Origin of the sequence: Stenotrophomonas maltophilia (assembly GCF_004920835.1) — a bacterium.
Taxonomy (GTDB): domain Bacteria; phylum Pseudomonadota; class Gammaproteobacteria; order Xanthomonadales; family Xanthomonadaceae; genus Stenotrophomonas; species Stenotrophomonas maltophilia_AQ.
The window spans coordinates 57,341-170,347 of record NZ_QFHO01000006.1 but is presented as its reverse complement, the minus strand read 5'-3'; the positions used below and the strand labels follow the sequence as shown (position 1 = coordinate 170,347).

Annotated in this window: 101 protein-coding genes and 1 pseudogene (2 of these 102 only partly in view); 58 read left to right on the top strand and 44 right to left on the bottom strand. The window is 67.6% G+C overall.

The window, feature by feature from the left end; genetic code table 11:
* The 5 genes from DI041_RS07035 to DI041_RS07015 form a co-directional block, all read left to right on the top strand.
* A protein-coding gene (locus tag DI041_RS07035; protein WP_046984690.1) for a DesA family fatty acid desaturase crosses the window boundary here: on the top strand, positions 1–890 show its 3' portion. The gene continues 313 nt to the left of window position 1, outside the view; only the last 890 of its 1,203 coding nucleotides appear in the window; its start codon lies off the left edge, out of view; its stop codon occupies positions 888–890.
* The gene (locus DI041_RS07030; protein WP_046984691.1) at positions 887–1,222 is read left to right on the top strand and encodes an EF-hand domain-containing protein; all 336 of its coding nucleotides are present in this window, start codon (positions 887–889) and stop codon (positions 1,220–1,222) included. Before DI041_RS07035 ends, DI041_RS07030 begins: the two co-directional genes overlap by 4 nt.
* 14 nt (positions 1,223–1,236) lie before the next feature.
* Positions 1,237–1,875 (top strand): hypothetical protein, encoded by a 639-nt coding sequence (locus DI041_RS07025; protein WP_046984706.1) that lies wholly within the window; start codon positions 1,237–1,239, stop codon positions 1,873–1,875.
* Between the two features lie 40 nt (positions 1,876–1,915).
* Complete coding sequence (gene mutM, locus DI041_RS07020; RefSeq protein WP_046984692.1) at positions 1,916–2,728, top strand: bifunctional DNA-formamidopyrimidine glycosylase/DNA-(apurinic or apyrimidinic site) lyase; 813 nt, start codon at positions 1,916–1,918, stop codon at positions 2,726–2,728.
* Positions 2,729–2,833: 105 nt separating this feature from the next.
* Entirely contained in the window at positions 2,834–4,438 is a 1,605-nt protein-coding gene (locus DI041_RS07015; RefSeq protein ID WP_012509627.1) for an OpgD/OpgG family glucan biosynthesis protein, read from the top strand.
* 149 nt (positions 4,439–4,587) lie between these two features.
* On the opposite strand, the gene DI041_RS07010 is transcribed toward DI041_RS07015, so the two are convergent.
* Genes DI041_RS07010 through DI041_RS07000 form a run of 3 tightly spaced genes read right to left on the bottom strand, consistent with a single transcriptional unit; the run spans position 4,588 to position 6,620 of the window.
* The gene (locus tag DI041_RS07010) at positions 4,588–5,208 is read right to left on the bottom strand and encodes a thymidine kinase (RefSeq protein ID WP_046984694.1); all 621 of its coding nucleotides are present in this window, start codon (positions 5,206–5,208) and stop codon (positions 4,588–4,590) included.
* 9 nt (positions 5,209–5,217) lie between these two features.
* The gene (locus DI041_RS07005) at positions 5,218–5,952 is read right to left on the bottom strand and encodes an SEL1-like repeat protein (RefSeq protein ID WP_088479392.1); all 735 of its coding nucleotides are present in this window, start codon (positions 5,950–5,952) and stop codon (positions 5,218–5,220) included.
* On the bottom strand, positions 5,949–6,620 hold the full coding sequence (locus DI041_RS07000; protein WP_046984695.1) for an SEL1-like repeat protein: 672 nt from the start codon (positions 6,618–6,620) through the stop codon (positions 5,949–5,951). The genes DI041_RS07005 and DI041_RS07000 overlap by 4 nt, the downstream gene beginning before the upstream one ends.
* 99 nt (positions 6,621–6,719) lie before the next feature.
* Between DI041_RS07000 and DI041_RS06995 the strand changes: the two genes are divergently transcribed.
* Both DI041_RS06995 and DI041_RS06990 read left to right on the top strand, forming a co-directional pair.
* Positions 6,720–8,696 (top strand): UvrD-helicase domain-containing protein, encoded by a 1,977-nt coding sequence (locus DI041_RS06995; RefSeq protein WP_012509630.1) that lies wholly within the window; start codon positions 6,720–6,722, stop codon positions 8,694–8,696.
* A gap of 261 nt (positions 8,697–8,957) precedes the next feature.
* Positions 8,958–9,485, top strand: a complete 528-nt coding sequence (locus tag DI041_RS06990; RefSeq protein WP_136638441.1) for a GNAT family N-acetyltransferase — start codon at positions 8,958–8,960, stop codon at positions 9,483–9,485.
* A gap of 114 nt (positions 9,486–9,599) precedes the next feature.
* On the opposite strand, the gene DI041_RS06985 is transcribed toward DI041_RS06990, so the two are convergent.
* Positions 9,600–10,250: a YceH family protein gene (locus DI041_RS06985; protein WP_046984700.1), complete on the bottom strand. Its 651-nt coding sequence runs from the start codon at positions 10,248–10,250 to the stop codon at positions 9,600–9,602.
* A 102-nt stretch (positions 10,251–10,352) separates the two neighbouring features.
* Here DI041_RS06985 and DI041_RS06980 point away from each other — a divergent pair, with 102 nt between their 5' ends.
* From DI041_RS06980 to plsB, 4 genes are all read left to right on the top strand, one after another.
* On the top strand, positions 10,353–11,276 hold the full coding sequence (locus DI041_RS06980) for a 5'-nucleotidase, lipoprotein e(P4) family (protein ID WP_046984708.1): 924 nt from the start codon (positions 10,353–10,355) through the stop codon (positions 11,274–11,276).
* Positions 11,273–11,998 (top strand): orotidine-5'-phosphate decarboxylase, encoded by a 726-nt coding sequence (pyrF, locus tag DI041_RS06975; protein ID WP_046984701.1) that lies wholly within the window; start codon positions 11,273–11,275, stop codon positions 11,996–11,998. The genes DI041_RS06980 and pyrF overlap by 4 nt, the downstream gene beginning before the upstream one ends.
* 398 nt (positions 11,999–12,396) lie before the next feature.
* On the top strand, positions 12,397–13,350 hold the full coding sequence (locus tag DI041_RS06970) for a hypothetical protein (RefSeq protein WP_046984702.1): 954 nt from the start codon (positions 12,397–12,399) through the stop codon (positions 13,348–13,350).
* Positions 13,350–15,986: a glycerol-3-phosphate 1-O-acyltransferase PlsB gene (gene plsB, locus DI041_RS06965; RefSeq protein ID WP_136638442.1), complete on the top strand. Its 2,637-nt coding sequence runs from the start codon at positions 13,350–13,352 to the stop codon at positions 15,984–15,986. Before DI041_RS06970 ends, plsB begins: the two co-directional genes overlap by 1 nt.
* Before the next feature lie 158 nt (positions 15,987–16,144).
* On the opposite strand, the gene DI041_RS06960 is transcribed toward plsB, so the two are convergent.
* A complete protein-coding gene (locus DI041_RS06960; protein WP_012509637.1) occupies positions 16,145–16,348 on the bottom strand; it encodes a YdcH family protein in 204 nt (67 codons plus the stop codon).
* Between the two features lie 90 nt (positions 16,349–16,438).
* On the opposite strand from DI041_RS06960, the gene ttcA reads away from it, so the two are divergent.
* The 3 genes from ttcA to DI041_RS06945 are packed head-to-tail and all read left to right on the top strand — an operon-like array spanning position 16,439 to position 19,116.
* Positions 16,439–17,335, top strand: coding sequence for a tRNA 2-thiocytidine(32) synthetase TtcA (ttcA, locus tag DI041_RS06955; protein WP_136638443.1), 897 nt, complete (start codon positions 16,439–16,441; stop codon positions 17,333–17,335).
* A 36-nt stretch (positions 17,336–17,371) separates the two neighbouring features.
* Positions 17,372–18,277 (top strand): recombination-associated protein RdgC, encoded by a 906-nt coding sequence (locus tag DI041_RS06950; protein ID WP_005411825.1) that lies wholly within the window; start codon positions 17,372–17,374, stop codon positions 18,275–18,277.
* 59 nt (positions 18,278–18,336) lie between these two features.
* Positions 18,337–19,116, top strand: coding sequence for a M48 family metallopeptidase (locus DI041_RS06945; RefSeq protein WP_046984705.1), 780 nt, complete (start codon positions 18,337–18,339; stop codon positions 19,114–19,116).
* Positions 19,117–19,493: 377 nt separating this feature from the next.
* Here the strand turns inward: DI041_RS06945 and DI041_RS06940 are convergent, their stop codons facing one another.
* Positions 19,494–20,360: a methylglyoxal synthase gene (locus DI041_RS06940; RefSeq protein WP_136638444.1), complete on the bottom strand. Its 867-nt coding sequence runs from the start codon at positions 20,358–20,360 to the stop codon at positions 19,494–19,496.
* A 167-nt stretch (positions 20,361–20,527) separates the two neighbouring features.
* On the opposite strand from DI041_RS06940, the gene DI041_RS06935 reads away from it, so the two are divergent.
* The gene (locus tag DI041_RS06935; RefSeq protein ID WP_136638445.1) at positions 20,528–22,936 is read left to right on the top strand and encodes an ATP-binding protein; all 2,409 of its coding nucleotides are present in this window, start codon (positions 20,528–20,530) and stop codon (positions 22,934–22,936) included.
* Here DI041_RS06935 and DI041_RS06930 read toward each other — a convergent pair.
* The 3 genes from DI041_RS06930 to DI041_RS06920 form a co-directional block, all read right to left on the bottom strand.
* Positions 22,922–24,367: an FAD-dependent oxidoreductase gene (locus DI041_RS06930; protein ID WP_046984763.1), complete on the bottom strand. Its 1,446-nt coding sequence runs from the start codon at positions 24,365–24,367 to the stop codon at positions 22,922–22,924. The two genes, DI041_RS06935 and DI041_RS06930, sit on opposite strands and share 15 nt — an antisense overlap.
* 50 nt (positions 24,368–24,417) lie before the next feature.
* Positions 24,418–28,872, bottom strand: a complete 4,455-nt coding sequence (gene gltB, locus DI041_RS06925; protein WP_136638446.1) for a glutamate synthase large subunit — start codon at positions 28,870–28,872, stop codon at positions 24,418–24,420.
* A gap of 175 nt (positions 28,873–29,047) precedes the next feature.
* The gene (locus DI041_RS06920) at positions 29,048–29,437 is read right to left on the bottom strand and encodes an I78 family peptidase inhibitor (protein ID WP_029380146.1); all 390 of its coding nucleotides are present in this window, start codon (positions 29,435–29,437) and stop codon (positions 29,048–29,050) included.
* Between the two features lie 111 nt (positions 29,438–29,548).
* On the opposite strand from DI041_RS06920, the gene DI041_RS06915 reads away from it, so the two are divergent.
* A complete protein-coding gene (locus DI041_RS06915) occupies positions 29,549–30,604 on the top strand; it encodes a DNA topoisomerase IB (RefSeq protein WP_046984764.1) in 1,056 nt (351 codons plus the stop codon).
* On the opposite strand, the gene DI041_RS06910 is transcribed toward DI041_RS06915, so the two are convergent.
* The gene (locus tag DI041_RS06910; RefSeq protein ID WP_046984765.1) at positions 30,582–30,890 is read right to left on the bottom strand and encodes a putative periplasmic lipoprotein; all 309 of its coding nucleotides are present in this window, start codon (positions 30,888–30,890) and stop codon (positions 30,582–30,584) included. The two genes, DI041_RS06915 and DI041_RS06910, sit on opposite strands and share 23 nt — an antisense overlap.
* Positions 30,891–31,085: 195 nt before the next feature.
* Here DI041_RS06910 and DI041_RS06905 point away from each other — a divergent pair, with 195 nt between their 5' ends.
* The 3 genes from DI041_RS06905 (at position 31,086) to DI041_RS06895 (ending at position 34,543) form a co-directional block, all read left to right on the top strand.
* The gene (locus tag DI041_RS06905) at positions 31,086–32,192 is read left to right on the top strand and encodes an SDR family oxidoreductase (RefSeq protein ID WP_136638447.1); all 1,107 of its coding nucleotides are present in this window, start codon (positions 31,086–31,088) and stop codon (positions 32,190–32,192) included.
* 119 nt (positions 32,193–32,311) lie between these two features.
* Positions 32,312–33,727: an XVIPCD domain-containing protein gene (locus DI041_RS06900; RefSeq protein ID WP_136638448.1), complete on the top strand. Its 1,416-nt coding sequence runs from the start codon at positions 32,312–32,314 to the stop codon at positions 33,725–33,727.
* Positions 33,728–33,730: 3 nt separating this feature from the next.
* Entirely contained in the window at positions 33,731–34,543 is an 813-nt protein-coding gene (locus DI041_RS06895; RefSeq protein WP_136638449.1) for a hypothetical protein, read from the top strand.
* Here DI041_RS06895 and DI041_RS06890 read toward each other — a convergent pair.
* Positions 34,478–35,599 carry a serine hydrolase domain-containing protein gene (locus tag DI041_RS06890; RefSeq protein WP_136638450.1) on the bottom strand — a complete coding sequence of 374 codons (1,122 nt, stop codon included), beginning with the start codon at positions 35,597–35,599 and terminating at the stop codon, positions 34,478–34,480. The two genes, DI041_RS06895 and DI041_RS06890, sit on opposite strands and share 66 nt — an antisense overlap.
* A 191-nt stretch (positions 35,600–35,790) precedes the next feature.
* On the opposite strand from DI041_RS06890, the gene DI041_RS06885 reads away from it, so the two are divergent.
* Positions 35,791–36,177, top strand: a complete 387-nt coding sequence (locus DI041_RS06885; protein ID WP_136638451.1) for a BlaI/MecI/CopY family transcriptional regulator — start codon at positions 35,791–35,793, stop codon at positions 36,175–36,177.
* A 3-nt stretch (positions 36,178–36,180) separates the two neighbouring features.
* Positions 36,181–38,166: a M56 family metallopeptidase gene (locus DI041_RS06880; protein ID WP_136638452.1), complete on the top strand. Its 1,986-nt coding sequence runs from the start codon at positions 36,181–36,183 to the stop codon at positions 38,164–38,166.
* Positions 38,167–38,233: 67 nt separating this feature from the next.
* Here the strand turns inward: DI041_RS06880 and DI041_RS06875 are convergent, their stop codons facing one another.
* From DI041_RS06875 to DI041_RS06860, 4 genes are all read right to left on the bottom strand, one after another.
* Positions 38,234–38,548, bottom strand: coding sequence for an I78 family peptidase inhibitor (locus tag DI041_RS06875; RefSeq protein WP_136638453.1), 315 nt, complete (start codon positions 38,546–38,548; stop codon positions 38,234–38,236).
* Between the two features lie 66 nt (positions 38,549–38,614).
* Positions 38,615–39,637 carry a ribonuclease H-like domain-containing protein gene (locus tag DI041_RS06870; RefSeq protein WP_136638454.1) on the bottom strand — a complete coding sequence of 341 codons (1,023 nt, stop codon included), beginning with the start codon at positions 39,635–39,637 and terminating at the stop codon, positions 38,615–38,617.
* Positions 39,634–42,123, bottom strand: a complete 2,490-nt coding sequence (locus tag DI041_RS06865) for a DEAD/DEAH box helicase (protein WP_046984773.1) — start codon at positions 42,121–42,123, stop codon at positions 39,634–39,636. Before DI041_RS06865 ends, DI041_RS06870 begins: the two co-directional genes overlap by 4 nt.
* A gap of 93 nt (positions 42,124–42,216) precedes the next feature.
* Positions 42,217–43,320, bottom strand: coding sequence for a hypothetical protein (locus DI041_RS06860; RefSeq protein WP_046984774.1), 1,104 nt, complete (start codon positions 43,318–43,320; stop codon positions 42,217–42,219).
* A gap of 239 nt (positions 43,321–43,559) precedes the next feature.
* Here DI041_RS06860 and DI041_RS06855 point away from each other — a divergent pair, with 239 nt between their 5' ends.
* A complete protein-coding gene (locus DI041_RS06855; protein ID WP_136638455.1) occupies positions 43,560–44,078 on the top strand; it encodes a hypothetical protein in 519 nt (172 codons plus the stop codon).
* A 40-nt stretch (positions 44,079–44,118) separates the two neighbouring features.
* The gene (locus DI041_RS06850) at positions 44,119–44,793 is read left to right on the top strand and encodes a hypothetical protein (RefSeq protein ID WP_136638456.1); all 675 of its coding nucleotides are present in this window, start codon (positions 44,119–44,121) and stop codon (positions 44,791–44,793) included.
* Positions 44,794–44,923: 130 nt separating this feature from the next.
* Here the strand turns inward: DI041_RS06850 and DI041_RS06845 are convergent, their stop codons facing one another.
* From DI041_RS06845 to DI041_RS06805, 9 genes are read right to left on the bottom strand one after another with little or no spacing between them, the layout of a single operon-like run.
* Positions 44,924–46,732 (bottom strand): hypothetical protein, encoded by a 1,809-nt coding sequence (locus tag DI041_RS06845; RefSeq protein WP_136638457.1) that lies wholly within the window; start codon positions 46,730–46,732, stop codon positions 44,924–44,926.
* Positions 46,729–48,897 (bottom strand): DUF4175 domain-containing protein, encoded by a 2,169-nt coding sequence (locus tag DI041_RS06840; RefSeq protein ID WP_136638458.1) that lies wholly within the window; start codon positions 48,895–48,897, stop codon positions 46,729–46,731. Before DI041_RS06840 ends, DI041_RS06845 begins: the two co-directional genes overlap by 4 nt.
* On the bottom strand, positions 48,894–50,015 hold the full coding sequence (locus DI041_RS06835; RefSeq protein ID WP_046984779.1) for a BatA domain-containing protein: 1,122 nt from the start codon (positions 50,013–50,015) through the stop codon (positions 48,894–48,896). The genes DI041_RS06840 and DI041_RS06835 overlap by 4 nt, the downstream gene beginning before the upstream one ends.
* A complete protein-coding gene (locus DI041_RS06830; RefSeq protein WP_136638459.1) occupies positions 50,012–50,908 on the bottom strand; it encodes a DUF58 domain-containing protein in 897 nt (298 codons plus the stop codon). The genes DI041_RS06835 and DI041_RS06830 overlap by 4 nt, the downstream gene beginning before the upstream one ends.
* 7 nt (positions 50,909–50,915) lie before the next feature.
* A complete protein-coding gene (locus DI041_RS06825; RefSeq protein WP_046984781.1) occupies positions 50,916–51,899 on the bottom strand; it encodes an AAA family ATPase in 984 nt (327 codons plus the stop codon).
* A 16-nt stretch (positions 51,900–51,915) separates the two neighbouring features.
* On the bottom strand, positions 51,916–52,623 hold the full coding sequence (locus DI041_RS06820; protein ID WP_012509667.1) for a DUF4159 domain-containing protein: 708 nt from the start codon (positions 52,621–52,623) through the stop codon (positions 51,916–51,918).
* Positions 52,623–53,957: a TldD/PmbA family protein gene (locus DI041_RS06815; protein ID WP_136638460.1), complete on the bottom strand. Its 1,335-nt coding sequence runs from the start codon at positions 53,955–53,957 to the stop codon at positions 52,623–52,625. Before DI041_RS06815 ends, DI041_RS06820 begins: the two co-directional genes overlap by 1 nt.
* A gap of 21 nt (positions 53,958–53,978) precedes the next feature.
* A complete protein-coding gene (locus DI041_RS06810; RefSeq protein ID WP_046984783.1) occupies positions 53,979–55,613 on the bottom strand; it encodes a TldD/PmbA family protein in 1,635 nt (544 codons plus the stop codon).
* A 30-nt stretch (positions 55,614–55,643) separates the two neighbouring features.
* Complete coding sequence (locus DI041_RS06805; RefSeq protein WP_169050325.1) at positions 55,644–57,275, bottom strand: TldD/PmbA family protein; 1,632 nt, start codon at positions 57,273–57,275, stop codon at positions 55,644–55,646.
* 680 nt (positions 57,276–57,955) lie between these two features.
* Between DI041_RS06805 and DI041_RS06795 the strand changes: the two genes are divergently transcribed.
* A complete protein-coding gene (locus tag DI041_RS06795; RefSeq protein ID WP_136638462.1) occupies positions 57,956–58,570 on the top strand; it encodes a DUF938 domain-containing protein in 615 nt (204 codons plus the stop codon).
* Between the two features lie 73 nt (positions 58,571–58,643).
* On the opposite strand, the gene DI041_RS06790 is transcribed toward DI041_RS06795, so the two are convergent.
* Positions 58,644–62,330: an indolepyruvate ferredoxin oxidoreductase family protein gene (locus tag DI041_RS06790; RefSeq protein ID WP_136638463.1), complete on the bottom strand. Its 3,687-nt coding sequence runs from the start codon at positions 62,328–62,330 to the stop codon at positions 58,644–58,646.
* A 170-nt stretch (positions 62,331–62,500) separates the two neighbouring features.
* On the opposite strand from DI041_RS06790, the gene DI041_RS06785 reads away from it, so the two are divergent.
* On the top strand, positions 62,501–63,136 hold the full coding sequence (locus tag DI041_RS06785; RefSeq protein ID WP_046984760.1) for a tetratricopeptide repeat protein: 636 nt from the start codon (positions 62,501–62,503) through the stop codon (positions 63,134–63,136).
* Between the two features lie 483 nt (positions 63,137–63,619).
* Here DI041_RS06785 and DI041_RS06780 read toward each other — a convergent pair whose 3' ends face one another.
* Positions 63,620–65,104 (bottom strand): AAA family ATPase, encoded by a 1,485-nt coding sequence (locus DI041_RS06780; protein WP_136638464.1) that lies wholly within the window; start codon positions 65,102–65,104, stop codon positions 63,620–63,622.
* 123 nt (positions 65,105–65,227) lie between these two features.
* Here DI041_RS06780 and DI041_RS06775 point away from each other — a divergent pair, with 123 nt between their 5' ends.
* The 9 genes from DI041_RS06775 (at position 65,228) to DI041_RS06735 (ending at position 74,188) form a co-directional block, all read left to right on the top strand.
* Entirely contained in the window at positions 65,228–65,857 is a 630-nt protein-coding gene (locus DI041_RS06775; RefSeq protein ID WP_012509676.1) for a ParA family protein, read from the top strand.
* A 37-nt stretch (positions 65,858–65,894) separates the two neighbouring features.
* Positions 65,895–66,371 (top strand): SixA phosphatase family protein, encoded by a 477-nt coding sequence (locus DI041_RS06770; protein WP_004134282.1) that lies wholly within the window; start codon positions 65,895–65,897, stop codon positions 66,369–66,371.
* A 4-nt stretch (positions 66,372–66,375) separates the two neighbouring features.
* Positions 66,376–66,993 carry a YceI family protein gene (locus tag DI041_RS06765; RefSeq protein WP_046986726.1) on the top strand — a complete coding sequence of 206 codons (618 nt, stop codon included), beginning with the start codon at positions 66,376–66,378 and terminating at the stop codon, positions 66,991–66,993.
* Positions 66,990–69,041 (top strand): phospholipase D family protein, encoded by a 2,052-nt coding sequence (locus tag DI041_RS06760; RefSeq protein WP_136638465.1) that lies wholly within the window; start codon positions 66,990–66,992, stop codon positions 69,039–69,041. The genes DI041_RS06765 and DI041_RS06760 overlap by 4 nt, the downstream gene beginning before the upstream one ends.
* Before the next feature lie 10 nt (positions 69,042–69,051).
* Positions 69,052–69,486, top strand: a complete 435-nt coding sequence (locus DI041_RS06755; protein WP_046986728.1) for a hotdog fold thioesterase — start codon at positions 69,052–69,054, stop codon at positions 69,484–69,486.
* A gap of 120 nt (positions 69,487–69,606) precedes the next feature.
* Positions 69,607–70,398 carry a lysophospholipid acyltransferase family protein gene (locus tag DI041_RS06750; protein WP_046986729.1) on the top strand — a complete coding sequence of 264 codons (792 nt, stop codon included), beginning with the start codon at positions 69,607–69,609 and terminating at the stop codon, positions 70,396–70,398.
* A gap of 52 nt (positions 70,399–70,450) precedes the next feature.
* The gene (locus tag DI041_RS06745) at positions 70,451–71,440 is read left to right on the top strand and encodes a YheT family hydrolase (protein ID WP_211195188.1); all 990 of its coding nucleotides are present in this window, start codon (positions 70,451–70,453) and stop codon (positions 71,438–71,440) included.
* A gap of 56 nt (positions 71,441–71,496) precedes the next feature.
* The gene (locus DI041_RS06740) at positions 71,497–73,566 is read left to right on the top strand and encodes a tetratricopeptide repeat protein (RefSeq protein WP_136638467.1); all 2,070 of its coding nucleotides are present in this window, start codon (positions 71,497–71,499) and stop codon (positions 73,564–73,566) included.
* 10 nt (positions 73,567–73,576) lie between these two features.
* Positions 73,577–74,188 carry a YbhB/YbcL family Raf kinase inhibitor-like protein gene (locus DI041_RS06735; RefSeq protein ID WP_136638468.1) on the top strand — a complete coding sequence of 204 codons (612 nt, stop codon included), beginning with the start codon at positions 73,577–73,579 and terminating at the stop codon, positions 74,186–74,188.
* A 132-nt stretch (positions 74,189–74,320) separates the two neighbouring features.
* Here DI041_RS06735 and DI041_RS06730 read toward each other — a convergent pair whose 3' ends face one another.
* Positions 74,321–75,148, bottom strand: coding sequence for an META and DUF4377 domain-containing protein (locus DI041_RS06730; protein WP_136638469.1), 828 nt, complete (start codon positions 75,146–75,148; stop codon positions 74,321–74,323).
* A 73-nt stretch (positions 75,149–75,221) separates the two neighbouring features.
* Positions 75,222–76,016, bottom strand: a complete 795-nt coding sequence (locus DI041_RS06725; protein ID WP_136638470.1) for an undecaprenyl-diphosphate phosphatase — start codon at positions 76,014–76,016, stop codon at positions 75,222–75,224.
* Between the two features lie 219 nt (positions 76,017–76,235).
* Between DI041_RS06725 and glnA the strand changes: the two genes are divergently transcribed.
* The 4 genes from glnA (at position 76,236) to DI041_RS06705 (ending at position 80,671) form a co-directional block, all read left to right on the top strand.
* On the top strand, positions 76,236–77,645 hold the full coding sequence (gene glnA, locus DI041_RS06720; protein WP_004134320.1) for a type I glutamate--ammonia ligase: 1,410 nt from the start codon (positions 76,236–76,238) through the stop codon (positions 77,643–77,645).
* 346 nt (positions 77,646–77,991) lie between these two features.
* On the top strand, positions 77,992–78,330 hold the full coding sequence (locus DI041_RS06715) for a P-II family nitrogen regulator (protein WP_004134334.1): 339 nt from the start codon (positions 77,992–77,994) through the stop codon (positions 78,328–78,330).
* Between the two features lie 21 nt (positions 78,331–78,351).
* Positions 78,352–79,782, top strand: a complete 1,431-nt coding sequence (locus tag DI041_RS06710; RefSeq protein ID WP_046985385.1) for an ammonium transporter — start codon at positions 78,352–78,354, stop codon at positions 79,780–79,782.
* Between the two features lie 142 nt (positions 79,783–79,924).
* On the top strand, positions 79,925–80,671 hold the full coding sequence (locus tag DI041_RS06705) for an N-acetylmuramoyl-L-alanine amidase (RefSeq protein ID WP_136638471.1): 747 nt from the start codon (positions 79,925–79,927) through the stop codon (positions 80,669–80,671).
* A gap of 121 nt (positions 80,672–80,792) precedes the next feature.
* Here DI041_RS06705 and DI041_RS06700 read toward each other — a convergent pair whose 3' ends face one another.
* Entirely contained in the window at positions 80,793–81,494 is a 702-nt protein-coding gene (locus tag DI041_RS06700; RefSeq protein WP_046985383.1) for a LytR/AlgR family response regulator transcription factor, read from the bottom strand.
* Positions 81,482–83,191: a histidine kinase gene (locus tag DI041_RS06695; RefSeq protein WP_136638472.1), complete on the bottom strand. Its 1,710-nt coding sequence runs from the start codon at positions 83,189–83,191 to the stop codon at positions 81,482–81,484. The genes DI041_RS06700 and DI041_RS06695 overlap by 13 nt, the downstream gene beginning before the upstream one ends.
* Positions 83,192–83,318: 127 nt before the next feature.
* Here DI041_RS06695 and DI041_RS06690 point away from each other — a divergent pair, with 127 nt between their 5' ends.
* From DI041_RS06690 to DI041_RS06660, 7 genes are all read left to right on the top strand, one after another.
* Positions 83,319–84,830 carry an alpha/beta fold hydrolase gene (locus DI041_RS06690; protein WP_136638473.1) on the top strand — a complete coding sequence of 504 codons (1,512 nt, stop codon included), beginning with the start codon at positions 83,319–83,321 and terminating at the stop codon, positions 84,828–84,830.
* 65 nt (positions 84,831–84,895) lie between these two features.
* Complete coding sequence (gene mltA / locus DI041_RS06685; protein ID WP_136638474.1) at positions 84,896–86,056, top strand: murein transglycosylase A; 1,161 nt, start codon at positions 84,896–84,898, stop codon at positions 86,054–86,056.
* 108 nt (positions 86,057–86,164) lie between these two features.
* Entirely contained in the window at positions 86,165–86,467 is a 303-nt protein-coding gene (locus tag DI041_RS06680) for a hypothetical protein (protein WP_046985380.1), read from the top strand.
* Between the two features lie 85 nt (positions 86,468–86,552).
* Complete coding sequence (locus DI041_RS06675) at positions 86,553–87,614, top strand: two-component system sensor histidine kinase NtrB (RefSeq protein WP_046985391.1); 1,062 nt, start codon at positions 86,553–86,555, stop codon at positions 87,612–87,614.
* Entirely contained in the window at positions 87,607–89,055 is a 1,449-nt protein-coding gene (gene ntrC, locus DI041_RS06670; protein WP_136638475.1) for a nitrogen regulation protein NR(I), read from the top strand. Before DI041_RS06675 ends, ntrC begins: the two co-directional genes overlap by 8 nt.
* 93 nt (positions 89,056–89,148) lie before the next feature.
* A complete protein-coding gene (locus tag DI041_RS06665; RefSeq protein ID WP_136638476.1) occupies positions 89,149–89,718 on the top strand; it encodes a superoxide dismutase family protein in 570 nt (189 codons plus the stop codon).
* Between the two features lie 31 nt (positions 89,719–89,749).
* Positions 89,750–90,370, top strand: coding sequence for a superoxide dismutase family protein (locus tag DI041_RS06660; RefSeq protein WP_136638477.1), 621 nt, complete (start codon positions 89,750–89,752; stop codon positions 90,368–90,370).
* Between the two features lie 151 nt (positions 90,371–90,521).
* Here DI041_RS06660 and DI041_RS06655 read toward each other — a convergent pair whose 3' ends face one another.
* Positions 90,522–91,409, bottom strand: coding sequence for a hypothetical protein (locus DI041_RS06655; RefSeq protein ID WP_046985376.1), 888 nt, complete (start codon positions 91,407–91,409; stop codon positions 90,522–90,524).
* A gap of 93 nt (positions 91,410–91,502) precedes the next feature.
* Between DI041_RS06655 and DI041_RS06650 the strand changes: the two genes are divergently transcribed.
* Positions 91,503–92,798, top strand: coding sequence for an acetyl-CoA C-acetyltransferase (locus DI041_RS06650; RefSeq protein ID WP_136638478.1), 1,296 nt, complete (start codon positions 91,503–91,505; stop codon positions 92,796–92,798).
* 231 nt (positions 92,799–93,029) lie between these two features.
* On the opposite strand, the gene DI041_RS06645 is transcribed toward DI041_RS06650, so the two are convergent.
* From DI041_RS06645 to DI041_RS06635, 3 genes are all read right to left on the bottom strand, one after another.
* A complete protein-coding gene (locus tag DI041_RS06645) occupies positions 93,030–94,325 on the bottom strand; it encodes a heme biosynthesis protein HemY (RefSeq protein WP_046985374.1) in 1,296 nt (431 codons plus the stop codon).
* Positions 94,326–94,331: 6 nt separating this feature from the next.
* Positions 94,332–95,306, bottom strand: coding sequence for a uroporphyrinogen-III C-methyltransferase (locus tag DI041_RS06640; protein ID WP_136638479.1), 975 nt, complete (start codon positions 95,304–95,306; stop codon positions 94,332–94,334).
* Positions 95,307–95,409: 103 nt separating this feature from the next.
* The gene (locus DI041_RS06635) at positions 95,410–96,219 is read right to left on the bottom strand and encodes a uroporphyrinogen-III synthase (RefSeq protein WP_046985373.1); all 810 of its coding nucleotides are present in this window, start codon (positions 96,217–96,219) and stop codon (positions 95,410–95,412) included.
* A 35-nt stretch (positions 96,220–96,254) separates the two neighbouring features.
* Here DI041_RS06635 and DI041_RS06630 point away from each other — a divergent pair, with 35 nt between their 5' ends.
* From DI041_RS06630 to DI041_RS06610, 5 genes are all read left to right on the top strand, one after another.
* Positions 96,255–96,722, top strand: a complete 468-nt coding sequence (locus DI041_RS06630; RefSeq protein WP_046985372.1) for a YiiD C-terminal domain-containing protein — start codon at positions 96,255–96,257, stop codon at positions 96,720–96,722.
* 32 nt (positions 96,723–96,754) lie between these two features.
* Complete coding sequence (locus DI041_RS06625; protein ID WP_046985371.1) at positions 96,755–97,180, top strand: hypothetical protein; 426 nt, start codon at positions 96,755–96,757, stop codon at positions 97,178–97,180.
* Positions 97,181–97,237: 57 nt separating this feature from the next.
* Positions 97,238–97,675, top strand: coding sequence for a rhodanese-like domain-containing protein (locus DI041_RS06620; RefSeq protein WP_004134671.1), 438 nt, complete (start codon positions 97,238–97,240; stop codon positions 97,673–97,675).
* Positions 97,676–97,775: 100 nt separating this feature from the next.
* A complete protein-coding gene (gene secB / locus DI041_RS06615) occupies positions 97,776–98,294 on the top strand; it encodes a protein-export chaperone SecB (protein ID WP_046985370.1) in 519 nt (172 codons plus the stop codon).
* 20 nt (positions 98,295–98,314) lie between these two features.
* Positions 98,315–99,340 (top strand): NAD(P)H-dependent glycerol-3-phosphate dehydrogenase, encoded by a 1,026-nt coding sequence (locus tag DI041_RS06610; protein WP_046985369.1) that lies wholly within the window; start codon positions 98,315–98,317, stop codon positions 99,338–99,340.
* Positions 99,341–99,429: 89 nt separating this feature from the next.
* Here DI041_RS06610 and DI041_RS06605 read toward each other — a convergent pair whose 3' ends face one another.
* Positions 99,430–99,876: a YybH family protein gene (locus DI041_RS06605; RefSeq protein WP_136638480.1), complete on the bottom strand. Its 447-nt coding sequence runs from the start codon at positions 99,874–99,876 to the stop codon at positions 99,430–99,432.
* A 136-nt stretch (positions 99,877–100,012) separates the two neighbouring features.
* Here DI041_RS06605 and DI041_RS06600 point away from each other — a divergent pair, with 136 nt between their 5' ends.
* Positions 100,013–100,678 (top strand): Ivy family c-type lysozyme inhibitor, encoded by a 666-nt coding sequence (locus tag DI041_RS06600; protein WP_136638481.1) that lies wholly within the window; start codon positions 100,013–100,015, stop codon positions 100,676–100,678.
* A 60-nt stretch (positions 100,679–100,738) separates the two neighbouring features.
* Here DI041_RS06600 and DI041_RS06595 read toward each other — a convergent pair whose 3' ends face one another.
* From DI041_RS06595 to DI041_RS06580, 4 genes are all read right to left on the bottom strand, one after another.
* Positions 100,739–101,113, bottom strand: a complete 375-nt coding sequence (locus DI041_RS06595) for a hypothetical protein (RefSeq protein WP_136638482.1) — start codon at positions 101,111–101,113, stop codon at positions 100,739–100,741.
* A 489-nt stretch (positions 101,114–101,602) separates the two neighbouring features.
* Positions 101,603–102,634 (bottom strand): ACR3 family arsenite efflux transporter, encoded by a 1,032-nt coding sequence (gene arsB / locus DI041_RS06590; protein ID WP_046985365.1) that lies wholly within the window; start codon positions 102,632–102,634, stop codon positions 101,603–101,605.
* Positions 102,635–102,647: 13 nt separating this feature from the next.
* Complete coding sequence (locus DI041_RS06585) at positions 102,648–103,151, bottom strand: arsenate reductase ArsC (RefSeq protein ID WP_046985364.1); 504 nt, start codon at positions 103,149–103,151, stop codon at positions 102,648–102,650.
* 37 nt (positions 103,152–103,188) lie between these two features.
* Complete coding sequence (locus DI041_RS06580; RefSeq protein ID WP_136638483.1) at positions 103,189–103,518, bottom strand: ArsR/SmtB family transcription factor; 330 nt, start codon at positions 103,516–103,518, stop codon at positions 103,189–103,191.
* Between the two features lie 17 nt (positions 103,519–103,535).
* Here DI041_RS06580 and arsH point away from each other — a divergent pair, with 17 nt between their 5' ends.
* Complete coding sequence (arsH, locus tag DI041_RS06575; protein ID WP_136638484.1) at positions 103,536–104,264, top strand: arsenical resistance protein ArsH; 729 nt, start codon at positions 103,536–103,538, stop codon at positions 104,262–104,264.
* Positions 104,265–104,288: 24 nt separating this feature from the next.
* Here arsH and DI041_RS06570 read toward each other — a convergent pair whose 3' ends face one another.
* The 3 genes and pseudogenes from DI041_RS06570 to DI041_RS06560 all read right to left on the bottom strand — a co-directional run bounded on the left by DI041_RS06570 (position 104,289) and on the right by DI041_RS06560 (position 106,494).
* On the bottom strand, positions 104,289–104,981 hold the full coding sequence (locus DI041_RS06570; RefSeq protein WP_136638498.1) for a murein L,D-transpeptidase: 693 nt from the start codon (positions 104,979–104,981) through the stop codon (positions 104,289–104,291).
* Positions 104,982–105,135: 154 nt separating this feature from the next.
* Positions 105,136–105,408 (bottom strand): hypothetical protein, encoded by a 273-nt coding sequence (locus DI041_RS06565; protein ID WP_012509703.1) that lies wholly within the window; start codon positions 105,406–105,408, stop codon positions 105,136–105,138.
* A gap of 212 nt (positions 105,409–105,620) precedes the next feature.
* Positions 105,621–106,494, bottom strand: a pseudogene (locus DI041_RS06560) (DUF2268 domain-containing putative Zn-dependent protease).
* Between the two features lie 206 nt (positions 106,495–106,700).
* On the opposite strand from DI041_RS06560, the gene DI041_RS06555 reads away from it, so the two are divergent.
* The 5 genes from DI041_RS06555 (at position 106,701) to DI041_RS06535 (ending at position 110,221) form a co-directional block, all read left to right on the top strand.
* Positions 106,701–107,276, top strand: coding sequence for an OmpO family porin (locus tag DI041_RS06555; protein WP_046985361.1), 576 nt, complete (start codon positions 106,701–106,703; stop codon positions 107,274–107,276).
* A 123-nt stretch (positions 107,277–107,399) separates the two neighbouring features.
* Positions 107,400–108,167, top strand: a complete 768-nt coding sequence (locus DI041_RS06550) for a helix-turn-helix transcriptional regulator (protein WP_046985360.1) — start codon at positions 107,400–107,402, stop codon at positions 108,165–108,167.
* A 68-nt stretch (positions 108,168–108,235) separates the two neighbouring features.
* Positions 108,236–108,601, top strand: a complete 366-nt coding sequence (locus DI041_RS06545) for a VOC family protein (RefSeq protein WP_136638485.1) — start codon at positions 108,236–108,238, stop codon at positions 108,599–108,601.
* Between the two features lie 123 nt (positions 108,602–108,724).
* Positions 108,725–109,699, top strand: coding sequence for a Dyp-type peroxidase (locus DI041_RS06540; RefSeq protein WP_046985359.1), 975 nt, complete (start codon positions 108,725–108,727; stop codon positions 109,697–109,699).
* Positions 109,700–109,804: 105 nt separating this feature from the next.
* On the top strand, positions 109,805–110,221 hold the full coding sequence (locus DI041_RS06535; protein WP_046985358.1) for a hypothetical protein: 417 nt from the start codon (positions 109,805–109,807) through the stop codon (positions 110,219–110,221).
* A gap of 108 nt (positions 110,222–110,329) precedes the next feature.
* On the opposite strand, the gene pnuC is transcribed toward DI041_RS06535, so the two are convergent.
* Positions 110,330–110,899, bottom strand: coding sequence for a nicotinamide riboside transporter PnuC (gene pnuC / locus DI041_RS06530; protein WP_046985388.1), 570 nt, complete (start codon positions 110,897–110,899; stop codon positions 110,330–110,332).
* Positions 110,900–110,907: 8 nt separating this feature from the next.
* A protein-coding gene (locus DI041_RS06525) for a TonB-dependent siderophore receptor (protein WP_136638486.1) crosses the window boundary here: on the bottom strand, positions 110,908–113,007 show its 3' portion. Its footprint extends 90 nt past the window's final position; only the last 2,100 of its 2,190 coding nucleotides appear in the window; the start codon falls outside the window, past its right edge — the gene reads right to left on this strand; the stop codon is at positions 110,908–110,910.

Genomic DNA, 113,007 nt, shown 5'->3' with positions numbered 1-113,007 from the left:
GCGGCGTGGAGCTGTACCGCGAAGCACGCGGCCTGCGCGGGGACATCGAACAGTACGGTCGCGGCACTCCGGACGACGCGATCGAGCGCCGCCTGTATACCCCCTATGCAACCTTCGGCCCGGTGCTGCTGTTTGCGATCAACACGGTGCTGTTCGGCCTGCCGGGCGTCGCCCTGTGGGCGATCCAGATGGCGTGGATCCCGTTCTGGGCCGCCGGCGTGGTCAATGGCCTGGGCCACTGGTGGGGCTATCGCAACTACGAATCGGCCGACACCTCCACCAACCTGACGCCGTGGGCGTTCTGGATTGGTGGCGAGGAACTGCACAACAACCACCATGCGTTCCCCAGTTCGGCGCGCTTTGCGATGCGGCGCTGGGAATTCGACATCGGCTGGAGTGCGATCCGCCTGCTGCAGGCATTGCGCCTGGCCAAGGTCCTGCGTGTCGCGCCGGCCATGGACGTGCGCCCGAACATCGCCGTGCCCGACGCCGATACCCTGAAGGCACTGCTGTCGCATCGCTTCCAGGCGATGACCGACTACCAGCGCAACGTGTTCATGCCGGCATTGCGCGAGGAAGCACGACACGCGGGTGCCAAGCTGCGCCGGTTGCTGCCGCGCCGGCTGCGCCGTGGCCTGGTCAACGACGGCCGCTGGTTGAAGCCGGACAGCCGCGCGCAGCTCAGCGAATGGGTCGCCCAGCGCCCGCGCATCCGCACCCTGGTGGAATATCGCGCGCGCCTGGCAACGCTGCTGGAAGCACGCGGCCATGATGCCGCCGAGCGCCTGCGTCAACTGCAGGCCTGGTGCCGCGAGGCCGAGGAAAGCGGCATTGCCGCGCTGCAGGCCTATGCCGCGCGACTGAAGGGCTACACCCTGGTGGGCGGATGAGGGCTGCGCTGACGGCATTGCTGCTGGCCGCCGTGTGCGCACCTGCCGTGCAGGCCCAGGTCAGCGACACTGCCAGCTATCTGCAGCGCATGGACAGCGATGGCGACGGCAAGGTCAGTGAAGCCGAGTACCTGCAGTGGATGCTGTACGCCTTCGATCGCATGGACCGCAACGGTGATGGCGTGCTGAGCGCCGATGAGCTGCCCGGTGGCAAGGGCAGGGCCATCACCCGCGAACAGCAGCGGCAGACGATCGTGCAGCGCTTCCACAAGCAGGACGCCAACGGTGACGGGTTCCTGGATGCACGGGAACTTTCGGCGCCGCCGCGCTGACCATGGATGACCGGATGGACGACGAACTCCTCGCCGAATGGCTCGATTTCTGCGCTGGGCGCAGCGAGCAGGAAGACTGGTATTTCTCCGGCCTGCTGCAGGGCGTGACCGACGGGGACACACTGGCGGCCGTGTTCGCCGCTTTCCCGCATGCCGACGAACTGCGGTCGCGCGCGCTGGACCTGCTCGCCGCCGGCCACTGGGGCGACCACCTGTACCTGCAACCGGCCATCGCCGGTAATGCACAGGCACGGGCGGCTGCCGCGCGCGCCTGGCTGGACGAGCTGGCGCGCGTGGCCGGCGCTGCTGGTGAACCCGGCCTGCAGGCCACGCTGCGCGAGGTGCCCGTGGTGGCTGCTCCGGCCGAGCGCCTGGAAGCGGCGTTACGCGGGTCGGGCCCGGCCGACTACCTGCACGATGTCATCTGCGATGCGGTGCATGAGGCGCGCACGCTGGACAGCCCACAGATGGCCGCGCTCGACGAGGCGCTGTATCACATCGCCTCCGATCTCTATCTGGGCTGGTACATCACCCAGCCCTTGGCCCCGATGGCGATCGACTTCGCCCCCTACCTGGCGTTCTGGAGGCTGGGCGGACGTGGCGCGCTGGTCGAGGGCGCCTTCCTGGTCGAAGCGAACGACCTGGAATCGTAGCCGGTGCCGGGCTTCGCACGGCCCGGCGTAGAATCAGCCCATGCCCGAACTACCCGAAGTAGAAACCACCCGCCGCGGCCTGGCGCCGCACCTGCAGGGCCGCCGCGTGCACGGCGTGATCCTTCGCCGCGCCGACCTGCGCTGGCCGATTCCGCCGGAAGTAGCCGAGCTGCTGCCAGGGCAGCGCATCGAGGACATCCGTCGGCGCGCCAAGTACCTGCTGCTGGATACCGCCATCGGCAGCGCGGTGCTGCACCTGGGCATGTCCGGCAGCCTGCGCGTGCTGCCTGGCGATACCCCGCTGCGTGCCCACGACCACGTCGACATCAGCCTGGACAACGGTCGCCTGCTGCGCTTCAACGACCCGCGCCGCTTCGGCAGCCTGCTCTGGCAACCCGCCGGCGAGGTCCACCCACTGCTGCAGGGGCTGGGTCCGGAGCCGCTGGATGATGCCTTTGACGGCAGCTATCTGTTTGCCCGCAGCCGTGGACGCAGCGCGCCGGTGAAGACCTTCCTGATGGACCAGGCGGTGGTAGTGGGGGTGGGCAACATCTACGCCGCCGAGAGCCTGTTCAAGGCCGGCATCAGCCCGCTGCGCGAGGCTGGGAAGATCTCACGCGAGCGCTACCAACGGCTGGCCGACGCGGTGAAGGAGATCCTGGGCTACGCCATTACCCGTGGCGGCACTACGCTGCGTGATTTCATCAGTCCCGATGGTGCGCCGGGCTACTTCGAGCAGGAACTGCTGGTGTACGGCCGCGACGGCCTGCCCTGCCCGAACTGTGGCCGCACGCTGAAGCACGCCACCATTGGCCAGCGCGCCAGCGTCTGGTGCAGCCACTGCCAGCGCTGAGGCGCGCGGCCAGCGGCAGCTGAACGGGCAGGGCGCGTCTCCGCTGCCCGTTAACGTTTGTCTGCCTATGATGGCCGACCTTCCCTCTGTGCCCGACGCGCCTGCATGCAACGACGCGACTTCATCCGCAATGCCTCCCTCGCCCTGGCTGCATTCGGCCTGCCGTCCCTGCCCGCGTGTGCGGCCAGCAAGAGCGGCCAGATGGGCCTGCGCCGCCTCGGCCAGCCGCAGCCGTTCGACTTCGCCACCCTGAAGGGCCAGGCGCGCGCGCTGGCACAGGCGCCCTACAAGAGCCACAAGCGGGTGTTGCCGGGCCGCCTGGAAGGCCTGGACTGGGACCAGTACCAGTCGATCGGCTACCGCCAGGACCACGCACTGTGGGCCGACCAGCCGGGCAAGTTCCAGGCCAAGTTCTTCCATCTGGGCCTGTATTTCCATTCGCCGGTGCGCATGTTCGACGTGGTCGACGGCAAGGCGCAGGAACTGGCCTATGACGGCGCAGCGTTCAACTACGGCAAGAGCGGCATCAAGGACGGCGAGCTGCCGGCCGACCTTGGCTTCGCCGGTTTCCGGCTGAACACCCGCAAGGACACCGACCGCGATTTTGCCGCCTTCCTCGGCGCCAGCTACTTCCGTGCGGTCGGCAAGGAAGGCCAGTACGGCCAGTCCGCGCGCGGCCTTGCGATCGACACCGGTATGGGCAAGCCGGAGGAATTTCCGGACTTCATCGCCTATTACCTGGAACAGCCGTCGGCTGATTCGGAGACGATCGTGGTCTACGGCCTGCTGGATTCGCCCAGCGTGGCCGGCGCCTATCGCTTCGCGATCACCAATGGCGACGTGCTGCTGATGGATATCGACAGCGCGCTGTACCCGCGCAAGGCAATCGAGCGGCTGGGCATCGCGCCGTGCACCAGCATGTACCAGGTGGGCGAGAACGATCGCCGCATGGCATGGGACTGGCGCCCGGAGATCCACGACACCGACGGCCTGTCACTGTGGACCGGCGCCGGTGAGTGGATCTGGCGGCCGCTGTTGAACCCGCGCAACCTGCGCTTCAACATGTTCGTGGACCGCAACCCGCGTGGTTTCGGCCTGCTGCAGCGCGACCGCAACTTCGACCACTACCAGGACGACGGCGTGTTCTACGAGAAGCGCCCCTGCCTGTGGGTGGAGCCGAAGGGCGAATGGGGCGAAGGCTCGGTGCAGCTGGTGGAGATTCCCACCGTGGACGAGACCTTCGACAACATCGTGGCGTTCTGGAACCCGAAGGAAAAACCGCAGCCGGGCCAGGAACTGCTGGTCGGGTATCGCCTGTACTGGGGTGCCGAGCCGCCCGCACGGCCGCCGCTGGCGCACTGCGTGGCCAGCCGCACCGGCCTGGGTGGCGTGGTCGGCAAGAAGCGCGAGTACTTCAGCTGGCGCTTTGCGGTGGACTTCGAAGGCGGCGAACTGGCCCGGCTGATCGACAAGGGCGAGGTCGAGGCAGTGGTGGAAGCCAGCCGCGGCCGGGTCGAGATCGTGTCGGCGCGCCCGCTGCGCGAGATCAACGGTTACCGCGCGATGTTCGACCTGGTCCCGCCGGAAGGCAGCACCGAGCAGATCGACATCCGCCTGTTCCTGCGCAGTGGTGGCAAGACGCTGACCGAGACCTGGCTGTACCAGTACACCCCGCCGCCGGCGGGTGCGCCGGAGCGCACGCTGTACTAAGAGGGGTGGTGGGTTGCAGGGCTTGCAGCCCTGCCCCTGCTTACAAGCCAGATCAACGTCAAAAGCGGGCATCCCACGGATAGCCCGCTTTTGCCGTTGCTCTGGCTCCGGCCTCGGCAGGTGCAGGGCGCAGCCCTGCCGAACACCCTTTACAGCGGCAGCGGCGCCTGCGCCGGATCGATCCGGCCTTCGCCGCGTGTGATCTTCTTGAACTCCGCGCGGCTGACCGACACGTAGCGGTCGTTGCCGCCGATCTCCACCTGCGGGCCGTCCTGCACGGCGTGGCCATGCTCGTCCACGCGCACCGTCATCGTCGCCTTCTTGCCGCTGTGGCAGATGGTCTTGATCTCCTGCATTTCGTCGGCCCAGGCCAGCAGGTACTGGCTGCCTTCGAACAGCTCGCCCCGGAAGTCGGTGCGCAGGCCGTAGCACAGCACCGGAATGCGCAGCTGGTCGACGACCTCGCTGAGCTGCCAGACCTGGGCGCGGCTGAGGAACTGCGCTTCGTCCACCAGCACGCAGCCCATCGGCCCGTTCGTCGCCAGGTCCTGCTCGACCCAGCGCTGCAGGTCGGTGTCACGGTCGAAGGCCATGCCGTCCGCACGCAGGCCGATGCGCGAGGCGACCACGCCGGCGCCGGCACGATCGTCCAGGCGCGGGGTCAGGATCGCCACCCGCATGCCGCGCTCGCGGTAGTTGTGTGCGCTCTGCAGCAGGGTGGTGGTCTTGCCGGCGTTCATCGCCGAATAGTAGAAATAGAGCTTGGCCATCGGCCAATTCTAGTCGCCACCCGGCTCCTCGTCGCGCACCTGCCGCAGGGTGCCGATCTCGACGCTGGGTGTCGGCGGAGCGTTCTGCCAGATCTGGTCCTGCAGGCACCAGTAGCTGTCCGGTTCCCAGAAGGCGTCACGGTAGTAATCATCGCCGGTAATCATCCGGTTGGCTTCCGGGCCTTCGCCCAGCTCCATGCGCAGACCGGGGTTGACGAAGCCGGTACGGCTGCCGGTCATGCTGTTGCGCGCGACCCGCAGAACGGTCTCCATGCGTGGCTTGGCCACGGTATCGCCGTACTGCGCGTACAACGCCGGGCCTTCGGCAAGCACCCGCCGGCGCTGTGCAGGATCCAACCGTTGCCAGTAGCGCTCGCGCTCGACCAGCAGGTCGCGGTAGCCGCGTTCGGAGGCCAGGTCCATCCAGATGTAGGCCAGTACCAGGTCGGTCTCGGTGCCGACACCTTCCTGGTACATGCGCGCGACCATCGATTGCGAGAACTTGTCGGCGTACAGGCTCGCGCGCTGGAAGCGCATCAAGGCCTGTGCCGGCTTGCCGCGCCGCCAGGACAGCTGGCCCAGGTCGCGCCAGTAGAGGTCAGGGTGGGCCTGCAGGAAGCCTTCGGTCAGCAGGGCCGACGGGATCGACGCCGTAGGGTCGGGAGCGCAGGGGCTGGCGGTGGCGCAGAAGGGCGCCAGCAGCATCAGCGCGACGGCGCCGATTGCACGTGGGATGAGGGTCATCGTCCGGACCGGGCCAGCTCCTCGTCCTGCCACTGTCGGTAGGCCACTGGATCCCAGTAGCGCGCCAGTTGATGCTTCTCCGGCTGCAGCACGCGTGCCCCGGCATCGCCGCGGCCCTGGCTGCGCATGGCACCGCTCCAGCCGGCGCGGCTGCCGGTTTGTTGCATGCTGCCGGCCCGCAGTTCGCGCTCCAGCCTCGGGCTGGCTGCCGGGTCGCCGAACTCGGTGTACAGCGTGCGACCCTCGCGCACGGCGCGCTCGCGTTCCTCGGGCGTCAACGCCTGCCAGTAGCGCTCGCGCTGCACCACCAGCCATTCGGTGCCGCGCTCGGCGGCCAGGTCCATCCAGGCATAGCCCAGCGCGCGGTCGGCGGGACCCCCCTGGCCGTTCCACAGCATGTCCGCCAGCGCCGCCTGGGAGAGCTTGTCGCCATAGCGCGCGGCATTGCGGAACTGGGTGCGGGCTTCTTCGTCGCGGCCGCGTTCACGGGCATCCATGCCGAGCCCGCGGAAGCGCAGGTCCGGGTGGTAGGTCAGGAATTCGTGCGACTGCAGCACGATCGCTTCATAGGCATCGGCGCGCGGCGCCTGCGCCGACCCGAGGGAGGGTACCGCCAGCAGGCCCAGCAGGGCGGCCGCGAACGGTCGGATGATGACAATCGATGACATGGACCACGCTCCTGTGTTCCGAAGCCGATTCAATACCTTACGGCGCGCTGCGGTGCAAGTCAGGTCGGCCCGTCGCCGCCCCGCTACAATCCCCATCCAATGCACGGTCTCAATCCCCCCCAAGCCGCCGCCGTCCTGCACATCGAAGGTCCGTTGCTGGTGCTCGCCGGCGCGGGCAGCGGCAAGACGCGCGTGATCGTGGAAAAGATCGCCCACCTGATCGGCTGCGGCCGTTATCCCGCCCGGCGCATCGCGGCGATCACCTTCACCAACAAGTCGGCCAAGGAAATGCGCGAGCGCGTGGCCAAGCGACTGCGCGAGCAGGACGCCGACGAGGTGACCATCTGCACCTTCCACGCACTGGGGTTGAAGTTCCTGCAGATCGAGCACGCGGCGGTGGGCCTCAAGCGCGGCTTCTCGATCTTCGATGCCGACGATGCCGCCGCGCAGATCAAGGACCTGATGTACGGGGCCAAGCCCGATGACATCGAGGACATGAAGAACCTGGTGTCGCGCGCGAAGAATGCCGGCCTGTCGCCCGAACAGGCGATGGCGGCCGCTCGCAGCAACCGCGAGAAGGAAGCGGCCAGCGTCTACGAGCGCTACCAGCTGCGCCTGACTGCGTTCAATGCGGTCGACTTCGACGACCTGATCCGTCTGCCGGTACAGGTGCTGGAAGAGAACCCGGACATCGCCGTGGCCTGGCGCGAGCGTATCGGTTACCTGCTGGTGGACGAATGCCAGGACACCAACGATGCGCAGTACCGACTGCTCAAGCAGCTGGCCGGCGACAAGGGCAATTTCACCTGCGTGGGTGATGACGACCAGTCGATCTACGCCTGGCGCGGTGCCAACCCGGAAAACCTGCAGCAGATGGGGCGCGATTACCCTGCGCTGGAAATCATCAAGCTGGAACAGAACTACCGCTGTTCCAACCGCGTGCTGCGCGCGGCCAACGCGCTGATCGCCAACAACCCGCATGAGCACCTGAAGAAGCTGTGGAGCGACCAGGCTGATGGCGAGCGCATCCGCGTATGGGAATGCCGCAACAGCGAACACGAAGCGGAAAAGGTCGCCGCCGAGATCGCCTTCGTGGCGCAGTCGCGCAAGGTGCCGTGGAGCGATTTCTGCATCCTGTTCCGCGGCAACTTCCAGTCGCGTCCGCTGGAAAAGGCCATGCAGCTGCTGCGCATTCCGTACCACCTGACCGGTGGCACCATGTTCCTGGAACGCCAGGAAGTGAAGGACACGCTGGCCTGGCTGCGGTTGCTGGTGAACCCGGACGACGACACTGCGTTCATGCGTGCGGTGCAGTCGCCCAAGCGCGATGTGGGCGCTGGCACGCTGGCCAAGCTGGCCGAATTGGCGCAGGAAAAGGACATGCCGATGGCCCAGGCCGCAGAAGCGATCGGTGCCCTGCAGCAGCTGCCGCCGCGCGCGGCCAACAGCCTGGCGCGCTTCACCGACATCCTGCGTGACCTGCGTGCGCAGACCCGCCAGATCAGCTCCGGCGACATGATCCGCAAGGTCGCCAAGGAGTCGGGCCTGCTCAGCGAGCTGCGGCAGCAGGCCAAGGAAGAAGCCAGCTACCAGCGTCGCGCCAACAACATCGAAGAACTGGCGCAGTGGTTCGAGGGTGGCCCGCGTGGTGCCACCGCTGCCGATCTGGCCGGCCAGTTGGCGCTGTTGTCGCGCAGCGACAAGGACGAGGGCGGCAACCAGGTGCGGATGATGACCATGCACGCCTCCAAGGGCCTGGAATTCCCCTATGTGTTCATCGTCGGCTGCGAGGACGGCGTGCTGCCGCACCAGGTGAGCCTGGACGAGGGCAACCTGCAGGAAGAACGTCGCTTGCTGTACGTGGGCATCACCCGCGCCAAGATCCAGTTGTGGATGAGCTACAGCAAGTTGACCCGCAAGTTCGGCGAGCACGTGCGGCTTAAGCCGAGCCGGTTCTTCGAGGAAATTCCGGCCGAGGAGATCCAGCGTGATGGCGCTGACCCGGTGGCGGATGCGGCGCGCAAGAAGGAGCGGGCGAGTGCCGGGTTGGCGGCGATCGAGGCGCTGTTCGACTAAGGCGCTCCAACGGCGCCGCCCCTCCGTGGTGGAGCGCGCGTTGGCTACGCGGTGTGGCTGGTCGGGGTGGGTTCGCGGGGGACGCCGTGAACCCGTCCCTGGGGGCTTAGCCGCGCCATCCATGGCGCGGATACCCCCGCGAACCCACCCCGCCCGGCCTCTGACAGATTCCGGGCGCGTCCTGCCACGGCAATGCAAAGAAAATCAAAAGCAACAGCCGCGCGTTGAGGCAGAATCGGGGTTTCTGCTGGAGGTCTGCGCGTGCATCCCATTGAAAGCGAACGCCTGCGCCTGCGGGCCATTGAACCCGACCGCGATGCGGCGCCGATGCTGGCGCTGCTCAACGATCCGGGCTTCGTGCGCTTCATCGGTGACCGCAACGTGCGCAGCGAGGAGCAGGCGCGTGAGTACATCGCACTGCGGGTGCTGCACAGCTACGCGTTGAATGGGTTCGGCATGTATGCGATCGAGCGTTTGGCCGATGGCGCGTGGCTGGGCAATGCCGGGCTGGTGCGGCGTGATGGCCTGCCGGGGCCGGATATTGGTTATGCGGTGCTGTCCGAATTCGCCGGGCAGGGCTATGCCGGTGAGGCGGCGCGGGCGGTGTTCACGCATGCGCGCGCTGAGTTGGACCTGCAGGATCTGTACGGCATCACCGACCTGGACAACGTGGTTTCCGGGAAGATCCTGCTGGGGCTGGGCATGCAGGAGCGCGGTGTGGTCCAGTTGCCGGGTGTCGACTCGCCCAGTCGGTTGTATGCCACGCCGGGTGCGGCGCTGGTCGGGTAGTGCCGGCCGCTGGCCGGCAACCCGGTGGATCATGGATGCCGGCCAGCGGCCGGCACTACCTGATGCGCACGGGGTCGGAGCCCGCCTCGCGGGATCCGACCCCGATGGACTGTTTCAGCCGCGCAGTTCGGCCAGCTGCGCCTGCAGTTCGGCCACCGCCGCTTCCAGCTGGGCCACGCGCTCGGCCAGGCCGGGATCGGCTGCTTCGCTGCCACCGCCGCTGCTGGCGTACTTCGCCGCCAATGCAGCGCCATCCACCTCACCGCACAGCAGGTGCATGTAGCGGTCCTCACGCTGGCCGCTGGCGCGCGGCAGCACCACCAGCAGGGCGCGCTGCTGCAGGCGCTCGATGGCGTGGCGGGCTTCGTCGGCGTCGGCGAAGCGGTGCAGGCGTTCGCTGCGCGTGACCAGCTCGCCCAGGGTCTGCGGCCCGCGCAGCAGCAGCTGCGCCAGCAGCACGGTCTGCTGCCGGGTCAGGTCCAGCGCGGCCTGCAGGCGGTGTTCGTAGCGATCGGCGCGCGAGGAGAAGTGCTGGCGGGCCAGGCCCAGGGTCTCCAGCTGGCGCAGCGCATGCTGCACGCTACCGGCATCGACGTTCATCACCGGCTCGCGGGCGGTCTTCTGGTTGGCGGCCGACTGCGCGGCGTTGACCGTCAGCGGATAGGTGTCCGGGGTGGTCGCTTCCTTCTCCACCAGGCAGCCCAGCAGGCGGGCCTGCACGGCGTCGAGCAGGGGAACGTCGGGGGTCGGGGTGGAATCGGTCATGGCGGCCTTCGCAGGGACAACGGGTCAACCATCAAGCATAGCCGTCCCGGGGCCGCCTTTGCCGGTAAAATGGGCCGGTATATCTGATTGCCGGTGATCTTCATGCGTCGTCCCGTTTCCCTGTCCCTGACCCTGCTCGCCACCGCGGCGCTGGGCTTGTCCGCCTGCAAGCGCGTGGACGCGCCTGCCGCCGACGCCGCTGCGCCGGAGGCTCCGGCCGCCGCTGCCAAGGCTGAAGGCACGCCCGATCTGACCGCCAACGACAACCTCAACGCGGTGCTGTGGATGCAGCGCGCGCAGGAGTACAAGGCGATCACCGAGCAGACCTACCGTGCTGCCGCCGATCACCTCGATGTGGCGCTGAAGGAAGCCCATTGGGACGCGCTGGTGCCGGAAGAACGCGGCAACGAGGCCAAGGGCCTGAAGCCGGCGGTGGTGCTGGACGTGGACGAGACCGTGCTGGACAACTCGCCCTACCAGGCGCGCCTGGTCCGCGACGGCAAGGAATACGATGAAATGACCTGGGACCAGTGGGTGGCCGAAAAGAAGGCCAAGGCGATCCCGGGCGTGGTCGATTTCGCCAAGGCCGCCAATGCCAAGGGCGTGACCCTGCTGTACATCTCCAACCGCGCCGTGCACCTGAAGGACGCGACCCTGGCCAACCTGCGCGAGCAGGGCCTGCCGGTGGCCGACGACAGCGTGTTCCTCGGCCTGGGCACCGTGGTTGAAGGCTGCGAGCAGGCCGGCAGCGAGAAGAACTGCCGCCGCCGCCTGGCCGGGCAGAAGTACCGCGTGCTGATGCAGTTCGGCGACCAGCTGGGTGACTTCGTCGAAGTGACCGCCAACACCAACGACGGCCGCGACGCGCTGCTGCAGCAGTACCACGACTGGTTCGGCGAGCGCTGGTGGATGCTGCCGAACCCGACCTACGGCGGCTTCGAACCGGCGCAGTTCAACAATGACTACAGCCAGTCGCGCCAGGCCCGCCACGACGCAAAGCGCGCTGCCCTGGACTATGCACCGTGAGCCGCGCGCCGCTGCCGCTGCGCGATGAAGAGCGCCTGATCTTCGCGCTGGACGTGCCTGACCGCGTGCAGGCGCTGGACTGGGTCGAGCGCCTCGGCGACAGCGTGGCGTTCTACAAGATCGGCATGGAACTGCTGGCCTCCGGCGAGTACTTCCAGGTGCTGGACGAGCTGGCTCGCCGTAACAAGCGCGTGTTCGTCGACCTGAAGTTCTTCGACATCCCGGCCACTGCCGCTGCGGTGATCAAGCGCCTGTCGCAGTGGCCGGTCAGCTACGCCACCATCCATGGCTGGCACCCGGCGATGATGGAAGCCTGCGCGGCCGCCAACAGCAGCGACATGCGCCTGCTGGCGGTGACCGTGCTGACCTCGATGGGGCGCCCGGACCTGGCGCAGATGGGTATCGACCGCGAGCCGGTGGACGTCGTTGTCGAACGCGCGCTGGCCGCCCAGACCGCCGGTATTGATGGCGTAATCGCCTCGGGTCAGGAGGCTGGCCCGATCCGCGCCGCCACCGGCGCCGGGTTCTCGATCGTCTGCCCGGGCATCCGCCCCGGTGGCCCGGTCGGCGATGACCAGAAGCGCACGGTCGGCGTGGCCCAGGCCTTCGCCGATGGCGCCGACGCCATCGTGGTCGGCCGCCCGATCCGTCTGGCCGCCGATCCGCAGGCCGCAGCGCGGGCGATCCAGCAGGAAATCGCGTCGGCACTGGCAGCGCGCTGAGGCTGTCGCCGATCTTGCTCCACGCAGGTGTTGTGCCCGAATCGGCAGGAATCGCGCCGGAGAAGTCCTCCGGTCTCGCCTATGGCTCTAGATTTTTAAATAAATCAACAAGTTGAATGGCATTACATCATGTGTTGCCTTAACTTGCGGGGCAGCGTAGGATCGCCGCCATCCGGTCCTCGGACCGGACATGTGCCACAACACTGTCCACCGGCCTCGCGCCGGCTTGAAGAGCCTGTGATCCTCGTGATCCGGGCTCTTTTTTTTCGCGCGGGGTCAGAGCCTCCTGCCGCTGGCAGCGGGATCTGACCCCTCTGCTGACGGAACCGTGACCGGGCGGCTTGCCGCTGTCACGTCGCAGGCCGCAAGATGCGGACCGGTCCGGGGAGTCCGATTGCATGAGCGTGGCGGTGCGAGGAAGGTCTGCGCGTGGATGGGGGCTGGCAGCCATGCTGCTGCTGGCCGTGGCCGCGTGCCGCGAATCGGCCGACGATCCGGCCAAGCCCGCGGCCGAACCCGTGGCGGCGGTACAGGCGATGGCCCTGCGCCTGGCCGAGGACGATCTGATCGGCTACGCGAAGCTGTCGGTTCCACCCAGCCAGTACCAGCGCCTGCAGCAGGCCTGGGCCGACGGCCACAGCCAATGGCCGCTGACCGAGCTGCCGTTGGGCGACCAGCTGCTGCCGATGCTGGCCGCACTGCGCAAGCCCAACGCCAGTACCGAACTGCAGCGCAGCTTCGACCGCCAGCTGGCAGGCCAGGCCAGCGCGGTACGCCAAGCGGCGCAGTCGATGGGCAATTTCGGCGTGCAGTACCTGCGCCACCAGAAGGGCTACACGCCTGGCCAGCAGGCCCATTACGTCGCTCTGGTGCAAACCCTCGCCGAGTGGGCGCAGGGAGCACCCATCAGCGACCGCGCCCGTGCGCGCAACACCATCGCCGCGCTGGTCGGTGCGGCGGGCAAGGTCGGTTTCGACGATGAGGCCGGCCTGCAGGCTGCGGGCATGGAAGGAAGCCTGCAGCAGCTGGCACCGTTCATCCACACGCTCAAGGCCGTGCTTGGCAGTTACGGGCTGGGTGTGGACGAAGCGCTGCGCAGTGTGCGTGGCGAACTGCTGTCGGTGGAGGGCGACAACGCGCTGGTGCGCCTGCGCTACGACCTGGCCGGCCGCGAGATGACCCTGCAGCTGCCGCTGAGCCGGCGCGAGGGCCACTGGTACCTGACCCGCACCCTGGCCGATACCGATGCCCTGCTGCGCCAGGCCGATGCTGCCCGGGCAGCGGCGGCTCCAACGCCTGCCGACGCCCCCATCGAGGGTGGGGAAGCGGCAACGCCGCCGCCTAAGCCATAATGGCGCCGATGTCGAAACAGAACCCGCTGCCGTTCCCCGGCGAAGAATCCCAGTCGACGCCCGCCGATACGGCGCCGGCGTCCCCATCGACCGGTACCGGCCCGAATCCGGTACCGCAGCCGGCGCATGCGCGTCCGGCCGGCCGTCGGCCGCTGTGGGCGCGCCTGCTCGGCCGCCTGGTCGAGCCGTGGCTGTCGCTGAAGATCGAGCCGGAAGATCCGGGCCAGTACAACGATGGCCGCCCGGTGATGTACGTGCTGGAAGACTACGGCCTGTCCAATGCGCTGATCCTGGACAAGGCCTGCCGCCAGGCCGGACTGCCGTCGCCACTGGTGCCGCTGGCCGGTGACCCGACCGGGCGCAAGCGCGCCTACCTGGCGCTGTCGCGGCGCAGTTCCAGCAACTCGCTGATCCCCGAGCAGCGCGGCGCCAAGACCCACTCCGATTCGCTGGCCAAGGTCCTGCAGGCACATCGCGTGCGCGATGACCTGGACGTGCACCTGGTGCCGGTGTCGATCTTCGTCGGCCGCGCGCCGGACAAGCAGAGCGGCTGGTTCGCCGTGCTGTTCTCGGAAAACTGGGCGCTGGTGGGTCGCTTCCGCCGCCTGCTGGCGGTGCTGCTCAACGGCCGCAGCACCATCGTCCGCTTCGCCCCGCCGATCTCGCTGCGCAGCACCGTGGACGAAGGCCTGGAGCCGGAGCGTACGGTGCGCAAGCTGCAGCGCGTGCTGCGTACCCATTTCCGACGCATCCGTGAATCGGTGATCGGCCCCGACCTGTCTACCCGGCGCCTGCTGGTGGACCAGGTGCTGGCCGCCGAACCGGTGCGCGAAGCGATCGCCGCGCAGGCCAAGCGCGACAATTCGAAGCCGGCCGATGCCTGGAAGAAGGCGCATGCCTATGCCTGGGAAATCGCCGCGGACTATTCCAGCCCGGTAGTGCGCTCGGCCAGCTTCATGCTCAGCCATGTGTGGAACCGCATCTATGCGGGCGTGCTGGTGCACCACCTGGACAAGTTCAAGGCCGCCGCGCCGGGCCACGAAGTGGTCTACGTGCCCAGCCACCGCAGCCACATGGACTACCTGCTGCTGTCCTACCTGTTGTACGACCGTGGCATCGTGCCGCCGCACATCGTGGCCGGCATCAACCTGAACCTGCCGGTGGTCGGCACCCTGCTGCGCAAGGGCGGCGCGTTCTTCATCCGTCGCTCGATCCGCGGCAACGCGCTGTACTCGGCGGTGCTCAGCGAGTACGTCGCACAGCTGGTGGCCGGCGGCTACTCGCTGGAGTATTTCGTCGAGGGCGGCCGTTCGCGTACCGGCCGCCTGCTGCAGCCCAAGGGCGGCATGATCTCGATGACGCTGCGCGCGTTCCTGCGCCAGCCGCGCAAGCCGGTGCTGTTCCAGCCCATCTACATCGGCTATGAGAAGTTGATGGAAGGCGGCAGCTACCTGGATGAACTGTCCGGGCGGCCGAAGGAAAAGGAATCGATCTGGTCGCTGCTGTGGGGCATCCCCAAGGTGCTCAAGCAGAACTACGGCCAGGTGGTGGTGAACTTCGGCGAGCCGATCGCGCTGAACGACGTGCTGGCCGAGAAGGCCCCGGAGTGGGGCGGCGAAGCGGTGTCCGAGGATGAGAAGCCGTCCTGGCTGTCGACCACCGTCGATACGCTGGCCGAGCGCATCCAGGTACGCATCAACGGTGCCGCCGACGTCAATCCGATCAACCTGCTGGCGCTGGCCCTGCTGTCCACGCCGAAGCACGCGATGGGCGAGGCCGACCTGATCGCGCAGATCGAGCTGTGCAAGACCCTGCTGGTCGAGATGCCGTATTCGGACCGGGTGACGGTGACCCCGCACTCGCCCGAGCGGATCATCGCCCACGCCGAGGAAATCAACGTCCTCACCCGCATCAAGCACCCGCTGGGCGACGTGCTCAGCGTCAGCGGCGACACCGCGGTGCTGCTGAGCTACTTCCGCAACAACGTGGTGCACCTGTTCACCGCCTCGTCGTGGGTGGCCTGCTGCTTCCAGAACAACCGCCGCATGAGCCGCACCGGCCTGGTCCAGCTGGGCCGCACGGTGTACCCGTTCCTGCAGGCCGAACTGTTCCTGCCGTGGACCGAGGACGAGTTCGCCCAGCGCATCGACCAGACCATCGACGTGTTCGTGCGCGAAGGGTTGCTGCAGAACGTCAACGAGGACGACGGCGGCATCCTTGCCCGCAACACCGGGCAGACCGATGAAGTGTTCCGCCTGCGGGCCATCGGCCACTCGCTGCAGCAGGCCTTCGAGCGCTATTACATCGCCATCTCGGTGCTGGTGAAGAACGGCCCGGGCGTGCTCGGCGCGGCCGAGCTGGAAAGCCTGTGCCAGCAGGCCGCGCAGCGGCTGAGCCTGCTCTATGCACCGGCGGCACCGGAGTTCTTCGACAAGTCCCTGTTCCGTGGTTTCATCCAGAAGCTGCGCGAGCTGCGCCTGGTGTGGCCGGACGAGAACAGCAAGCTGCTGTTCGACGAACGCCTGGACGCCTGGGCCAAGGATGCCAAGTTCATCCTCGGCCGCGAATTGCGCCACACCATCGAACGGGTCAGCCCGGAAGCGGCACGCCCGGACGAGCCTGCGCCGCAGGATTGAGGCTGGCGCTGGGACATGCGGTGGGTGTGGACCTTGGTCCACACACCTTCCAGCCGTGCCAACCAAGGTTGGCACCTACCAGAGCAGGAGGCCAACCAAGGTTGGCAGCTACCGCAAGCAAAGGTACCAACCAGGATTGGCACCCACCAGGGCCGTCTTTAGGCCGGTTCGTCGGGAATCTGCAGGCTTTCCAGCTTGGCGATGCAGTCCTTCAGCTGCAGCTTCCGCCGCTTCAGCCGCTTGGATTCCAGCTCGTCCTCGCCGTTGGCGGCCATGCGGGTGATCTGTTCATCCAGCAAGCGGTGCTCGGCGCGCAGGGCGGCGAGGTGTTCGACGATCTCGGCGGGGCTGTAGGTGTCCACAGCCTCCGAGCATACACAGCGATGATGACTGCCGGGAGAGGGGAATCCCGACACGGGGTCCAGGCTGCCGCAAGCCGTTAGAATGGGCCGATGACCGCCGTGATTTCCCTTCCCGATCCCCCGCAGCGCGCTTCGCGCGATCCGCGCGTGGCCGGGCCCGGGGCGGACAAGCTGGGCAAGCGCCTGCGCGGCCAGGTCGGCCAGGCCATCGCCGACTTCGGCATGATCGAAGCGGGCGACAAGGTCATGGTCTGCCTGTCCGGCGGCAAGGACAGCTACACCCTGCTGGACATGCTGCTGCAGCTGCAGAAAAAGGCGCCGGTGCCGTTCGAACTGGTCGCGGTGAACCTGGACCAGAAACAGCCCGGCTTCCCCGAGCATGTCCTGCCGGAGTACCTGGCCGCGCTGGGCGTGCCGTACCAGATCATCGAGCAGGACACCTACTCGGTCGTCAGCCGGGTCATCCCGGAAGGCCGGACGATGTGTTCGCTGTGCTCGCGCCTGCGCCGCGGTGCGCTGTACAACCACGCCAAGGCACATGGCTTCACCCGGATCGCGCTGGGCCATCATTGCGACGACATGGTGGCTACGTTGTTCATGAACCTGTTCCACCATGCCAAGCTGGCGGCCATGCCACCGAAGCTGCTCAGCGACGATGGCCAGCACGTGGTGATCCGCCCGTTGGCGTACGTGCGCGAGCGCGACATCGCCGAGTATGCGCAGGCCCGCCGTTTCCCGATCATTCCCTGCACCCTGTGTGGCAGCCAGGAAAACCTGCAGCGTCGGCAGGTCGGCCTGATGCTCAAGCAGTGGGACCAGGACCATCCGGGCCGCATCGAACAGATCGCACGCGCCATGGCCGATGTGCGGCCAGCGCAACTGGCCGATGCCACCCTGTTCGATTTCAGGGCCCTGGGCCACAGCGGGCGTGCGGCGCATGCCGATGCCTGGCTGGCCGACGCAGTCCCCGAGACGCCTGCCGTTTAAGGTCAGGCGCCCTTCTCCTTCAGACACCGGAATTCCATGTTCTTTCGCAACCTGACGTTCTTCCGCTTCCCGACCACCACCGATTTTTCCGAAGTCGACACGCTGCTGCCGCATGCCCTGTTGAAGCCGGTCGGCGCACTGGAAATGAATTCGCGCGGCTTCATCTCGCCGTTCGGCCGCGAGGAGAAGGAACTGCTCTCCCACCGCATCGCCGAGCACCTGTGGCTGACCGTGGGCGGCGAAGACAAGATCCTGCCGGCAGCGGTGGTCAACGACCTGCTCGAGCGCAAGCTGGAGGAGATCGAGGAGAAGGAAGGCCGCCGCCCCGGTGGCCGCGAGCGCAAGCGCATGAAGGACGACCTGCTGCATGAACTGCTGCCGCGCGCCTTCGTGAAGTCCTCGCGCAACGACGCCTTCATCGACCTGCAGCACGGCTACGTCGCGGTGGATACCTCCAGCCGGAAGACCGGCGAGTACTTCATGTCCGACATCCGTGGCCTGCTCGGCAGCTTCCCGGCGATGCCGCTGAACGCCGAAGTCGCGCCGCGCTCGATCCTGACCGGCTGGATCGCCGGCGAGCCGCTGCCGACCGGGCTGAGCCTGGGCGAAGAGTGCGAGATGAAGGACCCGGTGGAAGGTGGTGCAGTGGTCAAGTGCCAGCACCAGGAACTGCGCTGCGACGAGATCGACAAGCATCTTGACGCCGGCAAGCAGGTGACCAAGCTGGCGCTGATCTTCGAAGACAACCTGTCCTTCGTCATCGGCGACGACCTGATCGTACGCAAGCTGAAGTTCCTCGACGGCGCGCTGGACCAGCTGGAGCATGCCGACGAAGACGGCCGACGCGCCGAGTTTGATGCCCGCTTCGCCCTGCAGAGTGCCGAGATCCGCCGCCTGTTCCTGTTGCTGGAAGAAGCCTTCAAGCTCAGCAAGGCTGACTGAACAGGCAGCCCGACGGCCGCCGGTCATCCGGCGGCCCGAAGCGGCGCTATGCTGGGTACATGAGCCGTCTGCTGCGCCGCCTGATCAGCCCGACCCCGCCCGCCACCGTCCAGCGCGACACCGTTCGCCTGCGCCTGGAGGATGCCGAGATCGAGGTGCTGCGCGTGCGTGATCCGCGTGCGCGCCGCATCAAGCTGAGCGTGGACGAGCGCGGCGCACGCTTGACCCTGCCGCCGCGTGCAAGCCTGGTGATGGGCGAACGCTTCCTGGAACAGCACCGTGACTGGTTGGCACTGCAGCTACGCCAGTACCAGGGCCAGGAACTGCCAGCACCCCTGCAGCCGGGCGAAGCCGGCGTGCTGCCACTGCGCGGTGAACTGCTGCCACTGCGCTGGCAGGAAGGCCGTTACGCGCGCCTGGAGATCGACGACCACGGTGCCTGCGTGCAATGGCCGACCCGTGCCGGTGATGCCACACTGCGCCGCCTGCTGCGCGAGTTCTACGAAGCGCAGACCCGCGCCGACGTCGGCCGCTGGCTGCCGAAGTACCTGCCGGGCCTGCCGCGTGCACCCAGCCGTCTGCGCCTGAAGGTGATGTCTTCGCAATGGGGCTCGCTGGCACCCGATGGCAGCATGGCGCTGGACCTGGCCCTGGTGCTCGGTCGACCGGAAGCGTTCGAATATGTGCTGGTGCACGAACTCTGCCACCTGATCCAGGCCAACCACTCGCCCGCGTTCTGGCACGAAGTGGAACAACGCTTCCCCGCCTGGCGCGAACAGCGCGACTACTTCCAGCTGGAAGGGCGCCGCTTGAAAGCCATGCTTCGCCAGCTTCTGTAACTGTAGAGCCGAGCCCACGCTCGGCTGCCGTTGAATGCAAGCGAGCATGGGCCAGGAGCGCGCGCAGCGCGCGACCCGCTCCTGCTCTTCCTTCCTTCTTCCGTGGCTGAGCACGCACGGAAACTGTCTGAGGCCGGGCGGGTGAGCCATGCAGGGGCGTTGGCGCCATGGATGGCACCATCGAGCTTACAGGGGTGAAGGCGCTTTGCTTGCGAAGCACTGCTTCGCAAGCGCCTGAACGCACAGCCGCCAGCGGCTGGGCCGGGCCCCGGAGGGGGACTTGCAGCGACCCCTGCGCAATTCACCCCGCCCGGCCAAGCACGGCTTTGCCTTCAGATGTCTCCCACCAAGAGGGGCTCAGCCGTTGGCCGAAACCCTCACCTCGCCCGCAGCGCCGCCGCCGTCGCCCAACGCGCCGCCACCCGTGGCGCCGTAATGCACACCGCCTGGTCGGTCACCGTCGTCACCGCACGCTCCAGCAGCTGGATATCCGCCTCATGCTGGCGCGCCACATGCGGATCCTCGAAGAAGATCGCGCGTTGGCAGCGGCCTTCCAGCACCCGGTCAGCAATCTGCGCATCCCCGCCCATCGGGCCACTCTGGTAGCGCGTCACCCACGGCGTATCGCTGGGCCAACCGCGGCTCCAGGCCAGCTCGTTCAAGCGCTGGCCGGTGGTGCCGGTTGCCACGCGTTCGCCGAACCGGGCCAGCACATCGAAGTGCTCATCGGCGAAGGCCAGCATCGCCGGCTTCATCGCATCGTGCGCGATCAGCGCCAGTGTCTGGTCTTCGAACGCATGCAGATCGTCGGCGCCGGCATCGGCCGCCAGCCCGGCGTGGATGCGTTCGACCTCGACCCAGTCGCGCGCCGTCGCCACCGTCGAAATGAACGGCTTGCCGTGGATCACGCACTGCCGTTTCAATGCCGTGGCTTCCGGAAACACCGAGGACGGATCGACCGGATCAATCAGATAGATCGCACCATCCAGTGTCCGATCCGGCCCCATGCCGACCACCTCGGCGACCAGCTTCATCAACCCGCCTTCGCGGCCATAGGGATAACGGTGCAGGCCGCCGTATCCGGCCAGGAAGCCGTGCCGTTCGATCGCATCATGGGTACGTCCGACCGCGTGCAGCGATACACCGAGTTCGCGCAGGCCAGCCTCACTGGCACGCAGCCAACGAAACAGGGCGGCGCGCACGTCGTGGTGGTGGAGACGGTTGGCAGCCAGGCCGATACGCATCAAGAGCTCCGCAGGTACGGGTGAAGGCGGCAGTGTATGTCGCCATTAGCGCTTCCGGATGCTTTTGCAACTTTCTTCATTGCCGCCCGTCCGCAGGTCGATAGCGTGTCACGCAGCGGTACCGCTGCGCGGCCGTTGTTTCCGCCTGCGAAATGAGGAAGTCCACCGTGAATGCCGCCGGCCTCCCTGCAGCTGTTGCTGTCATGGTCTGCCTGATGCTGCCCGCAACTGCGTCTGCGGCTGGCTGCGAGACACCGCTGCGCATTGCCTTGCCCTCCGATCGGGCGCCGTTGTCGTCCGTGGTCGAGGGCCAGGCGGACGGGGTCAGCGCGACCTACCTGAACCTGCTGGGCGAACAACGGCCGCTGCAGGCGCAACTGCTGCCGGCCACGGCGGTCGTCGAAGGCTTGTTGCCGCCCGCCACCCAGGCGTTGCTGGGCTGGCCGCACTCGCAGCTGCCTGCCGGCTGGGTGGCCAGCGCACCGTACCTGCAGCTGCCGCAGGTGATCGTGCGCCGCGCCGATGCGCGGCCGGTACTGGGGCTGGACGACCTGCGCGAGCACGCGGTGGCCAGTCCCGACCGGCTGCCGTTGGCCACGCTGCTGGCCGAGCAGGCTCCGGGTGCACAGCTGCTGCCGCCGGCGCCGTTGGATGATGCGCTGTCGCTGCTGGGCACCGGTCTGATCGACGCGGTGATCGCCAATCTCGGCGAGGTCGAGGCCGCGCTGCGCCGCTACCAGGGTGATCGGCTGGTGATTGCCGCGCCAGCCGGGTTCAACGACGCGCTGGTGCTGGCCACCGTACCGGCCTGCGCCGGCGTCATCCCCGATTTCGAGCATGCAATGTCGCAGCTGACCGACACGCAGCGCGACGCGATCCGCACAGCATGGCTGCCGGCCCGGCCACGCAACCCGCCGTCGTCGTCCCCCTTGCGTTGGTTGGTGCCGGCCTCGCTGATCCTGCTGGCGCTCGCGCTGGTCTACGCCTTCGGCTACTGGCGCGTACATCGCGAAAGCGCAAGGCGTCGCATCGCCGCGCAACGCCTGCAGGAAGTGACCGCGAACCTGCCGGCTGTGGTCTACCAGGCGCGCCGCACCGCTACCGGGGACTACAGCTTTCCGCAGATTGCCGGCGATGTGCAGGCGCTGTTCGGGGTGAGCGTGGAGACCGCGCGGATCGACCACCCGCGGCTGCTGGCTGCGGTCCATCCCGATGACCGGACTGTGGTGATGGGCTGTGTCGAAGCGGCTGCATTGGCCCGTGGACCGATCGACGTCACCTTCCGTACGCGCTCGCCACAGGGCTGGCGCTGGGTGCATTCGCAGGGCCGCACGCTGGCGTGCGATGACAGCAACGTTGAGTGGAGCGGCTACTGGATGGATGTCAGCGAGGTGCACACACGTACCCAGGCGCTTGCAGATGCACGGCGCGAGGCCGAACAGGCCGCGCTGGCCAAGACCCATTTCCTGGCGACCATGAGTCACGAGATCCGCACGCCGATGAGCACGCTGCTGGGCATGCTCGAACGATTGGCCGCCAGTGATCTGGACCCGCGGCAGCAACAGGTGCTGGCCACCATCGGCGACGCCGCGCAGATGCTGCGGCAGATCCTCGACGACGTGCTGCACAGCCAGCGCCTGCAACCCGCGCCACTGCAACGGCAGCCGACCGATCTGGCCGCATTGCTGCGGGCAGTGCAGCAGCTGCTGCTGCCGGTGGCTGCCAGCCGAGGCCTGTACCTGCGAATCCATCTCGATCCTGCGCTGCAGGCCGGGTCGCTGGCCGACAGCCTGCGCCTGCGCCAGATCCTGTTCAACCTGGTCGGAAATGCGCTCAAGTTCACCCTGCATGGCGGGGTGGAACTACGGGTGCAGGTGCTGCAGCAGCACGCACAGGGGCAGCGGTTGCGCCTGCAGGTAAGCGACAGTGGCGTGGGCATCAGTGCGGAACGGCAGCAGGCGGTGTTTGCTGCCTACACCCAGGCCGAGGCTTCGACCACGCGCCGCTTCGGCGGCAGTGGACTGGGCCTGGCAATCTGCCGTGAGCTGGCCGTGTCGATGGGGGGAGACCTGCAGCTGCACAGCACGACCGGCGAGGGCACCACGGTGTGGCTGGAGCTGGACCTGAGTGCCTGCGAGCTGCCTGCTGGCGCGCCATCACCTGCGATCGCCGAGGAACCGCCGTTGCCGCCGGCGCGGGTACTTGTGGCCGAGGACCATCCCACCAACCTGCAGCTGCTGGAGCAGCGCCTGCACGACCTGGGGCTGCAGGTGCATGCCTGCGCCGATGGAGCGCAGGCCCTGCGGGCCTGGCAGTCGCAGCCATTCGAACTGGTGATCACCGACTGCCACATGCCGGGCATGGATGGCTTCGCGCTGGCACGGGCGATCCGTGCTGACAGCTGCCAGCACCGCGCGCGGGTACCGATCATCGCGCTCACCGCCAGCGTTCTGGAACGCACCCGCGAGGCTTGCCGCGACGCTGGCATCGATCACTTCCTGGCCAAGCCGTTGGAGCCGCGTGAACTGCGTGCATTGCTTGCGGCGCTGCTGGCGCCGGACTCAGTGCGCCAGTAGCCGGACGATGCTGGCGGCGGCGTCGCGCCCTTCAGCTACCGCAGTCACCACCAGGTCGGCACCGCGCACCGCATCACCTCCGGCGAACAGGCGCGGATGTGCTGTCTGGAACGGCAGGCGGTCCTTGCCGCCGGCGAGGATGCGGCCGTTGGACTGCCCCTCCACGCCATGTTCGGCCAGCCACGCCGGCACGCTCGGCGAGAAACCGAACGCGATGATCACCACGTCCGCTTCCAGCAGCGATTCGCTGCCCTCGATCGGTACCGCGTTCTGGCGGCCATTGGCATCGGGCTCGCCCAGCCGCGTTTCAACTACGGTCACGCCGATCACTTCGTCATCGGCACCGGCTTCGATCGACAGCGGCTGCCGGTTGAACAGGAAGCGCACGCCTTCCTCGCGCGCATTGGCCACTTCGCGCGCGCTGCCCGGCATGTTCGCTTCGTCCCGGCGGTAGGCGCAGGTCACCTTGGCCGCACCCAGGCGCACTGCGCTGCGCACGCAGTCCATGCCGGTATCGCCGCCGCCGAGCACCACCACGCGCTTGCCGTTGAGATCGGGCAGGGCGATGGTGTCTTCCCAGCCGGCGATCGGCCGGCCTTGCGGATCATCGCCACCGACGATGCGGCTGTTCTGCACCAGGAAGGGCAACGCCGGCAGCACGCCCTTCAGGTCCTGGCCGTCGAGGCCGCCATCGGTGTAGCGGTAGGCGCCGGTGCCGAGGAACACCGCGTCGTGCGTATCCAGCAACTGCTGCAGGCTGATGTCACGGCCGATCTCTACCCCCAGGCGGAACTGCACGCCCATGCCTTCGAGCACCTCACGGCGGCGACGGATCACGTCCTTGTCCAGCTTGAAGCTGGGAATGCCGAACTGCAGCAGCCCACCGACCTGCTCGTAGCGGTCGTAGACCACGGCGGCGATGCCGGCATGCGCGAGGCGGTCGGCGCAGGCCAGACCGGCCGGGCCGGCGCCGATCACCGCTACCGTGTGGCCGGTGGCCTGCACGGCGGCCATGTCCGGCCGCCAGCCGGTGGCCAGCGCGGTATCGACGATGTACTTCTCCACTGCGCCGATGGTCACCGCACCGAACTCCTCCAGCGTGCAGCTGCCTTCGCACAGCCGGTCCTGCGGGCACACCCGGCCGCACACTTCCGGCAACGGGTTGGTGCTGTGGCACAGGGTGGCCGCTTCATGGATGCGGTTTTCCTGCACCAGCTGCAGCCACTGCGGAATGGCGTTGTGCACCGGGCACTTCCAGCTGCAGTAGGGGTTGCCGCAGTCCAGGCAGCGCCCGGCCTGGTACTGGGCATCTTCCTTGCCGAATTTTCCGTACAGCTCGCCCCAGTCGCCGGAGGTGCGCAGTTCCACCGGAATGCGCTGCGGCATGGTGCGGGGCAGGTCGAGGAACTGGAAGGCGTGCTTGCGGCTCATGGCGGGCTCTGTGGTGTTTTCCGGTTGCCGGCCAGCGGCCGGCACTACCGTTATGCGGCGCGGCGCAGGGTTTCGGTCAGGGATTCGATGCTGGCGGCCTTGGGTTTGACCAGCCAGAACCTGCCGATGTAATCGCGGAACTCGTCCAGGATCTGCTGTGCCCAGATGCTGCCGGTCAGCTCGCGGTGGCGGCCGATCAGGCGGTGCAGGTGCTGGCGGTAGTTCTCGAAGCCCTCGGCCGATACGCGGTGGATGTCGATCAGCTCGTGGTTGTAGCGGTCGACGAAATCGCGGTCGACGTCCAGCACGTAGGCCAGGCCACCGGTGAAGCCGGCACCGAAGTTCAGGCCGACCTTGCCCAGCACCAGCACCACGCCATCGGTCATGTACTCGCAGCAGTGGTCACCGGCTCCTTCGACCACCGCCAGCGCGCCGGAATTGCGCACAGCAAAGCGTTCGCCAGCGCGACCGGCCGCGAACAGTTCGCCGCCGGTGGCGCCGTACAGGCAGGTGTTGCCGATGATGGCCGTGCTGCGTGCCTCGAAGCGCGCGCCGCGCGGCGGACGCACCACCAGGCGGCCGCCGGCCATGCCCTTGCCGACGTAATCGTTGGCTTCGCCTTCCACTTCCAGATGCAGGCCGCCGACGTTGAACGCGCCGAAGCTCTGCCCGGCACTGCCGCGGAAGCGTAGTTCCAACGGTGATTCGGCCATGCCCTGGTTGCCATGCGCGCGTGCCACCGCACCGGACAGGCGGGTGCCGATGCTGCGGTCGGTGTTGTGGATCAGGAAGCGGTGTTCGCCACCGCGCTTGTGCTCAATGGAATCGGCCAACAGGCCATCCATCTGCGTGGCCAGGCTGTCCGGCGATTCGTACAGGCGCTGCGCGGCACAGTGGCTGCCTTCGTAACGGGCATCGGCCAGCAGGCGCGACAGGTCCACGCGCACGCCGTCGCGTGGCGCCGCCTCGATCTGCCGCAGCAGGTCAGTACGGCCGACGATCTCTTCCAGCGAGCGCACGCCCAGGTAGGACAGCCAGCCACGCACTTCCTCGGCCAGCAGGCGGAAGAAGTTCTCCACGCGCTCGGGCTGGCCGGTGAAGTGGTTCTCGCGCAGGCGCTCATCCTGGGTGGCAACGCCGGTGGCGCAGTTGTTGAGGTGGCAGATGCGCAGGTACTTGCAGCCAAGCACGATCATCGGCGCGGTGCCGAAGCCGAAGCTGTCCGCGCCCAGCAGTGCGGCCTTGACCACATCCAGGCCGGTCTTCAGGCCACCGTCGGTCTGCAGCAACGTGCGCCCGCGCAGGTCGTTGGCCAGCAGCGCCTGGTGTGCTTCGGCAATGCCCAGCTCCCACGGCACACCGGCATAACGGATCGAGCTGACCGGCGACGCACCGGTACCGCCATCGTGTCCGGAGATGGTGATCAGGTCCGCACCGGCCTTGACCACGCCTGCGGCGATCGTGCCCACACCGGCATGGCTGACCAGCTTCACCGACACCAGCGCGGTCGGGTTGACCTGCTTGAGGTCGTAGATCAGCTGCGCCAGATCTTCGATGGAATAGATGTCGTGGTGCGGCGGCGGCGAGATCAGGCCGATGCCCGGCCTGGCATAGCGCAGGCGTGCGATCAGTTCGTTGACCTTGTGGCCGGGCAGCTGGCCGCCTTCGCCGGGCTTGGCGCCCTGCGCGACCTTGATCTGCAGCACTTCGGCGTTGACCAGGTATTCGGCGGTGACGCCGAAGCGACCCGAGGCCACCTGCTTGATCTTGCTGCGCCGCGCGGTGCCATAGCGTGCGGGATCTTCGCCACCTTCGCCGGAATTGCTGCGGCCGCCCAGGCGGTTCATGGCGATGGCCAGCGCTTCATGCGCTTCAGGAGAGAGGGCGCCGAGACTGATGGCGGCAGTGTCGAAGCGCGGGAACAGTTCGCTGGCCGGAGCCACGTCATCCAGCGGTGTCGGCGCAGCGGCTGGAACCAGTTCCAGCAGGTCGCGCAGCGCCGATGGCGGGCGCGCATGCACCGCATCGCAGTACTGCTGCCACGCACGCGGGTCGCCACTGCGCGCCGCGCGCTGCAGGGTGGTCACCACGTCCGGGTTGTACATGTGGTACTCGCCGCCGTGCACATACTTCAGCAGGCCGCCGACATCCACGCCCTGCTGCGCGTCCCAGGCCTGCGCGCACAGTTCGCGGGCGTCGGCATCCAGCCGCGCGAAGCCGGCGCCGCCGATGCGCGAGGCGGTGTCGGGGAAGCACAGGTCCACGACTTCCGGCTCCAGGCCGATGATCTCGAACAGCTGCGCGCCGCGGTAACTGGCCACGGTGCAGATGCCCATCTTCGAGATGATCTTGGACAGGCCCTTGTAGATGCCCTTGCGGTAGCGGCGGCCGATCTGCGATTGCTCGCCGCCCTTGCTGAGCTTGAGGATGCCGCGACGGCCGAGGTCGAACAGGGTCTGGTAGGCCAGGTACGGATACACCGCGGTGGCGCCGAAGCCGAGCAGGCAGGCCATGTGGTGCGGATCGCGCGCGGTACCGGTTTCCACGATCAGGTTGACGTCGCAGCGCAGGCCCAGGCGCGACAGGTGGTGGTGGACCGCACTGGTGGCCAGCAGGGCATGCACCATCGGACGCCCGGCCACCGGGTAGCGGTCGGACAACAGCAGCATCACCATGCCATCGCGCGCGGCCTGTTCGGCTTCGGCGCAGATGCGCTCGATGCCGGCACGCAGGCCTTCATCCTCGCCGTAGGACAGGTCGAGCAGGCGGTTGGCCTGCACGTACTGGTCCATCTTCAGCAGCTGCCGCAGCTTGCGCTGGCTCAGCACCGGCGAGTTGAGAATGACGTGGTTCACCGTCTCCGGGCCGGCATGGAAGATGTTGGTCTCCCTGCCGAGCTGGGTGGACAGCGACATCGCGCAGTCTTCGCGCAGCGGATCGATCGGCGGGTTGGTGACCTGCGCGAAGGCCTGGCGGAAGTAGTCATAGAGCGGACGGCTGCGCTGGCTCAGCACCGCCATCGGCGTGTCGTCGCCCATCGAGCCAGTGGCTTCCTGCTCGGTCTCGGCCAAGGGCCGCAGCACCTGCTCCACTTCCTCACTGCTGAGCTGGTACAGCTTGTGGTAGCTGCGCAGGGTGCCTTCGTCGAACGGTTCCTCCACCAGCGATGGATCGATCAATTCGGTCTGCAGGTAGGTCACGCCCTGCTGCAGCCATTGCTTGTACGGCGCGCGACCGCGGTTGATGCGGTCCACCGCATCCGAATCGAGCAGGTCGCCGCGCTTGAGATCGATGGCGATCATCTCGCCCGGGCCGAGCTTGCCCTTGCGCACCACGCGCTCGGTGGGCACTTCCCATACGCCTGCTTCGGAGGCGACCAGGAAGTGGCGATCCGCGGTCAGCATCCAGCGCGCCGGGCGCAGGCCGTTGCGGTCGAGGGTGCACACGGCATAGCGGCTGTCGCAGGCGACGATGCCGGCCGGGCCGTCCCAGGGTTCGCTGTTGAGGCCGTGGAACTCGTAGAACGCGGCCAGGTCCGGGTCCTTGAATTCCAGCGACTGCGTTGCCGGCGGCACCAGGATGCGCAGGGCCTGGATCAGCTCCATGCCACCGGCGACCATCAGTTCCAGCATGTTGTCCAGGCTCTGCGAATCGGAGCCATGCATGGAGATGACCGGGTCGAACTCACCGATGTCGAAGCGCGGCGTCTTCCACACCTTGCTGCGCGCCTGCGCCCAACGCCGGTTGCCTTCAATGGTGTTGATCTCGCCGTTGTGGGCGAGCATCCGGAACGGGTGTGCCAGCGGCCAGCGCGGCAGCGTGTTGGTGGAGAAGCGCTGGTGGAACACGATCGCGCTGGAGGCCAGTTCGCGGCGCTGCAGGTCCAGGAAGAAGCGGCTGAGCTTGTCTGGCAGCACCATGCCCTTGTAGCTGATCGCATCCGGGGTGAGGGTGGTGACGTAGAAATCGGCATGCTCGCGCAGCTGCTGTTCGCTGCGACGGCGGGCCAGGAACAGCGCCAGCGCGAAGCCAGCATCATCCTGGCCGACGCCGGCGTCGACGAACACCTGCTCGATGCGCGGCAGCGTGTCGCGCGCCAGCTGGCCGCAGACGCTGTCATCGGTGGGCACCTCGCGCCAGCCGGCGAGCTTGCAGCCCACCGCTTCCAGCTGCGCCTGCAGCTGCGTACGGCACGCCTGCGCGGAATCGGCATCGTGTGGCAGGAACACCAGGCCGGCGGCGAAGCGTGCGGAGACCGCGATGTCGGCTTCGCTGGCCAGCAGTTTCAGGAAGGCATCGGGGCGGCGCAGCAGCAGGCCGCAGCCATCTCCGGTCAGGCCATCGGCGGCGACACCGCCACGGTGGGTCATGCGCGAAAGCGCGGCGATGGCGGTATCAACCAACAGGCGCGATGGTTGATCGTCGAGCTGGGCGACCATGCCAAATCCACAGGCATCGCGCTCGGAGCGCGGGTCGTAAAGCCCTTGGCGGTTGCGGGGGGCCATCTCTACCTCGATGCGGAATGAATTGAACGGGGACACTCAAGCCCGCTCAATCCCTGGAGCGCATCGTGAGGCCACCGGATGCCTCGACTAGATCACAGGTTGCTGCAACGCCGCAATACACGGTTGCAGGTGCAACAGAACGCGCCGGCAACACGGTGCCGGCGCGGGGCCGGACTCAGCCGCAGCGCGCGCCGCTGACGGCGCCCTTGGCGTCCACTTCGATGTTCAGGCGGTCGCCGAGGAACTCCATCGTGGCCACGTCGTTGGGCTTGAGCACGCGCACCTGGCTTGCGCCGGCATCTTCCTGTGCCTGCTTGCCCAGTGCATCGGTGTAGGCCTGGCCGACCAGGCTCTGCACCTGGCTGGCATCGCAGGTGCCGACCGGCGGAGCCTCGGTGGCCTTGCCGGCTTCGTCGGCCGGCGCCTTGGCTGCTTCGGCGGCCTGCTGGGCGTGGGCCGTGGCCGAATCCTGTTCATCCAGCGCCGGTGCCTGGCAGGCGGTCAGGGCCAGCACGGCCGGCAGCAACAGGGCGGAGAGCGAACGGGCGCGAATCGGGAACGACATCATGACTCCGGAAGGGGTTGTGAAGACCCGAGCATAGCGGCGAACCGGCCCTCACGTGTTTGTCTTGTGTTATCGACAGGATCGCGGCATGGCGACGGCGACACTACAGGCATGCCAACCCCCTCCACCCCCGAACGACAGGCCGCACGCGCGGCCGGCCTGCGCTATGTCGACGACACCCAGCCGGGCATCAGCCGGCGCCGCGCAGGCAAGGGTTTCAGCTACCGCGATGCTGATGGCCACGCGATACGCGACGCCACCACCCTGCAACGCATCCGTGCGCTGGCGATTCCGCCGGCGTATACCGCCGTGTGGATCTGCGCCCACGCCAACGGCCACTTGCAGGCCACCGGCCGCGATGCACGCGGCCGCAAGCAGTACCGCTACCACGCCGACTGGGCCAAGGAGCGCGACGCCGGCAAGTTCGACCGCATCATCGCCTTTGGCGAGGCCTTGCCCGCGCTGCGGCGGCGGTTGTCGCGGGATCTCAAGCGACCTGGGTTTCCGCAGGAAAAGGTGCTGGCCATGGTGGTCGCGCTGTTGGCGGACACCTTGGTTCGGGTCGGCAATGAAACCTATGCACAACAGAACCGTTCGTTCGGACTGACCACACTGCGCAACCGCCATCTGGAGTTGCTGCGCGGCGGCCGGGTACGCATGCGCTTCCGTGGCAAGTCCGGCCAGCTGCAGGAAGTGACGGTGGGCGATCGCAGGCTGGGACTGCTGGTACGGCGCCTGCAGCAGTTGCCGGGGCAGGCGCTGTTCCAGTACCGCGATGACGACGGTGCGCTGCAGCCGGTGGATTCCGGCGCGGTGAACGACTACCTGCGCGGGGTGATGGGCGAGGACTTCACTGCCAAGGATTTCCGCACCTGGGGCGGAACGGTGGCGGCGGTGCAGGCGTTCGCCGCCACCGAGCTGCCGGAACCGGCCAGCCAGCGCGCGCTGGCGCAGGCGCAGCGCGCGGTGGTGTGCGAAGTGGCGGCGCTGCTGGGCAACACCCCGGCGGTATGCCGCAAGGCCTACATCGACCCTTGCGTGTTCGTCGGCTGGGAGCGCGGCGAACTGGCCAAGCTGGCCGGCCTGCGTGGGCCGCGCCAGTGGGAACAGGCCACCTTGCGCGTGCTGCGCAGGGCGCGCAGGCTCAGCCGCAGTAGATCGCGGTGATGTTGTTGGTGCGGCCCTTCTCTATGGTCAGCCGGTCGCCGCCCTCGCTGGCCGGCGGCACCCGCGGACCGTCGTGGCGCAGCACCCGCACGTGCAGGCTGTCGCTGTCCACGCGTGCGCGGGCCACGGTGGCATCCGAAGCGGCCAGGCCCAGTGCGCCGCGCACCATGTCGCTGTGGCACTGCCCGGAAATGACGCCGTCGATTGGCTGCACCTGGGCCACCGGCGAGCTGCTGCAGGCGGCGAGGGCAAAGCAGACGGCGGCGGTGGCAATGGCATGTTTCATGGAGGCGTTCCTTGTGTGGTTGCGTGCAGCGTGCGACGCCGCACGTGGTGGCGGAATGAATACCGTGCACATCGTGGACACGGTGCGCTCACTGCCGCTAACAGGATAGGTGCAGACACTGCAGGAGCGGCGTGCGCCGCCCCCGGTAGTGCCGGCCGCTGGCCGGCAGCCCCCTTCCCTCCCGAGGAGACCTGCATGGCCACCACCAAGAAAACCCCCATTCGCCGCAAAGCCTCGCCCAAGGTGCGTAAAGGCAGCACCGCGACGAAGACCGCTGCCGACCCCGATCGCCCACGGGTGGTGAAGACGGCAACCCGCAAGGCGGCCGCCAGCGATCCACGGGCAGCGCGCGTCGCGGCCCGACAGCGACGCCTGCAGGACCAGGAAAAGGCCAAGGACGTGCGCGCGGCAAAGAAAGCCACGAAGAAGACCGCAACCCAGGCCGGCATACGCCGACAACCGGAGGCGATGCCGGCGCAGCAGCTGGCCAAGCCCGGGCATGAACACGAGCTGGAGTTGGCGCCGCGTTTCCTTGCACCGGACTACGCCGGCAGCGGCAAGCTGCAGGGCATGCGCGCGATTGTCACCGGTGGCGATTCCGGCATCGGCCGTGCGGTGGCGGTGCTGTTCGCACGCGAAGGCGCCGATGTGGCGGTACTGCACCTGGACGAGGCTGCAGACGCCGACATCACCCGCCAGCATGTGGAGCGCGAAGGTAGCCGCTGCGTGGTGATCGCCGGCGACGTGCGCGATCCGCGCTTCTGCAACAAGGCGGTGAAGCAGGTGGCCAAGGCCTTCGGCGGCATCGACATCCTGGTCAACAATGCTGCCTTCCAGCTGCATTGCGAGCGCCTGGAGGATCTGGAGGACGCCCATCTGCAGGAAACCCTGCAGACCAACATCGGCGGCTACATCCAGATGGCGCGCGCGGTACTGCCGCATCTGGGCGAGGGTGCCAGCATCATCAACACCGGTTCGGAAACGGGAATCTTCGGCAGCAAGGCGCTGATCGACTACTCGGCCACCAAGGGCGCCATTCATGCCTTCACCAAGGCGCTGGCCAGCCAGCTGCTGCCGCGGGGCATCCGGGTCAACTGCGTGGCACCGGGTCCGGTGTGGACGCCGTTGAACCCGGCCGACAAGCTGGCGGAGGACGTGGCGGAGTTCGGCAAGGACAGCGACATGGGCCGGCCCGCACAGCCCGAAGAACTCTCGCCGGCCTATGTGTTCCTGGCTTCGCCGGTCTGTGCCAGTTACATCAGCGGGGTGATCCTGCCGGTGATGGGCGGGCCGCGGGGGTGAGGCCGGGCGCGGCATGTGCTGCCTGAATGGGGCGTGGCGCGGGGTGTGCGCTGTGTCAAAAGCTCCGCCGGGCGGCTGGGGTAGGCTGACTCCCAACCGATCACGTTCAAGGACCGACCATGCCCGGGATGGACATCAACGCGGCGGCCAATGAAGTCGTCGCGCTTTTACGACAGAACGACGCGCGCGGTGCCGCCGTTCGCCTGGAGGCCCTGCACGACGGCCAGAGTGTCGTGGTGCAGGAATCGCTGGATCGCTACATTTCGGCGCGTGCCGCCAGCGAACTCGAGGCGTTGCGACGCAGCGGTGGTGTTGCCGCAGCGGATGCGGCCACGGTGAACCCGATGCTGGATCGCCTGGGCGAGGCGACGCGGCCACCGCGGATGCCCGATGCGGCAGAGACCGCAGCGCTGAGCCAGGCCCAGCAGTACGATGTGTATGGCAGCATCGTGGCCCAGCGCGGCAACACTGCGGCGAATGACGCGATGGCAACGCAGGACCGCGTGGTGCTGGGGCTGCGCGACGAGAACCGCACCACCGAGGCGCGCGGGCGTGGCGTCTACGACGACCGTATTGTGGTGCTGTGGAAGGATGCGCAGGGCCAAGGCCATGTGCGTGAGTTCAACCAGGCGACGACCGAACCGACCGCCCAGTACGACGGCCATGCCAAGACCACGCCGCGCAGCCCGGGCTTCGGCAACGTGGCACCGCGTACCAAGACCGAGGGTGAGGACGTCAACGGCGACCGGGTCAAGGACCTGGGGCGCTTGGGCGAGGGCACCACCGAGATGCGCGCAACGACCCATCCGCGCAATGGCCATCCCGATGAGTTTGCGCTGCGCCCCTCGCAGGACGCGATCACCGCAGGCGCCGGCCGTGTGGAGCGCGACAGCAATGGCGACGGCTGGTTCGATGCGCGCGATACCCAGGGCGTGCAGGACCTCAACGACACCTTCAAGATCCATCGTGGCAGCCGCTCCAACACCGATTCGGCCGGCTGCCAGACCATGGGCGGCGGTGAGTACGACGACTTCGTGTCGACGGTGCGCGGCACGCCTGGGCAGAACCGTTGGCAGTACGTGCTGACCTCGGTCGCCCCCGGCCAGGCGCGCGAGCTGGGGCAGAACGTGCCGCTCGCGGCCACTGACGATCCCCGTCAGCCGCAGCATCGCGACCATGCCCTGCAGCAGCAGATCAGCACGCGCCTGCAGGCCCTGGGCGGACGCTACGCCGAGCATGCCGATGACTACAGTCTGGTGATGCTGCGCGAAGCGAAGGCCGCGGGCATCACCCGGGTCGACCAGATCGTGGCCAGCAATCCCAGTGCTGGACGCACGGCGGGCGAGACACTGTTCCTGGTGCAGGGCAGTCCGGGCGATCCTGCGGTGCTGCGCGCAGGGGTCAATGCAGCCGAGGTGCGCGAGACTGCGGTGGAAGCCAGCCTGCGTCAGCTGCAGCAGCAATCACGCGAACAGGCGGCACCCACACCCGCGCCTGCACACCTGCAGGAAGCGCCGGCGATGGGAGGGCGTTGAGCGATGATCCGATCACACCTGATGCCGAGCGTTTCGTTGACGCTGTTGCTGGCCTGCAGCGCCTGCGCGCCCGCTGGGGAGCGCGTCGCGCCGGTAGCGCCCACCGCCAGCTCGGCGGCGAAACCTGAGGCCTTGCCTGCGCAGACCCTGCCCACTGATCGTGGATTGCCCGCACTGCCGGAAGCCTCCGGCAGCGCCCATCCCGGCGGTCGCTACGCTGCGCTGCCCGAACCTGCCAGGCAGGTGCTGTCGCAGTTGAAGTGCAACGTGGAGAGCGCCAGCAAGGTGCAGGTGCTTTCCATTCCCGCGCAGGATGGCCAGCAGGATTTCATGGTCACCGATCGCAGCGGGCCGCGTTTCCGCTACTGGATGCGGTCGTTCTCCGGTCGTGGCGGTACCACCGGGTATCTGGTGCAGCTGCAGGACTGCCCGGCAACCACCACGGGCATGCGCGCCTACATCGCACAGGGAGCCGCACCGCTGCAGGATGTCACCGCGTCGTTGCTGGCGCAGGCCGAGCTGCCCGACGCGGCGACCATGACGGCTTACCAGGACAAGGGCGCGGGTGATCTGTTCGCCTTCATCGGGGCGCTGGACAAGGTGCCGGTGCTGCGCTGGGTGGCCGAAGCAGACCCCGAACAGCCACTGGCCGTCGAGGCGCGCAGCTTCGACCATGGCAATGCCATCCACGGTGGTTTCCTGCGCTGGAACCAGGATCACTTCGAAGTGGCCAGGACCGTACCCGCCGCCCTATGGCCCTGCGACGACAGCCCGTTGCTGCCGTGCAAGGGTGACCCGTTCGTGAGCGGGCGGTGAGGCGTCACGCGCGTAGAAATCGGCAATGCGGGGGATGAACTGCTGTGGATTGGCGCCGACCAGATTGGTCAGCACCACCACCGCGACGTCGCGGTCGGGATAGACCACGAAGGCCGAGCGCGCACCGCCGATACCGGCCACCTGAAGGTCGGGCGATGCGCGCAGTACCGGCCAGCCACCCGCCCACGGGCCGGCACGGCCATCAGCCAGGCGCTCCGCGCTCCACATCCGCCGCAGGGCCGTCTCCGGCAGCAGGCGGCCTTCGGTCAACGCAACCAGCCAGCGCGCGGTGTCATCGGCGGTGGTGAGGATGCCACCACCGGCCCACAGTGAAGGCGGAATGTCGTAGAACCAGTGCGACAGGCGCGGCGGTGCATCGGCTGCGTCGGTGGCACGCGGGGCCAGGCTGTACATCGTCGCCACATCCGGGATCAGGTCGTAGCTGTCGCCAAAGGTGGTGCGTGCCATGCGCGCGCTGCTGAACTGGCCGGTGGCGAGGAATCGTTGATAGGACATGCCCGATTGCTGCGCGATGATCCGCGCCAGCAGCACGTAGTTGGTCTGGTTGTATGCGAAGCGCTGGCCGGAGGCCGCCTCCATCGGCAGCGCGGTGACCGCCGCCCACGCTTGGGCTTCGGTACCACCGCCCAGCAGTCCGCTCGCATCGAGGATGTCGGGCAGTCCCGAGGTATGGGCCAGCAGTTGGCGCACACGCACGTCCTGCCAGGTGGCCGGAAGATCATCCAGATAGCGCGATGCCGGGGCATCCAGATCCACCCGGCCCTGCTGCGCCAACTGCGCGATGGCCACGCCGGTGAACGCCTTGGTGGCCGAGTTGAGCGGGAAACGGGTATCACGCGAGGCCCGCACCCCGTTCTCGACATTGGCCAGGCCATAGGCCTCGGACAGCACGACCTGCCCATCCTTGACCACTGCGATCTGCAATCCGGGGATGCGCTGCTCCAGCATGGTCTGGCGGATCAGGCGACGGGTCCGGTCGTTGGGGTGGTCCTGGCTGGCGGACACGGCGGGTAAGGGCAGGGCGCTGATGAGCATGAGCACGACTCGAAGCGTTGGGCGGAACATGCGGGATTCCGGCGGGGCGTCGAGGATCGGATGCAGGGGGCACGGGAAAGGTTTAACGGCATTGTTACGCCTACCGTTCGTCGGCCCATGACTTCCGGGGGGTTGACTACAGTTGTCGTCAAGCAGAAATTGGCGACACGTGTAGTCAAGGGAGTGGTGTCATGCGTGGCAAGACGATCGGGGACCAGGAACTGGCCCTGCTGCAGTACATCGATGAACATGCGCCGGCCACGGTCGGCGAGGTTGCCAGTGGCTATGGCGAGGCCCGTGGCCTGGCCCGCTCTACCGTGCTGACGATGATGGAGCGACTGCGGGCGAAGGGGTATCTTCGTCGCCAGCAGCAGGACGGCGTCTACCGCTACCAGGCCACCCGTGGCCCGGAAAGCGTGCTGCAGGGCGCGGTGGCCCAGTTCGTCGACAACACCCTGCAGGGCTCGGTGTCGCCGTTCGTGGCCTACCTGTCGCAGCGCCAGCAGGTCAGCGACAACGAGCTGGCCGAGCTGGAAGCGCTGGTCGCCGAACTCCAATCGCGCCGCCACGAGGGCTGAGCCATGGACACCACGATGCTGATCCTGTTGTTGGAACGGCTGGGCTGGACCAGCCTGCAGACCGTGCTGCTGGTGGCCCTGGTGTACGGCGTGTGCCGCGCACTGCCGTCCCTGTCGGCGGCCACCCGCTGCCGCCTGTGGTGGCTGGTTTCGCTGCAGGCCGTGCTCGGCCTGTTCTGGAGCCAGCCGCTGCAGCTGGCCTGGCTGCCGGCACCGCAGGCGGTGGCGATCACCGCCACTGACGTTGCCGCCGATCTGGTCTACCCGCTGGCCCCGGAGGCCTCGGCACAGCTGTTGGCCGCAATGCCGATGCCTGCCGCGGATGTGCCGGCGGTGGCATGGTGGACCGTCGCACTGGCCGCGCTGTGGATGTCCGGCGTGCTGCTGATGGCACTGCGTACCTTCGGTGAGTGGCGTCGCTGCCGCGCGCTGTTGGCAGCGGCCTATCCCTGCGAGGACCAGGCGCTGGTGCAGGCCCTGCAGCTGGCCGCCGACGCGCACGGCGTGCGCCCTGCGCCGCGGCTTTGGATGAGCACGCAGGTGGACGCACCGCAGCTGGTCGGCCCGTTCCGCCCGGTGCTGCTGCTGCCGGCCGGCGACAACGCCTTGCAGGGCGATGCGCTGGACCTGGCACTGACCCACGAGCTGCAGCATCTGCAGCGGCGCGATCTGCAGTGGGGCCTGCTGCCCGCATTGGCCCAGCACCTGTTCTTCTTCCACCCGCTGCTGCGCTTGTCGGTGCGCGAATACGCACAGGCCCGCGAGGAAGCCGTGGATGCGGCCGTGGTCGGCCAGCACGGCGCGAGTCGCCAGGCCTATGGCCGCCTGCTGTTGCAGCTGGGCGTGGCACCGCAGCCACACCTGGGCGTGGCCAGCGCCGCGCCGAACACCACCAGCCTCAAGCGCCGCCTGCTTTCGTTGCAGTCGCGCCGGTCCTGCCCGCGCATCCTGGCGATGGCGTTGACCGCTATCGTCGTTGTGGTGGGCGTGGCACCGATGCGGCTGGTGGCGGCGCCAGTGCCGCCGGCACCGCCGGCGCCTCCGGCCGCACCGAAGGCCGTGGTGCCGCCGCCACCGAAGGCACCGCCAGCGCCTCCGATGTCCGCGCGAGTGCCAGCCGTTCCGGTGGCTCCTGCGGCACCGGCCGAGCCGGCCGATGTCGAGGCGCTGTCAGGCCCGGACGATGCGGATGTGGCGGTCGACGTGGATGTCGATGTGGATACCGACATGGACAGTGAGCATTCGACCTCCCACACCACCTCCATCACCACCTATGGCCGTCTGGATCTCGGCAAATCACCGCGACAGGCCTACGTGCTTGTCGATGGTGATTCGACCTTCGCCAATGGCGGCATCGACGATGTAACGGTGGCCCGCAGGCAGCTCGGCAAGGGGCCGGCGCTGTGGTTCCGCCAGAGCGACAAGCGCTATGTGGTGCGTGACCCGATGCTGATCCAGACCCTGCAGCGCGCCTACAGCGGCGCCGCAGACCTGGGCCGCCAGCAGAGCGAACTGGGCCGCCAACAGAGCGTGCTGGGTCGCCAGCAGGGCGAACTCGGCAGGCAGATGGGTGAAATGGGTCGCCTGCAGGGCGAGGAGTCGCGCCGCATCGCACTGGCCGCCGCCGAGGCAGCACGCAATGCGATGGCCGCCCATGACATCAACCGTGATGCCGCCGCGGAAGCGGCGAAAGCGGCGCGCGGTGCGACCCACGATGTGGCCGTTGCGCGAGAGGCTGCACGCGAGGCTGCCGCCGAGGCACGTCGTGCGATGCAGGAAGCCCGCAGCGAGGCCGCGCAATCCGGCCGCACCCGTGACATGCAGCGCCTGGCCAGCCAGCAGTCCGAACTGGCCAGCCGTCAGGCGGCACTGGGCAGCCAGCAGGCCGCGTTGGGCGAGCGCCAGGCACGCGTGCAGGCCCAGGCATCGCAGCAGGCGCAGCAGGTGATCGCGCGTGCACTGGCCAGCGGCAAGGCCGAGCGGCTCTGATCGGTAGTGCCGGCCGCTGGCCGGCAATGTGGGGTGCCGGCCAGCGGCCGGCACTACCCTGGGAACATCAACCGCAGCTGGCGCGCTCGATGCGGTTCTGCGCATCTACCTGCACGGTCACGCGATCCTGGCGGAAGTCCATGGTCACCGCCATGCCGGGTTTGACCACCCGTGCACCGCGCGCGCCGCTGTCAGCCACCAGTTTCTTGATCGTGGCTTCGTCGGCGGTCTTGCCGGTGAAGGCTTCCAGCGCCTGCGGCCTGCATTCGTGCGTGGCGTCGGCCACTGGCGCTGGCGCGGGATCGTGGGTGGTGCTGCTGCCGGCGTGACTGCAGGCTGCCAAGGGCAGGATGGCGAGCAGGACCAGGGGATTGAGGCGCATCGTCGGGCTCCAGGCGTGGATGATGGCGGCAGTGTCACCGCTGCCACCGTCAGGCCGCGTCAATGCCTACTGCCCGACCAGTGCCAGGGTCTCGCGTTCACGCTGTTCTTCCCGTACCAGCCGCTGCAGCAGCAGGGCCAGGGTCACCACGTCCTGGTGGTTGTGGTCGGCCACCCGGCGCAGGTTCACCGCGTCGCCGCCACGCAGGAAGCGCAGCCATGCGCCGGGCGCTTCCGAGCCGGGCAGGTCATCCTCGCGCACCACGCGCAGCAGCTGCCGTTCGATGGTGGACAGCTTGCAGTTCTCCCACGTGCCGCGATAGCGGCGGCGGGTCGGATAGAGCAGATCAACGTGATCCAGCGCTGTGATCGGGCAACGCTGGCGGGCCAGTCGGTAGCGCGCCTTCAACAGGGGCGCATCGTAGCTGCGGCCGTTGTAGCTGCAGAACACGGTGGACGGCTGCAGCCAGCTGGCGAAGGTGGCCAGCATCGCGTCCTCGGCGGCCATCGTCGACATCAACAATTGGCGGATGCGCAGGCCTTCACCGCGTTGCGGGCACACATGCCAGTCGGCGGCACCGATCATGAAGGCGCGGGTGCCGGTACCGCCGGCCAGGCCGGTGGTTTCGGTATCGAAGAACAGCAGGTCGCGCGCGGCCACGCGTTGGTCTTCGCGCTTGGCGAAGGCCAGTGACAGCGGGGCAGTCGGGATCGGTTGCGGCTGCAGCGATTCGATCAGGAACAGGCCTGGTGCGATTTCTTTACCGGGGAGCTGGCGATCCTGCGCGCTGGCACGTGTTGGCAAAGGACCACTGCGTGTGCGCAGGCCGAGCAACCGATGCAGGCTGCCCACCTCTGGTTGGCGCAGCGGTGCCGCTGCAGCAACGGGCGCCGCTGCGCCAGTCGCCTTGTGGCGGATTTCCTGTTCGACCCAGGCGAACACAGAACGTTCGGCCGGTGGTTGCCGTGTATCGTTGGCGGCCACCGGGGCCGGCGCTGCGGGCGGCGGCGCGGGCACGGCCGGCGCAACCGCCTTCGGGTCACCGGCCTGCTTCCGCAACAGTCGCAGCTTGTCCAGACTCAGGCTCACGGGGCCAGCAGCTCCATGGGATCGCGCGTGGTCACCACCACGTCGGGCACGTGCTGGCAGGCGTCGGCATCGAACAGGTCGAGCACGCGCAGCGCCAGCGCACGCGGCGAAGTCTCATCTTCTTCCTGCGCGGCCAGCACCGGCCCGACACAGGCCGGGCAGCCGGCCTTGCAGTCGCAGCGCTGTACCAGTTCGCGCGCGCGCTGCACCAGCTCGGCCTGGCGCTGCCACAGCGGCTCGCTGAGGCCAACGCCACCGGGGAAATTGTCGTACAGATAGACGGTGGGCACGAACTCCTGCAGCAGCTCGACAACGCCAGGATCACCCTCGCTGCCGCGCAGCTGGCCGCGGCCGCTCTGGTCGGCGATCGCGAACCAGGAACCATCACCGTTGCCGACCGACTTCTGCAGGTCGCGCGCATCGGCCATCACCGCCACGGTGGCGACGATGTGCAGCGCGTAGGCCGCGCCGAGGAATCCATCCAACGCATCCTGCTTGCTGGCAAAGGCGCGCAGCAGCAAGGCCTGCGGCAGCTGCCACCACACCGCGGTGGTATGCAGTTCCTGGTCGGGCAGATTCACCGGGCCGTAGCCGATGTTCTCGTGGGTGTAGTAACGGATCTTCTTGTAGCCGGCCACGCGACGAACCACGTGCACTTCGCCATGGTGCGAATCGCCACGCCCGGCCACGCCGCCATCGAAGCGGTCCAGCACCTTGAGCTTGGTGAAGTCGATGCTGTCGGTGTAGTAGTCCACGTGCGTGCGGGTGACGTAGGCCTTGCGGCCTTCCCAGTCCAGCGTCTCTACCTGGTAGGGCGTGGACTGCACCATGTGGATGGCACCCTCGTACAGGGTGAGTGCGGCAGCGGAATAGTCGACCTCGGCGATGATCTGCTGGCGGCCATCGCTGCGGTCGACCACCACGAAGTTGCCGTCGGCCACCGCGCGCAGGCTGACTGCGTTCGCTGGATAGCTGTCGGCGATCCATTCCCAGCGTTCGCCTTCGCGGTGGATCACTTCTGTCTCTGCCAGCGCTTCCAGGAACACTTCCGGATCGATCGGGCCGAAGCCATCGCCGACCCGGAACGGCAGCTCGAACGCCGCGCAGCGGATGTGATCGAACAGGATCAGCGGCTGGTCCGGTGCGATGCGCGCGTGCTCGGGCGAGGCTTCGGCGAAGAAGTCCGGATGCCGCACCACGTACTGGTCCAGCGGCTGCGAACTGGCCACCATCACGCCAAGTGCGGGCTGCTGGCGGCGACCGGCACGGCCGAAGCGCTGCCAGGTGGCGGCCACGCTGCCGGGGTAACCGTTGAGGATGACCACGTCCAGGCTGCCGATATCCACGCCCAGCTCCAGCGCCGAGGTGCTGACGATGCCGTCGATGTTGCCGGCGCGCATCGCCCGTTCGGTCTCACGCCGCTCGGTGGGCAGGTAGCCGCCGCGGTAGGCGCGGATGCGCGGTGGCTTGCGCGGGTCGTGGTCGAAGATGTCCTTCAGGTACTTGGTCAGCACTTCCACCATCAACCGTGTCTGCGCGAACACCAGGGTCTTCAGCCCGGATTTGATCGCGATGCGCGCGATGCGGTTGCTCTGCGAACGTGCCGAGGCACGCAGGCCCAGGTCCGGGTTGATCACCGGCGGGTTCCACAGCAGCACCTGCTTGGGCCCGCTGGGCGCGCCGGATTCGGTGATGGCGGTGACCGGTGCCTCGATCAGCGCCTCGGCATGGGCCTGCGGGTTGCCGATGGTGGCCGAGCACAGGATGAACTGCGGTTGCACGCCGTAGAACGCGCAGATGCGCTTGAGCCGGCGCAGTACGTTGGTGACGTGGCTGCCGAATACGCCGCGATAGGTGTGCACCTCGTCGATGACGATGTAGCGCAGGTTCTCGAAGAACTGCGCCCACTTGGTGTGATGCGGCAGGATGGCCTGGTGCAGCATGTCCGGGTTGGACACCACGATGTCGCCATGCAGGCGGATGGCCTGCCGCGCATCGCCGGGGGTGTCGCCGTCAAAGGTGAAGGCCTTCACCCCCAGATCGCCGGCGCGGTTGAGTTCCAGCAGCTCGGCCACCTGGTCCTGGGCCAGCGCCTTGGTCGGAAACAGGTACAGCGCCTTGGCCTTGTCCTGCATTGCCGCGCTGACCACCGGCAGGGTGTAGCACAGCGACTTGCCGCTGGCGGTGGGGGTGACGATGGCCACGTGCTCGCCGCGCTGGCTGGCCTCCCAGGCTTCGGACTGGTGGCTGTAGAGCTGTTCGATGCCTCGCGCTTTAAGGGCGGCAGCCAGGGCCGGCGGAACCGAATCGGGAATGGGCGCATAGCGGCCTTCGCGGCCGGGAATGGCGAAGCTGCCGGTGATGCGGTCCTGGTAGCGGCGCTGCAGGCGCGCACTGAGCAGGGCACCGTCGCGGGCCGGCAGGCCATCACGGGTGGCGAGCTTCTGCTCGGCATCGGCGGTGCGCTTGGCGAGTTCGTAAGCCATGGAAGATGGAGCCGGGACGTTTTTCGAGGGGTCACATGGCACCACATTCACGTCTCAGGATGTGAGACATCGCACGCGAAGGGCGTGAACCGTTCAGTGCCACGGGTCCGGACGCTGCGCGATGTCAGCGTCAAGTGCCTCGTTGCGGCGGAGGAACTGCACCATGCAGATTACAAGCCGCACCGCGTGCCAGCCCAACGCCAGCAATGCCAGCGCCTGCCAGCCGGACGCAAGCGGCCAGCCCAGCTCCAGCCGCTGCGACAACGGCATCCAGGCGGCGCCGAAGACCAGCACGCACAACAGCAGGCCCAGCCACGCCAGTTGCCAGAACCCTCCCGTGGGCGGATAGCGCCGTCGGTCGCTGGCCAGGCACCATGCCGTGCCCACGCCGAGTACCCATCCATCACAGGTGCGCACTTCCATCAGCATCGAGCGCCCGTGGGAGAATGCCGCAGCGTGCTCCCACTTCTCTGGAAGCTGCACACGCCGGTCATTGCCGAGCAACCACACTCGTGATGTCTGAGCAGTACGCTGGTATGCGCGCAGGCGCCCGCGGACCTGCAGCACGCGCTGCGCTGTCGCAGGGCCGTTGCGGCGAGGGAAGCCCAGCCAGGCCGCAAGACCGGCGATGGCGAGCAACGTCATGGCGAGCAGGCCCGGGACGCCGGTGGCGGCCCATAGCGCCAGTGCGGCAATCACCAGTGGGGAAGGGCGCAGGCCGGGACCTCGTCGCATCGAAACTTCCTCGGGCGTCTCCAGGCGCTCGCCACAGACGCGGCTGGTGGCTGCATCCGGCCGTGCAGCAGCAATACTGAAGCCATTGAGACGCACCACCACCGCCACGCGTTTGTCCAGCACCACTTCGGCTTCATTGTCTTCCGAGAGGTAGGGCCACGCCCGCCTTGGGACCAGGACGGGAACTCCACCCAGCAGGCCGTCGCCGACCGGGAAGTTGTTCCAGCACGCCCCCCCGGTGAACACCCCGCGCAGCCGTTTCACTTGGTCGTCGTAGACGCAGCCGGTCAGCGCGCGCAGTGCTGCCAGTGCGCAGTGTTCGTCGGCGTCGAGCGTCCGCAGGGTGCTGCTCCGGCGCAGCGAGGCCAAGCGTGTGCGGACACGTGTTGCCCATTCGGTAACGGCCGCGAGGACCATAACCAACAGGACTGCCAGACCGATCAGCACGGATGCGCGCGACATCACCAGGCAACCGACCGCAGCGATGGGGCTGTAGAGGAAGCTGTCATGGCTGTCTGCCGTACCCGGTATGCCACAGGATGCAGGCCCCGCCCTGGCAGGGGAATGAAGTTAGTTGCAAACTTCGGCGGGCTGGCCGCGCTTCGGTGATGCGTGACACACCCTGAATGACCCCGTCGATGGCAACGAAATCTGAAGCCCGCATCCGTATCCTTGGGTGCTGGACGCAACCAACAGGGTGGATGGCTGTGGCACGACGTGGAACGCAGGGAGCACTCCTGGCCAGCATGCTGCTGGCCGGCATCGCACAGGCGCAGCAGGCCACGCCGGTAGCGGTGCCCGACCCAACGCCCGTGCCCCCTGCAGATGCGCCGGCGGCAACCACCGCGCCGGTCTCCACCACCCCGCAGCAGGACAACGTCACCACCCTCGGCGAAGTGCGTGCACTCAAGCCCGAAGACGAGCCGCTGGACCTGTACCGCTTCAAGAACCCGGTCAAGTTCGGCGACAACCGCTTCAGTCGCGATTGGAGCGAGCCGCCGTCGCCGGAGCAGGTCAGCATGGGCGGTGGCTACATCATGATGGGCGTGGTCAAGGGCGTGCTGGCGGCTGGCAGGGGCTTGAACAAGCTCACCGGGGGACCGGACCAGATCCAGGCCGCGACCGCACGGCCACCGCCGGAACTCAGCGCGGAACAGCGGCAGCGTGCGCTGCGGTTCTCCCAGCAGCAGGATGCCGGTGATGCATCGCCGGTGAAGTAGGTCGGTATATCCTGCCGGCTCCCCCTCCGGTAGTGCTGCCATGTTCCTGCGTTCGATCTGCCTGCTGGCCGCATTGCTGCCGGCGTCCGCCTTCGCGGATGCCATCGCCGGTGATGGCGCCTGCCGCAACGGTGCGTTTCCCTCCGAACAGAGCCGGTTCGCGCTGGCCAAGGTGACGGGTGCGCCCCGTCTGTACCTGCTTGGTGACATGGACGGCTGCCCGGCGAAAGGCGAACCTGCCTGCCGCCAGCGCAGCTATGTGGTCAACGGCGATACCGTTGTGACCGGGCGTGATCTTGGCCGATACCGCTGCGCGTTCTTCCCGAACAAGGTGGGCGGTAGTGCTGGCTGGGTGGACCGCAGCAAGCTGCAGGCGTTGCCGGTGGTCGTGCCGTCGCTGCAGGACTGGACGGGCAACTGGAAAGATGGCGACAACGGCCTGCGCATCACCGTGCAGGGTGGGCAGCTGCATGTCGAAGGCGACGCCTACTGGCCCTCCGCCAACCCCACGCCGGAGCAGCGCCCGTATGGGCCGAACATGGGCCAAGTGGAAGCGCGCGCGGCGCCCCGTGGTGCCGATGCCGAGTTCGTCGAGGACACTTGCAGAGTGCGCGTGCATTCTCTGGGTGAGGTGCTGATCGTGGCCGACAACAGCGAATGCGGTGGCATGAACGTGCGCTTCAATGGCGTGTACCGGCGCGCGGGCATGCGTTGAAAAGTGCCAACCAAGGTTGGCATCTACCAGGGCAACCGGCCAGTAGATCCACGCCATGCGTGGATGCTGCCTGCAATCCGATCGGTGGGGTCAGAGCCCTTTCGCGGGCGGAAGGGATCCGACCCCGGGATCAGCGCCGCCGTTCCAGCCACCACAACAACGATGCGCACAACACGAAGGCCAGCCACCAGGGCCAGCGCGAGCCCGGTACTGGCTGCGTGGCCAATGTGCCGGTCGGAGTGCTGGCGGCCAACATCCGTGCAGTCGCATCGATCATCGCCTGCCGATGCAGCGCAGCTGCATCCTTCGGGTCGAACACATAGCGCCAGACGGTGCTGTCGCCATGCTGCAGGCGCTGCCAGCCCGATTCGAGGGGCCACCAGCCAGCGCAGCGCATTGCAGATGTCGTGCCATCGACGATCAGCGGTGCGCCTTCGCCGCGCTCATTGAGGGCCTGCAGCGGTGCCTGCACGCCGCACACTGACTGCCGTTCGCCTGCCCAGCTGATCGGCTGCGGCGACCACAGTGCATCACCGCTGCCCAGTGCCCGCGCCAACGTGGCGACCACGCTGCTCCACAGCTCGCCATGACGGTCATCGCGGCCGGCCAGCACCCAGCGCCAGCTGTCGGTCAGCGGCAACAGGCCGATGCGGCCCTTGCCGACCGCGCGCCAGCCACCGATGGTGTTGCCAGCACGATCATGCAGCAGCGCGCTGCCGCCCGGAAACTGCAGCGCCAGTGCTTCCAGCGCGGGCAGGGCGGCACCGTGCGAGCTGCGGTCGGCGTCTTCGCCGTAGCCGGTCGGCAGTGTGCCGGCGGCGAGTGGGCCACGTCGTGCGGCCAGGATGGCGCTTTCGCCGTCGCCGGGAAGCTCGACTGCATGGCTGCTGCCATCACCCTGCACTGGCAGGCCCAGATCGCGGAGGCGCTGGCGCGCGCTGGCCGAAGGTGCGCCTGCACTCCGTACCAGTACACCGATTCCATCGCGCAGCGCCTGGCGCACGGCGGCCAGCTGGCCCGCACTCAATGCCGCCAGGCTGCGCTCGTCCAGCAGAAGCAGGTCAGAGTGTGCGAGCGATGCTGCATCGATCGACACCGGGCCATCGCCGATGCTGAGGCCCGCGCCTGTATCGGCCTGCACCTGCACACGGATGCCGGCATCGGCCGCCCAGCGGCGCAGGTACTTCAGCTCTGGGCCCGGCGCGCTGGCGCGCACCAGCAGACGCAACGGCGCCGCGGGCACGGTCTGCTGTGGCACCGGCACGCTATCCACCACATGGCCATCTGCATCGAGCAGGCGCAGGCGGAATACGCTGCGTCCCGCCGCGCGGGCGATGCCGCTGAGCTGCACGCGGCCGTCGTCGTCAACGACCGCGCGATCGACCACGCTGTCGGCCGGGTCGAGCAGCTCTGCCTTGGCTTTTGCCACGCCGTGCGCCTGCGCCTGCACGGCGAAGCGCGCACCGGGGGCGACGTCGACCGGTGGCTGCAGTGCGACCCAGCCACGCGGCGCGGGCGTTGGCTGCCAGCGCACATCCTGTGGCAGCACCGCGTCGCGGTCACGTGCCGCCAGGCCCGCACCGACCAGCGTCAGCGCGGAGGCCGGATGCTGGCGCAGCGCGGTGGCAAGGTCGGGAACGCGCTGTGCGCCAGGCACATCAGCAGCTTCCGGCAACAGCAACAGCGGGCCTTCGCTGGCCGGGAGTGCGCCGGCCTTGCCGGCATCGGTTCCGAGCACCACCAGCCCGCCTGCAGGTTGCTGGCGGGTGGGCGGCACCAGGCAGAAATACAGCAGCGCGGCGACGATGATCTGCAGTGCGATCACGATCCACCGGCGGCGAGAGTGCGCGGTGTTTCCACGCAGCTGGCGCACGCTGGCGATGACCACGATCAGAGCGAGTGCCAGTGCAATCCAAAGGTTCACAGCGGAGGCGTTCATGGCTGCGCCTCCAGCGCATCGAGGTAGCGCTGGCCCATCGCATCGGCGGCACTGCGCCGCATCGCCTGCGGCAGCGGCCGCTGCAGCGCACGCCACAACTGCGCACGCAGACGCTGGCGACAGTCACGGCATCCTGGTTCGATGCGCAGCTGCTCGATGGCGGCAGCCAGATCGAGTGCATCGGGCAGGTAGGCGGTGTTGCGCTGCTGCCAGGTCGCGAGCGCATCGAGATCGGGCGCGCCGGTGTCATCGCCGAGGCGCTGCCAGGCTTCGACGATGGCCGGGTCCGGCGGCGTGCGTGCGGCCAACGGCAGTTCGCGGCTGGCCAGCCCGGCGCGATCACCGCCCAACCGGCGGCCTTCATCGATCGGCGGCAGCTCCGGTCCGACCCGGGCCAGGTAGATGCGCTCGGCCTGCTGCACCTGCTTGATGAAGGCCAATGCCTTGTAGGCGAATGGCAATGCCTGCTCCGGACGGCCCTGGCGCAGCTCGCCTTCGGCCGACCACATCTGGTCCAGCGCAGCCTTCAACGTCGCGCGGGTCTGCGGATCGAGCAGAGTGGCGGCCTCGGCATGGTCATGGGTGTGGCCATACTCGGAGAGCACGTCGGTGGCGCTGCCGAACACCGGCGACGTATCGGCATTGGCCGGCTTGCCACCGTGATCGTGGCCATGCGCGTCGTGCGCCCCGGCATCGGCGTCATGGTCGTGATCGTCGTCGTGATCGTGGTCGTCTGCGGCGGGCGTATCGCTGGTGGGCAGGTCGCTGGTCGGCGGTGGCTTCGGCGCACCTTCACTTTCCTCACCCAGGAACTGGCCATAGCGCAGGCGCAGGATGCGCTGGTCGACGCCGATCGCATCGCTGCGCTTCACGAAGTCCTCGGCGGCGAGAGTGCGGCGCTGTCGGATCAGCGCTTCGGCATCGATGATGATCTGCCGCTGGCTGCGGAAGTAGGCCGGCAGGGTCTTCTTGATGCGGCCTTCCAGCTCTGCACCGAGTGCGACTTCGGCGCTGGGCAGGCGCAGGATCACGCTGCTGCTGCGCCCGGTCTGCGGTGTTGGCGCGTGGTTGTCGCGCACCTCCAGCTGGGCGATCACATCGTTGCCGGGCTGTGCGCCCAGCGCAGCAAGATCAAGGGTATGTGCGAAATGCCGCGCGGTGGCTTCGCCGCTGCCGGCAAGCGTGACGCTGCGCTTCACGAAGGTGATGTTCTCACCGCTGCCCTGGGTGGTGGTGATCGACAGCGTTGCCTGCGCCGCGACACCGTAATCGTCGCTGGCCTCGAAGCGCAGCGCCCATTGCCGTTGCCCGGGCGTGCCCAGAACCAGGCTGGCGGTCGGCTCCAGCACGCGCACGCTGGGCGCGCGGTCGGCCACCACATCCAGCCGGTGCAGGCGGGTTTCGGCCAGCGCCGGTTCGCTCACCACGCGGTACAGCACCGGCGTGCGCGCCACATCCTGTGCCTGCCACTGTCCATCGCGCTCGCTCAGCGGCAGCCGTCGACCATCGTGGAACTGCAGCCATGCCCTGGCCGGTGCGCGGTCGAAGCGCAACGACCACGACAGCTGGCTGTCGGCGGCGACCTTGGCATCCAGCGTGTTCTGGGTGATCGTGGCCTGTCCGGTATAGGCCGGTGCGTTGATGCGCAGCCGGGTGGACTGCAGCCGCAGCGGGCCCGCGGACGCGACGCTGCTGGTCGTGGCGGAATGGACGGCTGCCGGGACTGGGTTCGAACGCGGCCAGCCGAACGCGAGCAGGGCAACGGCCAAGCCACCGATGCAGCACAGCACCACCGTCAGGTGCGGCCAACGTGGACGCAGCTCCGGCATCGCCTGTTCCAGCGTGGCAAGCACATGCGCGCGCTGGCGCTGCTGCAGCGGATTGAGCGTGGTGGCGTCGGCGAACAGCAGATCGGCGCTGTCTTCGCTCGTACCGCTGCCATCGAGTTGCCGCTGCAGCCACTGGCGGTCCAGCTGGCGGCCACGTGCAGTGGCGAAGGCCGCGCAGGCGAGCAGGCTGACCGTGGCGACCACGCAGGCGATATCGAAACCGGACAGCCGCAGTGCGAGCGCCGTCGCGGCCAGCGCCCACGGCAGGCCCAGCAGCAGGGTGATGGCGGCGCGGCGACGGCGCGCACGTTGCCAGGCATGCTGCAGCGTCTTCATGCGACCGCCCTGCGCCGCGCGCTGCTGGCCATCCAGCGTTCCAGTGCGAACAGCAGCACGATTGCCAGCAGAAGCCACGCCGTGGGCTCACGCACCGGCGATGCTGCTGCGGGCAGTGCAACCTGGCGCGGCGCCTGGTCCTGTGCATCGCCCAGGCGTGGCGACGGCAGCGGCTGCAGGGCCAGCAGCAGGGAACGCGGCAGCTGTGGATCGCGCAGCGCGGCGTTGCTGGCGGTGTTCCACTCGCCCGTCAGCGACAACAGGCGACCCTGGCCGATGCGCTGCTGCCCCAGCAGCGGCACGCCTTCGGTATCACGCAGCAGGACGGCGGCGTTGGCGGCGGGCCTGGCCGCGGTCAATACGCTGCCGCCCTCATGCAGCCAGGCCTGCCAGTTCGCCGGCAGTGCATCGCTGCGGCTCCATACACCGATCTCGCCACGTTCGGGCAGCGCATTCGCTGCCAGCGGCGCGAGCGGTGCCTGCACGCCCCAGCCGCGCTGCAGTGCGTTCAACCAATGCTGGGCAGTGGCGGATGCCTCGCCGTGCACGCGCAGCTGCGGCAGTGCGGCTGCCGTCCGCGGCGGAGTGATCGCCGTCGGCTGCGGGTGCCACTGAACTTCGCGCGACAGCTGCAGGCGGGCGCCATCCAGGCCGGGCAGGGGATCGGGAACATGCACGGTCAATGCGGTGCCGGATGGCAGCTGCGCGTCCAGTTCGCGCAGCAGGCTGGGCAGGGTTGCCGAGGATGTGGGGGGCGCCTGATCAATGGCTGGGAAGCCGGGCGCCAGCCAATGCCAGTTGCCATCCTTGGCCGTGCCGCGCAGCGCCGTGGCATCCAGTCCTGGGACCACCACCGTCCACGCATCGGGGGCTGGAGCAGGGCCGGTCAGCGCTGGTCGTGCCAGCAGTAATGCCAGCGCGGCCAGCAACAGCAGGCGCACCAGCAGCAACGGCCAGTCATCGAAACGGATGCGCTGGCGCGGCCGGATCTGTGCGCGCAGCCAGCGCAACGCGGCAAAATCCAGCGGCGTATACGGATGGCGTCGAGCGAGGTGGATCAGCAGTGGCAGCAGCCACGCGGCCAGCGCTGCCAGCCCCAGTGGGAACAGCAGGCTCACGCGTCGCCCCCGCGACCGAACAGCGCCTGCAGCGGCTGGTCCAGCGGTTGGTCGAGCCAGCCGGCCGCGCTGGCAATCCCGCTGGCCTGCAGCCGCGACTGCAATGCGGTACGTGCGTCGGCGAAGCGTTGCAGGTAGTCGGCGCGGATCGCCGCGCCATCGCCCAGCAGTTCCTCGCCGGTCTCCGGGTCGCGGAAGCGGTGGCCGGCATCGAACGGGAAGTCGCGTTCGTCGGCAGTCAGGATCTGCAGCAGGGCCACTTCACGGCGCGCGCTGGCCAGTTGTTCCAGCAGCACGATGCCGGCTTCATCGAAGCCATCGCCAATGGCCAGCAGCATGTCGCCCGGGCGCACGCGTTCCCACAGTGGGCGCAGTCGATCCGCCGCAGGCCAGCCGCCGCGCGCCTGCAGCGCATGAAGTTGCAGGTGCACGCGGTCACGTTGGCGTGCGCCGCTCGCTGCGGGCACCAGCTGCAGCCCATCGCCATTGATCGCCAGCAGGCCGAAACGGTCGCCCTGCTGCAGGGCCAGCTCGGCCAGGCAGGCGGCAACGCCGCGCATATGGTCCAGGCGCGTGCGTTCCGGCGCGGCGCGATCGGCCTGGCCGGCCGAGGCGGTGGCATCGAGCAGCAGCCAGACCGTGATCGGGCTTTCGCGTTCGGATTCGCGTACGAAGAAGCGGTCCGAGCGTGCATACAGCTTCCAGTCGATCTGGCGCAGTTCGTCGCCCGGCTCGTAGGCCCGGTACTGGGCGAACTCCAGGCCGGCACCACGGCTGCGGCTGGCGTGCTGGCCAATGCCGCTCGCACCGCTGGCCAGGCGCGGCCGCAACCGCAGCAGGCGCAGGCGCGCGCGCAGTTCGGGTGGCAGGGTCAACGACATACCAGCGTTCACGCGTGGATCAACCCGGGAACGGCACGGCCTGCAGCAAGGCGGCGACCACGTCGTCGGCACGCTTCTGCTCAGCCTCGGCGGCGAACGACAACAGCAGGCGATGACGCATCACCGGCGCGGCCAAGGCCTGCACATCCTCACGGGTGGCGGCAAAACGGCCCTGCAGCAATGCACGTGCTTTCGCCGCCAGCACCAGCGATTGCCCGGCGCGTGGGCCAGCGCCCCATTTCACCCATTGGTTGATTGCTGCCGGTGCGCCTTCGCTGGGACGGCTGGCGCGCACCAGGCGGGTGATCCAGGCCAGCACATCGGGGCTGACATGCACCTGGCGCACCGCGGCCTGCAGGGCAATCACCGCTTCGGCATCCATCACCTTGGGCACCGCGTCGGTGGCACCGCCGGTGGTCTGTTCCAGGATCTGCCGCTCTTCGTCCTCGCTCGGGTAATCCACCAGCACGTGCAGCAGGAATCGGTCCAGCTGTGCTTCCGGCAGCGGGTAGGTGCCGGCCTGCTCGATCGGGTTCTGCGTCGCCAGCACGAAGAACGGCGCCGGCAATGTGTAGGTCGTGCCGGCGTAGCTGACCGTACGCTCCTGCATCGCTTCCAGCAGCGCCGCCTGGGTCTTGGGCGGGGTGCGGTTGAGCTCGTCGGCCAGCAGCAGGTTGGTGAAGATCGGGCCCTGCTGGAAGCGGAAATGGCGATGGCCGGTGCCGTGATCTTCCTCCAGCAGCTCGGTACCGAGAATGTCGCTGGGCATCAGGTCGGGGGTGAACTGCACGCGCCTGAACTGCAGTTCCAGCGCCTGGCCGAGCGAGCGCACCAGCAGGGTCTTGCCGAGCCCGGGCGCACCTTCCAGCAGGCAGTGGCCTCCGGCCAACAGGCCGATCAGCAGCTGCTCGACCACGGTGTTCTGGCCAACCACCGCGCGTGCGAGCGCGGCGCGCAGATCGTGCAGGCGCGGCAGCAGGGAGTCGAGGTCAGCGGTGGTCATGGGCGTGCAGGTCCTATCAATTGTTCAACGCGTACATCACGATGTTGACGCCGAAGCGGGTGTTGTCTTCGGCCAGGAAGCGCTTGTTGCGCCAGTCGTAGTCCCACTCGCAGCCGTAGTCCTTGTTGCTGTAGAGCAGGCCCAGGCGGCCGTCGACCTCGATGCCTTTCAGGTAGTCGTGTACCAGGTCATCGCCCCAGCCATTGAGCTCGAAACTGGTGGCCGGTGGCCCATCGGGGAAGCGGAAGAAGCTGCGGTACAGCGCGTGGCTGTTGGGCAGCTTCTGCAATGCCTTCGGTCCAAACAGGCGACCCATCTGTGCCTCGAACGAGGTGGCGAACAGGCCGTCGATATCATGGTTGCAGTCGTCGACGAAGACGAAGCCGCCATTGCGCACGTAGCGCACGAAGTTCTGCCGCTCGGCGGCGTTGAACTCCACCAGTGTGTGCCCGGCCAGGTAGCAGAACGGCGCTTCCAGCATGCGCGGGTCGGCCAGCGCCACCACGTGTTCCTGCGGATCCACGCGCAGCGAGGTGTAGTCGATCAGCGAGGTGATCAGGTTGGACGGCATGCGCGCGTCCACGTCCCAGTCGCCGGAGTCGTACTGCAGGCGGGTGAACCAGAAGTCGTAGCGCGAACTGCGCGGGCCTGCCTGCGCGAAGGCCGGCAGCGCCGCCGCCGAAGCGGCAGCGGCCAACCAGCGCAGGCAGGCCCGGCGATCCATCAGACCGCGTCGGACAGCGAGGTGAAGGTGAAATCGCGCAGCTTCATCGGCGGGATCATCATCACGTAGCTGGATTCATCACCGGCCACGCGCACCGGCTTGCCCAGCTCTTCGATGTTGTTGAGCATGATCACCGGCGACTCGTTGAAGCGGAAGTTCTTCACCGGGTGCTTGATCTGGCCCTTCTCGATGTAGAAGGTGCCGTCGCGGGTCAGGCCGGTCAGCAGCACGGTCTGCGGATCGACCATGCGGATGTACCAGGTACGGGTGACCAGGATGCCCTTCTGGGTACCGCGCACCAGCTCGGCGGTGCTCTTGTCGCCACCGCTCATCAGCAGGTTGCCCGGCGAGGCCTTGGCGGTCTTGCCCTGCTTCTGGGCCCAGAAGCGCGAGTAGTCCAGATTGGCGATCTTGCCGTTTTCGATGATGGCGATGCGCTCGCGTGGCATGCCCTCGTTGTCCCACGGCAGCACCGGTGCATCCGGGTGCCACGGGTCGGCGAACATGGTCACGCGCGGGTCGTAGACCTGCTCTCCCAGCTTGTTGCCGCCGCCCTTCTTCGACAGGAAGCTGCGGCCTTCATCGGCCGAGCGTGCGCTGAAGAAGTTCATCATGAAGCTGATCAGGCCTGCGGCCGCGGCCGGTTCCAGGATCACCGTGTACTTGCCGGGCTCCAGCGCCTTGGCTTCGGCCGACTCGGTGGCCTTGCGCATGGCGATGCGGATGTCCTGGTCGGCCTTGAAGTCCGCCGCGTCCTTCAGGTTGCGGCCGACCCAGCCCGAACCACGACCGTCTTCCGTACGCACGGTGCAGGTGTAATCGAAGTTGGTGGTGCGCTGGTAGGCGAAGTTGCCATTGCTGTTTGCGGTGGCCTGGAAGCCCTGGCCGTCTTCAAGGAAACCGGCGGCGATCAGGCCGTGGCCACGGCATGGTGCGATCGAATCTGCGGCGACCTTGGCGCGGAAGGCTGGGTCGATTGCTGCAGTGGATTCGCTGAAGGTGGGGCTGGCGCGGTAGCTCTGCTTGCCGATGGCCGGCATGAACTCCGGATTCTCCGGGGCCAGGCGCGCCAGGTCTTCGGCACGGCGCACCACGCGTTCCAGCGCGGCATCGTCGAACTCGTTGATCGAGGCCGTGCCGACGCGCTTGCCGAAGGCGACGGTGACGGCCAGCTCGGTGTTGTCGACGATGCCGCTGGTGGAGACATTGTTCAGTGCGAAACGGATGTTGCCGCTGATCGCGCCGGCCAGCACGGCGGTGCATTCGTCGGCCTTGGACAGGGCGATGACCTTGTCGAGGATGGCCTTGGCCTGGGCTTCGGTAAAGATACTCATGGTGTAAGGGCTCCTGACCGATCAGCCGAGGCTGCGTGCGGTGTTGATGACATTGATGCCGTTGAAGCGCGCGGTCGACGAACCGTGCGAGACCGCCGAGACCTGGCCCGGCTGGCCCTTGCCATCGAAGAACGAACCGCCCAGGCGGTAGTCGCGCTCGTCGGCCACGGCCGTGCAGGCATTCCAGAACTCCGGCGTGCGGATCTGGTAGGCCACGTCTTCCAGCATGCGGGTGATCTGGCCGTTCTTGATCTCGTAGAACAGCTGGCCACCGAACTGCGCGTTGTAGCGCTGCTGGTCGATCGAGAACGAACCGTCACCGATGATGTAGATGCCGTTCTCCACGTCCTTGATCAGGTCCGGCACGCTCAGCGGCTTCTTGCCCGGCGCCATCGACACGTTGGCCATGCGCTGGAACTGCACGCTGGACCACGAGTCGGCATAGCAGCAGCCATCGGACTCGGTCTTGCCGAGGATGTGGGCCTGGTCGCGGATGGTCTGGTAGTCCACCAGCTTGCCGTTGCTGATCAGGTCCCAGCGCTTGCACTTCACGCCTTCGTCGTCGTACGCCACCGCACCGAGGCTGCCCTGCTGGGTCTTGTCGGCGAAGATGTTGACCAGCTCGCTGCCGTACTGGAAATGCTGTTCGCGCTTGTCCAGGGTGGCGAAGCTGGTGCCGGCGTAGTTGGCTTCGTAGCCGAGCACGCGGTCCAGTTCCAGCGGGTGGCCGATCGACTCGTGGATGGTCAGCCAGGTGTGCGACGGATCGAGCACCAGATCGTACTTGCCCGGCTTCACCGACGGTGCCTTCAGCTTCTCCTGCGCCTGCTTGGCGGCGGCGATGGCGTCTTCCTTCATGTCGTAGGAAGAACTGTAGTTGACCACGCCGTTGGGACTGACCACCTTGCCGGCGGCGGCGCCGTCCAGGTACTCGTAGCCCAGGCCCATCGGCGAGGACAGGCCCGAACGGGTGCGGAACTTGCCGCTGGTCTTGTCGATGGCGGTGACCGTCATCGGGGCCCAGATGCGGTGTACGTCCTGGTCAATGTAGGAGCCATCGGTGGAGGCGAAGTACTTCTGTTCGTTGACCAGGAACAGCATCGAATTGACGAAGCTGGCACCGGCGCCCATTGCTGCGGCGTTGACGTCCAGCAGCAGGCCGACCTTGTCCTTGATTGGTACCTCCATCGCGTTCTTGCGGATCGGTGTGCGCCAGCTCACCTCACCGACGCCGGGTGCCTTGGCCAGCTGTACGGGGGCGGTCTGCACGCCGGCATTGGCCTTGGCGATTGCCGCGGCCTGCTGCGCGGCCCTGGCCACGTCGGCGGTGCCCAGCGCGTTGGTGGCAGCGAAGCCCCAGGCGCCGTTGACGATCACACGGATGCCGACGCCGGTGGACTCGGTGTTCACCACGTTCTGCACCTTGTCCTCGCGGGTGATCACGAACTGCCGCAGGTAGCGGCCGATGCGCACGTCGCAGTAGGTGGCGCCGGCGCTGCGCGCAGCCTGCAGGGCGGCGTCGGCCAGGCGCTTCTTCAACGCCGGGTCGAGGCTGGACTGCAGCTGTTCGGCGGCGATCACCTTGCCGAAGAAGGAGGGCACGATCAGCCCGCCCGCGGTAAGCCCGGTCAGGGCCAGGAAGTCACGTCTTTGCAAGGCTGCTCTCCATGTCGAACGATGGGTGGCTCAAGCGCCGAGACTGCGCGCGGTGTTGATGATGTTGATGCCGTTGAAGCGGGTGGTGGACGAACCGTGCGAGACCGCCGAGACCTGGCCGGGCTGGCCCTTGCCGTCGAAGAACGAACCGCCGAGGCGGAAGTCGCGCTCGTCGCAGATCGCGGTACAGGCATTCCAGAATTCCGGCGTACGGATCTGGTAGGCCGCATCCTCGACCATGCCGGCGATCTTTCCGTCCTTGATCTGGTAGTACAGCTGGCCGCCGAACTGCGCGTTGTAGCGCTGCTGGTCGATCGAATACGAACCGCGGCCGTGGATGTAGATGCCGTTCTCCACGTCCTTGATCATGTCCTCGACGCTGAGTGGCTTCCTGCCCGGCGCCAGCGAGACATTGGCCATGCGCTGGAACTGCACGCTGGACCAGGAATCGGCATAGCTGCAGCCATGCGAAGCATTGCGACCGAGGATGTGGGCTTCATCGCGGGTGGCCTGGTAATCGACCAGGATGCCGTCGCGCACCAGATCCCAGCGCTGGGTCTTGACGCCTTCGTCGTCGTAGCCGACCGCACCGAGGCTGCCGGGCTGGGTCTTGTCCGCGAAGAAGGTGACGATGTCGCTGCCCCAGCGGAAACCGGCATCGCGCTTGTCCAGCGTGGCGAAGCTGGTGCCGGCGTAGTTGGCTTCGTAGCCGAGCACGCGGTCCAGCTCCAGCGGGTGACCGACATTCTCATGGATGGTCAGGAACAGGTTGGACGGGTCCAGCACCAGGTCGTATTTGCCCGGCTTCACCGAAGGCGCCTTCAGTTTTTCGCGCGCGTGGCGGGCGGCGGCGATGGCGTCCTCGACCGGGTCGTAGGAATCACGATAGGCGGTGATGCCGCCGGGCAGCTGCACCTTGCCGCGCGCATCGCCATCGAGGAACTCGTAGCCCATGCCCATCGGCGAGGACAGGCCTGCGCGGGTTCGGAACTTGCCGCTGGCCTTGTCGATGGCGGTGGCAGTGAACGGCAGCCAGATGCGATGTATGTCCTGGTCGATGAACGAGCCATCGCTGGAAGCGAAGTACTTCTGTTCGTTGACCAGGAACAGGGTGGAGTTGATGTAGTCGGCGCCCGCATTCAGCGCGGCGGCGTTGAGCGCCAGCAGCAACTCGACCTTGTCCTGGATCGGTACTTCCATGGCATTGCGGCGGATCGGCGTCTGCCAGCGGACCTCACCGACCGACGGCGTTGGTGCCAGTTGCACCGGCCGGGTCTGGATGCTGGCATTGGCACGGGCGATGGCCGTGGACTGCTCGACCGCAGCGCGTACGGCGGCCTCGGTCTGCTGATGGGTAGCGGCAAAGCCCCAGGCGCCGTTGACGATCACCCGCACGCCCACGCCGGACGATTCGCGGTTGGTCACGTTGCCGACCTGATGCTCGCGGGTGATGACCGACTGATTGAGGTAGCGGCCGATGCGCACATCGCAGTAGCTGGCCTTGGCCGTGCGCGCGGTAGCGAGGGCGACCTCGGCCAAGCGCCTGCGCAGCGCGGTGTCGACCGGGGCGAGCAACTGCTCGGCGGCGATGGCACGGGAATGCGGCAGCAGCAGGCCCGCCAGGCCCAGACCGGAAAAAGCCAGGAACTCACGTCGTTGCACAGCGTTTCTCTCTCTCGCTTGCGTGCAGCCGGCAACAGGCCGAGCCGATCACGTCAACTCCTCGACTTTCGCCAGCGCGGCGCCTCCGGGCAAGTGACTGCAGTCATGGTTGGTGGTGTTTCGGCAGGGCTTGCAGCCCTGCACCTGCTCAATGCAACGGCAACGGCCAAAGCCAAAGCCAGAGCCAGAGCGGCATTCCGTGGGTTGGCGGGGCGGTGTCGGATTGCGGGGACGCCGCAAGTACGTCCGTGTAGGCTTGGCAGCCGCATCCATGCGGCTGACACCCCGCAATCCGACACCGCCTCACCCCTGACAGATCTCCGCGGCTGTTGGTAGGTGTCGACCTTGGTCGACACATCTGTCAGATATCGAAATGAATCCGGGGTCAGATCCGTTTTCCGCAGGAAAACGGATCTGACCCCAATGCCGTTCCAACAGACCGCAGGAAACTGTCGAAGGCGGGGTGGGGCCGGTTGCGGGGGCGTGAGCCGCATGGATGCGGCGACCGAGCTTACATGGACGTACTTGCAGCGTCCCCCGCAACCGGACCCACCCCGCCAACCCACGGAATGCCAGCTTTTGACGTTGCTCCGGCTCCGGCTCCGGCTTCTGCAGGGCGCAGCCCTGCTCAGTAACCCCCTCGTGCACAATGGGGCCGACCCCGCCTGGACACCGTCCTGATGTCGAGCAAGCCGTATTCAGAAGCCTGCGAGCGCAACCGCGAACCCATCGCCACTGCACTCGACCCATGGATGGGCGACCGCCATCGGGTGCTGGAGATCGGCAGTGGCACCGGCCAGCACGCGGCGTTCTTCGCCGAGCGCTGGCCCTGGCTGCGCTGGCAGCCCAGCGATCATCCGGACCATCTGCCCGGCATCGAGGCCTGGCGTGCGGAGGCCGCGCTGCTGAACCTGCTGCCGCCGGTGGCGCTGCAGGTGGAACTGCCCCCAGCGCCGGGCCTGTCGTTGCCCGAGGGCAGTACGTTCGACGCCGCATTCAGCGCCAACACGTTGCACATCATGGGCTGGGAGCATGTGCAGGTGCTGTTCGGCGCGCTGCCGCCGCTGTTGCGCCACGGTGCGCTGTTGGCGATGTACGGCCCGTTCAACTACGGCGGCCGCTACACCAGCGACAGCAACGCGCAGTTCGATGCCTGGCTGAAGGCGCGTGATCCGCGCAGCGGCATCCGCGATGTGGAAGCGGTGCAGGCGCTGGCAGCGGACAAAGGCTTCACCCGCCTGGGTGATGTGGCAATGCCGGCCAACAACCGCCTGCTGCTGTGGCGGCTGGGGTGAATCGCCGGTAGTGCCGGCCGCTGGCCGGCACCCGATTGCCAGGAGGGATGCCGGCCAGCGGCCGGCACTACCTTCAAGCCACCTGCACGATATGCAGCGCCTTCGGATTGCGCCACTGCGCCAGCAGGGCGGCTTCGCGCGCCTTGGCCTGCTCGAAATGCGCTTCCTTGACGTGGCCGAAGCCGCGGATGTGCTCGGGGACGCTGGCGATCTCCACCGCCAGCGCCAGGCGGTCGTCATCCAGGCCGTCCAGCAGCAGCTGCACGGTGGCCTCGTAATCGCCGATCAGCTTGCGCTCCATGCGGCGCTCCCCGGTGCGGCCGAACACGTCGAAGCGGCCGCCGCGCAGGAACTTCAGTTTGGCCAGCAGGCCGAAGGCCTTGAACATCCACGGGCCGTATTCCTTCTTCAGCAACCGGCCCTGCTCGTCCTTCTTGGCGAACAGCGGCGGTGCCAGGTGGAAGCGCAGCTGGTAGTCGCCCTCGAACTGCTGCTGCAGGCGGCGCTGGAAGTCGCCGCTGGTGTACAGGCGGGCCACTTCGTATTCGTCCTTGTAGGCCATCAGCTTGAACAGGTAGCGGGCCACGGTCTCGGTCAATGCAGTGGAACCGCCGATGCGGTCGGCTTCGGCGGCGCGCACGCGCTCGACCAGACTGCGGTAGCGGTTGGCGTAGGCAGCGTCCTGGTACTCGACCAGGAAGGCGGCGCGGCGCTCGATCATTTCGTCCAGCGAGCGCGACAGGCGGGCGTCGTCCAGCGGCAGGAACGCCACGTCGCCACCGTGCGAGGGCAGGCCACGCAGTTCGCGCTCGTCGCCGGTATTGCGCGGTGCCGCGGTGGCACCCCATTCGTTGCCTTCCCACTCACCCGGCGGCAGCGGATGCAGCGGCCCCGGGGTGGTTTCGGTATCGGTGTGGCGGTTGCGCACCAGGCCAGCGGCCTGCTGCACGGCCTGCGGATCGACCACGGCCAGGCGGCCCCAGGCGAAGGCCTGCTGGTTCATCGCCACGGCCGCGCCGTTGAGTTCGATGGCGCGCATCAGCGAGTCGAACGACAGCGGTACCAGACCCTGCTGCCACGCGTAGCCGAGGATGAACAGGTTGGCGGCGATGGCATCGCCCAGCAGCGCGGTGGCCAGCTGGGTGGCGTCCAGCAGCAGCGGTTCTTCGCCGCCCAGTGCCACGCGCACGCCGGCAATGATGTCGGCTGCCGGGAACTGCATGTCCGGGCGGGTGGTGAAGGTGCCCGGCATTGCTTCGTAGGTATTGAGCACGACCTGCGAACGACCGGCGCGCACCTTCGACAGCGCCCAGTAATCGTTCACCACCACCATGTCGCAGCCCACCACCAGGTCAGCCTCACCGGCGGCGATGCGCACGGCGTGGATGTCTTCGGGACGACGGGCGATGCGGATGTGGGTTGTCACCGCGCCGCCCTTCTGCGCCAGACCGGTCTGGTCGAGCACGGTCGCGCCCTTGCCTTCCAGGTGGCCGGCCATGCCCAGCAGCGCGCCGATGGTCACCACGCCGGTACCGCCGACGCCGGTGATCAGGATGTTCCAGGGTTGCTCCAGGGTGCCGCGCACCACCGGTGCCGGCAGGTTGTCCAGCAGCGTGGAGGCATCGCGCTTGCTGCCCTTGCGCGGTTGCCCACCGTGCACGGTGACGAAGCTCGGGCAGAAGCCGTTGACGCAGGAATAGTCCTTGTTGCAGTTGGACTGGTCGATGTCGCGCTTTCGACCGAACTCGGTCTCCTTCGGCAGCACCGACACGCAGAAACTCTTCTTGCCGCAATCGCCGCAGCCTTCGCAGACCAGCGAGTTGATCAGCACGCGCTTCTGCGGATCTTCCAGCTTGCCGCGCTTGCGGCGACGGCGCTTCTCGGTGGCGCAGGTCTGTTCGTAGATCAGGATCGATACACCCTTCACTTCGCGCAGGCGTTTCTGCACCGCATCCAGTTCGCTGCGGTCATGGAACTCGACGTCACTGGGAAAGTGCTCGCGCTGGCCGGTCCACTTGCCGATGTTGTCCGACAGCACAACGATGGTGTGGATGCCCTCGGCACGCATCTGCCTTGCGATGTCCGGCACGCTCAGCGGGCCGTCCACCGGCTGGCCGCCGGTCATCGCCACCGCATCGTTGTAGAGGATCTTGTAGGTGATGTTGACGCCGGCGGCGACCGCCTGGCGGATCGCCAACGAACCGCTGTGGAAATAAGTGCCGTCGCCCAGGTTCTGGAACACGTGCGGGGTATCGGTGAACGGCGCCTGCCCGGCCCAGGTCACGCCTTCGCCGCCCATGTGGGTGAAGGTATCGGTGCTGCGGTCCATCCAGGTCACCATGTAATGGCAACCGATGCCGGCCAGCGCCCGCGAGCCTTCCGGCACCTGGGTGGAGGTGTTGTGCGGGCAGCCCGAGCAGTAATGCGGTACGCGCGGGAAGCTGGCACGCGGCAACGCAAGCTCGGCTTCCTTCTCCTGCATCCACTGAAGGCGCTGCTCGATCGACTCGTTGTTGAAGAACTTCTGGATGCGGCGACCGATCACGCCGGCGATGGTGGCCGGCGTCAGCTCACCGGTGGACGGCAGGATCCACTCACCGCTCTCGTCGTACTTGCCGACGATCGACGGGCGCTGGCCCCAGCTGGCCGGCCAGTTGAAGAACTGTTCCTTCATCTGGCGCTCGATGAAGGCACGCTTCTCCTCCACCACGATGATGTCTTCCAGGCCCTGCGCGAAGCGCGCGATGCCTTCCGGCTCCAGCGGCCAGGTCATGCCGACCTTGTACACGCGGATGCCGATGTCGGCGCAGGCGGCTTCATCCAGGCCCAGGTACTCCAGCGCCTGCAGCACGTCCAGATAGCTCTTGCCGGTGGTGACGATGCCCAGCCGCGCACGCGGTGCGTCCATCACCACCTTGTCGATGCCGTTGGCACGGGCAAACGCTTGTGCAGCCTTCACCGCATAGCGGTGCAGGCGCATCTCCTGGTCCAGCGGCGGATCCGGCCAGCGGATGTTGAGACCGCCCGACGGCATCTCGAAATCTTCCGGCAGCACGATGCGGCGTGCCAACGGATCGACTTCTACCGAGGCCGAGGATTCCACTGTCTCGGCGATCGTCTTGAAGCCGACCCAGCGCCCGGTATAGCGGCTCATTGCCCAGCCGAGCAGGCCCATGTCGAGGATGTCCTGCACGCCGGCCGGGTTCAGCACCGGCATCATCGCGCTGACGAACTCGTCTTCGCTGCCGTGCGGCAGGGTCGAGCTGCGGCAGGCATGGTCGTCGGCCGCCAGCGCCAGCACACCACCATACCGCGAGGTGCCGGCTGCATTGGCGTGCTTGAACACGTCGCCGCAACGGTCCACGCCCGGGCCCTTGCCGTACCACATGCCGAACACGCCCTGCACGTTGGCACCAGGGAACAGGTTGGTCTGCTGCGTGCCCCAGACCATGGTCGCGCCCAGATCCTCGTTGAGGCCGGGGGTGAACTTCACCTTGGCCGCGTCCAGATGCTTGCGCGCGCGCCACAGTTCCAGGTCGAAACCACCCAGTGGGCTGCCGCGGTAACCACTGACGAAACCGGCGCTGTCGATGCCTTCGGCGGCATCGCGCAGGCGCTGCATCAAGGGCAGCCGTACCAGCGCCTGCACGCCACTCAGGTAGATCCGCCCCTCGTTGCGGGTGTACTTGTGGTCGAGCGTGTAATCACGGTCGAGCAGGTTGGCGGAAGAGGGCGAAGTGAGTTGCGCGGTACTGGTCATGGCTGGCCCGGTGAGGATCGGCTGGCACCGGCCACGTGCAGGCACGCGGCGGGAAAGGCGCGAATTGTAGCAGCGAGGCCGTGCGGGCCCCGGCACTCGCGCCGGTGGCGGCGCCGGGGTTAGGATCGGGGGGAGAGAGGGAGGCTGCGCTTGCGGCCTGGGGAGAAGGGATGTCAGTTTCAGGAAAGATCCTGGCCAGCGTGCTGCTGGCTTCGGGAGCGGCCACTGCGTGGGCCGCGCCGGCCCTGCCGGCACCACAGGAGTTCTACTTCGACAGCGACCTGGCCGCCACGCCGATGGTGGCGATACAGGGTGAAGGCGATGAGCTCGTTGCCCAGTTGGTCAAGCTGCGTGAACGCGGCCGGCGTGCGGTTGAGGCCACGGTGCAGCTGGCGTCGGTGGCCGGCGCCCAGGGCCGCGGCGAGCTGGCCGAGCAGCTGTATGGCGAAGCCTTGAAGGAGGCATCGGCACAGAGCAGCAGTGGCCGCAGCGTGCGCTGGAACTACGGATGGGATCTGTTGCGCCAGGGCAGGGTGGAGGCGGCGCTGGAACAGTGGCTTTCATCGGCCGGCAATGCCCGTACCAAGCCCAGCTGGGTGCCACCGACCTACGCGCTGGCGCTGTGGCGGCTGGGACAGAAGCAGGAGGCAGTGCAGTGGTACGCCGCTGCGGTGCGTACCGAGCCGTCGCAGTGGAGCACCAGTGCGCACTATGCGCAGCTGCTGCCGCAATGGCGCGAGGACGAGCGCGCCACGCTGATGGAAGTGCAGCAGGCCTGGGCCGCCGCGCCGCCAGCCTGGCCATAAGGAGGGGGTTCGGCCGGGTTGCACCCGGCACCTGCAGAGGCAAGGGCTGAAGCAACAGCAACAGCAACAGCCGAAGCAACAGCAACGGCAGACTTCCCGAGGATGGCGGGGCGGTATGGGCAGTCAGGACACGCCGTGAACCCGTCCATGGGGGCTCGATGGCGCCATCCATGGCGCCAACGGTCCTGCCTGCCCATACCGCCCCGCCTCCGACAGTTCCCTGTTGCTGTTGGTAGGTGTCGACCTTGGTCGACACGGTAGGTCCACGCCATGCGTGGATGAATCTGTATCGGAATCGATTTTTCGATATCTGATCGAAAGGCAGCCGAGCGTGGGCTCGGCTCTACAAAGAGCGGCAGGCCAAGCCTCCATGGACGGGTTCACGGCGTCCCCCGCGAATCCACCCCGCCCAGCCAAGCGCGGCTTTTGATGTTCACAGTCAACCAGCCGCCACGAGGGGCTGCGCCGTTCGCTGGAAACCCCTCAGTCGTCCGCGGAAACCGTCCGCCCCGACGCCCACCCACGCAATGCCGCCACCTGCTCGGCCATCAGCACCGACAGCGGGCGCGTGGCGCGGATCTCGTTCATCAGCAGCTCGGTGTCCAGCGGCCGGCCCTCGGCATGTGCTGCATACAGGCCGGCCACGATCGCCTGCTCGATCTCGGCGCCGGAAAAACCATTCGCGGCGGCGGCCAGCGCCGGCAGCGCGAAGTCATCCGCGTTGAGCTGGCGCCGGCCCAGGTGCAGCCGCAGCAGTTCCACGCGGACCTCCGGCGAGGGCAGGTCGACGAAGAAGATCTCGTCGAAGCGGCCCTTGCGCAGCAGCTCGGCCGGCAGTTCGTGCACCTGGTTGGCAGTGGCGACGATGAACACCGGCGCCTTGCGCTCGGCCATCCAGGTCAGCAGGTAGCCGAGCACCCGACGCGAGACGCCGCCGTCCTCGCTGCCGGTGGCCAGGCCCTTCTCGATCTCGTCCATCCACAGCACGCATGGTGCCAGCTGCTCGGCCGAGGCCAGCGCCTGGCGCAGGTTGGCCTCGGTCTCGCCGTGGTACTTGTTGTACAGCGCGCCTACGTCCAGGCGCAGCAGCGGCACGCCGAAGCCGGCGGCGGTGGCCTTGGCCAGCATCGACTTGCCGCAGCCCTGCACGCCCAGCAGCAGCATGCCGCGCGGTGGATCCAGCCCGGCCGGCGCCGAGCCGGCGATGAATGCGACCCGGCGCTGGTTGATCCAGCGTTTGAGCCGGTTCGCTCCGGCGACATCGCCGAAGCGCGCGCTGTCATGCTCGAAGAACAGGTGGCCGCTGCGGTTGAGCAGCTCGAACTTCAGCCGCGCCAGCTGTGGCAGGTCATCGTCGCGCAATGCGCCGTCGGCATAGATCAGCTGGCGCGCGATGCGCCGGGCATCGACCAAGCTCAGGCCCTGCAGGTTCTTCAGGATCTTCTTGACCGCTTCGCTGTCGACTTCAACCCGCCGACCACCATGCTCGCGCGCATAGGCGTCGGCCTCCTCGCGCAGCATCTTCAGCAGGGCGTTGGCATCGGGCAGGCGCGGGTTGAAGCGTACCGCCAGCGCTTCCAGCTCGGCCGGCAGTTCGACCTTGGCACCGATCAGCACCAGCACGTTCGGCTCGCTGTGGCGGCGCTGGATCAGGTCGCGCAGGGCGCGCTGGTGGCTGGCATAGCCCAGGTAGGGGTGGAAATCGAGCAGCAGGTAGACCCCGCGCTGGTCGGCCTGGCGGATCATCTGCAGGGCCGCGCTGGCATCGGGCGGCCCGATCGCGGGGTCCTCGCTGTCCAGATCGATGCGGCGCAGGCCCTCGGTGATCGACCAGCGGTGCAGGGCCCGCCAGACGTGCATCAGCGTCTGCCGGAAGAGTTCGACGATGCGACCCTCATCCTGGGTCTCGATCACGATCAGGGGGGTATTGGCGCGGATCAGTGCGCTCAGGTCCTGCAGTTCGCTCATGCCGGTTCGATCCTTCGGGGGCGCCACGATAGCAAAGGCAATGGCCGCAGGTTCAGCGCGGTGCTACCTCCCGTCACCACCGCCGGTGTACGCTCGGGGCACGTACCCGGAAGCGAGGCTGGCATGAAGACGATCCTGGTGGCCGGTTCCAAGGGCGGGGTGGGCAAGACCACCGTCGCCACCCACCTGGCCGCGTACGCGGCATTGCAGGGCAAGGCCACGGTGATCGCCGATGCCGACCCGCAGGGCTCCAGCACCCGCTGGGCGCAACGGCGTGCCGGGCTGGAAAGCGCGGTGCTCCCCATCGACGTGTATCGGAAGAAGCAGTGGGCGCAGAAACTGCCCGACGGCACCGAAACCGTCATCATCGATGCCCCGGCGGGGGCGTTGGCCGACGATATCCCCCATTTCCTTGACGCTGCCGACGCGGTGGTGGTGCCGGTGCTGCCCTCGGCGCTGGACATCGAAGCCATCGTCGGCTTCCTCAACAGCCTGGCCCAGAACCCGCGCGTGCACAGCCGCAAGCTGCCGGTGGGGCTGGTGCTGAACCGCACAAAGCCCTGGACCCAGACCTCGCAGCAGGCGCTGCAGATGCTGTCCGAATGGCCGTACCCGGTGGTCGCGCAGCTGCGCGACAGCCAGAGCTACGTGGTCATGACCGGCCTGGGCCGCAGTCTGTTCGATTACCGCTCCGCCCAGGTGCGCGAGCACCAGGCCGACTGGGAACCCCTGTTGTCCTGGCTGAAGCTGTAAGAGTCGTAGGTACCCACCCCTTTACTGGAATCCCGCAATGCGCGAACTGATCCTGCTCCGTCACGCCCATGCCGAACCGGCCGTTTCCGGCCAGGCTGATCTCGACCGGCCGTTGTCGCCGGTGGGGCTCGCCGAAGCCGAAGCCGCCGGCAAGTGGCTGAAGGAGAACAAGCTGCTGCCGGACTGCGTGCTGTGTTCCCCTTCGCGACGGACCCGCGAGACCCTGGAAGCGGTGATGGCGGCCATCGGCTATGTCGAAAAGCGCCTGGAAGACCGTATCTACGAAGCGACCCCGGGTACCCTGGCCGCGCTGGTGGATGAGCGGCGTGACCTGGACAGGGTGCTGATCGTCGGCCACAACCCGGGCCTGGAGCAGCTGGTGGCGCTGATGACCGACGGCACCAGCAGTGACTATCGCGGCATGCCGCCGGGCGGCGTGGCTGTGCTCGGTTTCCCCCGCGAGGCCTCGATCGAGCCGGGCGTGGCCAGCCTGAATGCGTTCTGGTGGCCGTGATCCGATGAGCATGGCGCGGCGCAGCCGCTTCCTGCTGCCCGTGCTGCTGGTGTACGGCCCGGCCTGGGCTGCCGCACCACCGCCTGCGACATTGCCACCGGTGGTCGCCGAGGCGCACCGCGTGTTGCGCCTGGATACGCAGCGTTCGCAGATCGGTTTCGAGGTGCGCACCCGCTTCGGGCAGCGCATCGAGGGCGTGTTTCCGCACTTCGAGGGACGCATCGAGATCCTCTCCGACGGCCGCCACCAGGTGCACCTGAAGATGTTTACGCGCTCGGTCGAGATCCCTGGCAAGCCGCGCTACACCGGTTGGATGCGCGGTGAGGAGTTCTTCGATGCCGGCCGCCATCCGGTGGTCGAGTTCGACTCCCTGCCGTACTGGCCGGAGACCGTGGAGGACGGGGGCGACATCAACGGTAGGTTGACCCTGCGTGGGATCAGCCACCCGGAGTCGCTCAAGGTCGAGAAGGCGGACTGCGCCCGACCCGGCTATGATTGCGACGTCGTCAGCCGCGGTACCGTGCAACGAGGCCGGTATGGCATGGAAAGCTGGCAGCTTGCCTTGAGTGACCGAGTGACTTTCGTATTGCGTGCGCGCCTGAGCGAGGCGCCTAAACCGTGAACCACCTGCTGCGTGTACTGGTGCTGGCAACCGTGTTGCTGGGCAGCGGTTGTGCATCGCTGTCGCATGCCGAGCGTGACCGGGCCGAAGCCATCGCCGTGCAGGCACGCTCGACCGAAGTCGATTGCCAGCGCGCCGACCGTTGTGCGCTGGATTCGCCACTGCGGGCCCTGGCCGGCCGGGCGTTCACCGAATCCACCCCGGAACGGCCGCAGCATTACGCCACGCTGCTGGATGAGGGCGAGGGCGCCCTGGTCGCGCGGCTCAACCTGCTGCGCAGCGCCACCCGCAGCATCGACCTGCAGACCTACATCTTCGACAAGGACGACAGCGCCCGCCTGGTCATCGACGAACTGCTGGCCGCATCCCGGCGCGGGGTCAAGGTGCGGGTGCTGATCGACCAGCTCTCGGCGATCTCCGACCTCGAGATCCTCGGCGCGCTGTCCGGTGCCCACCAGAATTTCCAGCTGAGGGTCTACAACCCGACCTTCGGCAAGGCGCGCCTGAACTATTTCGACTACGCCGGCAGCGTGCTGTGCTGCTTCCGTCGCTTCAACCAGCGCATGCACAACAAGCTGCTGGTGATCGACGATGCGATCGGCGTGGTCGGTGGCCGCAACTACCAGGACGATTATTACGATTGGGACCGCGAGTACAACTTCCGCGACCGCGATGTGCTGATCGCCGGACCGGAAGCGCGGGCGATGGCCGCCAACTTCGATGCGTTCTGGCGCGCGCAGCGCAGCGTGCCGGCCGAACGCCTGAATGACGTAGGCCGTACCCTGCTGCGCCAGGGCGTGCCCACATTGCCCCCGGCCACCTTCCGCCGTCCCGAGCGGGTGCAGCGGGTCAGTGCTGAAGCCAACGACATCGACTTCGTCACCCGCTCCTTTGTCGATACCGCGCTGCCGGTCGCCTCGGTGCGCTATGTCGCCGACCTGCCGCGCAAGCATCGCCGTGAAAAAGCCGATGCACCGCTGGCCGGCCAGCATGTGACCGAGCCGCAGCTGGATGCGCTGATCGCCAGCGCGCAGAAGGAAGTGATCCTGCAGACGCCCTACCTGGTGTTGTCCAAGCCGGCGCAGAAGCTGTTCCGTGAACTGCGCAAGCGTCCGCAGCCGCCGCGCGTGGTGGTGTCCAGCAACAGCCTGGCGGCCACCGACAACCCGATCGTGTATGCGCTGTCGTACAAGTACAAGCGCCGCAACATGCGCGAACTGGGCTTCAATATCTTCGAATACAAGCCGTTCCCGCTGGATGCGCCGGTCGACTACCGCAATCTGCTGCCTGACCCGATCGCCGTGCCCGATGGCGCGGATGACAGTGGCCGCAACCCGTTGATTGGTGGCAGCGCGGCGGGCAGCAACGCGCGGGGTGGCAGCGATGGCGGTTCAAACGGGACCGGCAAGCAGGGGCCGGTGAACCACCCGCGTACCGGCAGCGCCTACCAGAATGCCCGCGAACGCCGTCGGGCGGCTGGCAGCGAGGTCGAAACGCGACTGCTGCGCACCGAGACGCGGCCGTCGTTCCTGGGCAGCAAGGCAGTCAACAAGCCGCTGCCGGTCACCCGCAAGGGCGCGCGCATGGGGTTGCACGCCAAGTCGCTGGTGGTGGATCGCCGCATCGGCGTGGTTGGCACCCACAACTTCGATCCGCGCAGCGAGAACTACAACACCGAAGGCGCGGTGATCATCGACGACCCGGTCTTTGCCGAGGAACTGGCGCAGAGCATCCTGCGCGACACCCATCCGCAGAACTCATGGACGGTGGCGCCGCGGGCCAAGCCGCCGGTGCTGTCGGGGCTGAACTACAGCGTAGGCAAGGCTTCCGAAGCGCTGCCGATTCTCGATTTCTGGCCGTGGCGCTACGCCACCGACTACGAATTCAAGCCCGGCCCGGACTGCCCGCAGCCGCTGCCGAGGCAGGATCCTGATTTCCATCGCTGCTACAGCGCCGTCGGTGACTTCCCCGAAGTCAACGTCGGGCCGAAGTGGCTGCTGGTGCGCATGCTGACCGCATTCGGTGCCGGCCTCGTTCCCATCCTCTGAAGGTGCCCGCATGACCCAGGTGTTCCGCGAAGCCGTTTCCATCGAGCAGCTCAACGCGCTCAGCCGCAACACGGCGATCGAATCGCTGGGCATCGTCTTCAGTGCGGTTGGCGAGGACTGGCTGCAGGCCACCATGCCGGTGGACGAACGCACCCGGCAGCCGTACGGCATCCTGCATGGCGGTGCTTCGGTGGTGCTGGCCGAGACGCTGGGCAGCAGCGCCGGCAACCTGTGCGTGGATGCCACAAAGCAGATCTGCGTTGGCCTGGAGATCAACGCCAACCACGTGCGTGCCGTGCGTTCGGGTACGGTCACCGGCACCGCCCGCGCGCTGCACGTGGGCCGCAGCACCCAGCTGTGGGAGATCCGCATCGAGGACGAGCAGGGGCGGCTGGTGTGCATCTCGCGGCTGACCCTGGCGGTGGTGGCCGCCGGCCACGGTTGAGCCCCACGAGGGCGTGTTGACGGCAGCGGAACCCAGCGTTCCCCGCCGATTGCCCCGGCCAATGGCTGTTATGGCCTAAATCGGCTGGCAGCTGCTGCGGCGCTCCGGTATCGTGCGCGGATGACTTCCCCCACTCCGGCCCCCCGTGGCGGCGTGGCGCGTGTGTGCCGTTACCTGTACCGCGTACCGCTGCTGTTGGTCCACATCACCGTGTTCCTGCCGCTGATCCTGATCGGCATGCTGCCGCCGTGGGGCGAGCTGCGGGTGGGCGAGGATACGTTCGGAGCCAAAGTGGTGAACTGGTGGCAGGGCGGGCTGATGTGGATCTTCGGCTTCCGCCTGTCGCAGGTCGGCAGGCCGCTGCCGGGCGCGGTGCTGTTCGTTGCCAACCACGTCAGCTGGGTCGACATCTCCATCCTGCACAGCCAGCGCATGATGGGCTTCGTTGCCAAGCGCGAGATCGCCAGCTGGCCGCTGGTCGGTTGGCTGGCCGCGCGTGGGCAGACCATCTTCCACCAGCGTGGCAACACCGAATCGCTCGGTGGGGTGATGCAGGTGATGGCCGACCGGCTGCGTGCCGGCAAGGCGGTGGGCGTGTTCCCTGAAGGGCGCACCCGCGGAGGCCACGAGGTGGGCCCGTTCCATGCCCGCATCTTCCAGGCTGCCGTTGAAACCGGCGTGCCGGTGCAGCCGGTGGCGCTGGTGTACGGGCTGAAGGGCGACGCGCAGACCATTGTCGCGTTCGGTCCAGGCGAGAGTTTCTTCGCCAATTTCCTGCGCCTGCTCGGTGAGCCGGCGCGGCATACCGAAGTGCATTTCCTGGAGCCGATCGGTGCCCAGGACCTGGAAGGCCGTCGGCGCATCGCGGAAACCTCGCGCGCGCGCATCGTGGCGGCCATGAGCACGCAGTGAGGGTGCGGTGGCTCTGATCCCGCCACCTGTCCTGGACGCCGGTACGCCGACGCTGCATGCGGCCGACTACCAGCCGCCACGCTGGCTGCGCAATCCGCACCTGCAGTCGATGCTCAGCTCCAGCCGCATGCGCCTGCAGCGCGGCCTGCTGCTGCTGGCGGCCACCGGTGCGGTCAGCGAAGAACTGATCCTGGATGGCGGCGACGGCGTGCGCCTGCAGGGCTGGCACAGCCATGTCGAAGGTCGCGAGCCCAAGGGCATCGCGCTGCTGCTGCACGGCTGGGAGGGCAGTGCCGAATCCAGCTACATGCGCATGGCGGCTGCGCGCATGATCGAACAGGGTTTCGATGTGGTGCGCCTGAACTTCCGCGATCACGGCAACACCCATCACCTCAACCCCGGCATCTTCCATTCCAACCTGATCGACGAAGTGGTGCATGCCGCAGGCGATATCGCCCAGCGCTGGCCGCAGCTGCCGCTGGTGGCTGCCGGCTATTCGCTGGGTGGCAACTTCGTGCTGCGGCTGGCCCTGCGCGCGCCGGCCGCCGGCGTGCCGCTGCTGCGGGTGGCGTCGGTGTGCCCGGTGCTGGACCCGGCGCTGACCATGGACAGCATCGAGAGCGGCCCGGCGATGTACGACTGGTACTTCCGCCGCAAGTGGGCCGGTTCGCTGCGGCGCAAGCGCGACCTGTTCCCCGAGCTGAGCGACTGCGACGACCGCGTGCTGAAGCTGGACATCCGCGCGCTGACCGCATGGCTGGTCGAACGGCATACCAGCTTCGGCTCGTTGCAGGCCTATTTCGACGGTTATTCGATTGCCGGTGACCGCCTGGCCACGCTGCAGGTGCCGGCCGACATCCTGATGGCGAAGGATGACCCGGTGATCCCGTACGTGACTTTCAGCGACTGGCAGCTGCCGCGCCAGGCGCACCTGGAAACGGCCTGCTGGGGAGGCCACTGCGGCTTCCTCGAAAACTGGCGGGGTGATGGCTTCTCCGAGCGCTGGGTGGCGCAGCGCCTGCAGCGGGTGCTGCAGGCCTGAACCGGCACCGGTGCGCAGGCCGCTACAATGCGGGTTTGCACTTGAACCGGACTGTCATGCAAGACCAGATCATCCAAGCGTTGCGCCAGAACCAGGCCGACCAGGCCGTGCAGCTGGCCCAGGCGTGGACCCGTGATGAACCCGGCCAGGCCGAGGCCCACCGCTGGCTGGCGCTTGCGCTGCAGCAGCAGGGCAACGCCGGGGCCGCGATGGAGGCCCTGCAGCAGGCGCTGCAGCTGGCTCCGGACGATGCCCAGCTGCACCTGCAGCACGCCGGCCTGCTGCTGGCGCTGCGCCAGTTCGAAGGTGCTGACGAAGCGCTGGCGCGTACTACCGGCCTCGATCCCAATTCCTTCTCCGCCTACCTGATGCAGGCGCACCTGGCGATCGGCCGCAACGATTTCGACGAAGCCCAGCGCCTGTCCACTCTTGCCTCGCGCGTCGAGCCGGACCATCCGGAACTGCTGACCATCGACGGCATGATCGCGCTGCGCCGTGACGACCCGGATCGTGCACTGACGCTGCTGTCGGCCGCCAACCAGGCACAGCCCAACGATACCCGCGTGCTCTACGCACTGGGCTTCGCCTATCTGGGCAAGGACATGCTGGCCTTCGCCGAACAGGCCTTCCGCCGTGTGCTGGAGCTGAACCCGGCGATCACCTCGCTGCACGGCCTGGTGGTGCAGCTGGCGCTGCGCCAGGGCAACCTGGAGGCGGCGGCCGAAGCAATGCAGATCGCCCTGCAGCAGGAAGGCCTGGATACACCGTCGATGCGCCGCCTGGCCGGTGAGCTGGCCCTGCGCAGCGGGCAGCCGCTGCAGGCGCTGGAGCATCTGCTGCCGTTGCTGGAATCGCTGCCCGACGACCGTCAGGTACTGCAGCTGCTGCTGATGTCCTGGCAGCGCCTGGGCCGCGAGGACGAGGCGCGCGCACGCCTCGACGCCGCGCTGGAACAGTATCCGCAGCTGCACGACCTGTGGCTGGCACGGCTGGCCGTGGAAGACGTGGGAAGCCCCACCGCCGCCGCGACGGTCGAGCGCTGGATGGACACGATGCCGGGCCACCTGCCGGCGCTGGAAGCACGCCTTCGCCTTCATGACATGCTGGGCGAGCATGCGCAGGCCGAAGCAATCGCCGAGCGCATCGTCAGCCTCGAGCCGGGCCGCGTAAGCGGCGAAACCCGCCTGGTCGAAGGCCTGCTGCAGCGCGACCCGGCCGCCGCCGTCGCCCGCGTGCAGGCGCTGATCGACATGGCACCGGAAGGCCATCGCGCCGACCTGCGCACCTGGCTGGGTGAAATCCAGGATCGCGCCGGCCAGCCGGAAGAAGCACTGAACACGTGGCTGGCGCTGCAGGCCGAGCAGGCACCACAGCGCCTGCCGCTGCCGCCGCAGGCCAAGGCACCGCCGAGCTGGCCGGACAAGGGCGAGATCGACGGTGATGCCACCTCTGCGCCGATTTTCCTGTGGGGCGCACCGGGTTCGGGCGTGGAACGCGTGGCGACCGGCCTGGCCGCCGCCAGCCCGGTGCTGCGCAGCGACCGCTATACCTCCAATGCGCCTGACGATGCCTTCCAGAACTACCACACGCTGCAGGACCTCGCGTCCGGCGTGCTGACCCCGGAGCGGCTGGTGCAGCGCTGGCGCGAGCAGTTGCCGTCGCGTGGGATCCAGGACGACGCCGTCATCGACTGGCTGCTGTGGTGGGACAACGCGCTGCTGTGGGCGCTGCGCCCGCAGTTGCCGCAGGGCCGCCTGCTGGTGGTGGTGCGCGATCCGCGCGACATGCTGCTGGACTGGGTGGCCTATGGCGCCGCCGCACCGCTGGCGATGACCTCGCTGGCCGAAGCCAGCGAATGGCTGGCACGCGCACTGGCCCAGGTCGCCACGCTGCACGAGGAAGACCTGTATCCGCAGGTGCTGCTGCGCATCGACCAGATCGGCAACGATCCGCAGGCGATGGCCGATCTGCTGGGCCGCCTGTTCGAGCGGCCGATGCCGCCGGCCGCCCAGCTGGGTGCACCGCGCTTCCCGCCGGGCCACTGGCGCACCTACCGCGACGTGATGAGCGCCGCCTTCGCCAAGCTCACCCCGATCGCGGTGCGCCTGGGTTACCCGGAAGAGTGAGGAGACACCGATGCAACTGAGCAGCCACAGCCTGACCAACGGTGCACCGATCGGCCGCGAGTTCGCCGCCGGCGATGCCGCCGGCTTCGCGCCGGACCGCAATCCGCACCTGGCCTGGAGCGGCGTGCCGGAAGGCACCCGTTCGTACCTGCTGGTATGCGTGGACCCGGACGTGCCGACCGTGCCGGAAACGGTCGGCCGCGCGGACATGACCGTGCCGCGCGACCAGCCGCGCTGCGATTTCGTGCATTGGGTGATGGCCGATATCCCGGCCTCGGTGCAGGAGATCGCCGCAGGCAGCTGCAGCGACGGGTTCGTGGTGAAGGGCAAGACCGCGCCGGCTGGCCCGGCCGGCAGCCGCCAGGGCCTGAACGATTTCACCGGCTGGTTCGCCGGCAACCCGGACATGGCCGGTGATTACCTTGGCTACGACGGCCCGTATCCGCCGTTCAACGACGAGCGTATGCATCGCTACTTCTTCCGCGTGTTCGCGCTGGACGTGGCTTCGTTGGATCTGCCGGTGCGCTTCACCGCCGCCGATGCGTACCGCGCCATGCACGGCCACGTACTGGCCGAAGCGGCGCTGCACGGCACCTACACGCTGAACCCGGCGCTGGGCTGAGGCTGTATATCGGGTAGTGCCGGCCGCTGGCCGGCATGTCCCATGTCCGCCGGCGGTGCCTGTGGCAGCCGGCCAGCGGCCGGCTCTACCGCCAACGAAGAAGGGCGGCCTTTCGGCCGCCCTTCCATCGTTTTATTTCTTCTCGATGGCCGACTCGACCACCATGTCCAGCACGTACGCCTGCGACGGCGCATCGGCCGGCGGGTTCTTCACCTCGTAGCGCTTCACGCGCACCACGTTGCGCACGCCGTCTTCGTGGGTGTAACCCTCGATGCTGCCGTAGAAGTTCTCGAACTTGCCCGGCTCGCCCTGCTTCAGGCCCTTGTCGTCGAACTTGACCTCACGCACCTGCAGGCACTGGTAGTCCGGGATCAGCGGGTGCGAGCATTTCTGGGTCTTGGCGGCCACTTCCAGGAACACGGTTTCGCCGGCGCCGCCGTAGCGGGTTTCAGCGGTCGGCTCCGGGTTGAAGACCAGCACATCGCCCTTGGCGTTGGTCAGGGTCAGCTTGCCGTCGGCATCCTGTTCGGCCTTCAGCTCGCCCTGCAGGCGGCTCGACACGGCTTCGTCCAGCGCCATCAGCGCCTTGTCGGTGCAGGCCATCATGGTCGAGGCCATCGCGCTGACGCTCAGCTTGCCGTCGGCCAGGGTGTAACCGCCACCCATGTGGTTGCAGGCGTTGCTGACCGACAGGCGGCCATCAGCGAAGTCCAGGGTGACCGGCTTGTCTTCGCGGGCGAACAGCGCGTCGATGCGCTTGCCGTCGGCGGCGGTGGCCTGCTGCAGCAGCCAATGCTGGCTCTGCAGTCGCTGCGCATCCAGGTGCGCCAGCGTCTGCTGGTCTGCTGCCTTGGCCGCCGCCGGGGCAACGTCGTCGCCGCCGGTGCCGGCCGGTGCCGGGGTCTGGCTGCAGGCGGCCATCAGGGCCAGCGGGAGGAGCAGTGTGAGCTTGCGGTTCATGGTGATTCTCCTTGGGGAACCGTGGGGGAAACGGGGTGGGGCCGGCAACGGGGTTACCGTGCCCCGGCGCTGTTCAGCTGCCGGAGGGCAACCACAGCAGCAGCGCGGCGCCCAGCGCGATGCGGTAAAGCGCGAACGCGGTGAACCTGTGCGACTTGATGTAGCCCATCAGCCACTTCACTACGACGAAGCCGGTGATGGCCGCGGCAATGAAGGCCACACCCACCTCGGTCCAGTTCTCGCTGGCCAGGTTTCCTTCCTTGGCCAGTTCCAGGAAGGTGTACGCACTGGCCGCGAACATGGTCGGAATGCCGACCAGGAACACGAATTCGGCGGCCGCCGCGCGACGGCTCAGGCCCAGCAGCATCGCCAGGAAAATCGCCGAGGCCGAGCGCGAGGTGCCGGGAAACACACCGGCCACCACCTGTGCCAGGCCGACACCAATGGCCACCGTCCAGGTCACCTGGTCGCGGTCGGGCAGGCGTGCGGTATAGGCCTCCACCAGCAGCATCCAGATGCCGCCGATGATCAATGCCCAGGCCACCGGGCTGACCGTTTCCGGTAGGGACCAGCCGGCCTTGCGCACCACCAGGCCAACCACCGCGGTTACCAGGAAGGCGGCACCGAGCTTGAACACGTACTCGCGGTTCTCGCGCTGGCCGAAGCCGGTGGCCAGCTGCAGCAGGCGCTGGCGGAACACCAGCACCACGGCCAGGATCGCACCGGCCTGGATGATGATGTTGAAGAAGTCCGATCGCGCGCCCAGCCAGTGCTGGGCGATCAGCAGGTGGCCGGTGCTGGAGATCGGCAGGAATTCGGTCAAGCCTTCGAGGATGCCCAGCAGCAGGGCGGAGAGCAGGTCGGACATGGACAGTGCGGGTGTGGGCGGCAGAAGAAGGTCGAAAGAATAGACGATCCATGCCGCACCAAACGGGTGCGTCTGGTTCCAGTTGCACCCGTTTGGTGCGCGCTGTTCTGCACCGATCCGGAGCGCCCTTTTTGAAATCAATGACTTGCGGGCGGCCAAAAGTTGGCACGGTCGTTGCTGTACCTCAGCAGGCATTCATCCCCATCCGAGGTCGTACCGATGTCCGTGGAAAACGTAGAAAAGCTGATCAAGGACAACCAGATCGAGTTCGTCGACCTGCGTTTCGTCGACATGCGCGGTGTCGAGCAGCACGTGACCTTCCCGGTCAGCATCGTCGAGCCGTCGCTGTTTGAAGAAGGCAAGATGTTCGATGGCAGCTCGATCGCTGGCTGGAAGGGCATCGCCGAATCGGACATGGTGCTGCTGCCGGACACCGCCAGCGCCTACGTTGATCCGTTCTACGCCGATCCGACCATCGTGATCAGCTGCGACATCCTCGACCCGGCCACCATGCAGCCCTACGGCCGTTGCCCGCGCGGCATCGCCAAGCGCGCCGAGTCGTACCTGAAGTCCTCGGGCATTGCCGAAACCGCCTTCTTCGGCCCGGAGCCGGAATTCTTCATCTTCGATTCGGTCCGCTTCGCCAATGAAATGGGCCATACCTTCTTCCAGGTCGATTCGGAAGAAGCGGCGTGGAACAGCGGCGCCAAGTACGACGGCGCCAACAGCGGCTACCGTCCGGGCGTGAAGGGCGGTTACTTCCCGGTGCCGCCGACCGACACCCTGCACGACCTGCGCGCCGAAATGTGCAAGACCCTGGAACAGGTCGGCATCGAAGTGGAAGTGCAGCACCACGAAGTGGCCACCGCCGGCCAGTGCGAGATCGGCACCAAGTTCAGCACCCTGGTGCAGAAGGCCGACGAACTGCTGCGCATGAAGTACGTGATCAAGAACGTGGCGCACCGCAACGGCAAGACCGTTACCTTCATGCCCAAGCCGATCGTCGGCGACAACGGCAGCGGCATGCACGTGCACCAGTCGCTGTCCAAGGGCGGCACCAACCTGTTCTCCGGTGACGGCTACGGCGGCCTGAGCCAGATGGCGCTGTGGTACATCGGCGGCATCTTCAAGCACGCCAAGGCCATCAACGCCTTCGCCAACTCGGGCACCAACAGCTACAAGCGCCTGGTGCCGGGCTACGAAGCGCCGGTGATGCTGGCCTACTCGGCCCGCAACCGTTCGGCATCGTGCCGCATTCCGTGGGTGTCCAACCCGAAGGCACGCCGCATTGAAATGCGCTTCCCCGATCCGATCCAGTCCGGCTACCTGACCTTCACCGCGCTGATGATGGCCGGCCTGGACGGCATCAAGAACCAGATCGACCCGGGCGCACCGAGCGACAAGGACCTGTACGACCTGCCGCCGGAAGAAGAGAAGCTGATCCCGCAGGTCTGCTCCTCGCTGGACCAGGCGCTGGAAGCGCTGGACAAGGACCGCGAGTTCCTGAAGGCCGGCGGCGTGATGAGCGATGACTTCATCGACGGCTACATCGCGCTGAAGATGCAGGAAGTGACCAAGTTCCGCGCGGCCACCCACCCGCTGGAATACCAGCTGTACTACGCCAGCTGATCGGTGGCGATGGCGGTGGGCTTCCCCCTCCCACCCGCCGCCATCGCTTCCGTCTTCGCGGCTGGGGAGCCGCAGGGCGGGCCCCGGCCCGCCGTGGTAGAGCGGACCATTGGTCCGCTGCATTGGAAACGCGGGCCCTTGGCCCGCTGATCCAGGGGTAAGAGAGACCGGATACGCGACATGGGCCGCCCTCCCTCCCGCGTCGGCCGTGCAAGGAGAGAGGCACGGCTGTCCCGGCCCGGTTCGTGTCCGGTGCAACAGCCACGGCCATCAACACGATGGCCCGTGGTTGCCTGATGCCATCGCGCGCTGGCGCGCTGGCCCCATCCACCATCGGGACATGCGCATGAAACTGATCTCCGCCATCATCCGACCGTTCAAGCTCGACGAGGTCCGCGAGGCCTTGTCCGATGCCGGCGTGTCGGGCATCACCGTGACCGAAGTGAAAGGCTTCGGTCGCCAGAAGGGCCACACCGAGCTGTATCGCGGTGCCGAGTACGTGGTCGACTTCCTGCCCAAGATCAAGATCGAAACCGTGGTCACCGACGAACGTGCCGACGCAGTGATCGAAGCGATCCAGTCGTCTGCAGGCACCGGCAAGATCGGTGACGGCAAGATCTTCGTCACCGCCGTCGAACAGGTCATCCGCATCCGCACCGGCGAAATCGGTGCCGACGCGCTGTAACCCCCTTCCGGAGACTCCCCCATGAAGATGCGCCTTCTCACCGGGTGGCAAGCCCGGTTCCATCTGGTGTGCCTGTTGATGCTGCTCAGTGCGCTGGCTGCTGGCGCCTGGCCGGGAACTGCCCATGCGCAGGCCCAGGTGTCGCCGCTGCCAAGCGAAACCGTAGCGGTCGAACCGCTGCAGGACCCGGTCGCCGCGGCTGCCGCACCTGCCGTCGCCGAAGCCGCCGCGGCCTACGACCATGGCGACGTGGCGTGGATGCTGACCTCCACCCTGCTGGTGCTGCTGATGGTGGTGCCGGGCCTGGCGTTGTTCTACGGCGGCCTGGTGCGTTCGAAGAACGTGCTGTCGGTGCTCAGCCAGATCCTGGTCGTGTTCTCGCTGGTGCTGCTGCTGTGGGTGGCCTATGGCTACAGCGCGGTGTTCAGCGCCGGTAATCCGTTCTTCGGTTCGTTCACCGAGTTCGCCTTCCTCAAGGGGTTCACGCCGGAGTCGGTGGGCAACACCCCGATCAAGGGCCTGCCGGACTACCTGTTCGTCGCCTTCCAGTCGACCTTCGCCGGCATCACCACCGCACTGATCGTCGGCGCCTTCGCCGAGCGCATCAAGTTCCGCGCGGTGCTGCTGTTCTCGGCGTTGTGGTTCACCCTCAGCTACATCCCGATGGCGCACATCGTGTGGGGTGGCGGTTACCTCGGTGAAATGGGTGCGATCGATTTCGCCGGCGGCACCGTGGTCCACATCAATGCCGGTGTTGCCGGCCTGGTCGCCGCGTGGTTCGTCGGCAAGCGCCTGGGCTACGGACAGACCGCGCTGAAGCCGCACAACGTCCCGTTCACCTACATCGGCGCGATGCTGTTGTGGGTCGGCTGGTTCGGCTTCAATGCCGGGTCCGCCGCCGCCGCCGATACCGTCGCCTCGCTGGCCTTCCTCAACACGGTGCTGGCCACCGCTGCTGCCGTGCTGGGCTGGACGCTGGTCGAAGCGATCAGCAAGGGCAAGCCGTCGGCACTGGGCGCCGCCTCGGGTGCGGTGGCCGGTCTGGTCGGCATCACCCCGGCCTGCGGCACAGTCGGCCCGCTCGGCGCGATCGTCATCGGCTTCGTCGCCGGTGTGGTCTGCGTGTGGGGTGTGACCGGTCTCAAGCGCCTGCTGAAGGTGGACGACACCGCCGACGTGTTCGGCGTACACGGTGTCGGCGGTATCGTCGGCGCGATCCTCACCGGCGTGTTCAGTGCGCAGTCGCTGGGCGGCACCAAGGCCGATCTGGATATCGCGCACCAAGTGTGGGTGCAGGTGGTCAGTGTTGGCCTGACGGTGGTCTGGTCGGCGGTGGTGACCACGCTGATCCTGCTGGTGGTGCGCAGCGTGGTCGGCCTGCGCGTGACCGAGGAAGCAGAGCGTACTGGCCTGGATGTGACCTCGCACGGCGAATCGGCCTACGAGGCCTGATGCGTGGCGGGCGGCCCTGCGGGGCCGCCTTTGCGTTTGGTGGGTGCCAAGCTTGCTTGGCACTGCTCCTGCTCTGGTGGGTGCCGACCGTTGGTCGGCACCGTGGCATGCATCATCCGGCCTGATCGCGCACAATCGGGCCATGCACCCGATCCGCACCGCTCTGATGCTCTCGGCCTGTCTGTTGCTGGCCGCCTGCGCTTCCGCGCCACAGGAAGCCCGCAATCCGCTCGCCACCTGGGTGCCGTCGCCGAACCAGAACGCGCGCACGCCGGTCATCATCGTCATCCATCACACCGAGCAGAAGTCGGTGCAGCAGAGCCTGCACACGCTGCGTACCGCCAACAGCGGCGGACGGGTCAGCGCGCACTACCTGATCGGCGCCGATGGCCATCGCTACCAGCTGGTGGCCGATGAACGCCGCGCCTGGCATGCCGGTGCCGGGCGCTGGGGCACCATCACCGATCTCAATTCAGCCTCGATCGGCATCGAACTCGACAACGACGGTCGCAGTCCCTTCAGCCCGGCGCAGATCGAGTCATTGATCGTGCTGCTGCGCGATCTCACTGAACGGCTGAACATCCCGCCGCGGCAGGTCATCGGCCATGCCGACCTGGCGCCGACCCGCAAGCAGGACCCAAGCCGCTTCTTCCCCTGGCAGCAGCTGGCCGACGCCGGGTTCGGCGTGTGGCCGCGCGCCGCCGATGGTGCGGCACCCGAAGGCTTCGATGCATGGAATGCGCTGGCCCGCTTTGGCTACCCGCTGGACAACCGCGAGGCCACCGTCGCCGCCTTCCACCGTCGCTTCCGTGGCCGCGACGACCTGCCGAAGACGCTGGATGCCGAAGATGCCCGCATCCTGCATTCCTTGCTGCTGCAGACCCCGTAGATGCTCGCGCGGCGCAGAACACCCGGAAGTGGGTAGCGCCGGGCCATGCCCGGCGAGCGCGCAGCGCGGCCACCACCACGAAGTGCAGTAGTGCCAGCCCATGGCTGGCAGCTTCCACACCTCACTCCATCCCCAGCTCTCCGCGTATTGCCGCCACATGCGCGCGGCCCACGGCCAGCTCGCTGCCATCGCTCAACACCAGCCAGTAACGGCTGCCCGATCCTGCATGCAGCATGCGCACATGCTGCAGATTGACCAGATAGGAACGATGGCAACGCACGAAGTCGCCAGGCAGCACGCTGCCCAGTCCGGCCAGGGACTTGTCGTGCAGCTCGCTGCGGCCATCGCGCATGCGCACCTGGCTGTAGTCGCCGTCGGCGCGGATCCAGAGCACGTCAGCAAGTTCTACGGTCGCCGTGCCCTGCGCCCGCCAGACACCCAGATAGCGCGCGCGGCCAGGGCGGGAGCCGCCGGTGTCGAGCAGGCGTTCCAGTGCCTGGCCAAGGCGCTCACGCGAGAACGGCTTGGGTACGAAGTCGAGCACACCATGCTCGAATGCCTGCAGCGCGCGATCGCGATGGGCCGACACCACCACGCACTGATAGCGTCCGGCCACCGCGCGCCGAAGCAGCTCGAAACCATCGTCGCCGCCCAGGTTGAGGTCCAGCAGCAGGCCATCGTAGACGCTGCGTTGCAGTCGATCTCCGGCCGACTCCAGATCAGCAACGGCGTCGAAGCGCGCGCGCGCGCCTGCCAGTTCACTGCACAGGCGCAGCAGGCGCTGGCGTACCAGCGGCTCATCCTCGACGATCAGGATGCGCATGTCAGTTCGATCCGGCTGCACCAGTGGTCGCCTTCGGCGCCCTGCACGAAGGCCCATCCGCCAGGACAGGCGGCGGCCAGGCTGGCCTCGATATAGCGCGTGCCGGTGCCGCGGCCACGGTGTGGGGCGGAACCCCGCGCACTGCGCAGCTCCAGTATCCAGCGCGCGTTGGTGCGTTGCACGTGCAGGTGGAACGGATGCTTTGCGCAGGCCAGCGCACCTGCGTGGGTCAATGCATTCTCCACCTGGGCATGCAGGATGCCGGGCGGCAACGACAGCATCGCGTCTTCGCCATCGACCTCCAGCCGCATGCGCTGGTCCAATGCCATGCCAACGATATCCAGATGGCTGCGACAGAGCGCCAGTTCGTCCTGCAGGGGAACGCTGCGCCGGCTGCTGCTGTCGCGCAGGCGATCAAACTGGTCGGCCAGTGATTCCACCAGGCGGCTGGCACGCGCTGGTGCCTGTTCGATCAACTCCTGCAGGCAAGTCAGGGTGTTCATCAGCCAATGCGGCTGGATGCCCCGTTGCAGCAGCTGCAGCGAAAGCTGCGCGCGTTCTTCGCTCAGCCAAGCGTTGTGCCGGTCCAGTGCCTGCAACTGGGCAGCGTGGCGCAGCAGCAGGAACACCATCAGCACCGCCAGCAGCAGGAAAAAGGGCCCATCGAGGAAGGCGCCGCCTGCGACCAGCAGCGCCAGCAGTCCGGCCAGCAGCAAGGCCAGGATCGGCCAGCGGTCCTCGGACTCGCCATGCGCGCGCAACAGTACCCCTGCCGAGGCGATCAGGCTCGACAGCAGCACTGCCGCTGAGCGCGTATCGAAGCCGGGCAGCGCGACAGCGGCGGCAATGATCACGGCCAGATAGCCAAGGTAGGCGGCCCGCGGCATGGCTACCGCGAAGCGGCGTGCAAGATAGGCCGGCAGCAACGCCGCTGCCGCCACATGCAGGCACAACAGTGCCACCAGGCGTGGGCCATGCCATGGATAGGGATACCCCAGCAGGGAGCGCCAGGCCTCGACCACGGGCAGTGCCAGCCCCACTGCGCCCAGTGCCAGCAGCAGACGGGCCCCGGGTGCCTGCGTCTGGCCGCGCAACACGGTGAGGAAGTACAGACAGGCCGCCGCCAGTGCACCGGTGGCGAAGGCGGCGATCAACCACGGCAGGATGATCTGGCCGTACAGCACGGCCGCGGGTGCGATCAGCACCATCGCATCGGCACCATGCAGATGGAAGTGCTGCTGCTGGCTCGACGCAAGCACGATCAGTTCGTCGCTGCGGTTGCCCGAAGCAGGAGGCAGCACACGCACAAGGTCGATGCGTCCAGGGTGCTCTTCCGCAGCGCTGCGGCCGACCACGCCATTGCCGACCCACGGGTTGCCGTTCCAGTACAGCTGGCTGGCGGCACGCAGCGACAGCCGCATCGTGCGGCCATGCACGTCCGCGGTGGTCGGCGCTGGCACCTGCCAGCGCAGCCAGTAGGGGCCGCGCCAACCTGCCAGCTCGCGCTGGTCCAGTGGCTGCCAGTCCAGATCCTGCGGCGGTCGCGCGGGCACGGCGCCGGCGGCCCCGATGTTCGCAAGCGCCATCTGCGCGCCCGGCACCTGCACCAGACCGGGTGGCGGCGTCGACACGAGCAGCCAGACGGCCACGGCCGCAAGCAGCACAGCAAGGACAGCCAGGGTTCGTGGGATCTGCATGGAGGCCATCCTATCGGTTGCGTGGAGACAGTGGACGGCCGCCTGGAGACGTTCGGCAGGTGCGCACGCCCCGTGTGCTGCGGAAGGGCAGACGCTGGTGGCGCACGTCCTTCCATCGGAGCCCGACATGACCCGCAGCGCCCGCACGCTTCCCCGCAGTTCCCATCGTTGCCGCACTGCCATCGCCGCCGCGCTGGCTGCAATCGGCCTGGCGCTGGCCGTGGCCACCCCCGCGCAGGCCAGTCCGGCTGCACTGGCGTTCGAGCCCTACACACTGCAGACCAAGGCACATGGCAGCATCCCTGCGGAAATCGCCGTGCTTGCGGTGCCACGACGGCACAGCGAGCCGGATGGACCACGCATGCAGCTGAAAGTGGTACGCCTGCGTGCAACCGGCGGCAATGGTCGCAGCGCTCCCGTGGTCTACCTGGCCGGTGGCCCGGGCGGCTCCGGCATCGACACTGCGCGCGGCCCACGCTGGCCGGTGTTCGACCTGGTCCGCCGCGAGACCGATGTGCTGCTGCTCGACCAGCGCGGCGCCGGCCTGTCCGAACCGCCGCCGGAATGCCCGCACCAGACCCGATTCGATGATGCGCAGCCATTGCAGCGCGATACGGCGCTGGTCGCGCTGCAGGCAACGGCAGCGAAGTGCGTGGCGTTCTGGCGGCAGGCTGGCGTTGATCTGGGTGCCTACACCACGGCCGAGAGCGCCGCCGACCTTGACGACCTGCGCCGCGCGCTGGGTGTGCCGAAGATCAGCCTGTGGGGCATGAGCTACGGCACGCATCTGGCCCTGGCTGCGGTGCGACTGCACGGTGAAGGCCTCGAGCGCGTGGTGTTGATGGGCACCGAAGGTCCTGATGACACACTGAAGCTGCCGCTGAGCAGCGACGCGCTGCTGCAGGAGCTTGCGCAGTTGGCGCGCAAGGATGGCTTCGACGATCTGGTCGGATCGGCCTCACGCGTGCTGCAGGCGCTGCGTGAGCAGCCACGGCAGGGCCGCAGCCGCATGCACGAGGGTCGCCAGGTGACCATCGGTGAATTCGATGCGCAGATCCTGATCGCCAATGCGCTCGGCCAGCGGCACACCCAGCAGTGGCTGCCGCTGGTGCTGCGCGAGGCCGAGCGCGGCAACTACGATCCGCTGGCAGACCTGGTGCTGATCGTGCGTGCGCAGTTCGCCGAGTACCCGGCAATGGGGCTGGCGATGGATGTGGCGTCCGGGCAGAGCCCGCAGCGCTTGGCACGGGTGGAGGCGCAGGCGCGCGAAAGCCTGTTCGGCGACGCCTTGAACTTCCCGTTCCCCGCCATCGGCAACGGCCTGGGCCTGGCCGATCTGGGCGAATCCTTCCGTGGCCCGCTGCGCAGCGAGGTGCCGGTGCTGTTCATCAGCGGCACGCTGGATGGACGCACGCCACCAGCCAACGCCGATGCACTGCGTCCAGGCTTCCGCAACGGCCGCTCGCTGCTGGTACGCAACGCCAGCCATCACAACGAGTTGTGGACGGGCAACCCCGCCATCGCCCGCAGCATCGTCGAGTTCCTGGCCGGTCGCACCGTGAGCGATGCCATGCTGGACGTGCCGCCGCCGGTGTTCGCCACCAGCAACAGTGGCCTGCTGGGTAGCGGCGGACGCTGAAGGGAGAGCGCGGCGCCGGGCACCCGACGGGTCCGGTGCCGTGCCATTTCCTCTACATTGGGGCAATGAAAGACATCATCGCCCCCCTGAGCCGCACGAGCTTGAGCCTTCTTGCGCTGGCCGTGCTTGCGGCCTGCAGCACCACCGGCACCCGTCCCGAAGCACCGCCAGCACCAATCAAGCCTGCCGCCACCTACGCCAAGGTTGAATGGAGTGCGCTGCCGCCGGTTTCCGATACCGATCTGCAGGCCGGCTTCGTTGCCTGGCGCAGCAGCTGCACCCGCCTGAAGAACGACGCTGTCTGGGCCAAGCCCTGCACTACGGCTGCAGCAGTGAACGACAAGGACCCTGCCGCGATCCGCCAGTTCCTGCAGCGCGACCTCGATGCCTACGCGCTGCGTGCCGGGGGGCACCAGGCTGATGGGCTGATCACCGGCTACTACGAGCCGATCTACCCCGGCAGCCTGACCCGCACCGACAAGGCCACCGTGCCGGTGTACGGCACGCCGGATGACCTGATCGTGGTGCAGCTGGACAGCGTCTACCCGGAACTGAAGGGCAAGCGCCTGCGCGGCCGTGTCGATGGCAAGGTGCTCAAGCCCTATGACGATGCAGGCACCATCGCGGCCAAGGGCGCCAAGGCCCCGGTGCTGGCCTGGCTGACCGATCCGATGGACCTGCAGCTGCTGCAGATCCAGGGCTCGGGCCGGGTTCGCCTGGCCGATGGCACGCAGGTGCGCCTGGCCTATGCCGAACAGAACGGGCATCCCTATCGCGCGATCGGCCGTTGGCTGGTGGACCAGGGCCAGCTGAAGAAGGAGGACGTGACCATGGACGCGATCCGCGCCTGGGCCAGGGCCAACCCTTCCCGTGTGCCGGAACTGCTGCGCAGCAACCCCAGCTACGTGTTCTTCGTACGCAGCGCGGACAGCCCGGAAGGCCCGCGCGGTTCGCTGAACGTGCCGCTGACGGCGGGTTACAGCGTGGCGGTAGACCGCACCGTGGTGCCGCTGGGCAGCCTGCTGTGGCTGTCCACCACGCGCCCGGACGGCAGCCCGGTGGTGCGCCCGGTGGCCGCGCAGGACACCGGCGGCGCGATTGCCGGCGAAGTGCGCGCGGACCTGTACTGGGGCAGCGGCGATGCCGCGGGCAAGCTGGCCGGTGACATGAAACAGAAGGGCAGCATCTGGATGCTGTGGCCGAAGGGCGCCCCCTTGCCGAAGTAGTTTGGCAGGGGTCAGATCCCTCTCCGCAGGAAAGGGATCTGCGCGCGAATGCCTGATAATGGCGCCATTCCGAACTTTCCGGTCGCACCTGCGGCCAGGACCAATGCAATGAAATACGCAAAACCCAACGCAAAGACCAACAGCAAGAAGTACTACAAGCACTGGGCCGAATCGAGCCTGGGCAAGGGCAACGTGTTGATGGAAGCCCGTGGTGAAAAAATCGTGCGCCAGGTGGAGATCTACGGGGCCAAGGTGGTCTGGGCCGATGAAACCGGGCAGAGCGATGACCGCTTCGTGCTGGCCGACCAGCCGGTGTCGTTCATGGATTTCGATGAAGACGACGAAATCAGCGCGCGCGAGTTCGACATCGCCTGGAAGAAGGCCCGCGAGGCGACCGGCTACCCGGTGTAACCGTCGCAGGCCCCGCAGGGTCGGATCCCTTTCCATACGGAAAGGACTCTGACCCCGGATCCGGTTTTTGCACTACATTGGTGCAATGTCCGACCCCACACCGCCGCCATCCCTCGACGCCCTGGGCACGCCGCTGGCCTGGGCTGGGGCTGATGGCCGCATCATCGGCTGCAACCCGGCCTTCGCGCGTTGGCTGGGTGTCAGCATCCGCCGCCTGCTCGGCCAGCCCCTGGCCGCGCTGGAAGTGCAGGGTGAGGCGCTGGCCCATTTCCTGGCCCGCGATGAGCGCGACAGCCTGCGCCTGAACCGGCTGGCGCTGGCGGTGCCCGGTGAGGCACCGCGCTTCGCCGAGGGCTGGATGAGCCGCCGCGACGATGGTGGCTGGTTGCTGGAGGCGCACCCGGTCGATGAGTTCCCCGGGCTCGACCCGACCCAGGCCCTGCCCAGCGCGCTCAGCGCGGCGCTGAAGGGGCTGGCCCATGAACTGCGCAATCCGTTGGCTGGCTTGAAGGGCGCGGCCCAGTTGCTGGCCCGGCGCGCCGCCCAGCGTGACGCCAGCGAACGTGAGCTGATCGAGCTGATCGGTTCGGAGATCGAACGCCTCAACGGCCTGCTCGACCAGCTGCTGTCACCGGCCCCGGCCGCGCCTCACGCCGAACTGAACATCCACGCCGCGCTGGAACGCGTGCTGCGCCTGGCCGAGAACGAGGCCGGCTGGGCGGTACGCCTGCAGCGCGACTACGACCCCAGCATTCCCGAATTCCATGGCGATGCCGACCGCCTCACCCAGGCAGTGTGGAACCTGGTGCGCAACGCGATCCAGGCCGGTGCCGGCAACATCACCCTGCGCACCCGCGTCGAGCACGGCGTACGCATCGCCGAGCAGCTGCACACGCTGGCGCTGCGCCTGGAGATTGCCGACGACGGCCGTGGCGTGCCCGAGGAGCTGGCCGAGCATCTGTTCCTGCCGCTGGTCAGTGGTCGCGCCGAAGGCACTGGCCTGGGCCTGGCGCTGGCGCAGCAGGTCGCACGCGAACATCGCGGCACGCTGACCTACCGCTCGCGCCCGGGACATACCGTGTTCACTCTGCTGCTGCCGATCGGCAACGGCGCCGCCCCGGCCGAGGAAGCCCCGCGCGATGTCTGACGCCTCCACTCCCGCACAACGCATCTGGGTGGTCGACGACGACCGTGCCGTGCGCTTCGTGCTGTGCACCGCGCTGCGCGAGGCGGGCTACCAGGTGGTCGATTTCGACAGCGCCGCTCCGGCCCTGCAGGCCCTGAGCGAGGGCCCGCCACCGGCGTTGCTGTTCACCGATGTACGCATGCCGGGCGACGGTGGCCTGGTGTTGCTGGACAAGCTGAAGGCCGCGCTGCCGCAGCTGCCGGTGGTGGTGATGTCGGCCTATACCGATGTTGCCAGTACCGCCGGTGCATTCCGCGGCGGCGCGCATGAATTCCTGTCCAAGCCGTTTGATCTGGATGATGCAGTGGCGCTGGCGCAGCGCGTGCTGCCGGCGGTGGCGCCGGCAATGGCTGCGCCCACAACCGCAGCCGAAACCCGCAGCGATCAGCCACCGCAGCTGGTGGGTGACACCCCGCCGATGCGTGCCCTGTTCCGCGCCATCGGCCGCCTGGCGCAGGCACCGCTGGCGGTGTTGATCACCGGCGAGACCGGCACCGGCAAGGAGCTGGTGGCGCATGCCCTGCACCGCGAATCGCCGCGCGCACAGGCGCCCTTCGTTGCGCTCAATACCGCCGCCATCCCGGCCGAGCTGCTGGAGAGCGAACTGTTCGGCCACGAAGCCGGCGCCTTCACCGGTGCCCAGCGCCGCCATATCGGTCGCTTCGAGCAGGCCAACGGTGGCACCCTGTTCCTGGATGAGATCGGCGACATGCCGCTGCCGCTGCAGACCCGTCTGTTGCGCGTGCTGGCACAGGGCGAGTTCTTCCGCGTCGGTGGCCGCGAGTTGATTCGCGTCGATGTGCGAGTGGTGGCCGCCACCCACCAGGACCTGGAAGGCCTGGTCGCGCAGGGCAAGTTCCGCGCCGATCTGCTGCACCGCTTGGACGTGGTGCGCCTGCAGCTGCCGCCGCTGCGCGAGCGCCGCGAGGACATCGCGCAGTTGGCCAGCACCTTCCTGGCTGCCGCTGCACACAGGCTGGATACGCCGCCGAAGCGGTTGACCGCCGCCGCCCTGCAGGCGCTGCGCGAGCACGACTGGCCGGGCAACGTACGCGAGCTGGAGAACGTGTGCTGGCGGATGGCGGCGCTGGCCGCCGCCGATACCATCGGCGTGGCCGACGTTGATACCGCGCTGAATCGCACGCGGGGCCGCCGCAGCAGCGCCAGTGGCGCCGATCCGGGGCAGTGGGAGGCGCTGCTGGCCGAATGGGCACGCCGGCAGCTGGGCGAGGGCGTGGAAGGACTGCACGCACAGGTGCGCGAGCGGGTCGATCATGCCTTGCTGGAGGCGGCGCTGCAGATCACCCATGGCCGCCGTGCCGAAGCCGCTGCCCGCCTGGGCCTCGGCCGCAATACCCTCACCCGCAAGCTGGGCGCCGGGCGCCGCCGCGGGGGCCATTGAACGGTCCCTGCACGCGATCCTCGCACCCGCTTGCCGAACCGTTGATCGTTCATGGACGATGCCGTCCGTAGTGTCACCTGCAAGGAGTCTTCGATGCGTCTGTCCTTTGCCATCCTGCCGTTGTCCGCCGCCGTGCTGCTGTCTGCCTGTGGCAGTGCGCCGAAGAAGGCCGAGCCCACCCCGCCACCGCCGGTGGCCGTCAGCGCCGCCAAGCAGGCCGAGGCCAACCTCTCGCCGGCCTCGGCCAGCATCGTCAGCGGCCGCATCGCGCTGATGGTGGAGCCCGGTGGCATCCACATCACCGGCCTGGTCGGTGGACTGCAGCCCCTGCAGCAGGCCGGCTTCCACATCCACGAGCGCGGCGACTGCAGCGCGGTGGATGCCAGTAGCGCCGGCAACCATTTCAACCCCGGTGGCACCGCGCATGGCCGCGCAGGCACCGGCAAGCACCATCTGGGCGACATGGACAATCTGCGTGCCGACGCCCAGGGCCGCGCCAACGTCGATATCCACCTCAAGGGGGTTACCCTTGGCGGAGGCGCCGCCACCGATATCGCCGGACGTGCACTGGTCGTGCATGCAAATGCCGACGACTATCGCAGCCAGCCCGCCGGCAATGCCGGCGTCCGCATCGCCTGTGGCGTGATCCGGGTTGTCCGTTGATCGTTGCCGGCATCATCCAGGGAGAGATTCCATGCGTCTGATCCACACTTCGCTGTTCGCGGCCATTGCCGCACTGGGCCTGGCGGCCTGCAACCAGCAGCCCGCCGCGCCGCAGACTGAAACCCCGCCGGCCGCCCCGGCCGAGGGCGCCACCACCGAACCGGCCGCAGCGCCGGCAGCAGCTCCGGCTGCCGACGCCTCGGCCACGGCCGAACTGGCACCGACCCAGGGCAACGAGACCAAGGGCAGCGTCACCTTCAAGGTGGTCGACGGCAAGGTCCACGTGACCGGCCAGATCAGCGGCCTGAAGCCGGGCAGCGAGCACGGCTTCCACATCCACGAGAAGGGCGACTGCAGCGCGCCGGACGGCATGAGCGCCGGCGGCCACTTCAACCCGGGCAAGCAGGACCACGGCAGCGTGGCCGTCGATCCGCACCACGGCGGCGACATGCCCAACATCAAGGCCGACGACAAGGGCGTGGCCACCATCGACGGCCCGGTGTCGAGCAACGTCAACATCGGCAAGGGTGATGACTTCGACATCATCGGCCGAGGCCTGATCGTCCACGCCGATGCGGACGACTACAAGACCCAGCCGACCGGCAATGCCGGCGCACGCCTGGCGTGTGCTGTGATCCAGAAGGCGCCGTAAGGACGGCCTTGCCGGAAATGGAAAACGCCGGCACAAGCCGGCGTTTTTCTTGATCGGTAGTGCCGGCCAGCGGCGGGCACTACCTGCTCTTCGGTGGACCTGAGCCGAGCATGAGCTCGGCTCTACAACACGCGGCGGTCGCTGTTTCCGATCAGCGCGCCAGCAGCTCGCGCGCGTCCTGCCCGGCTTCGCAGTGCACGAACAGCACCGGCACGCCGTGCGCTTCCAGCACCGCAGCCATCTGCCGCTGGCGCATCAGGAACTGCTCGTAGATACCCTGCAGGCGGTCGCAGTCGTTGTTGCCGTGGTCGTAATGCGCGCACCAGCCGGCCGGATCGAACAGCGCCATGCGTGCTTCGCCATGGGTATAGCGCAGCAGCGGCTCGGGCGCGGCATTGAGCCACTCGTCTTCGCCCGGCGCCATGATCGCGGTCTCGATCAGCGGCCACAGCGCGGCCAGGCCCTGGTTGTCGTACTGCATCGACATCATCGCGGCCAGGTCGTTCACGGTGAAATAGCGCGCGTGCTCGATGCGGGCACCGAAGGTGTTCTGCGCCATCAACGCGGTGTCGGCATGCGCCATGCCGTTGGCCAGCAGTGTTTCTTCCAGCGCTTCGGCCACCGCATTGGTGGTGGCCACGTCGCTGCCGGTCAGCAGGAACGGCACCACGCGCAGGCCCCCGCCCACCAGGCTGGCATCGGCCTGGAACGGCAGCGGCACATCACCAGCGGCGTCGGTACCGAAGGCCAGCAGGCGCGGCCCCTGGTTGCGGCCCGGTGCGCGCATCTGCAGCTCTTCCAGGCGGCGGTGGATCGGCCAGCCCGGGCGCAGCACTTCGGCCGGGTCGAAATGGGCGGCGGCGAACACCAGGTCCAGCTCGGCCACCTGCGGCACTTGCTTGGCCAGGTCACGGCCGACGCGTTCGGCCAGTTCACCGGCCTGTTCGGCGCTGAGCACCGCCTGGCGGGGGATTTCGCCGCCGGCCAGTTCCAGGGCCAGCACGCCAAGGGCATTCATCGCGGGGTCGGGTTTGCTCATGGTTCCACGGTTGGCCCATCACAGGGCGGCAGCTACACTTGGCTCCATTATGCCTGCTCCGTCGTGCAGGCCATGTTGCAGACACCCTCATCCATGCCAGGTATCTCCATGCCCAACGCTCGTCCCGTCGCCATCCTCGGTGGCGTCCGCATTCCGTTCTGCCGCCAGAACACCGCGTATTCGGATGTCGGCAACCTCGGCATGTCGGTCCGTACGCTGGGCGCGCTGGTCGAACGTTTCGGCCTGCACGGCCAGCAGCTGGGTGAAGTGGCGATGGGTGCGGTGATCAAGCACTCCAGCGACTGGAACCTCGGCCGCGAAGCCACGCTGTCCTCCGGCCTGTCGCCGTTGACCCCCGGCATCACCCTGCAGCGCGCCTGCGGCACTTCGCTGGACAGCATCATCACTGTCGCCAACAAGATCGCGCTGGGCCAGATCGAATCGGGCATCGGCGGCGGTTCGGACACCACCTCCGACGTGCCGATCGTGTACGGCAAGAAGCTGCGCGCGCGCCTGCTGGCTGCCAACCGTGCCAAGAGCACCGGTGACAAGATCCGTGCACTGACCTCCGGCTTCAAGTTCTCCGAGCTCAAGCCCGAATTCCCGGGCGTGGCTGAGCCGCGTACCGGCAAGAGCATGGGCGACCACTGCGAGGACATGGCCAAGGAATGGAACATCTCGCGCGACTCGCAGGACGAGTGGGCAGTGTCATCGCACAAGAAGCTGGCCGCGGCCTATGAGCGCGGTTTCTTCAGCGATCTGATCGCACCGTTCCGCGGCGTCGAGCGCGACAACATCCTGCGCGCCGACACCTCGCTGGAAAAGCTGGCGACGTTGAAGCCGGCGTTCGACAAGGTCTCCGGCCGTGGCACGCTGACCGCCGCCAACTCGACCCCGCTCACCGATGGCGCCGCCGCCGTGCTGCTGGCCAGCGAAGAGTGGGCACGTGCGCACGGCCATGAGCCGCAGGCCTACCTGCGCGACGCGCATGTCTCTGCCGTGGACTTCGTGCACGGCGAAGGCCTGTTGATGGCGCCGACCGTGGCCGTGCCGGAGATGCTCAAGCGCAACGGCCTGACCCTGCAGGACTTCGACATCTACGAGATCCACGAAGCCTTCGCCGCACAGGTGCTGTGCACCCTGCGTGCGTGGGAGAGCGAGGATTACTGCCGCAACCGCCTCGGCCTGGATGCGCCGATGGGCCGCATCGACCCGGACAAGATCAACCTGCTGGGCTCGTCGCTGGCCACCGGCCACCCGTTCGCCGCCACTGGCGCACGCGTGATCGCCACCGCGGCCAAGCAGCTGGCCGAACGCGGCGGTGGCCGCGCGCTGGTGTCGATCTGCACCGCCGGCGGCATGGGTGTGGTCGCGATCGTCGAACGCTGATCGTTGCGACCGCGCGCCAACCAAGGTTGGTGACTACCGGGAATGCGCGCTGGATCTGCTGTGGTAGATGCCGACCTTGGTCGGCCATGCGATGTCATCGTTCGGAAGATGTCAGAGCGCCAACCAGGGTTGGCGACTACCGGGTTCCACAGATGAAAACGCCGCCCAGTGGGCGGCGTTTTTTCTTGCTCCGGTGGGTGCGGACCGTTGGCCGGCACGCTTCGGCAGGGATCACGGCAACCGCGGGTTGCCGAATTCGTCGCGCTCTTCGTTGGCGTCGTACACCGGCGGTTGCATCGCGATCGGCTGCTCTTCCACCGTGGCACGCAGCGGCGCCTCGGTGCCGCGCACCAGTTCCACGCTGTCCTCGCCACGCTGCAGGCGCAGCGCATTGGCAAGGCACTGCGCGGCCAGCGCGTGGTCGCCACGCTGTGCGAACAGTTCACCCAGTGCTTCCCAGGCCGCGGCACCGGCACCGGCGGCAATCGCCTCGTGCAGGAACGTATCGGCGGCATCCCACTGCTGCTGGGCCAGGGCCACGCGGCCCTGCGCCAGGCGAAGCGCGGCCGAGCTGTCATGCACGTTGCGCCAGCGCGCCAGATTGGCCTGGCGGGTGGCCAGGCGCTCGGCTGGGAGGCGGCCGTACAGCGCCACCAGCTCATCGTCCCAGCGCTGGTCCAGGGCGTGTTCCAACGCCAGCAGCGCCGGTTCGTCCCAGCTCAACGCAACCGCACGGCTGGCATACGCACCGACCACGTCCGGGGTCGGGCGCAGCGCCTTCGGCGTGGCTTCCCACTGCGCGGCCAGCGCATTGACATCGGCCGCTTCCAGCAGTGCCTGCGCGGCCAGGCGTGCTTCCAGTTCGCTGTTCGATTCGGCCGGCAGCACCTTGCTCTGGCGCAGCGCGCCGAGCTGGCCGTAAGCCTCGTGCGCGCGGCCGGCACGTGCCAGTGCCTCGGTACGCAGCCACAGGCCACGCGGCGGCAGCGGCTGGATCGCTGCCACGTCCAGCGCGTTGATCGCATCCACCGGCAGGTCGCGCGCCAGCAGCTGCTCGGCGCGCAGCAGCGCCTGCAGGGTGGCATCGCTTTCGCCCAGGCGCTGCAGCAGTGCTTCACCGGCGGGACCATCGGCACGCGCCTGCGCACTGCGCACGGCGTTGGCCAGCGCCACCGCGCTCACTTCCGGATCCTTCGCCGCGCCATCCAGCAGTTTTTCCGCGCGCTGCCACTGGCCATGCTCATAGGCCTGCAGGCCGTCGATCAGGCGCACCCGGCCCTGCTTGCGGCGGTAGCGGCCCCAGGCACGGAACGGTGCGGCGATCAGGCTCCACAGCAGCCACAGCACCAGCACGGCGACCACGGTCAGCAGGGCAACCTTCGGCAGGTTGCTGTGATAGTCGTAGCCGCCATAGCGCAGGGTCACTTCGCCGAAGCGGTTGAGGTCATCGGCGCCGAGCCATTGCGCGGCGACCACGCCGATGGCCACGGCCAGCAACAGCACGACCAGGGATTGCAGGGGTTTCATGCGGGATTACCTCCGGTCGGTCTGGGTGCGCAGTTGCTGCAGGGTGCTGCCAAGAACGGTGTTGCTGGCCTGCAACGGAAGCTCGCGCAAGGCCTTCAGTTCAGCACGTTGCGCGCGCAGGGCCGGTGAATCCGGCCAACGCCGCTGTGCCCAGTGTTCCACGCGCGCCAATGCGGTATCGCGTCCGCTGCGGTCGCCACGTTCAATGGCCGCACGCGCCAGGGTCAGTTCCAGCTGCAGCGCATCGTCGGCGTTGTGGCGCTCGGCGGCAGTCAGTGGGCCGTTCTGGCGGCTCGGGGTGATGTCCACGAACGGTGCCAGCGTGGCCTGCCACCAGGGCCTGGCGTTAGCGGTGGCGCTGCCCGTCACCTGCGAAGGCAGGCCCTGCAATGCCTTGGCCAATGCATCCAGGCGCTGCAGCGACTGCACACGTGGGCCGGCGCCGAGCGTGTCCAGCGCTTCGCGCTCCTGCACCAGTGCCTGGCGCAGGTTCAGGCCATCACTGTCGGGCAGATCGGCCAGCGCGGTGGCAGCCTGCGCGTACAGACGACGCGCACCTTCCACATCGTCGGCGTAGTTCAGGCGCTGCGCGGCCTGGGTCAGCAGCAGCTCGGCCTCGTCGCGCTGCACCGCCTGCCGGCCCTGGTTGGCGCTGTCGGCCAGCTTGGCCAGATTTTCTTCCAGCAGCGCACTACGCTGCGAAAGGCCAAGCATCTCGTCGCGCAGCACGCGGTTGGTGGCGGCGGCATCCTGCAGGCGTTGGCTGGTCGCGCGCTGGTCGCGGCGCAGGGCATCCAGCGTGGCTTCCAGGCCCTGCAGCTGCACGGCGGTGGTCTGTGCCTGTGCGTCCTGTGCGTCCTGTTGCTCATGCCAGAAGCGCCAGCCGGCATAGCCACCCACGCCAAGCACGACCACGCCGGCCAGCGGCAGCAGCCAGCGCACCGGTCGACGGGGCGGGGAAACGGGCGGGGTCTCGTTCATCGGGCTTCCTTGTCGGCAAGTCGCCGGTGGGGTTCCGGCAGGCCGCGTTGTGCACAGCATCACTGTTGCCGACGACAGCGGCAAGCGTGATCCACGTCCCTGTTCAGGTCGCTGCCGGGACGGTGAGCGTGGCGTGTGCAGCGCTCACCAGCTGTGCACCGGCAGGGCCGGCGCTACGGCTGATGCGCTGCAGGCCCAGTGCCTGCGCCTGCTCGCCAAGCCGATCGCTGGCGACCACCACGCTGGCGTGGGCCTGCAGGCGTTGTTGCAACGCACGTGGAAGCTGTTGCCAGAAATGCTGCAGCGCTTCGCCACTGCTGACTGCCAGCACCCACGGATACGCTGAATGCGCCAATCGAGCCAGTGCGCGTGGCGACAGGCGCAGCAGGCGACGCTGGTAGACGTCGGCACGTTCGATGCTGGCGCCGGCCGCCTGCAACTGCGCAGCGATCAGGCCGCGCCCGCCGGGGGCGGTCACCAGCCCGATGCGCAGGCCGCGTACGTCGGCCAGCACCGGCAGCGCCAGCAGCCCCTCGCTGTCCATCCGCTGCGGCGCATGTACCTCGTTGACCCCCTGCGCCTGCAGCGCACGCGCGGTGCCGTCGCCCACGGTCAGCCACGGGCTGCGCTGCGCGTCGGCCAGCGGCAGCAGGGACGCGGCCGCTGCCACTGCGGCCGGGCTGGTGAACACCACCCGATCGCAGTTCAGCGCGCGTTGCAGCTGGCGCACCACTGGCGTGCCATGCAGGCGCTGCAGCCGCCAGGGCGACAGCGCCAGCAGATGCCCGTCCAGCCCAGCAACGGCGCGGCGCAGCGCCGCATGCTGGCCCTGCGGTCGCAGCGAAATGAAGGTCCAGTCCGCGTCGGAACCGGCGGCGCCAGTGGGTATCGTATGGTCGGCCATTGCCTGCATTATGCGGGCCCTTCGTTGTCGTGGTCTCTGCTCCGATGTCCGTTGATGCTCTGACTTCCTCGCTGGCCGCCCTGCAGGACGTGCTGGACTGCATGCCGGCGGTCCGCGCCATGCAGATCCAGCTCGACGGTTATGCCGATGGCGTGCTGCGCATCACCGCGCCGCTGGCCGCCAACGTCAACGACAAGGGCAATGCCTTCGGTGGCAGCCTGGCCTCGGTGCTGACCCTGTCCGGCTGGGCGCTGGTCAGCCTGCGCCTGCGCCTGGCCGGCCACGATGCGGAGGTCTACGTGGCCGACAGCAACCTGCGCTACCTGGCGCCGGTCTACGAAGACCTGCACGCCCATGCCGAAGCGGCCGAGGCCACCGGCTGGGACGCCTTCCTGAACACCTTCCGCCAGCGCCGCAAGGCCCGTATCAGCATCGTCGCCATCCAGCCCGGCGCCGACGGCAAGCCCGCCGCCGAGTTCAGTGGTCGCTTCGTAGCCTTCGCCAAAGGGTAGGATGGCAGGCTGACGTTCTGGGGAAACCACCGATGCGCCGCCTCATCCAGTTCCTGATGCTCTCCCTGCTGCTGGTCAGCGCCGTGGCTTCGGCCGACGATCTGAGCCGCAAGCAGCGCAAGCTGCTGGAAGAGACCCAGATCGCCTACGGCGCCACCATCCGCTGGGGCAGCATGGACGATGCCATTGGCTATCTGGACCCCAAGCTGCGCAAGGAAAAGCCGCCCACCGAGTTCGAGCTCAACCGCTACGCGCAGCTGCGCGTGTCGTCCTACCGCGAGCGCAGCAGCGCCGCGCTGGAAGGGGGCCTGGTCGAGCGCCGGGTCGAAATCGGGGTGATCAACCAGAACACCCAGGCCGAGCGCACCGTGGTGGTGGTCGAGCGCTGGCGCTGGGATGCCGAGGCCAAGCGCTGGTGGCAGACCGCCGGCCTGCCGGACCTGTGGAAGGGGCAGTGACGGGCCGCGTCCGGCTTGTGCGACAATCGGCGCCCGCTTAATCGACCCGTGACCTGAGTGAATTACGAAGAGTTGCTGGCCTTTGCAGGCCGAAACCCGATGCTGTCCGCGGCCCTGGTCGGCCTGACCGTGGCCATCATCGTCACCGAGATCCGCCGCCTGTTCCGGGGCTTCAAGGGCATCAAGCCCGCCGAACTGACCCAGCTGATCAATGCAGGTGGCACGGTGGTGGTCGACCTGTCGGCCAGCGGTGACTTCGAGAAGGGCCACATCGCCGGCAGCCGCAATGCCCAGGCCAGTGCCTTCGGCCCGGACAACAAGCTGGTGGCCAACGCCAAGCAGTCGCCGGTGGTGCTGGTGTGCCGCAGTGGCAACGCCTCGGAAACCGCCGCCAAGGCGCTGAAGAAGGCTGGCTTCGAGAAGGTCTACGTGCTCGACGGCGGCATTCCCGCCTGGCAGCAGGCCGAGCTGCCGCTGGTCAAGGGCCGCAACTGATTGTCGCAGGTGGCGGATCCGGCCTTGTATGGGCCTGGAACCGCCCCCATCGCAGTAGTTCGACCATCGTTTTCATTGCATTCACCTGGAGTTACTGGAAATGTCCGAAGAGACCACCAACGGCGCCGTTGCGCCGGCCGATGCCGCCACCGGCCCCGCTTTCACCGTCGAGAAGATCTACGTCAAGGACGTTTCCTTCGAGTCGCCGAATGCTCCGACCATCTTCAATGACCAGGTGCAGCCGGAACTGCAGCTCAACCTGAACCAGCAGGTGCAGCGCCTGGGCGAGAACGCCTTCGAAGTGGTGCTGGCCGTGACCCTGACCTGCCAGGCCGGTGAGCGCACCGCCTATGTGGCCGAAGTGAAGCAGGCCGGCGTGTTCGGCCTGGTCGGCCTGGACCCGCAGTCGATCGACGTGCTGCTCGGTACCCAGTGCCCGAACATCCTGTTCCCGTACGTGCGCCAGCTGGTCAGCGACCTGATCCAGGCCGGCGGCTTCCCGCCGTTCTTCCTGCAGCCGATCAACTTCGAAGGCCTGTACGCAGAAACCCTGCGCCAGCGCCAGGAGCAGGGCGACGCACCGTCGCTGGCTGACTCCGAGCCGGCCGGCAACGCCTGATTCCGGCCGCGACGTCACGGATGAGCACTACCGCTGACAAGATCGCCGTGCTCGGCGCCGGTTCCTGGGGAACCGCGCTGGCCAGCCTGCTCGCACGGCACGGTCACCCGACCGTGCTGTGGGGGCGCGACGCTGCCGTGGTCGAGGCCATCGACCAGCGCCACGAGAACCCGCGCTACCTGCCGGGCATCCCGCTGCCGGACAGCCTGCGTGCCACCACTGACCTGGCGTCGGCGGTGGAAGGCGCGGCCTGGATCCTGGTGGTGACCCCGTCGCACGCGTTCGGTGAAACCGTGCGCGCGCTGGCGCCGCTGCGTCCGGCCGGTGCCGGTGTGGCGTGGGCCACCAAGGGTTTTGAACCCGGTTCGGGCCGCTTCCTGCACGAAGTAGCGCGCGAAGTGCTGGGCGAGGACGTGCCGCTGGCCGTCGTCACCGGGCCGTCGTTCGCCAAGGAAGTGACCCAGGGCCTGCCGACCGCGATCACCGTGCACGGCGACGTGCCCGAGTTCGCGCAGACGGTGGCTGAGGCAATGCATGGCCCGGCGTTCCGCGCCTACACCGGCGACGACATGGTCGGTGCCGAGCTGGGCGGTGCGATGAAGAACGTGCTGGCCGTGGCCACCGGCGTGGCCGATGGCATGCAGCTGGGCCTGAACGCCCGTGCCGGCCTGATCACCCGCGGTCTCAACGAGATGCTGCGCCTGGCCGCTGCGATCGGCGCCAAGCCGGAAACGCTGATGGGCCTGGCGGGGCTGGGCGACCTGGTGCTGACCTGCACCGGCGACCTGTCGCGCAACCGCCGCCTGGGCCTGGCCCTGGGCCGCGGGCAGACGCTGCAGGACGCCATCCGCGAAATCGGCCAGGTGGTCGAGTCGGTGCAGACCGCAGACGAAGTGATGCGACAGGCGCGCCGTCATGGCATCGACCTGCCGATCTCCGACCGCGTGCGTGCCGTGCTGCACGGCGAGCAGACGCCTGAAGAAGGCCTGCGCGCATTGCTGGCACGGGAACAGAAACCGGAGTATCCGGACACGCTGTTCAAGTGAATCGAAAAACCCCGGCCACGCGCCGGGTTTTTTTTGTGCGCGCCCCACCCACGCATGGCGTGGATCCACGGCGGAACCCGCGGCATTCATCACCGCGTCCGTGGCGGCGCGTTGCCGTTGTCCATGTCCGAGAAGATCATCCACGGGCCGTCACCCACGCGCTTCAGCGTCAGCGTGAACTTGCCGATGTCGCCCACGTTGTTGCCGTAGCTGTACGCACCGATGATGTAACCCGTATTCCCCTCCACCGCATACGCCAAGGCACGCAGCCGCAACGGACTGCTGCCCTGGCCGGCATACGCGGCTTCGATCGCGCTGCGGCCGCGCACCGGCGGCTGGTTGCTCTGCAGCACAATGCCATCCTCGGTGAACAGCCCGGCCAGCGCCTTGGCATCACCGGTGCGCCACGCCTGCTCGTAGTCGCGCAGCACGCGCTCCAGCGGCGCGGGCAGGGCTGCATCCGGGAGAGGCTGCGCGCCTTCTGCATCGTGGGCGATTGCCGGCGATGCCAGCAGCAGGGCACTGCAGAACATCATGGCGAGTCGTGTGCGGCGCATGCGTCCAGGCCCTGGCGATGATGGGAAGGCTTCAGACGCATCCTAGCGCGGCGCTGGTTAGAATCACGCAGCTGCCCGCGTGGCGCATGCAGCGCAGATCAGACAAGGACACGGAATGAAGATTCGAATCACAGGGATGGCGATGATGGCCGCGCTGCTGGCCGCCTGCGGACAGGCACCGGCGCCGGATGCAGCACCGGCCGCACCGGCACCGACCACCGAAGCACCGGCTGCCACGGCGACGGTGGTCGAAAAGGAACCGTCCATCGAAGACGGTGTGGACCCTTCGGTGTGGGACAACGAAGGCGAACCGGAAGACCCGAGTGCCGGCGGCGAACTCACCTGCGCAGACAACCCGCTGGCGACCCATTTCTTCACCCTGGTGGGCGGCAATACCGTGGACGACTGCGGCCGCAAGGACCGGAAGGTGCTGACCGCGTTCAACGCCCTGATGAAGAACACGGCCGCGGCCGAATCCGCCGACAAAGAGATTCCGTCGCTGCGCGAGCGGCTGTTGAGCGGGCCCAGCGGGCCTGGCGAACTGGTGGTGCTGCAGGGCGAGCCGTGGTGGTTCTACACCGCCTGCCAGGCCCACGACTGCCCCGGCACCTCATTGGCGATGCTGTATTCGCCCGATCAGGCGAAGATGGTCGGCCGTCTTACCGCGCGCTGCCGTGTGTGGTGGCTGGGCGAGCCGACGGCGGAACAACGTGCGCAGATCGAACAGCGCCAGCCACTGCAGGATGCCGCGTTGAAGGAAGACAGCGCGCTCTGCGAGTGACACGGCGCCCGCCGGGGCGCCTGGCCGTGCCCGGCGCTGCAGTGAGCGTTGCTCCCCGTATCACCCTTCCGGCCGCATGCGTGCGCTGACCTGTGCGGTCAGCGACAGACTGGCCATCATCAGGCCCTCCATCACGCGGTCGCCCACGTACTCGTGGTCGGGACCGTTCTGGCGCACGCGCTCGGCCGCCAGCATCATTTCCAGTGCCACGCGCAGCCCGGCCAACGCGCAGTCCGCGTCGGCCAGCGCCATGCGGCGGCCGGGCATCTGATGACGTTCGGGCCAGGGCTGGCCGTCGGCGGCCGCGCCCTTGCCGATGCGGTTGAGGGTGGCGATGAAGGTGTTCGGATCGGCCGCAGGGGTGTGATCTGGCGACTCACCGGCATTGGCGGGCGAGTGATGCGGATGCAGGCGCGGGAAGTCCGGTGAGGTCATGGCAATGCTCCGTGCAGGACAGACGGTAGCCGCCACACAAGGGTGGCGGGCGGAGACGTGGCTCGAAAGCCGGGAGATCACGAACAAGACCGGCAGGCGCAAGGCCTCCACGCTCCGCCCGCCATAGTCGGCAGACGGAATGCCAGCCGGCGCCACGCGGGGTGACGCCGGCTGGCAAGCGCAAACAACGTTCGTGATCTAACGGGTTTTCGAGGCCCGGCCACCCATTTTCCGGTGGCCCACCATCTGTACCGCCGTCGCTGCGCAACGCCAATCAGAAGAGTTGTATTCAACGCTGGATCAAAGACGCTTTCGGCATTTTTGCATGCTGTTAAGCCGTCGCAGACGCAGACGGCGCAACGTCCGTAGCGGCATGGGGAATATGCGACATCGGTCGAAGTTGATGACGTGGCGTACGGGTACCCCACCAAGCCGATGACGACAGTGCGGAGTGAAGAGCGTAGATCGACTTCGACGCACTCCGGTATGTCAGTGCTCTTCGCGTCTCTCGTACCAGGCTTGAGTACGATTCACGATCCGCACAACAGAAAGCATGACCGGCACCTCGATCAGCACGCCCACCACCGTCGCCAGCGCCGCCCCCGAATGCACGCCGAACAGCCCCACCGCTGTCGCCACCGCCAGTTCGAAGAAGTTGCTGGCACCAATCAACGCCGAAGGACCGGCCACGCAATGCGCCACGCCCAGCCGACGGTTGAGCAGATAGGCCAGGCCTGAAGTGAAGTAGACCTGGATCAGGATCGGCACTGCAATCAGTGCAATCACCAGCGGTTGCTTCACGATCTGCTGGCCCTGGAACCCGAACAGCAGCACCAGCGTGAGCAGCAGGGCGGACAGGGAAAGCGGCCCCAGCCTTCGAAGCGCACGTTGCAGGCCCGCCTCGCCGCTGAGCAACAGGATCCAGCGCCGCAGCAGCGCGGCCACCAGCACGGGCGCCACAATGTAGAGGCTCACCGACAACAGCAAGGTGTCCCACGGCACGCTGATCGCCGACAGGCCGAGCAGCAGCGCAACTACCGGCGCATACGCGACCACCATGATCGCGTCGTTCAGGGCCACTTGGCTCAGCGTGAAGTTGGCATCGCCGCGGCACAGGTTGCTCCACACGAACACCATGGCGGTGCAGGGCGCGGCTGCCAGCAGGATCAACCCGGCGACGTAGCTGTCGATCTGCCCTGGCGGCAACCAGTCGGCGAAGGCATGGCGTAGGAACAGCCAGCCCAGCAGCGCCATCGAGAACGGCTTGACCGCCCAGTTGATGAACAGCGTCACCCCGATGCCCTTCCAGTGCTGCTGCAACTGACGCATCGCGCCGAAGTCGACCTTCAGCAGCATCGGGATGATCATCAGCCAGATCAGCACTGCAACCGGCAGGTTGACCTTGGCCACTTCGGCGGCGGCCAGCACCGCGAAGGCATCGGGCAGGACGTGGCCCAGCAGCGTGCCCATCGCAATGCACAGCACAACCCACAGGGTCAGGTGTCGCTCGAACAGGCTCATGGCAGTGGCACCGTCACTGCGTGCCGTCGATCGGCAGCAGCTGGCCGATCCGGTCCAGCGCGTGCTGCAGCGCTTCGCGTTCGGACCACACCGATTCGGGCAGTGCGAGCAGCGCACGCAGGCGGGTTTTCACGATGGCATGAGCCAGCGCGAAGGCTGCGGTCTTGTCGGCATCGCTGCCTGCTACGGCGGCCGGATCGGGCAGGCCCCAATGGCTGCGGATGAAGTCCCCGAACACCACAGGGCAGGCTTCGGCAGCAGCGGAGTCACACACGGTAATCACCAGATCCATCGGAGCCGCATCCACGAACTCATCCCACGATTTGCTGCGCAGCCCTTCAATGGGCATTCCTTCGGCCTGCAACTGGGCCAGCGCGAATGGATTGACCTGACCGGTGGGCTGGCTGCCGGCGCTGAAGGCGGTGAAGCGGTCGCCGCCCCAGGCGCGCAGGGTGGCTTCGGCAAGCACGCTGCGGGCGCTGTTGCCGGTACAGAGGAACAGGACAGAACGGGTCATGGGGCAATCGCCTCGATGGGGCAGGTCGTGTGCGGTATCAGCACTTGCAGGCGGGTGCTGCGGACGAGCACTCATCGCTGGGTGAGCCCGCGCAGCAGTTGTGCGTCAGGTACTCGATCAAGCCGTTCATGGCATCGAAGTTGGCCCGATAGCACACATGGCGGCCCTGGCTTTCGCTCTCTACCAGGCCGGCCTGCACCAGCTCCTTCAGGTGGAAACTGAGCGTAGCCGGTGGCACCAGCAGGGCCGTGGCGATGTCGCCAGCCATGCGTCCTGCCGGGCCGGCCTCCACCAGCAGGCGGAAGGCAGCCAGGCGGGTGGCATGACCCAAGGCAGTCAGGGCAGTGATTGCATTCGACGTTTCCATATTTCTAGAATAGTCGAATGAATAAGCCAATCACAAGTGCCCACCTGCCGAACCTGGTAGAAGCCTCGCTGCCCCAGCCCGATCACCACCAGCTCGCCGCCGCCGATCTGGGGCCACCACGCATCCTCCTGCTCTACGGCTCGCTTCGGCCGCAGTCGTTCAGTCGCAAGCTGGCGCTGGAAGCCGAGCGGCTGCTGCATTACCTGGGGTGCGAGACCCGCGTGTTCGATCCGCATGCGCTGCCCATGCTGGACAGCGTGGACAAGAGCCACCCCGAAGTGCAGCGGTTGCGTGCGTGGTCGCAGTGGTCGGAAGGCCAGGTCTGGGTCAGCCCCGAGCGGCACGGGACGATCACCGGTGTGCTCAAGAACCAGATCGACTGGTTGCCACTGGAAGACGGCAGCGTGCGCCCCACACAGGGCAGGACGCTGGCGGTGATGCAGGTGAGCGGCGGTTCGCAGTCGTTCAACACGGTCAACACGCTGCGCGTACTTGGTCGTTGGATGCGCATGCTGACCATCCCCAACCAGTCATCGGTGGCCAAGGCCTGGCAGGAGTTCGATGACGATGGACGAATGAAGCCCTCGCCGTACTACGACCGCGTGGTGGATGTGATGGAGGAACTGGTGAAGTTCACGCTGCTGACGCGAGGGCGGTCGGACTACCTGGTGGACCGCTACAGCGAACGCAAGGGCGATGCGCATGCCGCTGCATTGGCGCGGGCCGCGGGCGCTGCGGCTTCCTGAATTCCTGATCCGCCGATGGGCGCATTACTTGCTTGCGCGCCGCGCGCCCTTCTCGTCTTCGTCCTTGGCATCCCCACGGCTCTGCGCGAACTCCGGGAATGTCTTCGCGATCGAATCCTTGTCCGGCAGGATGTAGAACACGCCGCCCTTCTCGAACGTGGATTGCACAATCTGCTCGTAGAACGCGGGCGTGACGTTGATGCAGCCGTGCGTAACGCGGTTGTCGTCCGGCGAAGGTGATGCCAGCCGTTCGGCGCGCTTCTCTTTCGGGGTGCCTGGCGGAAGCGGATGCATCGAGACGGCGGAATCGTAGTCCACCCACAGCACGCGTCCGGCATCGTCGGAGGGGCCGTAGCCACCAATGAAACGGCCCGCTGGGGTGGTGCGGTCATGGCCTGGAATCGCACTCAGCGCGAGCTTGGCAACGCCGGGTGCAGAGTGATCGCCGATGGCCGAACCGAACAGCGCCGGTGCCGCGCCGCGCAGCTTGCCGTCGCCGCCGAAGACCAGTACCTGCGCAGCCGCCTTGTCCATGATCGCGAACGGATAACCCTGGTTGTCCTTGCTGGCGACCACCCAGCCGGCCAGTTCGATCACCGTCTCGGAGACGCTCTGGTCAGCGGGAAGTTCATCAACGGCGGCACTCCGCTGTTCAGGCGCTTCCTTGTCCTTGCCCTTGGCGCTGGCTGCGCCGCTGCACGCTACGGCCAGTGCCAACATCAACACAGGGAGGGCACGACGTGCAGGGGAGGAGGAGGTACGAATGGGACGGCTCCTTGCATTGAGACCGCGGGTGGAAGGACGCCAGTGGCCGGCGAAGGCCACTGGTTCCCGATACAGAGGTGGATCAATTCAAACGGTGAGGGAGCGATCAGCCGCGCGGCTTGCGGCCGGCAGGTGCCCTTTCAAGCTGCTGCACGCGGCCTTCGATCTGGTCCAGACGCTGGTTGGCCTGCTGCGCCGACTGGTTGGCGGACTCGGCACTCTGGGCGGCGCCCTGCACCTTTACATCGAGCTGGTCGAGACGCGAGTTGATCGTTGCAAACTCGTTCTTGTAAGAGGCGCAAGCGCCAAGGCTCACGGTGGCGATGAGCGCCACGCTGAGTGCACGGGCCATCTTCATGTGTTGCGAGGTCAGTTTCATTCCACTCCCTCCTTCGTCTGGGGAAGCTGGAATATAGCGGCGTTTGTTCCCGGCGCTACCAAGCGCTTTCAGCTGCAGTTGGAAGACGTGGATGGGCTGTGAAGGTCGGTAAATCAACAAACCTTAACAAGCGGGATCAAGCGAGCTGATCTGCACCGGCGGATCGCCTTGTGCCTGTTCAATATCACCCATTCACCAGCATGAAGCCGGCATCACGGCATCTGCGCCTGCGTGCTTCCGCCTGCTCCGCACGCAGGTTGCCATCCACTTGCTTCCAGCAGCGCTGCAGCGTTTCCAGGCTGGACATTTCCAGTAGCCGAGGTCTCCGCGGCGCGTGTCGTCGCCGGGGCCGTTGTACAGCCACTTCGAAAGATCGGTACCCATGCTGTCCTGCAGGAACGCGCGCTCCAGCGCTCACTCGCGACCCTGCGTCCAACGCTGCAGATGCGCGTTGGACGGTTGCCCGGAGATCCGTTCTCCCACGTATTCGGCGCCGCCTTCCACCAGCGTCTGATAGAGCAGGGTGGGCTGCTCGACTTCCACGCGTGCACCGGGCTGTTGCACGTGCACATACTCATGGGCGATCAGATGCACGAAGCGGTCACTTACATCGGCCTGCATCCAGTCGGCGTTGCACAGCGCTTCCAGTCCGATGACCACACCTGCTTCGGTGGTAACGCAACCACTGTTGCCGCGGCCCACCAGTACGGTGACCGAGGGAAAGCGCGCAGACGGCAACAGGGCGCCCAGCTGATCGACGGCAGCGGCGACGCGCGTGCGGATCGATGGCAATGCTGTGGTTCTCGCTTTCGCAAACAGTGACGGCTTGTCCTGGATGGCCCTGGCCAGCCGCTCCATCGAGCCGATACGGCTGTCGGTGAAGCTGCGCAGGGCATCCGTACCCGCATCCAGGCAGCCGTGCTGCAGATCATCGGCGCTTGGGCGCCCGTGGTTGGCGTCCAGCACCTTGAAGAAGCACGTGACATCGTCTGTCTGTACGACGATGCGCCCGGCAGGAACGACGCGCTCAGCCGCCTGTGCCTGCAGCAGCGCGACCGGCGAGGCGATCAGGATCAGCGCCCGCATCAAGCATCGAGCGTGGTGCGCGTAAGAAGCCGCCGGCAATGCCATGCGGAGTTCCCTGAACGGGAACCATATTTATACACCAGTCAGTTCAATATTCAGGGTCGATTAGACCCTCTAACGGATAATTCACACCTGTCGACCGCCTCTTCTCTCTCCCCCTCCCGGGAGGCGGTCGACGAAACCAAAATAATTAAAGGTGTGTCCCGATGAACAAGAATTCGCTGCTTGCCCTGGGTCTTCTGGCTGCTCTGCCGTTCGCTGCATCGGCGACCGATGGCCTGTCGTACAACTACGTTGAAGGCGGCTACGTGAACACCGATGCCAAGGGCGGCGACGCCGATGGCTGGAAGGTGAAGGGTTCCGTTGCGGTGCACCCGAACTTCCACGTCTTCGGCGACTACAGCGCCCAGGAGACCGACAAGTTCAAGAATGACGTCGACCAGTGGCGCCTGGGTGTCGGTTACAACTACGGCATCGCACCGAACACCGACCTGGTGGCCCGTGTTGCCTACCAGAAGTACGACGAGAAGCGCGGCCTGGACTTCAACGGCTACTCCACCGAAGTGGGCGTGCGCACTGCGTTCAACCCGTACGTGGAAGGCTACGTGATGGCCGGCTACGAAGATTTCACCAAGAAGCACGGCATCAACCCGGACGGCGAGTTCTACGGCCGCGTCGGCGCCACCGCCAAGTTCAACCAGAACTGGGGCCTGAGTGGCGAAGTGAAGCTGGCCAAGGCCGGCGACCGCGAGTGGTTCGTGGGCCCGCGCTTCACCTGGTAACAAACGCCTGTCGTTAGTGCGTGTTGTGCTGGCGTGTGACTCTCTCTCTCTCCCACACGCCAACCGAAGCCCGGCCTCGCGCCGGGCTTCACTTTTATGGGCTTCTGGGCGCCACAATGCGGCATGGGCGACCCTTCCTCCCTCGCAGGTACCGACACGGCCTATCAGGAGCACCGGGCGCCAGCGCCGCTGCGTGGCCATTTCGGCCAGCTATGGCAGAGCCAGCTCGCTGCGGATGCCGATGGCCATATCACCGTGCTGCCCGATGGCTGCGTGGACATCCTCTGGCGTGACGGCGCGTTGTTCGTGGTCGGCCCGGATCGTGTGGCTGCGCATCCGGCGCTTGCACCCGGTGCGCAGGTGCTGGGTGCGCGCTTTCGTCCCGGCCAGGCGTTGGCCGCGTTGGGATTGCCATTGGCCGGCATCATTGGACAGGCGGTGCCGTTGGCCGATCTGAAGGGCGGATGGGCCACAGCAGCCGCTGCATCCATTGGCGATACCGCGCCGGCCCAACGATTGCAGCGGATGGCGCAGTGCCTGCAGCAGCACATGGGCGCGGCGGCCCTCGACGTGCAGGCGCAACGGGCGCATGTGTTGTTCCACGCGCTTGGCCGTGGCCAAGCTACGTTGGACGAGCTGGCGGCAGGCTTGAACCTGAGCCCGCGCAGCCTGCGCCGTATCAGCCAGGCGCAGTTCGGCTACGGCGCCAAGACGCTGGAGCGGATCCTGCGCCTGCAACGCTTCCTGCGCCACAGCCGTGGGTTGCCGCAGCATTCGTTGGCGATGCTGGCCGTCGATGCCGGCTATGCCGACCAGGCCCATCTCAGCCGCGAGGCCCGCGAACTGGCTGGCATGACCGCACGCGAACTTCGCGGGGAGTGGGGACAATGATGGCCGTTTCGTTCAAGACAGGCAGACCACGCTGATCGATGCTGCAGGCTCCAACCACGGAGTCCACCATGAGCCACGCCACCCCCGGTGCCGAACGCCGCATCGACAACATCGAATTCAACGTCGCCGACATCGCCCGCAGCAAACGCTTCTACGGCGAGGTATTCGGGTGGTGCTTCATCGACTACGGCCCCGCCTACACCGAGTTCGACGATGGTCGCCTGAAAGGTGGTTTCGTTTCCGACGCGCCGGTGCGTGCGCACGGTGGTCCGCTGGTCATTCTCTACTGCGCGGACCTGGCGGATGCGCAGCAGCGCGTGGTCGCTGCCGGTGGCGAGGTGGTGCAGGCGGTATTCGCCTTCCCCGGTGGCCGTCGCTTCCACTTCCGCGATCTGGATGGCTACGAGCTGGCGGTCTGGAGTGATGTGGATTGAGGTCTTCGTACCTTCGCCGGTGGACGGAACGAGAACCGCTCCGTCCCCGGTCAGGTGGTTCCGCTATGATCGCCCGCACATCGCTACACGCGATGCGCCCGCCTCAAGCCAGCAGGAACCGTCGTGAACTCCCAGCCCGCACCGATCACCGCCCTCAACCACACGCTCGACAACGAGCCGCAGCAGATCACCGCGCCACTGACCCATTCGGCGGCGTTCCTGGTGCTGAAGGTGAAGGATGACGAGGCATCGATCGCAAAGGCGCGCGAGGTACTGGCCAGCACCGACGACCTGATCAAGAACACCGCCATCCGCGAGATCGAGCGCACCTTCACCTGCAACGTGGCCATTGGCCACCGCGTGTGGCAGCCGCTGGTGGGTACCACGCCGCCGCGTGAGCTGGCGCCGTTCCGCGAGATCAAGGGCGCGACCCACACCGCGGTGTCCACGCCGGGTGACCTGCTGTACCACATCCGCGCGCGCACCATGGACCTGATCGTGGCGTTCGAGCGCAACCTGCTGATGGCCTTTGGCGATGCGGTGGAGACGGTCGATGACGTGGCCGGTTTCCGCTATTTCGATGGCCGCGACCTGCTCGACTTCGTCGATGGCACCGCCAACCCGGAAGGGCTGTCGCTGCCGGAAGCCACCATCGTGGGCGAGGAAGACCCGGAGCACGCCGGTGGCAGCTACGTGGTGGTGCAGAAGTACCTGCACAACCTCGATGCCTGGCGCGCACAGAAGACCGAAGCGCAGGAAGCGATCATCGGCCGCACCAAGCACGACAACATCGAGCTGGATGATGCGCCGGCCGATGCGCAGAAATCGCACAAGACGCTGTGCACCATCGAGGATGCCGACGGCGAGCACGAGATCCTGCGCGACAACATGCCCTTCGCCAACCCGGGCCGTGGCGAGTACGGCACCTACTTCATCGGCTACACGCGCCACCTGTGGGTGATCGAGAAGATGCTCGAGCGCATGTTCATCGGCAATCCCGCGCCGCTGCATGACCGCATCCTCGATTTCTCCACCGCCACCACCGGCGTGACCTTCTTCGCGCCCTCGCGCAAGGTGCTGGCCGACCTGGGCGACTGATAGCGCCAGGCCTGCGGTCTACGCGCCGGCCATTACCGCCCGCCATCTGCCTGTCATCTACCGCGCCGACCATCAGACGTTGGATGGAAGCGCAGGAGGCTGGCGATGGTCATGGCAGGAAACAGGACCGGCGCGCGCCGCTGGTGGCGGCCGTTGGCCGCGCTGTTCGGTGCGCTCGCACTTGGAAGTGCCAGCGTTTCCGCGCAGGAGGCTCCCGCACACTGGATGGCCTATGCCGCCGCCGTGGGCGGCCAGCTGCAGCAGCGCCTGCAGCAGGAGCAGGATCCGCGGGCGCAGCGCGTGCTGGAATGGATGCAGGCACACCCGGATACGCCGACGCCGTTGCCGGTGAGCGTGTGGATCGCGGCGGATGGCCGCATTTCGAAACTCGAATTCGGCAGCCTGGGCGACGCCCAGATCGACGCCGACCTGCGCGCGACATTGCAGTCCGCGCCGTTGCAGGCCGCCCCACCGGCTGACATGCGCCAGCCGCTGCGGCTGGGCCTGCTGCTTACCCAGTAGATCCACGCCATGCGTGGATGGGCCTGGTAGATGCCGACCTTGATCGGCAGGCGTGCGCCAACCAAGGTTGGCGACAACCGGTAAACCCCGGCCACGCACGGCGTGGCTCTACTGCGTTGCCACCTGCGGTTCACGCGCAGCTGCGCTCCATGCGCGCAGCCCGAACACGGCCAGGCCGAGGAAGAACACGTACAGCGCCGCGGTCACATGCAGCGACTTGAACAGGTACGCACCCACGTACACCACGTCCACCGCGATCCACACCCACCAGCAGGCCACGTGGCGGCGTGCCTGCCACCACTGGCCGACCAGGCTCAGCGCGGTCAGCATCGCGTCCAGCCACGGCAGCGCGGCATCGGTGAAGGTGTGCATGGCCGCACCCAGCGCCACGCCACCGCAGAGGCCGATGGCCAGGTCGCGCAGCAGCTTGCCGCGCGCCAGTGGCACGATGCGGACGCTGCCCTCGTCGGCGGCGTGCTGCCGCCAGTTGAGCCAGCCGTAGACCAGGAAGCCACCGAAGGCGACCTGCAGCAGGGTGTCCGAGTACAGCTTGGCCTCGGCGAACACCAGGCCATACAGCATCACCGACAGCAGGCCCACCGGCCACGCCACCAGCCGGCGCTTGGCCATCAGCCAGACGCCGAGGATGCTGCACAGTGCGGCGGCCCACTCCAGCATCAGGCCGCTCACAGCGCGAACGTCACCGACAGGCGGGCCTGTCGCGGTGCGCCGGGGAACAGGTAGTAGTCACCGCCGCTGCTGCCGGTATCGCGCCAGTAGAAGCGGTTGAACACGTTGTCCACCGACAGGTTCCAGGTCACCGCACGCTCGTGCAGGCGATGCTGGAAGCGCAGGCCGGCATCGAACACCGAGTAGTCCGGTGCGCGCACACCACCATCGGCGCGGGCGACATTGGCACCGGCATAGCGCCAGCCGCCGGTCACGTCCAGGCCCTGTACGAACGGCAGCGCATAGGCCACGTGCACGCTGGCGCGCACCTTCGGCACGTTCACCAGCTGATGGCCTTCATAGGCGGGCGTGCCGGTGTCGCGCGCGCGCGCCCGCAGCACGCTGGCGCTGGCCACGATCTGCAGCGCATCGGTCAGCTGGCCATTGGCGGTCAGCTCCAGGCCGGTGTGGGTCTGCTTGCCTTCCTCGACGAAGGTGTAGCCGACATCGCTGCCGTCCGGCTTGGCGTACTGGTACGGCTGCGAAATGCGGAACAGCGCCGCGCCCAGGGTCAGCGCCTCGACCGGCATGTACTTCACACCTACTTCCAGCTGCCGCGACTGCACCGATGGCAGGAAGGTATCGGCGTTGCTGGTCCAGAACGGCGCTTCCTGGCCCAGCGAGATGCCGCGCACATAGCTGGCATAGGCATTGAGCTGGTCGGTGGCCTTCCACACCACGGCGGTCTGCGGCAGGAAACGCGACAGGCGGCTGTGCCGCTGCGGGGTACCACGCTTGTCGTAGGCACGCTCGTCCAGGCGCACGAAGCGGCCGCCGGCCAGCCACTGCCAGTCATCACCGAAGCTCATCCGGTCCAGCGCGAAGAACGCGGTCTGGCGGCTGTCCAGGCGTCGTGCGGACGGCCCTGGCATCTTCGGCGACGGTTCGAACACCGGCACCTGCGCATCGTGGATGTTGCTGGTGCCCACGTACTCGTTGACGCTCGGGCGCTTGTCCACGGTGCGGCGGAAGTAGTCGGCACCGATGGTCAGCTCATGGCCGACGCTGCCGGTCTCGAAGCGGCCGCGCAGCTCGGCACGGGCCTGCTGGTTGCGGCGGGTGTCGTCCGGGCTGCGGTAGTCGTAGACGTCGTAGTCGCCATTGGGCGCGAAGTAGTTGCCCGGCACACTGCCATCGGCGCACTGCGCGGCGTAGTAGCAACCGTAGGCGAAGGCGACGTTGTCATCGATCACCGAGCGGCTGTGGCCAACCGAGACGCGCGACTGCCAGGCATCGTTGAAGTCGTAGGTATGCAGCGCGGTGATGTTGGTGCTGGCAATGTCGACCGGACGCTGCCATGGCTGGTAGCCCAGCAGGAATTCGCGATCCACGCCGTGTGGCAGCTCGCGCGCGCCCAGCAGCTGGTAGCCGGACACCGAGCGCTGAGAACTGGTCTGGTAGTTGGCATCCACTTCCAGCTTGCCGCGTTCGCCGATCAGCCAGTCGGCGGCCAGCGAATAGAAGTTGCGACGGCCATCGGCGTGCTCGACATAGGAATTGCTGGAGTCCCATGCGGCATTCAGGCGCAGGCCGAAACGCGGAGTGATCCAGTGGCCGACATCGACGGCGACGTAGCGCGAGCCTTCCGAATCGGTGCCGAGCGTGGCGCTGCGCACTTCGGCCGGGCGCTTGCCGATGTAATTGATGATGCCGCCGGGCGCCATCACGCCTGCGGCCAAGCCGGCTTCACCCTTGAGGATCTCCACCGACTGCACGTTCTCCAGCGCAAGGCGCTGTTCGCCGGCGATGGACAGGCCGTTGAAGCGGTAGCCGGTGGCGGCGTCCAGCGCGAAACCGCGGATGGCGATGTTCTGGTAGTAGCCCACCGGCGCATAGGCATCACCCAGCGAGGCATCGTTGCTGGCCAGCTCGGACAGCGAACGCACCTGGCGGCGGTCGAGGTAGTCGCGCTCAAGCACGTTCACCGACGCCGGCGTGTCCTTCCAGGAACCACCACCGAAGGCGTTCACGCGCGAGGTATCGGCCTTCGGCTTGCCGGCCTGCACGCGCACCGCCGCCAGTTCGGTCGGCGAACGCTCGGCGCCGGTGGCAGCCGC

Excerpts from the sequence above, each read along its gene's own strand:
- DI041_RS06610 (WP_046985369.1), top strand. The coding sequence starts at position 98,315 with ATGAGCACTACCGCTGACAAGATCGCCGTGCTCGGCGCCGGTTCCTGG.
- DI041_RS06875 (WP_136638453.1), bottom strand. The coding sequence starts at position 38,548 with ATGCGCCTCAATCCCCTGGTCCTGCTCGCCATCCTGCCCTTGGCAGCC.
- DI041_RS06605 (WP_136638480.1), bottom strand. The coding sequence starts at position 99,876 with ATGATGTTCTGCAGTGCCCTGCTGCTGGCATCGCCGGCAATCGCCCAC.
- DI041_RS06950 (WP_005411825.1), top strand. The coding sequence starts at position 17,372 with ATGTTCTTTCGCAACCTGACGTTCTTCCGCTTCCCGACCACCACCGAT.
- DI041_RS06535 (WP_046985358.1), top strand. The coding sequence starts at position 109,805 with ATGGTCATGGCAGGAAACAGGACCGGCGCGCGCCGCTGGTGGCGGCCG.
- DI041_RS06895 (WP_136638449.1), top strand. The coding sequence starts at position 33,731 with ATGATCCGATCACACCTGATGCCGAGCGTTTCGTTGACGCTGTTGCTG.
- DI041_RS06550 (WP_046985360.1), top strand. The coding sequence starts at position 107,400 with ATGGGCGACCCTTCCTCCCTCGCAGGTACCGACACGGCCTATCAGGAG.
- DI041_RS06630 (WP_046985372.1), top strand. The coding sequence starts at position 96,255 with ATGTCCGTTGATGCTCTGACTTCCTCGCTGGCCGCCCTGCAGGACGTG.
- DI041_RS06600 (WP_136638481.1), top strand. The coding sequence starts at position 100,013 with ATGAAGATTCGAATCACAGGGATGGCGATGATGGCCGCGCTGCTGGCC.
- DI041_RS06915 (WP_046984764.1), top strand. The coding sequence starts at position 29,549 with ATGCCAACCCCCTCCACCCCCGAACGACAGGCCGCACGCGCGGCCGGC.
- DI041_RS06595 (WP_136638482.1), bottom strand. The coding sequence starts at position 101,113 with ATGACCTCACCGGACTTCCCGCGCCTGCATCCGCATCACTCGCCCGCC.
- DI041_RS06945 (WP_046984705.1), top strand. The coding sequence starts at position 18,337 with ATGAGCCGTCTGCTGCGCCGCCTGATCAGCCCGACCCCGCCCGCCACC.
- DI041_RS06855 (WP_136638455.1), top strand. The coding sequence starts at position 43,560 with ATGGCTGTGGCACGACGTGGAACGCAGGGAGCACTCCTGGCCAGCATG.
- DI041_RS06850 (WP_136638456.1), top strand. The coding sequence starts at position 44,119 with ATGTTCCTGCGTTCGATCTGCCTGCTGGCCGCATTGCTGCCGGCGTCC.
- DI041_RS06980 (WP_046984708.1), top strand. The coding sequence starts at position 10,353 with ATGCGTCGTCCCGTTTCCCTGTCCCTGACCCTGCTCGCCACCGCGGCG.
- DI041_RS06565 (WP_012509703.1), bottom strand. The coding sequence starts at position 105,408 with ATGAAACTGACCTCGCAACACATGAAGATGGCCCGTGCACTCAGCGTG.
- DI041_RS06655 (WP_046985376.1), bottom strand. The coding sequence starts at position 91,409 with ATGAGCAAACCCGACCCCGCGATGAATGCCCTTGGCGTGCTGGCCCTG.
- DI041_RS06585 (WP_046985364.1), bottom strand. The coding sequence starts at position 103,151 with ATGACCCGTTCTGTCCTGTTCCTCTGTACCGGCAACAGCGCCCGCAGC.
- DI041_RS07030 (WP_046984691.1), top strand. The coding sequence starts at position 887 with ATGAGGGCTGCGCTGACGGCATTGCTGCTGGCCGCCGTGTGCGCACCT.
- ntrC (WP_136638475.1), top strand. The coding sequence starts at position 87,607 with ATGTCTGACGCCTCCACTCCCGCACAACGCATCTGGGTGGTCGACGAC.
- DI041_RS06710 (WP_046985385.1), top strand. The coding sequence starts at position 78,352 with ATGAAGATGCGCCTTCTCACCGGGTGGCAAGCCCGGTTCCATCTGGTG.
- DI041_RS06740 (WP_136638467.1), top strand. The coding sequence starts at position 71,497 with ATGCAAGACCAGATCATCCAAGCGTTGCGCCAGAACCAGGCCGACCAG.
- pnuC (WP_046985388.1), bottom strand. The coding sequence starts at position 110,899 with ATGCTGGAGTGGGCCGCCGCACTGTGCAGCATCCTCGGCGTCTGGCTG.
- DI041_RS06920 (WP_029380146.1), bottom strand. The coding sequence starts at position 29,437 with ATGTCGTTCCCGATTCGCGCCCGTTCGCTCTCCGCCCTGTTGCTGCCG.
- DI041_RS06555 (WP_046985361.1), top strand. The coding sequence starts at position 106,701 with ATGAACAAGAATTCGCTGCTTGCCCTGGGTCTTCTGGCTGCTCTGCCG.
- DI041_RS06580 (WP_136638483.1), bottom strand. The coding sequence starts at position 103,518 with ATGGAAACGTCGAATGCAATCACTGCCCTGACTGCCTTGGGTCATGCC.
- DI041_RS07000 (WP_046984695.1), bottom strand. The coding sequence starts at position 6,620 with ATGTCATCGATTGTCATCATCCGACCGTTCGCGGCCGCCCTGCTGGGC.
- DI041_RS06845 (WP_136638457.1), bottom strand. The coding sequence starts at position 46,732 with ATGAACGCCTCCGCTGTGAACCTTTGGATTGCACTGGCACTCGCTCTG.
- DI041_RS06765 (WP_046986726.1), top strand. The coding sequence starts at position 66,376 with ATGAGCATGGCGCGGCGCAGCCGCTTCCTGCTGCCCGTGCTGCTGGTG.
- mltA (WP_136638474.1), top strand. The coding sequence starts at position 84,896 with ATGAAAGACATCATCGCCCCCCTGAGCCGCACGAGCTTGAGCCTTCTT.
- DI041_RS06785 (WP_046984760.1), top strand. The coding sequence starts at position 62,501 with ATGTCAGTTTCAGGAAAGATCCTGGCCAGCGTGCTGCTGGCTTCGGGA.
- DI041_RS06820 (WP_012509667.1), bottom strand. The coding sequence starts at position 52,623 with ATGGATCGCCGGGCCTGCCTGCGCTGGTTGGCCGCTGCCGCTTCGGCG.
- DI041_RS06680 (WP_046985380.1), top strand. The coding sequence starts at position 86,165 with ATGAAATACGCAAAACCCAACGCAAAGACCAACAGCAAGAAGTACTAC.
- DI041_RS06890 (WP_136638450.1), bottom strand. The coding sequence starts at position 35,599 with ATGCTCATCAGCGCCCTGCCCTTACCCGCCGTGTCCGCCAGCCAGGAC.
- DI041_RS06665 (WP_136638476.1), top strand. The coding sequence starts at position 89,149 with ATGCGTCTGTCCTTTGCCATCCTGCCGTTGTCCGCCGCCGTGCTGCTG.
- DI041_RS06545 (WP_136638485.1), top strand. The coding sequence starts at position 108,236 with ATGAGCCACGCCACCCCCGGTGCCGAACGCCGCATCGACAACATCGAA.
- DI041_RS06775 (WP_012509676.1), top strand. The coding sequence starts at position 65,228 with ATGAAGACGATCCTGGTGGCCGGTTCCAAGGGCGGGGTGGGCAAGACC.
- DI041_RS06625 (WP_046985371.1), top strand. The coding sequence starts at position 96,755 with ATGCGCCGCCTCATCCAGTTCCTGATGCTCTCCCTGCTGCTGGTCAGC.
- DI041_RS06725 (WP_136638470.1), bottom strand. The coding sequence starts at position 76,016 with ATGTCCGACCTGCTCTCCGCCCTGCTGCTGGGCATCCTCGAAGGCTTG.
- ttcA (WP_136638443.1), top strand. The coding sequence starts at position 16,439 with ATGACCGCCGTGATTTCCCTTCCCGATCCCCCGCAGCGCGCTTCGCGC.
- DI041_RS06840 (WP_136638458.1), bottom strand. The coding sequence starts at position 48,897 with ATGAAGACGCTGCAGCATGCCTGGCAACGTGCGCGCCGTCGCCGCGCC.
- DI041_RS06640 (WP_136638479.1), bottom strand. The coding sequence starts at position 95,306 with ATGAACGAGACCCCGCCCGTTTCCCCGCCCCGTCGACCGGTGCGCTGG.
- DI041_RS06730 (WP_136638469.1), bottom strand. The coding sequence starts at position 75,148 with ATGAACCGCAAGCTCACACTGCTCCTCCCGCTGGCCCTGATGGCCGCC.
- DI041_RS06795 (WP_136638462.1), top strand. The coding sequence starts at position 57,956 with ATGTCGAGCAAGCCGTATTCAGAAGCCTGCGAGCGCAACCGCGAACCC.
- DI041_RS06900 (WP_136638448.1), top strand. The coding sequence starts at position 32,312 with ATGCCCGGGATGGACATCAACGCGGCGGCCAATGAAGTCGTCGCGCTT.
- DI041_RS06825 (WP_046984781.1), bottom strand. The coding sequence starts at position 51,899 with ATGACCACCGCTGACCTCGACTCCCTGCTGCCGCGCCTGCACGATCTG.
- secB (WP_046985370.1), top strand. The coding sequence starts at position 97,776 with ATGTCCGAAGAGACCACCAACGGCGCCGTTGCGCCGGCCGATGCCGCC.
- DI041_RS06690 (WP_136638473.1), top strand. The coding sequence starts at position 83,319 with ATGACCCGCAGCGCCCGCACGCTTCCCCGCAGTTCCCATCGTTGCCGC.
- arsH (WP_136638484.1), top strand. The coding sequence starts at position 103,536 with ATGAATAAGCCAATCACAAGTGCCCACCTGCCGAACCTGGTAGAAGCC.
- DI041_RS06905 (WP_136638447.1), top strand. The coding sequence starts at position 31,086 with ATGGCCACCACCAAGAAAACCCCCATTCGCCGCAAAGCCTCGCCCAAG.
- DI041_RS06910 (WP_046984765.1), bottom strand. The coding sequence starts at position 30,890 with ATGAAACATGCCATTGCCACCGCCGCCGTCTGCTTTGCCCTCGCCGCC.
- DI041_RS06885 (WP_136638451.1), top strand. The coding sequence starts at position 35,791 with ATGCGTGGCAAGACGATCGGGGACCAGGAACTGGCCCTGCTGCAGTAC.
- gltB (WP_136638446.1), bottom strand. The coding sequence starts at position 28,872 with ATGGCCCCCCGCAACCGCCAAGGGCTTTACGACCCGCGCTCCGAGCGC.
- DI041_RS06995 (WP_012509630.1), top strand. The coding sequence starts at position 6,720 with ATGCACGGTCTCAATCCCCCCCAAGCCGCCGCCGTCCTGCACATCGAA.
- DI041_RS06675 (WP_046985391.1), top strand. The coding sequence starts at position 86,553 with ATGTCCGACCCCACACCGCCGCCATCCCTCGACGCCCTGGGCACGCCG.
- DI041_RS06645 (WP_046985374.1), bottom strand. The coding sequence starts at position 94,325 with ATGAAACCCCTGCAATCCCTGGTCGTGCTGTTGCTGGCCGTGGCCATC.
- DI041_RS06735 (WP_136638468.1), top strand. The coding sequence starts at position 73,577 with ATGCAACTGAGCAGCCACAGCCTGACCAACGGTGCACCGATCGGCCGC.
- DI041_RS06930 (WP_046984763.1), bottom strand. The coding sequence starts at position 24,367 with ATGAGCCGCAAGCACGCCTTCCAGTTCCTCGACCTGCCCCGCACCATG.
- plsB (WP_136638442.1), top strand. The coding sequence starts at position 13,350 with ATGGCGCCGATGTCGAAACAGAACCCGCTGCCGTTCCCCGGCGAAGAA.
- arsB (WP_046985365.1), bottom strand. The coding sequence starts at position 102,634 with ATGAGCCTGTTCGAGCGACACCTGACCCTGTGGGTTGTGCTGTGCATT.
- DI041_RS06985 (WP_046984700.1), bottom strand. The coding sequence starts at position 10,250 with ATGACCGATTCCACCCCGACCCCCGACGTTCCCCTGCTCGACGCCGTG.
- DI041_RS06700 (WP_046985383.1), bottom strand. The coding sequence starts at position 81,494 with ATGCGCATCCTGATCGTCGAGGATGAGCCGCTGGTACGCCAGCGCCTG.
- DI041_RS06755 (WP_046986728.1), top strand. The coding sequence starts at position 69,052 with ATGACCCAGGTGTTCCGCGAAGCCGTTTCCATCGAGCAGCTCAACGCG.
- DI041_RS06715 (WP_004134334.1), top strand. The coding sequence starts at position 77,992 with ATGAAACTGATCTCCGCCATCATCCGACCGTTCAAGCTCGACGAGGTC.
- DI041_RS06750 (WP_046986729.1), top strand. The coding sequence starts at position 69,607 with ATGACTTCCCCCACTCCGGCCCCCCGTGGCGGCGTGGCGCGTGTGTGC.
- DI041_RS06650 (WP_136638478.1), top strand. The coding sequence starts at position 91,503 with ATGCCAGGTATCTCCATGCCCAACGCTCGTCCCGTCGCCATCCTCGGT.
- DI041_RS06940 (WP_136638444.1), bottom strand. The coding sequence starts at position 20,360 with ATGCGTATCGGCCTGGCTGCCAACCGTCTCCACCACCACGACGTGCGC.
- DI041_RS07010 (WP_046984694.1), bottom strand. The coding sequence starts at position 5,208 with ATGGCCAAGCTCTATTTCTACTATTCGGCGATGAACGCCGGCAAGACC.
- mutM (WP_046984692.1), top strand. The coding sequence starts at position 1,916 with ATGCCCGAACTACCCGAAGTAGAAACCACCCGCCGCGGCCTGGCGCCG.
- DI041_RS06780 (WP_136638464.1), bottom strand. The coding sequence starts at position 65,104 with ATGAGCGAACTGCAGGACCTGAGCGCACTGATCCGCGCCAATACCCCC.
- DI041_RS06860 (WP_046984774.1), bottom strand. The coding sequence starts at position 43,320 with ATGTCGCGCGCATCCGTGCTGATCGGTCTGGCAGTCCTGTTGGTTATG.
- DI041_RS06790 (WP_136638463.1), bottom strand. The coding sequence starts at position 62,330 with ATGACCAGTACCGCGCAACTCACTTCGCCCTCTTCCGCCAACCTGCTC.
- DI041_RS06770 (WP_004134282.1), top strand. The coding sequence starts at position 65,895 with ATGCGCGAACTGATCCTGCTCCGTCACGCCCATGCCGAACCGGCCGTT.
- DI041_RS07015 (WP_012509627.1), top strand. The coding sequence starts at position 2,834 with ATGCAACGACGCGACTTCATCCGCAATGCCTCCCTCGCCCTGGCTGCA.
- DI041_RS06815 (WP_136638460.1), bottom strand. The coding sequence starts at position 53,957 with ATGAGTATCTTTACCGAAGCCCAGGCCAAGGCCATCCTCGACAAGGTC.
- DI041_RS06970 (WP_046984702.1), top strand. The coding sequence starts at position 12,397 with ATGAGCGTGGCGGTGCGAGGAAGGTCTGCGCGTGGATGGGGGCTGGCA.
- DI041_RS07005 (WP_088479392.1), bottom strand. The coding sequence starts at position 5,952 with ATGACCCTCATCCCACGTGCAATCGGCGCCGTCGCGCTGATGCTGCTG.
- DI041_RS06865 (WP_046984773.1), bottom strand. The coding sequence starts at position 42,123 with ATGGCTTACGAACTCGCCAAGCGCACCGCCGATGCCGAGCAGAAGCTC.
- DI041_RS06660 (WP_136638477.1), top strand. The coding sequence starts at position 89,750 with ATGCGTCTGATCCACACTTCGCTGTTCGCGGCCATTGCCGCACTGGGC.
- DI041_RS06880 (WP_136638452.1), top strand. The coding sequence starts at position 36,181 with ATGGACACCACGATGCTGATCCTGTTGTTGGAACGGCTGGGCTGGACC.
- DI041_RS06635 (WP_046985373.1), bottom strand. The coding sequence starts at position 96,219 with ATGCAGGCAATGGCCGACCATACGATACCCACTGGCGCCGCCGGTTCC.
- DI041_RS06705 (WP_136638471.1), top strand. The coding sequence starts at position 79,925 with ATGCACCCGATCCGCACCGCTCTGATGCTCTCGGCCTGTCTGTTGCTG.
- glnA (WP_004134320.1), top strand. The coding sequence starts at position 76,236 with ATGTCCGTGGAAAACGTAGAAAAGCTGATCAAGGACAACCAGATCGAG.
- DI041_RS07025 (WP_046984706.1), top strand. The coding sequence starts at position 1,237 with ATGGACGACGAACTCCTCGCCGAATGGCTCGATTTCTGCGCTGGGCGC.
- DI041_RS06695 (WP_136638472.1), bottom strand. The coding sequence starts at position 83,191 with ATGCAGATCCCACGAACCCTGGCTGTCCTTGCTGTGCTGCTTGCGGCC.